This is a genomic window from Enterobacter hormaechei ATCC 49162, assembly GCF_001875655.1.
GTDB lineage: Bacteria > Pseudomonadota > Gammaproteobacteria > Enterobacterales > Enterobacteriaceae > Enterobacter > Enterobacter hormaechei.
Map to the genome: position 1 here is coordinate 855183 of NZ_MKEQ01000001.1, position 112414 is coordinate 967596.

General features: G+C 55.7%; 115 protein-coding genes, 1 other RNA gene and 1 other annotated feature (1 of these 117 running past the window's edge). Of the genes, 47 read left to right on the top strand and 69 right to left on the bottom strand.

All coding sequences use genetic code 11. The features are described 5' to 3' along the window. The 4 genes in view from BH712_RS04250 to BH712_RS04265 are tightly spaced (at most 1 nt apart) and all read left to right on the top strand, a layout consistent with a single transcriptional unit that may run on beyond the window. Positions 1-93: the 3' portion of an ABC transporter substrate-binding protein gene (locus BH712_RS04250; protein ID WP_045284239.1), read on the top strand. Its footprint begins 738 nt before the window's first position; only the last 93 of its 831 coding nucleotides appear in the window; its start codon lies off the left edge, out of view; it ends in the stop codon at positions 91-93. Position 94: 1 nt separating this feature from the next. Continuing rightward, on the top strand, positions 95-910 hold the full coding sequence (locus BH712_RS04255; RefSeq protein ID WP_006809026.1) for an amino acid ABC transporter ATP-binding protein: 816 nt from the start codon (positions 95-97) through the stop codon (positions 908-910). Beyond that, positions 910-1656, top strand: coding sequence for an amino acid ABC transporter permease (locus BH712_RS04260; RefSeq protein ID WP_006809027.1), 747 nt, complete (start codon positions 910-912; stop codon positions 1654-1656). The genes BH712_RS04255 and BH712_RS04260 overlap by 1 nt, the downstream gene beginning before the upstream one ends. Beyond that, positions 1640-2326, top strand: coding sequence for an amino acid ABC transporter permease (locus BH712_RS04265; protein WP_006809028.1), 687 nt, complete (start codon positions 1640-1642; stop codon positions 2324-2326). Before BH712_RS04260 ends, BH712_RS04265 begins: the two co-directional genes overlap by 17 nt. On the opposite strand, the gene fumD is transcribed toward BH712_RS04265, so the two are convergent. The 4 genes from fumD to BH712_RS04285 form a co-directional block, all read right to left on the bottom strand. Next, complete coding sequence (fumD, locus tag BH712_RS04270; protein WP_003857676.1) at positions 2307-2516, bottom strand: fumarate hydratase FumD; 210 nt, start codon at positions 2514-2516, stop codon at positions 2307-2309. The two genes, BH712_RS04265 and fumD, sit on opposite strands and share 20 nt — an antisense overlap. Positions 2517-2624: 108 nt before the next feature. Next, on the bottom strand, positions 2625-3437 hold the full coding sequence (locus BH712_RS04275; RefSeq protein ID WP_003857677.1) for a MetQ/NlpA family ABC transporter substrate-binding protein: 813 nt from the start codon (positions 3435-3437) through the stop codon (positions 2625-2627). A 28-nt stretch (positions 3438-3465) separates the two neighbouring features. Then, complete coding sequence (locus BH712_RS04280; protein WP_006809030.1) at positions 3466-4134, bottom strand: methionine ABC transporter permease; 669 nt, start codon at positions 4132-4134, stop codon at positions 3466-3468. After that, the gene (locus tag BH712_RS04285) at positions 4127-5149 is read right to left on the bottom strand and encodes a methionine ABC transporter ATP-binding protein (protein WP_006809031.1); all 1023 of its coding nucleotides are present in this window, start codon (positions 5147-5149) and stop codon (positions 4127-4129) included. Before BH712_RS04285 ends, BH712_RS04280 begins: the two co-directional genes overlap by 8 nt. A gap of 195 nt (positions 5150-5344) precedes the next feature. On the opposite strand from BH712_RS04285, the gene ynhH reads away from it, so the two are divergent. From ynhH to lpp, 3 genes are all read left to right on the top strand, one after another. After that, positions 5345-5641, top strand: a complete 297-nt coding sequence (ynhH, locus tag BH712_RS25365) for a protein YnhH (protein WP_420890490.1) — start codon at positions 5345-5347, stop codon at positions 5639-5641. 7 nt (positions 5642-5648) lie between these two features. Next, the gene (pykF, locus tag BH712_RS04290; RefSeq protein ID WP_006809033.1) at positions 5649-7070 is read left to right on the top strand and encodes a pyruvate kinase PykF; all 1422 of its coding nucleotides are present in this window, start codon (positions 5649-5651) and stop codon (positions 7068-7070) included. A 312-nt stretch (positions 7071-7382) separates the two neighbouring features. Beyond that, positions 7383-7619 carry a murein lipoprotein Lpp gene (gene lpp / locus BH712_RS04295; RefSeq protein ID WP_001082307.1) on the top strand — a complete coding sequence of 79 codons (237 nt, stop codon included), beginning with the start codon at positions 7383-7385 and terminating at the stop codon, positions 7617-7619. Between the two features lie 60 nt (positions 7620-7679). Here the strand turns inward: lpp and ldtE are convergent, their stop codons facing one another. The 9 genes from ldtE to BH712_RS04345 all read right to left on the bottom strand — a co-directional run bounded on the left by ldtE (position 7680) and on the right by BH712_RS04345 (position 16767). Then, complete coding sequence (gene ldtE, locus BH712_RS04300) at positions 7680-8693, bottom strand: L,D-transpeptidase LdtE (RefSeq protein WP_006809034.1); 1014 nt, start codon at positions 8691-8693, stop codon at positions 7680-7682. Between the two features lie 97 nt (positions 8694-8790). After that, positions 8791-9207, bottom strand: a complete 417-nt coding sequence (gene sufE, locus BH712_RS04305) for a cysteine desulfuration protein SufE (RefSeq protein WP_006809035.1) — start codon at positions 9205-9207, stop codon at positions 8791-8793. Positions 9208-9221: 14 nt separating this feature from the next. Continuing rightward, positions 9222-10442, bottom strand: a complete 1221-nt coding sequence (gene sufS, locus BH712_RS04310) for a cysteine desulfurase SufS (RefSeq protein WP_006809036.1) — start codon at positions 10440-10442, stop codon at positions 9222-9224. Continuing rightward, positions 10439-11710 (bottom strand): Fe-S cluster assembly protein SufD, encoded by a 1272-nt coding sequence (sufD, locus tag BH712_RS04315; protein ID WP_006809037.1) that lies wholly within the window; start codon positions 11708-11710, stop codon positions 10439-10441. Before sufD ends, sufS begins: the two co-directional genes overlap by 4 nt. Then, complete coding sequence (sufC, locus tag BH712_RS04320) at positions 11685-12431, bottom strand: Fe-S cluster assembly ATPase SufC (protein ID WP_006809038.1); 747 nt, start codon at positions 12429-12431, stop codon at positions 11685-11687. Before sufC ends, sufD begins: the two co-directional genes overlap by 26 nt. 9 nt (positions 12432-12440) lie before the next feature. Then, entirely contained in the window at positions 12441-13931 is a 1491-nt protein-coding gene (gene sufB, locus BH712_RS04325) for a Fe-S cluster assembly protein SufB (RefSeq protein ID WP_006809039.1), read from the bottom strand. Positions 13932-13939: 8 nt separating this feature from the next. Beyond that, on the bottom strand, positions 13940-14308 hold the full coding sequence (gene sufA, locus BH712_RS04330) for a Fe-S cluster assembly scaffold SufA (RefSeq protein ID WP_003857741.1): 369 nt from the start codon (positions 14306-14308) through the stop codon (positions 13940-13942). A 321-nt stretch (positions 14309-14629) separates the two neighbouring features. Then, on the bottom strand, positions 14630-15358 hold the full coding sequence (locus BH712_RS04340) for a MerR family transcriptional regulator (protein WP_032673512.1): 729 nt from the start codon (positions 15356-15358) through the stop codon (positions 14630-14632). A 188-nt stretch (positions 15359-15546) separates the two neighbouring features. Continuing rightward, on the bottom strand, positions 15547-16767 hold the full coding sequence (locus BH712_RS04345; protein ID WP_006809041.1) for a diguanylate phosphodiesterase: 1221 nt from the start codon (positions 16765-16767) through the stop codon (positions 15547-15549). 338 nt (positions 16768-17105) lie between these two features. Between BH712_RS04345 and ycgZ the strand changes: the two genes are divergently transcribed. From ycgZ to BH712_RS04360, 3 genes are read left to right on the top strand one after another with little or no spacing between them, the layout of a single operon-like run. Then, a complete protein-coding gene (ycgZ, locus tag BH712_RS04350) occupies positions 17106-17345 on the top strand; it encodes a regulatory protein YcgZ (RefSeq protein WP_032673513.1) in 240 nt (79 codons plus the stop codon). A 4-nt stretch (positions 17346-17349) separates the two neighbouring features. After that, positions 17350-17670 (top strand): hypothetical protein, encoded by a 321-nt coding sequence (locus BH712_RS04355; RefSeq protein WP_006809043.1) that lies wholly within the window; start codon positions 17350-17352, stop codon positions 17668-17670. Between the two features lie 29 nt (positions 17671-17699). Further along, on the top strand, positions 17700-17978 hold the full coding sequence (locus BH712_RS04360; protein WP_003857748.1) for a biofilm/acid-resistance regulator YmgB/AriR: 279 nt from the start codon (positions 17700-17702) through the stop codon (positions 17976-17978). A gap of 97 nt (positions 17979-18075) precedes the next feature. Here BH712_RS04360 and BH712_RS04365 read toward each other — a convergent pair whose 3' ends face one another. The 6 genes from BH712_RS04365 to BH712_RS04390 are packed head-to-tail and all read right to left on the bottom strand — an operon-like array spanning position 18076 to position 24085. Continuing rightward, on the bottom strand, positions 18076-18735 hold the full coding sequence (locus BH712_RS04365; protein WP_006809044.1) for a helix-turn-helix transcriptional regulator: 660 nt from the start codon (positions 18733-18735) through the stop codon (positions 18076-18078). A gap of 41 nt (positions 18736-18776) precedes the next feature. Further along, positions 18777-19289 carry a fimbrial protein gene (locus tag BH712_RS04370; RefSeq protein ID WP_006809045.1) on the bottom strand — a complete coding sequence of 171 codons (513 nt, stop codon included), beginning with the start codon at positions 19287-19289 and terminating at the stop codon, positions 18777-18779. Positions 19290-19300: 11 nt separating this feature from the next. Next, the gene (locus BH712_RS04375) at positions 19301-20248 is read right to left on the bottom strand and encodes a fimbrial protein (protein WP_006809046.1); all 948 of its coding nucleotides are present in this window, start codon (positions 20246-20248) and stop codon (positions 19301-19303) included. 1 nt (position 20249) lies between these two features. Next, positions 20250-22793, bottom strand: a complete 2544-nt coding sequence (locus BH712_RS04380) for a fimbria/pilus outer membrane usher protein (protein WP_006809047.1) — start codon at positions 22791-22793, stop codon at positions 20250-20252. A gap of 27 nt (positions 22794-22820) precedes the next feature. Next, a complete protein-coding gene (locus tag BH712_RS04385; protein WP_006809048.1) occupies positions 22821-23498 on the bottom strand; it encodes a fimbrial biogenesis chaperone in 678 nt (225 codons plus the stop codon). A gap of 56 nt (positions 23499-23554) precedes the next feature. Continuing rightward, the gene (locus BH712_RS04390; protein WP_006809049.1) at positions 23555-24085 is read right to left on the bottom strand and encodes a fimbrial protein; all 531 of its coding nucleotides are present in this window, start codon (positions 24083-24085) and stop codon (positions 23555-23557) included. Between the two features lie 354 nt (positions 24086-24439). Between BH712_RS04390 and BH712_RS04395 the strand changes: the two genes are divergently transcribed. After that, a complete protein-coding gene (locus BH712_RS04395) occupies positions 24440-25099 on the top strand; it encodes a winged helix-turn-helix transcriptional regulator (RefSeq protein ID WP_006809050.1) in 660 nt (219 codons plus the stop codon). Positions 25100-25176: 77 nt separating this feature from the next. After that, on the top strand, positions 25177-25806 hold the full coding sequence (locus BH712_RS04400) for a helix-turn-helix domain-containing protein (RefSeq protein ID WP_006809051.1): 630 nt from the start codon (positions 25177-25179) through the stop codon (positions 25804-25806). A 46-nt stretch (positions 25807-25852) separates the two neighbouring features. Here the strand turns inward: BH712_RS04400 and BH712_RS04405 are convergent, their stop codons facing one another. The 3 genes from BH712_RS04405 to ydiJ all read right to left on the bottom strand — a co-directional run bounded on the left by BH712_RS04405 (position 25853) and on the right by ydiJ (position 29596). After that, on the bottom strand, positions 25853-26047 hold the full coding sequence (locus tag BH712_RS04405; protein ID WP_003857766.1) for a YdiH family protein: 195 nt from the start codon (positions 26045-26047) through the stop codon (positions 25853-25855). Between the two features lie 85 nt (positions 26048-26132). Further along, the gene (gene menI, locus BH712_RS04410; protein WP_006809053.1) at positions 26133-26543 is read right to left on the bottom strand and encodes a 1,4-dihydroxy-2-naphthoyl-CoA hydrolase; all 411 of its coding nucleotides are present in this window, start codon (positions 26541-26543) and stop codon (positions 26133-26135) included. Beyond that, a complete protein-coding gene (gene ydiJ, locus BH712_RS04415) occupies positions 26540-29596 on the bottom strand; it encodes a D-2-hydroxyglutarate dehydrogenase YdiJ (protein ID WP_006809054.1) in 3057 nt (1018 codons plus the stop codon). Before ydiJ ends, menI begins: the two co-directional genes overlap by 4 nt. Before the next feature lie 199 nt (positions 29597-29795). Between ydiJ and ydiK the strand changes: the two genes are divergently transcribed. Beyond that, the gene (gene ydiK, locus BH712_RS04420; protein ID WP_006809055.1) at positions 29796-30911 is read left to right on the top strand and encodes an AI-2E family transporter YdiK; all 1116 of its coding nucleotides are present in this window, start codon (positions 29796-29798) and stop codon (positions 30909-30911) included. A 209-nt stretch (positions 30912-31120) separates the two neighbouring features. After that, positions 31121-31228: antisense sRNA RprA (gene rprA / locus BH712_RS04425), an RNA gene on the top strand. A gap of 5 nt (positions 31229-31233) precedes the next feature. Here the strand turns inward: rprA and BH712_RS04430 are convergent. From BH712_RS04430 to ppsA, 3 genes are all read right to left on the bottom strand, one after another. Continuing rightward, on the bottom strand, positions 31234-33609 hold the full coding sequence (locus BH712_RS04430; RefSeq protein ID WP_006809056.1) for a glycoside hydrolase family 3 N-terminal domain-containing protein: 2376 nt from the start codon (positions 33607-33609) through the stop codon (positions 31234-31236). A gap of 3 nt (positions 33610-33612) precedes the next feature. Beyond that, positions 33613-35013, bottom strand: a complete 1401-nt coding sequence (locus tag BH712_RS04435) for an MFS transporter (RefSeq protein WP_006809057.1) — start codon at positions 35011-35013, stop codon at positions 33613-33615. Between the two features lie 235 nt (positions 35014-35248). Beyond that, positions 35249-37627, bottom strand: coding sequence for a phosphoenolpyruvate synthase (ppsA, locus tag BH712_RS04440; protein ID WP_006809058.1), 2379 nt, complete (start codon positions 37625-37627; stop codon positions 35249-35251). Positions 37628-37962: 335 nt separating this feature from the next. Between ppsA and ppsR the strand changes: the two genes are divergently transcribed. The 8 genes from ppsR (at position 37963) to BH712_RS04480 (ending at position 46080) form a co-directional block, all read left to right on the top strand. Further along, positions 37963-38796, top strand: coding sequence for a posphoenolpyruvate synthetase regulatory kinase/phosphorylase PpsR (ppsR, locus tag BH712_RS04445; protein ID WP_032673514.1), 834 nt, complete (start codon positions 37963-37965; stop codon positions 38794-38796). A gap of 150 nt (positions 38797-38946) precedes the next feature. Beyond that, positions 38947-39993, top strand: coding sequence for a 3-deoxy-7-phosphoheptulonate synthase AroH (gene aroH / locus BH712_RS04450; RefSeq protein WP_006809060.1), 1047 nt, complete (start codon positions 38947-38949; stop codon positions 39991-39993). Positions 39994-40190: 197 nt separating this feature from the next. After that, entirely contained in the window at positions 40191-40379 is a 189-nt protein-coding gene (hemP, locus tag BH712_RS04455) for a hemin uptake protein HemP (protein ID WP_032673515.1), read from the top strand. 75 nt (positions 40380-40454) lie between these two features. Then, entirely contained in the window at positions 40455-42437 is a 1983-nt protein-coding gene (locus tag BH712_RS04460) for a TonB-dependent hemoglobin/transferrin/lactoferrin family receptor (protein ID WP_006809062.1), read from the top strand. A gap of 35 nt (positions 42438-42472) precedes the next feature. Continuing rightward, on the top strand, positions 42473-43501 hold the full coding sequence (gene chuS, locus BH712_RS04465; RefSeq protein ID WP_032673727.1) for a hematinate-forming heme oxygenase ChuS: 1029 nt from the start codon (positions 42473-42475) through the stop codon (positions 43499-43501). Next, positions 43498-44316: a heme/hemin ABC transporter substrate-binding protein gene (locus tag BH712_RS04470; RefSeq protein WP_006809065.1), complete on the top strand. Its 819-nt coding sequence runs from the start codon at positions 43498-43500 to the stop codon at positions 44314-44316. The genes chuS and BH712_RS04470 overlap by 4 nt, the downstream gene beginning before the upstream one ends. Next, positions 44316-45308, top strand: coding sequence for a FecCD family ABC transporter permease (locus tag BH712_RS04475; RefSeq protein ID WP_006809066.1), 993 nt, complete (start codon positions 44316-44318; stop codon positions 45306-45308). The genes BH712_RS04470 and BH712_RS04475 overlap by 1 nt, the downstream gene beginning before the upstream one ends. After that, the gene (locus BH712_RS04480; protein ID WP_006809067.1) at positions 45301-46080 is read left to right on the top strand and encodes a heme ABC transporter ATP-binding protein; all 780 of its coding nucleotides are present in this window, start codon (positions 45301-45303) and stop codon (positions 46078-46080) included. Before BH712_RS04475 ends, BH712_RS04480 begins: the two co-directional genes overlap by 8 nt. On the opposite strand, the gene selO is transcribed toward BH712_RS04480, so the two are convergent. The 14 genes from selO to thrS form a co-directional block, all read right to left on the bottom strand. Beyond that, the gene (gene selO, locus BH712_RS04485; RefSeq protein WP_006809068.1) at positions 46077-47519 is read right to left on the bottom strand and encodes a protein adenylyltransferase SelO; all 1443 of its coding nucleotides are present in this window, start codon (positions 47517-47519) and stop codon (positions 46077-46079) included. The genes BH712_RS04480 and selO overlap by 4 nt on opposite strands. A gap of 61 nt (positions 47520-47580) precedes the next feature. Next, complete coding sequence (locus BH712_RS04490) at positions 47581-48294, bottom strand: EAL domain-containing protein (protein ID WP_006809069.1); 714 nt, start codon at positions 48292-48294, stop codon at positions 47581-47583. A gap of 292 nt (positions 48295-48586) precedes the next feature. Beyond that, entirely contained in the window at positions 48587-49051 is a 465-nt protein-coding gene (locus BH712_RS04495) for an NlpC/P60 family protein (protein ID WP_006809071.1), read from the bottom strand. 72 nt (positions 49052-49123) lie between these two features. Then, on the bottom strand, positions 49124-49879 hold the full coding sequence (btuD, locus tag BH712_RS04500; RefSeq protein WP_006809072.1) for a vitamin B12 ABC transporter ATP-binding protein BtuD: 756 nt from the start codon (positions 49877-49879) through the stop codon (positions 49124-49126). Next, complete coding sequence (locus tag BH712_RS04505; protein WP_006809073.1) at positions 49879-50430, bottom strand: glutathione peroxidase; 552 nt, start codon at positions 50428-50430, stop codon at positions 49879-49881. The genes btuD and BH712_RS04505 overlap by 1 nt, the downstream gene beginning before the upstream one ends. A gap of 91 nt (positions 50431-50521) precedes the next feature. Next, positions 50522-51502: a vitamin B12 ABC transporter permease BtuC gene (btuC, locus tag BH712_RS04510; RefSeq protein WP_006809074.1), complete on the bottom strand. Its 981-nt coding sequence runs from the start codon at positions 51500-51502 to the stop codon at positions 50522-50524. A 103-nt stretch (positions 51503-51605) separates the two neighbouring features. Continuing rightward, positions 51606-51905 (bottom strand): integration host factor subunit alpha, encoded by a 300-nt coding sequence (gene ihfA, locus BH712_RS04515; protein WP_003857805.1) that lies wholly within the window; start codon positions 51903-51905, stop codon positions 51606-51608. A gap of 4 nt (positions 51906-51909) precedes the next feature. Next, positions 51910-54297 carry a phenylalanine--tRNA ligase subunit beta gene (gene pheT / locus BH712_RS04520; RefSeq protein WP_006809075.1) on the bottom strand — a complete coding sequence of 796 codons (2388 nt, stop codon included), beginning with the start codon at positions 54295-54297 and terminating at the stop codon, positions 51910-51912. Positions 54298-54312: 15 nt separating this feature from the next. Next, positions 54313-55296 carry a phenylalanine--tRNA ligase subunit alpha gene (pheS, locus tag BH712_RS04525; protein ID WP_029740434.1) on the bottom strand — a complete coding sequence of 328 codons (984 nt, stop codon included), beginning with the start codon at positions 55294-55296 and terminating at the stop codon, positions 54313-54315. A gap of 62 nt (positions 55297-55358) precedes the next feature. Then, positions 55359-55483, bottom strand: a sequence feature (Phe leader region). Continuing rightward, positions 55434-55478, bottom strand: a complete 45-nt coding sequence (gene pheM / locus BH712_RS24875; RefSeq protein ID WP_001386830.1) for a pheST operon leader peptide PheM — start codon at positions 55476-55478, stop codon at positions 55434-55436. (Overlaps the previous feature by 45 nt.) Before the next feature lie 117 nt (positions 55484-55600). Next, entirely contained in the window at positions 55601-55957 is a 357-nt protein-coding gene (gene rplT / locus BH712_RS04535) for a 50S ribosomal protein L20 (RefSeq protein ID WP_000124850.1), read from the bottom strand. Positions 55958-56007: 50 nt separating this feature from the next. Continuing rightward, the gene (rpmI, locus tag BH712_RS04540) at positions 56008-56205 is read right to left on the bottom strand and encodes a 50S ribosomal protein L35 (protein WP_001124225.1); all 198 of its coding nucleotides are present in this window, start codon (positions 56203-56205) and stop codon (positions 56008-56010) included. A gap of 97 nt (positions 56206-56302) precedes the next feature. After that, positions 56303-56845 carry a translation initiation factor IF-3 gene (gene infC / locus BH712_RS04545; protein ID WP_023616141.1) on the bottom strand — a complete coding sequence of 181 codons (543 nt, stop codon included), beginning with the start codon at positions 56843-56845 and terminating at the stop codon, positions 56303-56305. A gap of 3 nt (positions 56846-56848) precedes the next feature. After that, positions 56849-58777 (bottom strand): threonine--tRNA ligase, encoded by a 1929-nt coding sequence (gene thrS / locus BH712_RS04550; RefSeq protein ID WP_006809077.1) that lies wholly within the window; start codon positions 58775-58777, stop codon positions 56849-56851. A gap of 322 nt (positions 58778-59099) precedes the next feature. Here thrS and yncL point away from each other — a divergent pair, with 322 nt between their 5' ends. Then, a complete protein-coding gene (yncL, locus tag BH712_RS04555) occupies positions 59100-59192 on the top strand; it encodes a stress response membrane protein YncL (RefSeq protein WP_071850029.1) in 93 nt (30 codons plus the stop codon). Positions 59193-59289: 97 nt separating this feature from the next. Next, complete coding sequence (gene yniD, locus BH712_RS24530; protein ID WP_102765855.1) at positions 59290-59397, top strand: small membrane protein YniD; 108 nt, start codon at positions 59290-59292, stop codon at positions 59395-59397. 148 nt (positions 59398-59545) lie between these two features. On the opposite strand, the gene BH712_RS04560 is transcribed toward yniD, so the two are convergent. Together BH712_RS04560 and BH712_RS04565 are read right to left on the bottom strand one after the other, a co-directional pair. Then, the gene (locus BH712_RS04560) at positions 59546-59779 is read right to left on the bottom strand and encodes a YdgH/BhsA/McbA family protein (protein ID WP_006809078.1); all 234 of its coding nucleotides are present in this window, start codon (positions 59777-59779) and stop codon (positions 59546-59548) included. A gap of 263 nt (positions 59780-60042) precedes the next feature. Next, positions 60043-60801 (bottom strand): DUF481 domain-containing protein, encoded by a 759-nt coding sequence (locus BH712_RS04565; RefSeq protein ID WP_032673728.1) that lies wholly within the window; start codon positions 60799-60801, stop codon positions 60043-60045. Positions 60802-61097: 296 nt separating this feature from the next. Between BH712_RS04565 and pfkB the strand changes: the two genes are divergently transcribed. From pfkB to BH712_RS04580, 3 genes are all read left to right on the top strand, one after another. Then, the gene (gene pfkB / locus BH712_RS04570; protein ID WP_032673516.1) at positions 61098-62030 is read left to right on the top strand and encodes a 6-phosphofructokinase II; all 933 of its coding nucleotides are present in this window, start codon (positions 61098-61100) and stop codon (positions 62028-62030) included. 91 nt (positions 62031-62121) lie between these two features. Then, positions 62122-62412, top strand: a complete 291-nt coding sequence (ghoS, locus tag BH712_RS04575) for a type V toxin-antitoxin system endoribonuclease antitoxin GhoS (RefSeq protein ID WP_006809081.1) — start codon at positions 62122-62124, stop codon at positions 62410-62412. Between the two features lie 105 nt (positions 62413-62517). Next, positions 62518-63378: a fructosamine kinase family protein gene (locus tag BH712_RS04580; RefSeq protein WP_006809082.1), complete on the top strand. Its 861-nt coding sequence runs from the start codon at positions 62518-62520 to the stop codon at positions 63376-63378. A 33-nt stretch (positions 63379-63411) separates the two neighbouring features. Here BH712_RS04580 and BH712_RS04585 read toward each other — a convergent pair whose 3' ends face one another. After that, the gene (locus BH712_RS04585) at positions 63412-63948 is read right to left on the bottom strand and encodes a YniB family protein (RefSeq protein ID WP_006809083.1); all 537 of its coding nucleotides are present in this window, start codon (positions 63946-63948) and stop codon (positions 63412-63414) included. Positions 63949-64090: 142 nt separating this feature from the next. Between BH712_RS04585 and hxpB the strand changes: the two genes are divergently transcribed. From hxpB to tcyP, 4 genes are all read left to right on the top strand, one after another. Further along, on the top strand, positions 64091-64762 hold the full coding sequence (hxpB, locus tag BH712_RS04590; protein WP_006809084.1) for a hexitol phosphatase HxpB: 672 nt from the start codon (positions 64091-64093) through the stop codon (positions 64760-64762). 128 nt (positions 64763-64890) lie between these two features. Continuing rightward, positions 64891-65652 (top strand): 2-dehydro-3-deoxy-D-gluconate 5-dehydrogenase KduD, encoded by a 762-nt coding sequence (kduD, locus tag BH712_RS04595; RefSeq protein ID WP_032673729.1) that lies wholly within the window; start codon positions 64891-64893, stop codon positions 65650-65652. Positions 65653-65753: 101 nt separating this feature from the next. Then, positions 65754-66344, top strand: coding sequence for a metal-dependent hydrolase (locus BH712_RS04600; protein WP_006809086.1), 591 nt, complete (start codon positions 65754-65756; stop codon positions 66342-66344). A 127-nt stretch (positions 66345-66471) separates the two neighbouring features. Then, a complete protein-coding gene (gene tcyP, locus BH712_RS04605; protein WP_006809087.1) occupies positions 66472-67863 on the top strand; it encodes a cystine/sulfocysteine:cation symporter in 1392 nt (463 codons plus the stop codon). Between the two features lie 48 nt (positions 67864-67911). Here tcyP and cedA read toward each other — a convergent pair whose 3' ends face one another. Further along, positions 67912-68166, bottom strand: a complete 255-nt coding sequence (gene cedA / locus BH712_RS04610) for a cell division activator CedA (protein WP_071850030.1) — start codon at positions 68164-68166, stop codon at positions 67912-67914. Between the two features lie 187 nt (positions 68167-68353). Here cedA and katE point away from each other — a divergent pair, with 187 nt between their 5' ends. Beyond that, positions 68354-70603: a catalase HPII gene (gene katE, locus BH712_RS04615; protein WP_032673518.1), complete on the top strand. Its 2250-nt coding sequence runs from the start codon at positions 68354-68356 to the stop codon at positions 70601-70603. A gap of 116 nt (positions 70604-70719) precedes the next feature. Here the strand turns inward: katE and chbG are convergent, their stop codons facing one another. The 7 genes from chbG to osmE form a co-directional block, all read right to left on the bottom strand. Next, positions 70720-71469 carry a chitin disaccharide deacetylase gene (chbG, locus tag BH712_RS04620; protein WP_006809090.1) on the bottom strand — a complete coding sequence of 250 codons (750 nt, stop codon included), beginning with the start codon at positions 71467-71469 and terminating at the stop codon, positions 70720-70722. A gap of 11 nt (positions 71470-71480) precedes the next feature. Then, positions 71481-72836, bottom strand: a complete 1356-nt coding sequence (locus tag BH712_RS04625) for a 6-phospho-beta-glucosidase (protein WP_006809091.1) — start codon at positions 72834-72836, stop codon at positions 71481-71483. A 109-nt stretch (positions 72837-72945) separates the two neighbouring features. After that, entirely contained in the window at positions 72946-73764 is an 819-nt protein-coding gene (gene chbR, locus BH712_RS04630; RefSeq protein ID WP_006809092.1) for a transcriptional regulator ChbR, read from the bottom strand. 29 nt (positions 73765-73793) lie between these two features. Beyond that, a complete protein-coding gene (gene chbA / locus BH712_RS04635; protein ID WP_006809093.1) occupies positions 73794-74141 on the bottom strand; it encodes a PTS N,N'-diacetylchitobiose transporter subunit IIA in 348 nt (115 codons plus the stop codon). 47 nt (positions 74142-74188) lie between these two features. Beyond that, positions 74189-75547: a PTS N,N'-diacetylchitobiose transporter subunit IIC gene (gene chbC, locus BH712_RS04640; protein ID WP_006809094.1), complete on the bottom strand. Its 1359-nt coding sequence runs from the start codon at positions 75545-75547 to the stop codon at positions 74189-74191. 80 nt (positions 75548-75627) lie between these two features. After that, on the bottom strand, positions 75628-75945 hold the full coding sequence (gene chbB / locus BH712_RS04645) for a PTS N,N'-diacetylchitobiose transporter subunit IIB (protein WP_006809095.1): 318 nt from the start codon (positions 75943-75945) through the stop codon (positions 75628-75630). Between the two features lie 281 nt (positions 75946-76226). Then, positions 76227-76571: an osmotically-inducible lipoprotein OsmE gene (osmE, locus tag BH712_RS04650; RefSeq protein WP_003857836.1), complete on the bottom strand. Its 345-nt coding sequence runs from the start codon at positions 76569-76571 to the stop codon at positions 76227-76229. A 231-nt stretch (positions 76572-76802) separates the two neighbouring features. Between osmE and nadE the strand changes: the two genes are divergently transcribed. Beyond that, positions 76803-77630: an ammonia-dependent NAD(+) synthetase gene (gene nadE, locus BH712_RS04655; protein WP_006809096.1), complete on the top strand. Its 828-nt coding sequence runs from the start codon at positions 76803-76805 to the stop codon at positions 77628-77630. 115 nt (positions 77631-77745) lie between these two features. Further along, entirely contained in the window at positions 77746-78624 is an 879-nt protein-coding gene (gene cho, locus BH712_RS04660; protein ID WP_197347164.1) for an excinuclease Cho, read from the top strand. On the opposite strand, the gene ves is transcribed toward cho, so the two are convergent. From ves to astC, 7 genes are all read right to left on the bottom strand, one after another. Beyond that, on the bottom strand, positions 78602-79159 hold the full coding sequence (gene ves / locus BH712_RS04665; protein WP_006809098.1) for an environmental stress-induced protein Ves: 558 nt from the start codon (positions 79157-79159) through the stop codon (positions 78602-78604). The two genes, cho and ves, sit on opposite strands and share 23 nt — an antisense overlap. A 167-nt stretch (positions 79160-79326) precedes the next feature. Continuing rightward, positions 79327-79821 (bottom strand): ATP-independent periplasmic protein-refolding chaperone Spy, encoded by a 495-nt coding sequence (gene spy / locus BH712_RS04670; protein ID WP_006809099.1) that lies wholly within the window; start codon positions 79819-79821, stop codon positions 79327-79329. A 336-nt stretch (positions 79822-80157) separates the two neighbouring features. Further along, positions 80158-81123 carry a succinylglutamate desuccinylase gene (gene astE, locus BH712_RS04675; RefSeq protein WP_006809100.1) on the bottom strand — a complete coding sequence of 322 codons (966 nt, stop codon included), beginning with the start codon at positions 81121-81123 and terminating at the stop codon, positions 80158-80160. 9 nt (positions 81124-81132) lie between these two features. Next, positions 81133-82458, bottom strand: coding sequence for an N-succinylarginine dihydrolase (gene astB, locus BH712_RS04680; RefSeq protein ID WP_006809101.1), 1326 nt, complete (start codon positions 82456-82458; stop codon positions 81133-81135). After that, positions 82445-83935, bottom strand: a complete 1491-nt coding sequence (gene astD, locus BH712_RS04685) for a succinylglutamate-semialdehyde dehydrogenase (protein ID WP_071850031.1) — start codon at positions 83933-83935, stop codon at positions 82445-82447. Before astD ends, astB begins: the two co-directional genes overlap by 14 nt. After that, positions 83932-84966, bottom strand: coding sequence for an arginine N-succinyltransferase (gene astA, locus BH712_RS04690; protein ID WP_006809103.1), 1035 nt, complete (start codon positions 84964-84966; stop codon positions 83932-83934). Before astA ends, astD begins: the two co-directional genes overlap by 4 nt. Then, on the bottom strand, positions 84963-86183 hold the full coding sequence (gene astC, locus BH712_RS04695; RefSeq protein ID WP_006809104.1) for a succinylornithine/acetylornithine transaminase: 1221 nt from the start codon (positions 86181-86183) through the stop codon (positions 84963-84965). Before astC ends, astA begins: the two co-directional genes overlap by 4 nt. 433 nt (positions 86184-86616) lie before the next feature. On the opposite strand from astC, the gene xthA reads away from it, so the two are divergent. The 6 genes from xthA (at position 86617) to BH712_RS04725 (ending at position 92792) form a co-directional block, all read left to right on the top strand. Continuing rightward, on the top strand, positions 86617-87423 hold the full coding sequence (xthA, locus tag BH712_RS04700; protein ID WP_006809106.1) for an exodeoxyribonuclease III: 807 nt from the start codon (positions 86617-86619) through the stop codon (positions 87421-87423). A 6-nt stretch (positions 87424-87429) separates the two neighbouring features. After that, on the top strand, positions 87430-88113 hold the full coding sequence (locus tag BH712_RS04705; RefSeq protein ID WP_006809107.1) for a TVP38/TMEM64 family protein: 684 nt from the start codon (positions 87430-87432) through the stop codon (positions 88111-88113). Between the two features lie 15 nt (positions 88114-88128). After that, complete coding sequence (locus tag BH712_RS04710; RefSeq protein WP_032673730.1) at positions 88129-89289, top strand: ABC transporter substrate-binding protein; 1161 nt, start codon at positions 88129-88131, stop codon at positions 89287-89289. Beyond that, a complete protein-coding gene (locus tag BH712_RS04715; RefSeq protein WP_006809109.1) occupies positions 89262-90791 on the top strand; it encodes an ABC transporter permease family protein in 1530 nt (509 codons plus the stop codon). The genes BH712_RS04710 and BH712_RS04715 overlap by 28 nt, the downstream gene beginning before the upstream one ends. Then, positions 90791-91411: an ATP-binding cassette domain-containing protein gene (locus tag BH712_RS04720; RefSeq protein ID WP_006809110.1), complete on the top strand. Its 621-nt coding sequence runs from the start codon at positions 90791-90793 to the stop codon at positions 91409-91411. Before BH712_RS04715 ends, BH712_RS04720 begins: the two co-directional genes overlap by 1 nt. Positions 91412-91484: 73 nt before the next feature. Next, complete coding sequence (locus tag BH712_RS04725; protein ID WP_006809111.1) at positions 91485-92792, top strand: sulfurtransferase; 1308 nt, start codon at positions 91485-91487, stop codon at positions 92790-92792. Here the strand turns inward: BH712_RS04725 and BH712_RS04730 are convergent. Both BH712_RS04730 and BH712_RS04735 read right to left on the bottom strand, forming a co-directional pair. Next, positions 92789-93406, bottom strand: a complete 618-nt coding sequence (locus tag BH712_RS04730) for a CDP-alcohol phosphatidyltransferase family protein (RefSeq protein ID WP_006809112.1) — start codon at positions 93404-93406, stop codon at positions 92789-92791. The genes BH712_RS04725 and BH712_RS04730 overlap by 4 nt on opposite strands. Then, positions 93396-93968, bottom strand: a complete 573-nt coding sequence (locus BH712_RS04735) for a carboxymuconolactone decarboxylase family protein (RefSeq protein ID WP_006809113.1) — start codon at positions 93966-93968, stop codon at positions 93396-93398. Before BH712_RS04735 ends, BH712_RS04730 begins: the two co-directional genes overlap by 11 nt. A 75-nt stretch (positions 93969-94043) precedes the next feature. On the opposite strand from BH712_RS04735, the gene BH712_RS04740 reads away from it, so the two are divergent. Beyond that, entirely contained in the window at positions 94044-94460 is a 417-nt protein-coding gene (locus BH712_RS04740; RefSeq protein WP_006809114.1) for a pyrimidine (deoxy)nucleoside triphosphate diphosphatase, read from the top strand. Here the strand turns inward: BH712_RS04740 and BH712_RS04745 are convergent. Then, a complete protein-coding gene (locus BH712_RS04745) occupies positions 94420-94692 on the bottom strand; it encodes a YnjH family protein (protein ID WP_006809115.1) in 273 nt (90 codons plus the stop codon). The two genes, BH712_RS04740 and BH712_RS04745, sit on opposite strands and share 41 nt — an antisense overlap. 225 nt (positions 94693-94917) lie before the next feature. Here BH712_RS04745 and gdhA point away from each other — a divergent pair, with 225 nt between their 5' ends. Further along, complete coding sequence (gene gdhA / locus BH712_RS04750) at positions 94918-96261, top strand: NADP-specific glutamate dehydrogenase (protein WP_006809116.1); 1344 nt, start codon at positions 94918-94920, stop codon at positions 96259-96261. 32 nt (positions 96262-96293) lie between these two features. Here gdhA and BH712_RS04755 read toward each other — a convergent pair whose 3' ends face one another. From BH712_RS04755 to BH712_RS04780, 6 genes are read right to left on the bottom strand one after another with little or no spacing between them, the layout of a single operon-like run. Then, positions 96294-96554: a DUF202 domain-containing protein gene (locus BH712_RS04755; RefSeq protein ID WP_006809117.1), complete on the bottom strand. Its 261-nt coding sequence runs from the start codon at positions 96552-96554 to the stop codon at positions 96294-96296. After that, complete coding sequence (locus BH712_RS04760; RefSeq protein WP_006809118.1) at positions 96551-96946, bottom strand: YidH family protein; 396 nt, start codon at positions 96944-96946, stop codon at positions 96551-96553. The genes BH712_RS04755 and BH712_RS04760 overlap by 4 nt, the downstream gene beginning before the upstream one ends. Next, a complete protein-coding gene (locus BH712_RS04765) occupies positions 96927-97811 on the bottom strand; it encodes a MurR/RpiR family transcriptional regulator (protein WP_032653253.1) in 885 nt (294 codons plus the stop codon). Before BH712_RS04765 ends, BH712_RS04760 begins: the two co-directional genes overlap by 20 nt. 56 nt (positions 97812-97867) lie before the next feature. Then, positions 97868-98725, bottom strand: a complete 858-nt coding sequence (locus BH712_RS04770) for an aldose epimerase family protein (RefSeq protein WP_006809120.1) — start codon at positions 98723-98725, stop codon at positions 97868-97870. A gap of 4 nt (positions 98726-98729) precedes the next feature. Further along, positions 98730-100478: a sulfatase gene (locus BH712_RS04775; RefSeq protein ID WP_006809121.1), complete on the bottom strand. Its 1749-nt coding sequence runs from the start codon at positions 100476-100478 to the stop codon at positions 98730-98732. A 13-nt stretch (positions 100479-100491) separates the two neighbouring features. Next, positions 100492-102027 carry a PTS transporter subunit EIIC gene (locus BH712_RS04780; RefSeq protein WP_006809122.1) on the bottom strand — a complete coding sequence of 512 codons (1536 nt, stop codon included), beginning with the start codon at positions 102025-102027 and terminating at the stop codon, positions 100492-100494. A gap of 152 nt (positions 102028-102179) precedes the next feature. Here BH712_RS04780 and BH712_RS04785 point away from each other — a divergent pair, with 152 nt between their 5' ends. After that, entirely contained in the window at positions 102180-103394 is a 1215-nt protein-coding gene (locus tag BH712_RS04785) for an anaerobic sulfatase maturase (protein ID WP_006809123.1), read from the top strand. A 113-nt stretch (positions 103395-103507) separates the two neighbouring features. Continuing rightward, positions 103508-104809, top strand: a complete 1302-nt coding sequence (gene pbp4b, locus BH712_RS04790; RefSeq protein ID WP_032673732.1) for a penicillin binding protein PBP4B — start codon at positions 103508-103510, stop codon at positions 104807-104809. A 51-nt stretch (positions 104810-104860) separates the two neighbouring features. On the opposite strand, the gene BH712_RS04795 is transcribed toward pbp4b, so the two are convergent. The 3 genes from BH712_RS04795 to BH712_RS04805 all read right to left on the bottom strand — a co-directional run bounded on the left by BH712_RS04795 (position 104861) and on the right by BH712_RS04805 (position 108484). After that, positions 104861-106768, bottom strand: a complete 1908-nt coding sequence (locus BH712_RS04795) for a DNA topoisomerase III (RefSeq protein WP_006809125.1) — start codon at positions 106766-106768, stop codon at positions 104861-104863. A 4-nt stretch (positions 106769-106772) separates the two neighbouring features. Then, positions 106773-107816 (bottom strand): selenide, water dikinase SelD, encoded by a 1044-nt coding sequence (gene selD, locus BH712_RS04800; protein WP_006809126.1) that lies wholly within the window; start codon positions 107814-107816, stop codon positions 106773-106775. Positions 107817-107932: 116 nt separating this feature from the next. Next, complete coding sequence (locus BH712_RS04805; RefSeq protein ID WP_006809127.1) at positions 107933-108484, bottom strand: NAD(P)H nitroreductase; 552 nt, start codon at positions 108482-108484, stop codon at positions 107933-107935. A gap of 167 nt (positions 108485-108651) precedes the next feature. Between BH712_RS04805 and sppA the strand changes: the two genes are divergently transcribed. The 3 genes from sppA to pncA all read left to right on the top strand — a co-directional run bounded on the left by sppA (position 108652) and on the right by pncA (position 112238). Then, positions 108652-110508 carry a signal peptide peptidase SppA gene (gene sppA, locus BH712_RS04810; protein WP_006809128.1) on the top strand — a complete coding sequence of 619 codons (1857 nt, stop codon included), beginning with the start codon at positions 108652-108654 and terminating at the stop codon, positions 110506-110508. 62 nt (positions 110509-110570) lie between these two features. After that, entirely contained in the window at positions 110571-111587 is a 1017-nt protein-coding gene (gene ansA, locus BH712_RS04815; protein WP_032673734.1) for an asparaginase, read from the top strand. 9 nt (positions 111588-111596) lie between these two features. Further along, complete coding sequence (gene pncA, locus BH712_RS04820; protein WP_006809130.1) at positions 111597-112238, top strand: bifunctional nicotinamidase/pyrazinamidase; 642 nt, start codon at positions 111597-111599, stop codon at positions 112236-112238. Positions 112239-112414: the final 176 nt, after the last annotated feature.

Below are 112414 nucleotides of genomic sequence, written 5' to 3' on the forward strand. Positions count from 1 at the left end.
AAAAACGGCCAGGCGGCAAACATCTATGACGTCTGGTTTGGTCCAGGCACCCCTGCTCCACAGCCTCGTAACTTTAAAATAGAAGCCCGGTAATATGCTCTCAGGTTTATTTTCACACTCCGCGGCCAATGCCGCGGATTTTTCACGTCTGGAACAGGCCAGCGTTGAGTTTCGCCATGTGGACAAACGCTACGGCGACCATCCGGTTTTAACCGACATTAACCTCACCATCATGCCGGGTGAAGTGGTTGCCATTCTCGGCCCTTCGGGTTCCGGAAAATCGACCCTGATTAGGCTTATCAACCAGCTTGAAAGCCTGAGCGGCGGGGAGATTCTGGTCGACCACAAGCCGACCGGACAGCTATCCGGCAGCAGGCTACGTCAGTTACGCAGCCGCGTCGGGTTTGTGTTCCAGCAGTTCAATCTCTATGCCCACCTTACCGCCAGCCAGAACATCACCCTGGCACTGGAGCACGTTCACGGCTGGAAACCCCTGCCCGCCCAGGCGCGCGCGCTGGCGCTGCTGGAGAAGGTCGGCATGCTGGAGAAGGCGCACCGCTACCCCGCTGAACTTTCCGGCGGACAGCAGCAGCGCGTGGCGATTGCCCGTGCTCTGGCCTCGTCGCCGCAAATCATTCTCTTTGACGAGCCGACGTCGGCACTCGACCCGGAGATGATTGGCGAAGTGCTGTTTGTGATGAAAACCCTCGCCCACAGCGGGATCACCATGATTGTCGTCACCCATGAGATGCAGTTCGCCCGGGAAATTGCCGATCGAATCGTCTTTATCGACGGCGGAAAAATTCTGGAAACCGCGCCCCCGTCGCAATTTTTCAACCAACCGTCGCATCCCCGTGCGAGGCGGTTCCTGCAAAAAGTGCTGGATCCGCTGCATCAGGAGCAACTGTAATGCCCGCTCTGGACTGGCAGGGGGTGCTGGCCGGACAGCCCCTGCACTGGATCCTCTCCGGATTTCTCACCACTCTGTGGGTGACGCTGGCGGGGATTATGCTGGCCAGCCTGCTCGCCTTGTTCTTTATGCTTTTGCGGCTTTCCGGGGGACATATCGGGACGTCGATCGTCAGCGGCTGGGTATCGCTGTTTCGCAATACGCCGCTGCTGGTACAGCTGCTGTTCTGGTATTTCGCCGCCTGGAACGGGTTGCCGCAGGGGCTGCGTGAGGCGGTGAACGCAGACCACAGCGGGTCCATTTTGCCCGGTGACGTCTGGTGGTTTACGCCCGAGTTTTTATGCTCCGCCTGGGGGTTAGGCGTATTTACCTCGGCGTTTTTAATTGAAGAAGCCGAATCGGGGCTGCGTTCCGTGCCTGCCGGGCAACGGGAGGCGGCGCTCGCCCAGGGATTATCTTCATGGCGTCTGTTTCGCTACATTCTTCTGCCACAGGGACTCGCTAACGCCTGGCAGCCCGTCGTCGGCCAGTACCTTAACCTGATGAAGCTCTCCTCACTCGCGAGCGGGATTGGCTTCGCCGAACTGACCTACCAGGTTCGCCAGATAGAAAGTTACAACGCCCATGCCCTGGAAGCCTTCACCGTCGGTACGGTGCTCTACTTGCTTACCGGGATGGTGTCGGGAAGCGTGCTGGTGCGCCTCGGCCCCCATTCAGGGAGGAAAAATCATGATCCCCGGATTTAACGTTATTGTCGAAAACCTGGATTATCTGCTTTGGGGACGGGCGGCTGCGGGAGAACCCGGCGGCGTACTGCTCTCACTGCTGATGGCCGCAGGCGCCGCCGCGCTTGCCCTGCCCGGCGGGATTGTGCTGGCTTGCGTCGCCTGGCGCTATCCCGGCGTGGTGCGCAGTGCGCTGTTTGCGTGGGCAGAGTTAATTCGCGGGATCCCCCTGATCTTCGTAATATTCTGGATGTGGTATCTGCTGCCGCTGATAACCGGCAGGGATCTCCCGGGCGCGACGACCGTCACGCTGGCGCTGGCCTGGTTTACCGCGGCTGCGGTGATGCATTCGGTGTTAGCCGGACTGAGAGCACTACCGTCGGGCCAGAATGAGGCCGCGCTTTCTCAAGGGTTCAGTACGCAGCAAACGCTGTGGCGCGTGCTGCTGCCGCAGGCGCTGAGAAATATTCTGCCGTCGCTGGTGGGGATTTTTATCAGCCTGCTGAAGGATACGTCGCTGGCGTTTATCGTGAACGTTCCTGAACTGACCACGGTGGCGGGCCAGGTCAACAACCGGGTGCAAATTTACCCGGCGGCCATTTTTATCTTCACGGGTGTGATCTATTACCTTCTCTGCTGCTCGCTTGAGCTGCTCACGAAGCGCTGGCGCGTTAGCCAGCCAGCGCTTTAACCACCGTTTCCATCGCTTTGGTGGTCAACTCGCTGCGCTTAACGCGCTGGTTCGCCAGCGCGGTACGCAGTACGCCCGCAATGACAATATGTTTCGGCTCCTGCCCTAAATCACGCATTTCGAGAACGACCTTGCCTACCACCCGACACATCTCCTGGTACAGCGCTTCGTCTTTGGTCACATTGCCCATTGCCATCACTCCGTTGCCCTAAACCGTCAGCTTAAATCATTCGTCGGCTGGATACAAAAAAGAAGCCCGGCGCGTGGTTCGCCGGGCTTCGTCTGAAAAATCAGAGAATTAGTTGTTTACCGGGATGACCGCGCCTTTGTATTTGGTGCGGATCCAGTCCTGGATCTCTTTGGAGTGCAGCACGTTCACCAGCGCGACGATATCCTTCTTCTTCTCGTCACCGCGATGAACAGTAATGATGTTGGCGTACGGGTTATTCTCACCGCTTTCAACTGCAATCGGGTCGTGCACCGGATCCAGACCGGCGTCAATCGCGTAGTTGGCGTTGATCACCACCGCAGCCCCTTCGTCGTTGTTGTACATCTGCGGCAGCAGAGACGCTTCCACGTTTGGCGTGAATTGCAGTTTTTTCGGGTTTTCCACGATATCGCTGATGCGCGCGGTCACTTTATCAATGCCTGGCTTCAGCTTGATCACGCCCTCTTTTTCGAAGATGGAGAGAATACGCCCTTCCTCGGAAACCGCATCACGCATGATGATTTTCCCGCCTTCGGGCAGATCCTTCAGCGATTTGTATTTTTTCGAATAGATACCGATCGGCTCAATGTGGATGGCGCCCGCGCTGACAAAATCATAATCCTTATCGCCCGCGTGATCTTTCAGCACGCTGTTCAGGTAAGGAATGTGCTGGAAGTAGTTGGCGTCAATGTCATGCCCCGCCAGCGCCGTGTTTGGCAGAATGTAGTCCTGGAATGGTTTAATCTCCAGATCGATACCCTGCTTCGCCAGGATCGGCTTAGCCTGCTCCAGAATTTCCGCATGCGGGGTGTTGGATGCGCCCACGGTCAGGGTGTCGGCCCAGGAGGCAAAGCTCAGGGCGCTCAGGGTTGCGGCGGCGATCAGCGTCAGTGTCTTTTTCATGATGATGGTTCCTGTGTGTTATTAGAGATTATCTTTTGTCTAACAGTGAAGTAATGACATCGCCGCAGAACTGGATAATGAAAACGATGATCAGAATGGTCACCGTTGCCACCAGCGTGACGTCACCATGGTTACGCTGGAAACCTTCCAGGTAAGCCAGATTTCCCAAACCGCCGGCACCTATCACCCCTGCCATTGCGCTGTAGCTCACCAGTGCAATTAGCGTCACCGTCATACCTGAAACCAGTGCGGGTGAAGATTCCGGCAATAAAACCCGAAATACTAACGTGCTCAGCCGTGCGCCCATCGAACGCGTGGCTTCAATGACCCCTTTATCCACCTCACGCAGGGCGATCTCGACCAGACGGGCGTAGAACGGCGCCGCGCCCACAATCAGGGCGGGCAGCGCAGCGTTAACGCCAAGAATGGTCCCCACAACGGTCTTGGTGAACGGGATCAGCAGGACGATGAGAATGATGAACGGAATCGAACGGAACACGTTCACCACAATCGACATCACGCTGTAGACCGTGCGGTTGTGGAATAACCCGCCGCGGGCGGTTAAAAACAGCGCCAGACCGAGGGCGATCCCCAGAACAAACGTCGCCACGCCCGAAAGCGCCGTCATGTAGAGCGTCTCCTGGGTTGCAGCCCAAAGCTGATCCCACTTCAGGTGCGGAAAGAGTTCTTCAGCCATGCTTGATTACCTCGCCTTCAATATCGCTTTGCTTCAGGTCGGCGAGGATATTGTTCAGTTGTTCTTCAGATGCCACCACGTGCACCCAGAGCTGCCCGAAAACACCGTGGGCGGTTTGCGTCATTTTGCCGTGCAGGATGTTAAACGGCAGGCCGTAGCGCAGCGTTAATTCCCCGACAATCGGCCTGTGCGTACTGTGTCCGGTAAAGGTCAGCCTGATGACCGTGCCTTCCAGATCGTTTGCCAGTTCGGTATTGAAGGTCTCTTCCTCCGCGTACTGGCTCACCTGGCGGACAAACTGCCGGGTGATCGGCTGCTGCGGATGGGTGAAAACGCTCAACACGTCCCCCTCTTCCACCACCTTACCGTTCTCCATCACCGCCACACGGTCACAGATTTTGCGCACCACATGCATCTCATGGGTGATCAGCACGATGGTCAGATTGAAACGACGGTTAATGTCCAGGAGCAGATCGAGGATCTGATCGGTAGTCTGCGGATCCAGCGCCGAGGTGGCTTCGTCACACAGCAGCACGTCCGGATGATTGGCCAGCGCGCGGGCAATCCCCACACGCTGTTTTTGCCCGCCGCTCAGCTGCGACGGGTAGGCATTTTCGCGCCCCTTAAGGCCGACCAGCTCCACCAGCTCGGCAACACGGGCCTGTATTTTCGCTTTTGGCACCCCGGAAATTTGCATCGAAAAGGCGATGTTTTCCTTCACCGTGCGCGACCACAGCAGATTAAAGTGCTGGAATACCATGCTGATTTTCAGACGCGCCTGGCGCAGCGCTTCTCCCTTTGCGGCGGAGATATCCTGGCCGTTAATGGTGACGCTGCCGGTGCTGGGCTTTTCCAGGCCGTTCAGCAGGCGGATCAGCGTACTTTTCCCGGCCCCGCTGTAACCGATGATCCCGTAAATCTGTCCCTGCTCTATCGTCAAATTGACGTTATCAACGGCTGTCAGCGCCTGCTTCCCGTTGTCAAAAACCTTCGAAATATTGCTGAGTACGATCATTCTTATTCGTTATCCGTTTCGCATATAGCGGTTTAGCAGTATGGATGTCCAAATGATAGTAAACAGCCGTTATCAGCTTTTAAATGACCAAAAAAGAATTTCATATAACGCTATGGAATAAACAGTGAACGGGCGGGCGTTGAGCCTGCCGTCATAAGATGACATTAGGCCTTAACGCCTTGATAACAAACTTATGTGAATCTGCACAGATTGTTTTTGAAACGCTGTTTCCATTTTCCTTTTTACTGTAAATCAGCGTATAATGCGCGCCAAATCCCTGGTGAATGGTTTCAGCGCTTGGAATACAAAAAACAACGTACAACTTCTCCTCTCCTTCGTTGGGCTGGCACTCAGGCACACTTTCTTCTGCACGCTCATTTGATGTCACCTATTCTTAGTGCGTGTCATATACGCTTTCGCAACACAGGTTTGACTCCGCGGCAGTGCGCCCCCGGAGCGAGATTTCCATATCCTTCCCAACTTAAAGACTAAGACTGTCATGAAAAAGACGAAAATTGTTTGTACTATCGGCCCGAAAACCGAATCCGAAGAGATGCTGACCAAAATGCTGGACGCTGGCATGAACGTGATGCGTCTGAACTTCTCCCACGGCGACTATGCTGAACACGGTCAGCGTATCCAGAACTTGCGCAACGTGATGAGCAAGACCGGTAAAAAAGCGGCTATCCTGCTCGACACCAAAGGTCCTGAAATCCGTACTATCAAACTGGAAGGCGGTAACGACGTTTCTCTGAAAGCGGGCCAGACCTTTACCTTCACCACCGACAAATCCGTTGTAGGTAACAACGAAATCGTTGCTGTGACCTACGAAGGCTTCACCAGCGATCTGTCTGTTGGCAACACCGTGCTGGTAGACGATGGCCTGATCGGCATGGAAGTCACCGCGATCGAAGGTAACAAGGTTATCTGTAAAGTGCTGAACAACGGCGACCTGGGCGAAAACAAAGGCGTTAACCTGCCGGGTGTGTCCATTGCGCTGCCAGCGCTGGCTGAAAAAGACAAGCAGGACCTGATCTTTGGCTGCGAACAAGGCGTGGACTTCGTTGCTGCGTCCTTTATCCGTAAACGTTCTGACGTGGTTGAAATCCGTGAGCACCTGAAAGCGCACGGCGGCGAGAACATTCAGATCATCTCCAAGATCGAAAACCAGGAAGGCCTGAACAACTTCGACGAAATCCTCGAAGCGTCTGACGGTATCATGGTGGCGCGTGGTGACCTGGGCGTTGAAATCCCGGTTGAAGAAGTGATCTTCGCGCAGAAGATGATGATCGAGAAGTGTGTTCGCGCGCGTAAAGTGGTTATCACCGCAACGCAGATGCTGGACTCCATGATCAAAAACCCACGCCCTACCCGCGCTGAAGCAGGCGACGTGGCGAACGCCATCCTCGACGGTACCGATGCCGTTATGCTGTCTGGTGAATCTGCAAAAGGGAAATACCCTCTGGAAGCGGTCAGCATCATGGCGACCATCTGTGAGCGTACCGACCGCGTGATGAAAAGCCGTCTGGATTACAACAACGACAGCCGTAAACTGCGCATCACCGAAGCCGTATGCCGTGGCGCGGTAGAAACCGCTGAAAAACTGGAAGCCCCACTGATTGTCGTGGCGACCCAGGGCGGTAAATCTGCGCGTGCCGTGCGTAAATATTTCCCGGATGCGACCATTCTGGCGCTGACCACCAATGAAACCACCGCGCGTCAGCTGGTGCTGAGCAAAGGCGTGATCCCACACCTGGTGAAAGAAATTGCGTCTACCGATGATTTCTATCGTCTGGGTAAAGAAGTGGCTCTGGAACTGGTTAATTGTGGCCTGGCCCAGAAAGGCGACGTGGTAGTTATGGTTTCTGGCGCGCTGGTTCCAAGCGGCACGACCAACACTGCATCTGTCCACGTGCTGTAATATTTCACGAACAAATTATTGTTTTGTTAAAAAGCGTCCTTCGGGGCGCTTTTTTTATTCCCGCCTTTAACCAGAACTATTCAAAAAGCAAATCGGGTTTTTCTATTTAATTGCGACTTATCTAAGATGAATCCGATGAAAAATGCCTTTTTTAACATAGCTTTTTCGTCAAAATTGCCGATTTCGTTGCTTCTTTGAGCGAACGATCAAAAATAGGCGTAATCCCATCAAAAAAATATTCTCAACCCAAAAAACTTTGTGTAATACTTGTAACGCTACATGGAGATTAACTCAATCTAGAGGGTATTAATAATGAATCGTACTAAACTGGTACTGGGCGCGGTAATCCTGGGTTCTACTCTGCTGGCAGGTTGCTCCAGCAACGCTAAAATCGATCAGCTGTCTTCTGACGTTCAGACTCTGAACGCTAAAGTTGACCAGCTGAGCAACGACGTGAACGCAATGCGTTCCGACGTTCAGGCTGCTAAAGACGACGCAGCTCGCGCTAACCAGCGTCTGGACAACCAGGCTACTAAATACCGTAAGTAATAGTACCTGTTAATAAAATGGCGCACATTGTGCGCCATTTTTTTTGCCTTCGTCAAACCCCTACTGAAGCACTTTCTCTTCCTCGCCTTCCGTCACCGCCGCTGAGACACGACTGTTCTGAACTGACTGGACAGAATTGCTGGCTGACAAACCCTTGCCTGCTGAAACGGCAACCGGGATCCCCGCTCTGCGCGTCAGGGCTTTATCGATCAGCGTTTTATCGCTACCTGATTCCGCTGCAAAGGCGGTAAACGCCGCCGAGTGCGTGAACGGCACCGTCTGCGGGTTTTCGCCCTCAGCCTGCGCCAGCGGCCTGTGCACCTCGATATACCGTTTGCCGTCCGGCTCCACGGAGAACTTCACCGGCTCATTGATGATCTGCACCCGTGTGCCGACGCGCACGTGTTCAAACAACGCTTTAATATCTGGCGCGTTCATTCGCATACAGCCGGAGCTGACCCGCAGCCCTACGCTGTCCGGGGCGCTGGTGCCGTGGATAAGATATTCCCCATTCCCGATGCCCAGACGCAGCGCATAGCGCCCCAGCGGGTTATTTGGCCCTGCGGGTACTACCGGCGGCAATTTAATGCCCTGTGCCAGTGAGCGCGCTCTGATGCCCGCTGTCGGGGTCCAGGTAGGATTAGGGATTTTCTGACTCACACGGGTCGTGCTGACCGGCGTTTCCAGTCCAAGCTGACCAATACCCAGCGGATAAACCTGCACAATATTTTCACCAGGCGGATAAAAATAAAGACGCAGCTCCGCCAGATTCACCACAATACCTTCGCGCTCGGTGTCCGGCAGTAGCATCTGGGAAGGAATGGTAATGACGGTACCTGGCGCAGGGTTCACCGGGGCAATGGTATTATTGGTTTCAAGGATGAGCTGTGCTGCGGTATTAAACCGACGGGCGATAGACTGAAGTTTATTGTCACCTTCCTGAATGGTGTACGTCTGGTTTTGCCCAATCAGGCGGCTGCCTGCGGGCGGTAAAGGATAATCAACCGCCCTGGCTGAATTAACAGCACTGAGCGAACCAAGGAGTAATAGAGTTATTAGAGACGCGCGCTTCATGCTGAGATTCCTTATTCACTGACCAAACGTCAGAAAGCTGAAAAACCAGCGAGGTGGAAACCACCCCGCGAAACAGAATGAATGCTGTTCTGTCAGTTTAGCTAAGGATTGCGGCTTTGGCGCGGATGGCGCGGATCATCGCTTCCAGCCCCTGGGATCGGGACGGGGTGAGGTGCTGGGTTAAGGCCATTTTTTCAAACCACGGGCGGACGTCAAAGGCGACAATATCCTGCGCCGACATCCGGTGATAAAGAATAAATACGACGGCAATAAGACCCTTCACAATGGCGGCATCACTGTCGCCCTGTAATTCGATGACACCCTCTTCCGTCTGCTGCATCTGGATCCAGACCTGGCTCTGACAGCCCTGGATAATGTTATCCGGGTTATGCGCCTCTTCGCTAAGCGGCGGCAGGCGCTGGCCCAGTTCGATGATATACAGGTATTTCTCTTCCCAGTTTGCGCAACGCCCAAAGTTGCGCAGCAATTTATCTCTGTCCGGCAAATCTGCCATCTCTCGCCTCTCCGTTAGCCAAGCAGCTGGTGAATACGTTTTAATCCCGCCACCAGTCTGTCGACCTCTTCCGTTGTGTTGTACATCACCAGCGATGCGCGGCACATAGCCGGTACCTGATAATACGCCATCAGCGGCATCGCGCAGTGATGCCCGGTACGCACGGCGACACCGTAATTATCAAGGAAACTGCCCACATCATAGGCGTGATGCTTGCCGAGGTTAAAGGCTATCACACCCAGACGGTCAGCCGGGCCATATAAGGTCAGATCCGGGACGCTGGCAAGCTCCTGCAAGGCATACTGCATCAGCTGCTGTTCGTACTCCTGAATCGCCGCCAGCCCCGTTTCAGAGACGTAGCTAATGGCTGCGCCCAGCCCGATGATCCCGCCCGTGTTTGGCGTACCCGCCTCGAAGCGCCAGGGCGCACGAGCGTAAGTTGTTCCTTCCGTCAGGCTGACGGTGGCGATCATTGACCCGCCCCCTTCCCACGGCGGCATGGCCTGGAGAATGTCCTCTTTCACATAGAGCACGCCGATGCCCGTCGGGCCATAAAGCTTGTGCCCGGAGAAGACGTAGAAATCGCAGTCCAGGGCCTGAACGTCGACCGCATGGTGCATCACCGCCTGGGCGCCATCAATCAGCACTTTCGCACCGGCCTGATGGGCTTTGTCGACGATCAGCGCCACCGGGTTTTCCGTCCCCAGCACGTTTGAAACGTGGGTGACCGCCACCAGCCGCGTCCTGTTGTCCAGCAGGGCATCCAGCTTCTCAAGCTGGAGCGTGCCGTCGTCGTTCAGGGGGATCACCCGCAGTTGCGCTCCTACACGCTCACAGAGCATCTGCCAGGGCACGATGTTGGCGTGGTGCTCCATCTGGGTGATGATGATGTTATCCCCCGCGTGCACCTGCGCATTGCCCCAGCTGTTGGCGACCAGGTTGATCCCTTCGGTGGTGCCACGCACGAATACCAGCTCTTCCGGCGAACGCGCGTTGAGAAACGCCGCAACCTGCGTACGCACGTTTTCCATGCGCTGGGTCGCCTCGGCGCTCAGGGTGTGGATCCCGCGATGTACCGCCGCATAGCCGCGGCGGTAAAACTCGGCTTCCGCATCCACCACCTGATTCGGTTTTTGCGCGCTGGCCGCACTGTCGAGATAGGCCAGCGGCAGACCGTTCACTTCACGGGTCAGTACCGGAAAATCTGCCCGGACTTTCTCTACGGGAAATGTCATGCTTCGCCTCCAGGCAGCCGCTGGCCGATACGGGCCAGCACCTGCTGTTTAAGTCCGCCATCGGACAGCGCTTCCGTCAGCTCCGCTGCAAAGGCGTAAATAATCATCTTTTGTGCGGCCTGCTGGTCTATCCCGCGCGAGCGCAGGTAGAACATCTGCTCATCGTCAATACGCCCGACCGTCGCGCCGTGGCTGCATTTCACGTCGTCCGCGTAGATCTCCAGCTGTGGTTTGGTGTCCACCTCTGCCAGACGCCCCAGCAAAAGGTTGTTGTTGGTCATCTGCCCGTCAGTTTTGATGGCGTGCTGCGCCACGTTGATCAGGCCGTTGAACACCGCTCGTCCTTTGTCGCTGACGATGGTTTTGTGCAGCTGACGGCTGTTGCAGTAGCCTTTGTTATGCTCAAGCCAGGTGCGCGTGTCGCACACTTCTGCCTTCACCGGCATCGCGAGGCTGTTTATACGCAGCGTGGTGTTCTCACCGTTCAGCTGGGTACTGGTGTTGTGGCGTAGCACCGCGCCGCCGAGCAGGAAGCTGTGGCTGTACGCCGCGGCATCCTGGCCCAGCAGAATATCGTTGTGGGCGAAGTGGTGGCTAAGCGGATTCTCAAACGCCAGCTTAATATGATGAAGCTGGGCATTGGCCGCCACGTTCATCGTCAGTCGCGAACCGGTAAAATGGCGGATGTCGTTAAGGCTGACGTAATGTTCGATCACCGTCGCCTCTGCCCCCTCTGCCAGCTCAAGATGGTGGCGATAGTGGGCGGTGTTGATCTCATCCCCCTCAACGCCCTGGGTGATATGCATCAGCAGCAGCGGTTTCGCCGGGCGCTGGTTACGCTTAACGCGAATATGGGTGACAGACTGCGACAGGCTCTCTGTCAGGTGCAGGAAAACTTCAGGCTGAACGGGCGCAGTCAAGGACTGGCGTTCATCGTTAATGGCGATATCAAAACCGCTCTCCTGCACGCTGTCGCTCAACTCCGCACGGAACTGGCCATCGACAAACACCAGACGCACGGCATCCACGCTCAGCGCCAGCGCATCGCGCTGGCCGGGGCTGACCTGCGCCAGACGCGTGACGAACTCGCCGTTCAGCAGGCCATCCAGCGGCGTGTATTTCCAGTTCTCATGTTTACGCGTCGGTAAACCGAGACGCAGCATCTGCTGGAGATGGTGCTGGGCCTGTTCAGAACGCGATTGCCCCTGCGTTTCAAACAGCCGGTGCCACTGCTGGAGTGCATTACTGCTGTTCGGTAAGCCAGCCATAACCCTGCTCCTCCAGTTGTTTAACCAGCGTAAAGTCACCGGATTTCACAATGCGTCCCTGGTAAAGCACGTGGACATAGTCCGGTTTGATGTAGTCCAGGATTCGCTGGTAGTGCGTCACGATGATAAATGAACGGTTGCCGTCACGCAGGGAGTTCACCCCGTCGGCAACGATCTTCAGGGCATCGATATCCAGCCCTGAATCGGTCTCATCGAGAATGCACAGCGCTGGCTCCAGAACCGCCATTTGCAGAATATCGTTACGTTTCTTCTCACCGCCCGAGAAACCCACGTTTACCGAGCGGGTCAGCAGATCTTCCGGCATCTTCAGCAGTTTGATCTTCTCTTCCATCAGATCCTGGAAGTCAAAGCGATCCAGCGCCTCAAGGCCGCGATACTTGCGCACCGCGTTCAGCGCGGTTTGCAGGAAGAACTGGTTGCTGACGCCCGGAATTTCCACCGGATACTGGAAGGCCATAAAAATGCCTTCACCGGCACGTTCTTCCGGCGACATCTCCAGCAGATCTTTGCCATTAAACTCAACGGAGCCGCTGGTGACTTCGTAATCTTCGCGTCCTGCCAGCGTCGCTGAAAGCGTACTTTTCCCGGAGCCGTTTGGCCCCATGATGGCGTGAACTTCACCCGGTTTAACGTCAAAATTGAGACCACGCAGGATCGCTTTCTCTTCAACGCTGACCTGTAAATCTTTAATGCTTAACATGTGCTTTCCTTAACCGACGCTGTGTTCAAGACTAATGGCGAGGAGTTTCTGGGCTTCAACGGCAAATTCCAGCGGCAGTTCAGAGAACACGTCCTTACAGAAGCCGTTAACGATCATTGAAATCGCATCTTCTTCACTGATCCCGCGTTGCAGGCAGTAGAAAAGCTGATCTTCACCGATACGCGACGTGGTGGCCTCATGCTCAAGCTGGGCGCTGTTATTGCGGCATTCGACGTACGGGAAGGTATGCGCCCCGCAGTCCGCGCCAATCAGCATGGAGTCACACTGGGTGAAGTTACGCGCGTTGGTGGCCGTCGGCATGATTTTCACCAGCCCGCGATAGCTGTTCTGGCTGTGACCGGCAGAGATCCCTTTGGAGATGATGGTCGATTTAGTGTTTTTACCGATGTGGATCATCTTGGTGCCGGTATCGGCCTGCTGATGTCCGCTGGTCAGCGCCACGGAGTAAAACTCACCGATGGAGTTGTCACCGCGCAGAATACAGCTCGGGTATTTCCAGGTAATGGCGGAGCCGGTTTCTGACTGCGTCCAGGACATTTTGCTGTTTTCGCCTTCGCACAGCGCGCGTTTGGTGACGAAGTTCAGAATACCGCCGGTATTGCCGTCGCCCGGGAACCAGTTCTGCACCGTGGAGTATTTCACTTCCGCGTCTTTATGGATGATCACCTCTACTACCGCCGCGTGCAGCTGGTAGCTGTCGCGTACCGGCGCTGAACAGCCTTCGATATAGCTGACGTAGCTGCCTTCATCCGCCACCAGGATGGTCCGTTCAAACTGACCGGTTTTCTCTGCGTTAATGCGGAAATAGGTCGATAGCTCCATCGGGCAGCGTACGCCTTTCGGCACGTAGATAAAGGTGCCATCTGACGCCACCGCCGCATTCAGTGCCGCGAAGAAGTTATCGTTACTGGGGACTACGGTGCCGATGTACTTTTTCACCAGCTCAGGGTGATCGTGAATGGCTTCGCCAAAGGAGCAGAAAATAATCCCCTGCTCCGCCAGCTTTTCACGGTAGGTGGTTGCCACTGAAACGGAGTCAAAAATGGCGTCTACCGCCACCTCTTTGCCTTCACGCACGGGTACGCCGAGCTGATTGAACGCCTCTTCCACCTCTTTACTCAGGAAGCTGTTCTCGGCACCGGTTTGCTGTACCGCGCCGGGCTGCGAGGCGCAGGTATCATCACAGCTGCCGCAGGAGGGCGCGGAGTAGTAGCTGTAATCCTGATAGTTCAGCTTATCGTAATGCGCTTTCAGCCAGTGGGGTTCTTCCATCTCCAGCCACGCGTGGAATGCGCTCAGGCGAAACGCCAGCATCCACTCCGGCTCGTTACGTTTGGCCGAAATGGCGCGAATGACATCTTCGTTGATGCCTTTCGCCAGCTCATCGGTTTGCAGCTGCGTGAAGAACCCCTCTTTATAGTTGAGGTGTCCGCCGCCCCAGGTGTTTACATCACTTGTTGCTTCAGTATTACGAGACATAGTACCGCCTATACCCCAAAGCTTTCGCCGCAGCCACATTCGTTCTGGGCTTTCGGGTTATGAAATTTGAATAACTGGTTTAAACCTTCCCGAACATAGTCGACTTCGGTTCCATCGATAAACGGCATAGCCTGTAGCGCGACGTATAACTTTGCTCCGTCGGTTTCAAAGACCAGATCGTCCTTTTCAGGTTCGGTTACGGTGTCCAGCACGTAGCCAAATCCCGCGCAGCCAGTCTGCTTAACGCCTAAGCGTACGCCGAGGATGTCGGGATTTTTCGCCACCAGCTCATGAATGTGCGCCGCCGCCGCGGGCGTCAGCGTTAAGCCACGCCAGGCAAAATCGGCCGGATTGAAGGTTTCTGAATGCAGTTCCATAGGTCCACCTCATCTGATAAGCCACCAGGGCATAACACCATGTTAGTGATAACGATTATCACTTCAACCCCCTGCGAGCAGGGGCTTTGGGCTAAACCGCCCTTTTTGGCTACTTTCATTAAGCATAGACCCTGTGACGGGATGCGGATGGGAGGGTTAAATTTGTTCAATGCATTGATAAATAATGCATTTAATAAGAAATGACTGAGTGGGTCGCGCAATAAGAAAAATTGTATTGAAAATACCTATTTTTAAGATAGCTATCTTCCGATAAGAAAGTGGACGCGAAAAAACAAAAAGGCCCTGACGGACCCCTTAACATCAGTGGTGGAACGAAACGGCGAAGCCCTGCTCACGCCAGTGATCGAGCTGTTCCTGCTGGCGAGGTGTAGGTGCTTTACCGGTCCAGACGAAGATTTTTTGCCCGGGGAAGAGTTCCGGACGTGGAGAATCAATCGGCTCAGCCAGCACGTCGATATGCCAGCCCTTGTAGGCAAGGCGGGCCGCTTCCAGCCACAAATGCGTCCGATCGTCGCACTCCCAGCCGACCAGCAGCGCATCTTTACCTGCTTTTTTTCGCGATTCAACCAGGCTTGTCACGGCAAACTCAATCAGGACACCGTCGAGCAGGCTCGCCATATGGCGCACCGTATTCTGATCCTGGTTCATTCGCTGTCGCACAGGGGTGATGATGTTATCTATCAGAACATCCATCGCATGGTCACGGCGGAACTCGCCGATTTTGGCGCGCAGTTTTGCCGGGTTGGCATAGCGCAGAACGGTTAACATCTCTTCCTGAAACGATGCCCAGTTCCCCTGAGTCATCACTTCTGTGTTTTCAAGAAGCGCTTTTACTTTACCGACCGACACACCTGTTTTCATCAGGCGCTTGATCTCTTCTATACGCAGGATATCTTCATCGTCAAACTGACGATGACCCCCTTCGCTTCGCTGCGGCTTCAACAATCCATAACGGCGCTGCCAGGCACGCAGCGTAACGGGGTTGATACCGCATCGTTCGGCCACTTCGCCGATACTGTAATAGGCCATTAACTCCCTCACGCACAATACTTCCATACCTAACCAAACCAACCTTATCAGATTGTACAAATCATTTGTATAACTAACTCCTCGTTCTGAGACAAGTGAATGGCCCGAAGAACCACTCACTCGTTAATGTATTGTTGTATAAATTTAGCGATACGTACAGGTCACTCTTTAGAGTTACGTACAAGTTTTTAAAAATCGAACTTTTTCTCGGGCCAGGCAATCGCCGGAATGCCCCCAAGACGTGGGCTGGCGAACAGGTGTCCCTGGAACTGAGAAATCCCGGCAGACTCCAGCCACATCCACTCTTCAGCCAGCTCCACACCGACCGCACAGAAGAGAATTTCCAGAGATGCACAGCATTTGATGATCGCCTGCACGATAGCCTGCCGCGGGCCGCTCTTGTGTACGTTGGCAATCAAATCGCGGTTAATCTTGATTCTGTCCGGCTGGAATTGGGCCAGCAGTTGCAGACCGGCGAATCCCGCACCAAAGTGATCGATGGCCACGCTGATACCGGCGCTTTTTAGCTGTCTGACCGCGCTGGTGAACTCTTCAAAGCGCGAGATCGCCTCGCTCTCGGTAAACTCGACCACGATCTGCTCCGGCACAAACCCGTTCGCCTCAATTGCCGTGAGTAAAAAATCGACGGCGCCAGGCACATTGACCAGCGTCATCGGCAGCAGATTAATGGACAGCGTTTGAGTCTGAAGGCCCAGCGCGCTGGCCATCGACAGAGCCACCTGCTTACTCTTCAGATCCGATTCGTACAGCGCCTCACGCGGCAGGTTTGCAAAATACTTTTCAGGGGACTCACCCGAAGGCGTGCGGATCAGCGCTTCCCAGGAAACGACCTGCTGCATAAACGGGTCGACGATGGGCTGAAATGCGAAGCTACAGTCCGCCCCCTTTGCCACTACCGTCGGCTGGGAGGATAACGGCGTGTTTTCGGTGACAAATTCCCAGGCGTCAGCCGGGGGCAGCTCAAAGTAGTTGGCTTTTTCCGTGGCTTCGACGAAGGTGCGGAAAAATTGCAGGGCGCGATCGTTATAGGTCAGCTGATAGCGAGTTGTGCCTTTATCGAGAACCTGTTGCAGCACTTCGTCGGTGTCGTACTGACGAAGGTCAAACAGCTCCATACCGACGTTGCCAAAACGCCTTGAAGGACCATGATCGCTCAGCAATTCGACCACGTTGTGATGCCGTGGATCGCGGCAGATGAGCTGATAGATCTCCTTAACGTTTTCAGCGGGCCCTTCAAGTAACTGAAAAAAGTGTGTGCCGTTAAACAGCAAAATCCCCGTCACATCGGACTGGCGATTTCTACAATTTGCAGCAGCGACCATATCTTCCAGCGCTTTCACTGGAACGTCATCGCAGATATGACTGCGGTAAATGATGGTTGTGAGCATGCTAATCCTGAAGATTGAGGGGGTGACCACGCAAACACGTGGGGAGACTTCTGTTATAGCACATTAATTGCCCAACAAATAATTTACATCTCAACAATTTAGACGGCTTTCTGGCGCCGTTTTGCGGCGTGTACAACTCTGGGACGTCGTGTCGGATTGTACAATATATCCTGTGAATTCCGCAGTAAATTGTATACATATAACCACCTGAAAAATAAATATTTTTAAAATATATTATAAAATATTTAAAAAATTGTACATTTTGAATGTACAGATTTGAAAATTATGTATACCTTAATTGTAACGTTACTGATTACGAAATTTTACAGGAGCGAAACATGCAGCAGAACGGTCACCTCGCAGACTCATCAACCGCGATTGCGCAGTACTTCGAAAAAGCCGCGCTTCCTACCCAACAGGAAACATTGGGTCAGGTTGTTGTTGAAATCCTTAGCGATGGGCGGAATCTGAATCGCAAATCGCTCTGCACAAAACTGTTAAGTCGCCTTGAAAAGGCCAATGGCCCGGAAGAGGAACATCATTATCACATGCTGCTTGGCCTGCTCTTCGAACGTTAATGTTATGAGCAGCAGTGATGCAGACAGACTGATCGACCAGCTTATTGGAGAAGCCACTCTTTCACTTTTGAAGGAGCGCGGTCCCGTGACGACCGAGGGATTGATTCAGCGTCTGCGTAACATGCAAGCCTGTGAAACGGATCCCCAGCGGCGGGAGACATTAGCGAAGGTGATAGCTGAAATCAGCGCTGACACGATCGCTTTCAAAGGTCGCAGAACCGCACAGGGACGAATACAGAGAAAGGGATTTCTCAAAAATAACCGAGACAATGTAGTGCCGTTATTTGGAAATGGAAAACCGTCCGATCCCAAAAAGATACATTGACTACAACTTTACAGCTACGGTGAGAACAAATGAGACAAAATATTCAGCTTCAACCCGAATATCACTCCGCCTTTTTAGATAGCGCGTTGTCGGAGTATTTCCGTCACGCAGGCGATCGTTTTGCTGAAGAGTCTGCCATTTTTTCGACTGCGGTTCGTTGCGTACTTGCTTCCGAAGGTCATCTGACCAACAAAGCGATTATTCTCTGGCTGATCCAGACGCTGGAATCCACCGATGATGTCGTTAAGGCGGACGTGATCCGCAAGACGCTGGAAATTGTCGTCGGCTATACCATGGACGATCTTTAACGCCTCTCTCTTCGCATCTCTGCGGATAGCGTGTCATCGTCAATGGTGTTCAACAGACTGACGATGACACGCCCTCTCTCCCATAACACCCTGTCAGTCATGCACACTGAATGTGTTCTGCATAATTATTTTCCAGGTAATCGCGTAGCAGGTTCGGTCGGCTCTTTTTCGCCATCAGCCTTCTCAGCAGTACGATCAGCTCGTAATCGCTTCGCAGATTAAATTTCTGCATCATCATATATTTATGGGTAAAGACCGTTTTTTCGCTCATCTTCAACGCGTTCGCGGTCTGCACTACCGACAGCCCACGGTAAAAATTGACCATAATACGCATTTGTTGCCGGGATAACCCTTTATGCTGGCAGTCGAAACAGGTCTTTTTATTCCACGTGTAACCCGGTAATTGCGTCGCGTACCACGCGATAAACAATAAGCCGCTTATACGATCAAGCGATGCACGGCGCGGAATAAAAACGATGTCCTGATAGCAGGAGGACAGTGCCGAAAAGCGCTGCTCATCGTCGACGAGTCCTATCACAATCCCTTTTTGCCGGGCCAGTAACTCGGGAAAACAGGTCAGCGTTTCACCCTGACATAATGAAAGAACAATAATATCGGCCTGACTGACGTTCTCATTGGTCAGGCCCAGGTGAAATGTGATGGAGCGATGAAAGTTATGCTTAAAAAAATCCTCGAAAAAGTGCTGCAACCCAGCCTGAAAAAACAGATCCGTTTCCTGAATCAGAATATTTAACATAGTTCACACCAACGTCTTTAATAAAGGCTTATCAACGGCACTCAGTTGTACTGCATTGTCATTACCACAACAGCACTGATGCTTCCCGGCGTGGCGCCACCCGCTATCGATTTTACCGAGGCCTGCATCGCCATTGTCGCCGTTCTGTCCGCGGCAATGGTCTGGGTCATGCTGGAGCCTGTTCCTTTAAGCGCACCGGTTTGGGCATCACGCATGGCTATCGCCACGTGCGTGGCCGAACCGCTATTCATAAAATAGTCCGCGCCCGCCACGGGATCGGGGCTGCCGGTGAAAGAGACAGTCACACTCTGCGTTCCGGTTGGGCATTGGGTAAACAGCAGACTAAAAGGCACCGGATCCGATGTTGAGCCAGGCGTCGCCATATTGGTTGCCTGAATATTGCCCAGGTTGACATCGAGGCTGTTACTCCCGCCATTAAATATGCACGGCGACGCCACGATATTTCCCGTCACGCCTATGCTGACGCTGTCAGCGGAAAAACCCTTCCCGCTGAATAAGGCAAGTAACAGCAGTATCCTGCATCTTATTTTCATCTTCTTACCTGCTACTGATAGGTCAAATTAAGGGTGGCGGAGGCATTCGCTGAACCTGACTCTACGCGAGACAACGTCTGGTAATAACGGGCCGTTAATGGCAATGTCTCTTGCCCCCCGGCGGACTGTCGCAAGAAAAGTCGGCTGTTCATCACCAGCGGCGCACCGTTATAGATAAGCTGCACCCCTACCCCTTTTGCGGTGCCGGCATTACCCTGCCCGGTTAAGGCCATCACGCTGGTATTGGCGCTGTCCGGATTCTGTATTCCACTGAGCGAGACCGAAATATTGGTTCCGGCAGCGCAGGTTAAGCCCAGGTTTTGCGTATTCTGTGCCCCCGTCGGCGTGGTGCCCACCACGGTGCCGAACGCCGAGACGGGAATATCTCCGATCGGAAACGTAAGCTGTGACGTATTCACCGTGCACGCCAGAGCATTGATGGTGCCGGAGGTGAGCTGCGTGGTCAGACCGTCACGGTAGAGACCGTCGCTTCCCTGAAGCGTCACGACGCCTATCACCCCCGGGGTTAACGCCCCCGATGACACCGGGCCAGTCACCACCAGCTCAATGCGTCCGCCGTACCAGTCCACATAGGAGGTCTGAGCGTTGTATGAGAACGTATTACTCGGGTTTTCAAAATAGTTGTTGGAAGAAAAGCGTATCCCTATCCCGCTGACGTTCGTGTTGTAGACATGGTTGCCGTAGCTGCTCAACGTGGCGCTGTTGTAGCGCATGCTGAATCCCAGCATCAGCGGATTAGTGCATCCGGTAAGATAGGAGCCTGTGGCTGACGCCGCGCCGGAAAATACCACCGTACCGACAGGCGCATCGCGCTGCACGTTGATGGTCCCCACGGACAGGGTGGAAAGCTGTGGGGTGATGGTGGTGCAGGTTCCGGCACGCGCCATATTTCCCGCCGCAAGCAAACAGAGCAGCAACATCGCGTTTAGATATTTCATGTTAGCGTTCCTGACGGCAGGTAGCGCGCATATCAGCGATCCCACCGAACGTTGAGTGTTTCGGCAGCGTGAAATCAGCGCGGCATTGCTGGCTGGATTGACTCCCCCATGTCGCGACTAACGTTCCCTGCTCGCGCATACCGGTTAAATAGACCTGACCGCGATCGCCGACAATAAAACTGCCGCTGTCATCACCCACAAGGGTGACCACCGCCCCAAACGGAACGGCGCGGTCGTTGTCAGTTAAGGTCATCAGCACCCGGCGTCCTGACTTCGGAAGATAATCGGCTCTCACCACCGCCCCCCGCGTCGGCGTTACCGTGCGGGTGTTGATCTCCAGCTCGACATCGTCCGGCATATTTTCCGGGTCGAGGGTGAGATCGTTTTTGCGGTAGACAGAAAGGTTGCTCACGACCGTATAACCGCGAAAATCTGTCCGAACACCGGGCTGATTGCGGATATCCACGCCGTGGGCGCCCGGCGCTTTGATTAAGACGTTGGTCTCCCCCAGCGGCTGAGAGAGCGTGATGCCATCAGCATGGGCGAGAATGCCGCCTTGCAGGCCATAATTCAGGCGTTCACTGTTTTTGTCATAGCCATATCCCGCCGTGAATTCGCCATAGGTGCCTCTGTAGTCCGCGTTAACGTTGCCGGTATAGCCCACACCCTCTGTGCCGTAACCCTGCTGCACGTTCCAGTTCAGGGCACGGTTCTCAAGCGCCACCCCGTTGAGGCCGACGTTATGCGTCGTCCCGTTATTTCTGCTGGCGTTCATGCCATAGTTAGCCCATGTCTGCGGCAAAAATTTATCCAGCGGAATGCTGACGTTGAGCGCCAGCAGTTGGTCGTGGTCTGCGTTTTTTTGGCTGTCGCGCATCTCTGACCCCGAGCGGACATTTTTGCTGTAGGTCCATGTCAGGCCATAGCTGATGTTGTGCCAGTAGTTGCTATAGCCGACGCTCCACGAAGCCATCGACTTACCGTCATTCCAGTAATCTTCCCGCGCCGCACTGAGGGTGAGCGCGCCCAGGTTGCCCCCCAGCGTCTGGCTCATCGTCAGCTCGGCACGGTTACGCCGCCTGTCCTGAAGCGCGCTGCTGTCGCCGTACGAATCGAGTACGTCCTGCATCCCGTAATAGCCGCGGGTCGAGTAGCGATACCCGGCAATCGAAAAGTTTGTCCCGGTATTGATAAAATTTTTGCTGTATCTGGCCCGCCACGACTGACCGCTTGTTTTCGCGGCATGCTCCGGCGTTGACCAGCCCTGAGTGACGTCAGCGGATATCGCCCCGAGATCGCCCATGTTTTTGCCCATCCCCAGGGCCGCCGACTGGTATTTATCTGCCCCCTGGACGCCGCCATAGAGCGTGATGCCGTGGCGGAAGCCGTAAATTCCGGTCAATTGCCCGAAGGGAGTTTTCTCCACGCTGCGGTTATAGGCGCGATACTGCCCGGCGGTAAGGGCGTATTTCAGACGCCCCTCCCGTTGCAGGACCGGCAACGAAGCGTACGGCAGGGTAAAATGTTGTTCGCTGCCATCGGCTTCGACGATCGTCACATCCAGATCGCCCGCACCGCCGGTGGGGTACATATCCGCGATCTCAAACGCGCCCGGCGCCACATAGCTTTGGTAGATTTGATAGCTATTCTGACGTACCACGACCTGCGCATTAGTACGCGCAATACCGCGGACCACCGGCGCATACCCTTTCAGGGAATCCGGCAGCATATCGTCGTCGGAGGCCAGCTGGACGCCGCGAAACGGCATGCTGTCAAAGACATCGGCAGGCGCGGAACTGTCCCCGAGGGTGAGCTGGGCTTGCAGGGGAATAATGGCGCGCTGCATCCAGGTGTAGACGTTATCCCACTTATCCTGGCCGGACGCATCGCGGGACCAGGTGGTGTAGTTGCGTAGCCGCCAGGGGCCGACGTTGATCCCCGGCCGCAGGTTTGCATACTGGCTGTCGCTGCGGGAGCCAGCCCCGCTTCTCGCCCGGCTGTTCGCGCCGCTAAGGCTGTAGTTGAGCATGGCCGCAGTGATGCCTTCATCCCACATGTCCGGTGGAACGTAACCTCTGGCAGGCAGGTCAATGGCCGCCTGTGGAATGCTGATCGCCAGACGCTGGGCGCCAAACTGGAAGTCTGCGCTGGCCTGTGGAATCGCCTTGAGATCTGCGCATTCACCTTGCTCAGCGGCGAGCTGTGGGAAAAGCGCCGTTTTCACGCCCCACGCGTTTAACTGCCCGATACTCAGGCACGGCCGCAACGTTTCCCCGCCGTTAGCATCTTTCACTGCCATGAAACGAATATCACGTGTTTCCAGTAGCCGATCGTCAAGAATAATATCAACGTGGTATGTCCCGGGTGCCTGCGAGCCGGATTCAAAGGCAGATAAATCCGCTTTTCCCATTCCGGGGTTATCCAGCTCTACCAGTTCTGTATTAAAGGTCTCAGTGGCATACAGTGCGGGAGAGACACCAGCAAGCGCGAAGGCAATAAAAATTGCCAGGGGCGCAGGCTGCATTGTATTAAATGCCGTTGTCATGACGAGCACCTGGTTAATGCAAGGAGATCACAAACTGGCCCGGTGTAATTCGCCGGGACTACCATAATCGTTAATAACTTTAAACGTCAGCGCATTGCCACTGGCCCCGTTCGGTAGCGGAAAGCTAGCGGAGCCTGAAGGCATCACGTAGGTGACGTCGTTAAGTTTTTTATCCCCCAACGTGATTTCATTGAAATTAATCACGTACGGCGTTGGGTTATTTACCTGAAGGGTATTCCCGGCACGACGCCAGGTTAATTTGTTGGCCTGGTCCTCGGGAGTAGACGCACGAAGACCCTCTGGCCGATAAATAAGTTTGATGCGCGTTTTAACGGCAATTTGCAGCGAGTTCATCTGCTTCGAGGCTGACGGTATGGCTTTAATGTTCAGCCAGAATAAACTCTCCTGCCCCTGAGGCAGCGAGCCTGTCATGACTATACGCTCAAGGTTTTTTTGCCCGCCATCCAGACGATACAGCGGAGGCGTAATAATAAAAGGCACTTTACCCGATTGCTCATCCTTAACGTCAATCCACGACTGGATTAAATAAGGAACGTTATCAGGATTGGTAATACTTATTGACGCCTCTTTTTTAGCCCCATCAAAAATAATACGGGTGCCGCCAATAATCACGCCTGCACTGGCGGATGTTAACGTCAGCGGTAACAGCGCCATAGCCAGGCCTGTTGTCATGATAAAACGCATTTTAATACCTCATAAAACAAGGGGCCGGGCGGCCCCCTGCTGATTACTGCAATGACTTAGTTGTATACCACGGAGAAGTTTGCGACCGAGTTAGCCGGGCCAGCGGTCACGGATGCCGCGGTGGAGATATACTGCGCGTAGAAGTTCAGCGTATTATCAGCCGTACTGCTGAGTGCATAGGTATAGCTGTTGCTGCCGTGCAGCGGCAGATCGGCTTTATCTGCCGTCATCAGGTTAATCGCCACCCCCGTGGCCGCCCCTGCCACGGAGGCATCAATTGCCAGCAGGCTGGCGTTGGTTAAATCCGGCGTGCCGTCAAAACGGACTTTTGCATTCGTGACCGTCACCGGACAGTTTTTCAAAATAATATTGAATTGCGTCGCCGCCGTTCTCGCCCCGGTCGTCGGGAATTCCGTTTTATAATAATCGCCTAATACCACCACCTGGTTCTGGGATGCCACATCAACATCGCAGGCAGAATCCAGAATGTTTCCGTTAAAATTAACGGTACCGGCCGCTGCGAATGCATTTGTCATGGTGAGTACTGAACTTGCCGCTAACATTGCCATCATCAATTTCTTATTCATGATTTTATATCCTGTGTTACTTTATTTATTACCAACATTCAATTTCAGAAATAAAAGCCCTTCCGACGAGTTAAAATTTATACAACTCTTTTTCCGCATACAATCAATTTTGAGGTCTAGCTGTAGACCCTCTTTTAACAAATACAAAACATATTCATTCGGAAACACCTTAAGAATATTGGCTATGGTCTACTTTTAGACCTGAGTTAAAAAATTTTAAAATTCAATTAATTAACACTCCGAAATAGGTAAGTCTATAATTAGACTCGCCGCGAATATTCCCTGACTTACTGTTTTTTAAGATAATTCTCTATGCCGATCAAAAAATGATCGCATCAGTGAGTGAGGTCTCAAATGAATACCCGATTCGTGCCTGAGTCAGAAATTGATAAGTCAACAGCGCTTGGCGCTAAGCCTTTCAAGCACATTGAAAAGTTAATCGATAATGTTGTGCCGCATGCAGAGAGACACATTATTGCTAAGGGGGAAGTTATCCATTATTACGCCGGGGATATCCGTCAGTGCTTTTTACTGTTACACGGCAGCGTGGCGTTGCACCGTCGCGGTGATGGTATCGTCTTAAATTCTGAATCCGCGCCATTTATACTCGGCGTGAGCAGCCAGTTTTCTTCTGAACACCTTTACGTCAGAGCGCTGGAAACCTCAGAGGTGGCCAGCGTTTCGCTGGCGTGTTTTAATCGTGTTGTCGCACAACAGAATTTATGGGAACACTTCTCAAACCTGCTGATCTATACCGCATCGCGCGTCTACGAACATTGCGCCCAGATATCGCAAATGTCGGCTTATGACATTATCCGCTTTCAGCTGGTCGAGCTGATGCAGGAGCCGGAAGCCATCAGACAAAACATAACCGCCGCAGCCTATATCAAAAGCCGTACCTATCTTTCACGCAGCGGCATTATGCGGATCCTCGCGGAGTTGCGGACAGGGAAATACATCACCATGGAGCGCGGCGTGCTATTAGAGATCCATCATTTACCCCGTAAGTACTGAGGCTGTATTTATCTCTGGAGAAGGAGGAAAAGAAGAGCGACACTATAGGAAGTACTATCTCTTTCCAGGTTAACGCTATGTCTTCTGATAAACCATCGCATCGCGGCTCTCCCTATGCTCAGGAACTGATTTCTCATTTACAGCCGCACTGCGCCACGCATAAAACCGATCCCGGCGAGCAACTTGATCTCCAGGTTAACGGGCAGAGCATGTGTTATTTAATTCTTGAGGGCACGGTCGCTATATACAGAAGAAGCGACGATATGATGCTTTCGACGGCGCGCAGTCCCGCCCTGTTTGGCCTCGCTAACCTGACGGACATCTATTTTACCGATTATCTCAGAACGGTGACGCCTTGCCTGATCGGTGTGCTCACGACCGATCGGGTGGCTGAAATTATCAAAGAGAACGCGCTGTGGGGGCTGCTTTCTAATCATCTGATGTTTGTTTACAACCGCCTCTATCACAATGTCATGCCGAAAGGCGCGCCAACCGCATACGAAATGATTCGCCACCAGCTCGTGCTGCTGATGCAGGAAGATGACAGCTACCGACGTAGCGTGACGGCGGAAAGGTATATCAGGGATAAAACCCAGCTTTCCCGCAGCGGCGTAATGCGCATACTGGCTGACCTGAAAACGGGCGGGTTCATCGAAATGGAAGAAGGCCGGCTCATTAAAATTAACAAACTGCCTGCCAGATACTGAATGTCAGACACTAAAAAGGCCGCGTTTGCGGCCTTTTCTTCACTGCTTAATGGACGTGAACGCCCAACCGCCAGGCAAAGTAGATCTCTTCTTTCAGTTCGTTAGAAGAGAGCGCCAGCAAATCCGTAAATTCCAGCTCAAGCTGTTTCAGCTTTTTCAGGTACTGCGCGGGAGACAGATTGCTTTTATCGCGACGTAAATATTCAATTGCCAGCTGTGTTGGGGTTATTTCAGTATCCATGATGTCCTCGCTTATGTTCAAAACGTGACCAGTATATCACAATCGGGCGGCTATTTTTTGACCAAAAGCAAGGCATCCGGAAACTTTACACAACGGCCGTCGTCAGCCTGGATGAACAACACAGGCTATCCTGTTCGTCCAGAATCTCTATCTGCCACACCTGATGACGGCTTCCGGCATGCAGTGCGCGGCAGATGCCGCGCACGCGTCCGCTGCGAACGGAGCGGATGTGGTTGGCATTAACCTCCAGCCCCACCACCTTCTGCTCTCCTTCCGTACAGAGGTAGCCTGCCACCGACCCCAGCGTTTCAGCCAGCACGACGGACGCGCCGCCGTGCAACAGACCAAACGGTTGATGAGTGCGGCGGTCTACTGGCATCGTTGCTTCCAGTTCGTCGTCGCCAATGCGCGTGAACTGGATGTCCAGCAAACCGACCATGTTCTCCGCGCCCATGGCATTTAATGCCTCCAGCGTGACCGCACGTTTCCAGATCATCCCATAATCTCCAGTAAAGCCTGCAATGGATGGCGAACGCCGTTACCTTCCACCCGTTTCACCTGGCTGCGGCAGGAGTAGCCCGTCGCCAGACAGCGGTTGCGTGGCAGGCGCTGCATCGCCTGATGCCATGACAGTTCATAGATGCCAAGCGAGTTGGCGTGGTTTTTGGCTTCATGGCCGTAGGTTCCGGCCATGCCGCAGCAGCCCACGTTGACGCTTTCCAGCTTCGCGCCAAACCGGGCGAAGATAGAAGCCCACTGGGCAGGCGCCGTCGGCAGCGCCGTCACTTCGGTACAGTGCCCAAACAGATACCAGGATTCTCCGCTGACCTCCTGAGGGGCCGTTTGCGTCAGCACCGCAGGCAGCCATTCGTGCACCAGTAAGACCTGAAAATCACCGCGCTTATCGCCGAGCGTCTGCTTGTATTCATCGCGGTAGCAGAGCACCAGCGCCGGATCGACGCCCACCATCGGCATGCCGAGCTGCGCCACGCGATTCAGGAAATCTGACGTTTTCTGCGCGGTTTTCGCAAAGCGGGTCAGGAAGCCTTTAATGTGCTGCGCCTTGCCGTTCGGGGAGAACGGCAGCACCACCGGCTGGTAGCCGATTTTCTCGGCCAGCCGGACAAAATCAGCCACCACCTGCGCATCGTAATAGCTGGTAAACGGATCCTGCACCACCAGCACCACCTTCGCTTTCTGCTCAGGGCTTAATGCTTCCAGTTGTTCCAGGGTCATGTTCGCCGAGCGGTGCCCCACCAGCCGACGCTGGAGCGATGGCGTCGACAGCAGCGGCAAATCCACCATGCCGATATGTTTTTCAGACAGTTTGCGCACCAGCGGCTGATTGATAAAGAAGTTAAAGGTTTTTGGCGCACGGGCCATCAGCGGCGCGTAACTCTCCACCGTCGCCACCAGATGATCGCGCATCGGGCGCAGATAACGCGTGTGGTACAGCTGGAGGAAGCGGGAACGGAATTCCGGTACGTCAATTTTAATCGGGCACTGGGTTGAACACGCCTTGCACGCCAGGCAGCCGGACATAGCCTCTTTCACTTCATGAGAGAAATCGTATTCACCTTTGTTCGCATGCCAGCTGTTGCGAGTGCGTTCGATAAGCCTGCGCAGGCTGGCGCGTTTTTCCGGCAGTTCCTGTTCCAGCTTGAGCGGGTCAATACCGCGATCGGCCAGCAGGCGCAGCCATTCACGCACCAGCGTCGCACGCCCTTTCGGGGAGTGGATGCGGTTGCTGGTGATTTTCATCGACGGACACATCGGGCTTTTCACGTCGAAGTTGAAGCACAGCCCGTTGCCGTTACACTCCATCGCGCCGCGCCAGGACGCGCGTACCGCAATCGGAATTTGTCGGTCATAGGTGCCGCGCTTAACGGCGTCCACCTGCAACATCGGCGCATCAACGCCCTCCGGCGGGCAGATTTTTCCCGGGTTAAGGCGGTTATCGGGGTCAAATGCGGCTTTCACCTTACGCAGCTCGGCGTAGAGTTGTTCACCAAAGAATGCCGGGCTGTACTCGGCGCGGAACCCTTTGCCGTGCTCGCCCCATAGCAAGCCGCCGTATTTGGCCGTCAGGGCCACGACCTCGTCGGAGATCTCCTTCATCAGGATCTCCTGCTGCGGATCGCACATGTCCAGCGCCGGGCGCACGTGCAGCACACCCGCGTCGACGTGCCCGAACATGCCATAGCTCAGACCATGGCTGTCCAGCAGCGCGCGAAACTCCACTATATAATCCGCCAGATGTTCCGGCGGCACGCAGGTATCCTCCGCAAACGGAATCGGCTTCGCCGCCCCTTTCGCGTTGCCGAGCAGCCCCACCGCCTTTTTACGCATCGCGTAGATTCGCTCGATGCCAGAGAGATCGTTACACAGCTGCCAGCCAATGACGCCGCCTTCCCCCTGCGCAATCAGCTCGTCCAGACGCTGGCAGAGCGTGCTCACCTGGCTCTCAATAAGCTCTGCGTCATCCCCGGCGAACTCGACGATGTTCAGGCCGAGCATCTCTTTATCCGGCACGTCGGTAATCAGTTCGCTCACCGAATGCCAGACAATATCTTCCCGGGCCAGGTTCAGGACTTTTGAATCGACGGTTTCCACCGACAGCGCCCGCGCCTCCACCATAAACGGTGCATTACGCAGGGCGGAGTCAAAGGAGTTGTATTTGACGTTCACCAGACGGCGCACCTTTGGCAACCGGGTGATATCCAGTCGCGCTTCGGTGATGAAGGCCAGCGTCCCTTCTGACCCGGTCAGCACGCGGGTAAGATCGAACTGGCTCAGATCGTCATTAAAGACATGACGCAGATCGTAGCCCGTCAGGAAGCGGTTAAGCTTCGGGAATTTGTCGAGGATCAGTTCGCGATTTTCGCGGCAGCGCTCCAGCACGGTACGATAAATCCGTCCGCTGGTGGTGCTCTCTTTTGCCAGCGTTTCAGCCAGTTCGACCGGCATCGGTTGGGTATCGAGAATATCGCCCCCCAGCAGCACCGCCCGCACACCCATGACGTGATCGGAGGTTTTGCCGTAGACCAATGAGCCCTGCCCCGAGGCATCGGTGTTGATCATCCCGCCAAGGGTCGCGCGGTTACTGGTGGAAAGCTCCGGCGCAAAAAAATAGCCGTAAGGTTTTAAAAACTGATTCAGCTGATCTTTGATGACCCCCGCTTCCACACGTACCCACCCCTCTTCCGGGTTGATCTCAATGATGCGGTTCATATAGCGGGACATATCAATGATGATGCCCTGGTTCAGCGCCTGCCCATTGGTGCCTGTCCCGCCGCCGCGCGGGGTAAAGACCAGAGAGCTGAAACGGTCCTGCGACGCCAGGCGGGCGATGAGCGCTACATCGGCGGTAGAGCGCGGGAAAACGACGGCATCGGGAAGAAGCTGGTAAATACTGTTATCGGTCGCCATCGTCAGCCTGTCGGCATAATCGGTGGCGGTATCACCTGTAAAACCCTGTTGCTCCAGTGCCTGCAAAAAATTAAGCACCAGCTGAACGACGCCCGGTGCCTGAGAAATCTGTGGGATCATTGCTGTCGACCCTAATGAGAATAGTGTGAAATCGTTTGCGTTGTGTCTGGAAAGTTTTATCACATTTTTTTCTTATGTGCTTCGTAGAATTACGGGCAAAATCCGCCTGTCAAAAATCGCTGAAATCACTAATGATTAGAGAGAAGCGGTTTATATTCCCATCAGCCTTGCTGGTGTTCATTTAAGGAAAGTTTTGTTTATGGTCAACCTTCGTCAGCCCAGGGATGTCGCGCAGATACTGCTATCGGTGCTGTTCTTAGCCATTATGATTATTGCGTGTCTGTGGATTGTTCGCCCTTTCGTGCTCGGATTTGCCTGGGCCGCGACCGTCGTCGTCGCGACCTGGCCTTTACTCTTACGTTTGCAGAAGCTGCTGTTTGGTCGCCGCGGCCTGGCCGTGCTGGTGATGACGCTGCTGTTATTCCTGCTGTTCATCATTCCCATTGCACTGCTGGTTAACAGCCTGGTTGACAGCAGCGGCCCGGTTATTCGTGCGGTCACCAGCGGTGACATGACGCTGCCGGATCTCGCGTGGCTGAACAGCATTCCGGTTGTGGGCGCCAAACTGTACAGCGGCTGGCATAGCCTGCTGGAGATGGGCGGTAGCGCCCTGATGGCCAAAGTGCGACCGTACATCGGGACAACCACCACCTGGTTTGTGGGGCAGGCTGCGCACATCGGTCGCTTCATGATGCACTGTGCGTTGATGCTGGTCTTCAGCGCCCTGCTTTACTGGCGCGGCGAGCAGGTTGCGCTGGGGATACGTCATTTCGCCACCCGCCTGGCAGGTAAACGCGGCGACGCCGCCGTGCTGCTGGCAGCCCAGGCCGTCCGCGCGGTGGCGCTCGGCGTGGTGGTCACAGCGCTGGTGCAGGCGGTGCTTGGCGGAATCGGGCTGGCGATTTCCGGCGTACCGTATGCCACCATTTTCACCGTCATCATGCTAATGACCTGTCTGGCACAGCTCGGTCCGCTGCTGGTGCTGGTTCCCTGCATCATCTGGCTTTACTGGACGGGGGATACGACCTGGGGCACGGTGCTGCTGGTCTGGAGTTGCGTGGTGGGCACCATGGATAACGTGATTCGCCCGCTGCTCATTCGCATGGGCGCTGACCTGCCGCTGATATTAATCCTGTCCGGGGTGATCGGGGGGTTAATTGCCTTCGGCATGATTGGTCTGTTCATCGGTCCAGTGCTGCTTGCGGTAACCTGGCGACTCTTCTCCGCCTGGGTGCATGAAGTGCCGCCGCCGGGAACCGATCCGGACGTCATCTTAAGCGAACTTGAAGAGCTGGAAGATAAGAACGCGCAGTAAGAACGTATGCCGGGTGGCGCTAACGCTTACCCGGCCTACACTCTGTGCAGGAATACTTAAACGTTGCTAAACTATTTATTCTCTGCGCACTGGTCAGACCCGCCTTTTCCTGCCTAAAACCGTCATTCTGTTCAAGAAATCTTTACCTCCCTTTAACTATTGAGACGAATCCGATCGACTCAAAATCCTGGCATGCCTACTATTAAGACACGGTTATAAATCAACACCTTGATTTATAAGCATGGAAATCCCCTGAGTGAAACAACGAATTGCTGTGTGTAGTCTTTGCCCATCTCCCACGATGGGCTTTTTTTTATCCTTTTTACGCCCGGGTCATGTCACAGCGACTGAGCATTCGCCACTCCCCCGCCAGCACCCGCGTCTCTCCGGTTACCTGTACCGTTACTGCCTCGCGAATATCCGCCGAGGACGCGCCAACCTGTAGCTCAAATTCCCCTGGCTCGACGATTCGCTTCCCGTCCCGGCGCGTGAAATTGAACATCTCTACCGGCAGGGTAAAGGTCAGCGTGGCGGTTTCTCCTGGTGAAAGCGTAACGCGCTGGAACGCTTTCAGCTCCTGAAGCGGACGCACCTGCGTGGCGACCTTATCGCGCACATACACCTGCACCACTTCACTGCCGCTGCGCTCCCCGGTGTTGGTGATATCGACGTTTAACACCACCTCTCCGCCGACCGGGACGCGACTTTCAGCCAGGCGGGCCGCGCCCCAGCTAAACTGCGTCCAGCCGAGACCGTAACCGAACGGGTAAAGTGCGCCAAAATGGAACGCAAACGGCGTGCCGCCGCTTTTCAGCTTGTGGTTGTAGTAGTACGGCATCGCCCCGGCGCTTTTCGGTACGCTCACGACCAGCCTGCCCTGCGGCTCCGCACGACCGGTTAAGACATCGGCAATCGCCCAGCCTCCTTCCTGCCCCGGCGCCCAGGCCAGCATCAGCGCGGCCACCTTATCTTCCAGCCCCTGAAGGTTATAAGGTCGCCCGCCCGTCATGACGACAATCACCGGCTTACCGGTTGCCACCAGCGCCTCCAGCAGCTGTTGCTGCACGCCCGGCAGATCCAGCGAATCGGTATCCGATCCTTCCCCCACGGTGCCGCTCTGGAATAGTCCGGCGAGGTCACCGACGCAGGCCACCACCACGTCACTCTCTTGCGCCGCGCTTACGGCGTCGGGGATCAGATCCGTGCGTTGTGAAACCGGCGACTGCTGCATCGGTTTACCGCCGCTGTCGCCAGGAAAGACTGGCGCGCCCGCCATCCGTTTTTCGATAATGTGACACCCTTTGGCGTAACGTATCTGCGATGCACCAAGATACTGTTCCAGCGCCGCGCGCGGAGTAGTCACCTGCGAGGTCTCTTCAACCATATCGCTGATGATCAGGTGCACCGGGAAGCTGTAGCCGCTCAGCAGCGCCAGCGGATCGTCTGCCGTTGGCCCCACTACCGCTACACGAGGTTTCCCGTTGAGGGGCAAAATGCCGTTGTTTTCCAGCAGCGTTATCGATTTTGTTGCCACCTCGCGCGCTACCTGCCGCGTCGCCTCATTCTGCAAATCAATACTGTCTTCGTCGGCGTACGGTTTTTCAAACAGCCCGAGGCGGAATTTTTCACTCAGCACACGCGCCACAATCTCATCCACTTTCGCCATCGAAATAAGCCCACGCTCTACCGCTTCCGCCAGATGACGCGCGCAGTCATCTTTTGGCAATTCCACGTCCAGCCCGGCGTTAAACGCCAGCGCCGCTGATTCCGCGGGATCGTGAGAAACCCCGTGGTGCTGGTGCAGCAGGCTGACGCCGCCGTAATCCGCCACGATAATACCGTCGAAGCCCCACTGTTCACGCAGTACGGTGGTGAGCAGGAAGTGGTCGCTGTGCCCTGGCTGATTATCAATGTCGTGATAGGCGGGCATCACCGAACCGGCGTTCGCCAGCTTGACCGCCATTTCAAAGGGCAGCAGGAAGGTATCGTTTAGCTCGCTGAAACCGAGATGGACCGGCGCATGGTTGCGCGCCCCTTCGCTGAAGGAGTGGCCGACGTAGTGTTTCAGGGTCGCCAGCAGATCGCGCTTATCACCCTGCAAGCCTTTGACGTAGGCGGTGGCCATCACCCCCACCAGCCACGGATCTTCACCGAAGGTCTCTTCCGTACGCCCCCAGCGCACGTCGCGGGAAACGTCCAGCACCGGGGCCAGCCCCTGTTGACACCCGACGGATCGAGCCTCTTTGCCGATCTGCTCCGCTGCGCGCTGTACCAGCGCCGGATCCCAGGTGGAACCGTAGTTCAGCGACGACGGGAACAGCGTTGCATCTTTGCACAGCAGCCCCACCAGACACTCCTCATGAAACAGCGCCGGAATGCCGAGCCGGGTCTCCTCCATCATCATGCGTTGCAGACGGTTGGCGGCTCGCACGCCGGTTTTTGCATCCACAATGTGCGTGCCGAGCGGTCGGGTGATCTGGCCGACACCCAGCTTCAGCCGTTCGCTGAGGGACGCCTGTTCGCTCACACCGGCGAATTCATCGCTCAAATCGCTGCGCTCGCGATGGTTGCCATTTTCGTCGAGGATCAGCCAGTACGCGTGCATCTGGGCGAATTTCTCTTCAGGGCTCATACGCGCCAGTAAATCGGCGACACGCTCATGTACGGGACGTCCCGCGTCCTTATAGATAGCCGTCATGTTTTACTCCTGTATTGCGGATTGGGTTGCCGGGCTGAGCTGCCCCGCATCGTTTCGAATATCGCGTTTGCTGGCCAGCTCCCGGGCGATAGTGTCCACAAGCCGGCTGTTAAGTTTGTAGATGGCAAGGAGTGCCACCATGCAGAGGAACAGCACACAGGGGATCAGGGTAAACAGGGCGTTGATGGTTGCGAGGACGTGAGGCGCCTGGTTTGCCTGTCCAGGCGCGTAATCCACCATGCCAAGCACCCAGCCGACCACCGCCCCACCCAGCGCCAGCCCAAACTTGATGGCAAACAGGGCGGTAGAAAAGACCAGCCCGTCCAGACGGCGGCCGCTCCGGTGTTCTTCGTAGTCCACCACATCGGAGAACATGGTCCATTGCAGGGGCGTGGTCAGGTTCTGAATAAAACTAAACACAATATTCAGACCGAATATCAGCCACACCTGCGAAGGGGGAATGAAGAAAATCAGCGCGCCAAAAATAACGAAGGAAATAATAGTCCACTGATACGCGCGAACGCGGTCAAATTTCCCCAGCAGGCGTTCAGATAATAATGCGCCGCTTAAGGATGCCACCATGCCGGAAACAATAAAGGCAAAGACCAGTTCCGGACGTAACAGAACATAGTTAACGTAATACATGGTCGCTGAGCCACGCGTTACGACGGCGGTTAACAGTAAAATATTAAACAAAAAAACAATTCGCCACTGACTGTTGCCAGCCAGCAGTTTTAAATCCGTCAGCATTGAGCCGGAGGTGTCATTGCGCGGAGAGTAACGCTCGCGGGTCATAAAGAAGCAGCAGAAGAATAAAACGATTCCCAGCAGCCCCATCAGGCTCATGGCATAGAAATAGCCTTTCTGCACATTACCCTGGCCTAATAAAGAGACCAGCGGCAGCGCGATGACCGTGACAATCAACCCGCCGATAAACGACAGGCCAAAGCGCCAGGATTGCAGCGAGTGGCGCTCGCGTGGGTCGAGCGTCAGCGCGCCGGGCATGGCGCAGTAAGGGACGTTAATCGCGGAGTAGATCAGGCTCAGGATGGCATAGGTCACGCAGGCATAAACAATTTTTGCCGTCGCCCCGGCATCCGGTACGTAGAAGGTGATGAGGCAGCTCACGCCAAACGGAATGGCAAACCAGAGCAGCCAGGGACGAAAACGACCGTGGCGCGTCTGAGTACGATCCACCAGCGCGCCAATGCACGGGTCGACAAACGCATCGACCACGCGCACCACTAAAAACATGGTGCCCATAATGGCCGCCGGTAAACCGAATACGTCCGTATAGAAATAAGCGAGAAATAACGTTGCCGTTTGCCAGACCAGCGCGCTGGCCATATCACCCAGGCCATAACCTATTTTATCTTTTGTACGTAATACAGAGGAGATTGTCATTGTTATTTGCCTTTTTTATCAGGTTAAAACGTATTTCAACCAGTCGCGCATCAGCCCGAAGGCGGTACGCGGTAAGGCTCAAGTATTAGCAACGCTTTGCCCGCTAACAATTGTCTAAATTAACAGATAAATTATGATATTTGGTTTTTTGCTTTATTTGTGATGGTGAGCATATTCGCAGGAAAATAAAAAAGGCGAGGACAGATATCCTCGCCTTTTTCAGGTTATGCAGGTTTTACTTGTTCAGCTCTGCCAGGCTCAGCCAGGTTTGCACCACGGTGTCCGGGTTCAGGGAGAGGCTATCAATGCCCTCGTCCATCAGCCAGGCCGCAAAGTCTTCATGGTCAGAAGGACCCTGACCGCAAATCCCGACATATTTACCCTGTTTCTTCGCCGCGCGGATGGCCATGGAGAGCAGCGCTTTCACCGCCTCGTTACGCTCATCGAACAGCTCAGAGACAACGCCGGAGTCGCGATCCAGACCGAGCGCCAGCTGCGTCATGTCGTTCGAACCAATGGAAAAACCGTCGAAATGTTCCAGGAACTGCTCGGCCAGCAGGGCATTGGACGGAATTTCACACATCATGATGATCTTCAGCCCGTTCTCGCCGCGCTTCAGACCCTGACGCGCCAGCTCATCCACCACCGCTTTCGCCTGATCCACGGTACGGACGAACGGGATCATGATTTCCACGTTGGTCAGCCCCATGTCGTTGCGCACGCGTTTTACCGCCTCGCACTCCAGCGCGAAGCAGTCGCGGAAGCTTTCCGACACGTAACGTCCGGCGCCACGGAAGCCCAGCATCGGGTTCTCTTCTTCCGGCTCGTAACGTTCGCCGCCCACCAGGTTGGCGTATTCGTTGGACTTAAAGTCCGACAGACGCACGATCACGCGTTTCGGGTAGAAGGCCGCGCCAAGCGTGGCGATCCCTTCCGTCAGGCGTCCGACATAGAACTCTTTCGGCGAGTCGTAACCCTTCATCATCTCGCGGATTTCGTTTTGCAGTTTTGCGTCCTGGTCGTCGAACTCCAGCAGCGCACGCGGGTGCACCCCGATCATACGGTTAATAATAAATTCCAGACGCGCCAGACCCACGCCTTCGTTCGGCAGGCAGGCGAAGTCAAACGCGCGGTCCGGGTTACCGACGTTCATCATGATCTTCAGCGGCAGGTCCGGCATGGTATCCACGCTGGAGCTTTTCACACTGAAGTCGAGGATATCGGCATACACATAACCGGTATCGCCTTCGGCACAGGAGACCGTCACGTTCTGGTCGTCCTTCATGCGTTCGGTCGCGTCGCCACAGCCGACGACCGCCGGGATCCCCAGCTCACGGGCGATAATAGCCGCGTGACAGGTACGGCCACCGCGGTTGGTGACGATGGCAGCCGCTTTCTTCATGATCGGTTCCCAGTCCGGGTCGGTCATGTCGGTGACCAGCACGTCGCCGGGCTGAATGCGGTTCATCTCGCTGATGTCGTGGATCACTTTCACCGGACCGGCACCGATGCGGTGACCAATTGCGCGGCCTTCCGCGACAATTTTGCCCTGCGCGTGCAGGGTGTAGCGCTCCATGACCTGACCGCGTGAACGGACGGTTTCCGGACGCGCCTGCACGATAAACAGCTTGCCGGTGTGTCCGTCTTTCGCCCACTCGATGTCCATCGGACGACCATAGTGTTTTTCGATCTGCACCGCCTGCTTCGCCAGCTCTTCCACTTCGGCGTCAGTCAGGGAGAAGCGGTCACGCTGCTCCTGCGGCACATCTTCAATGGTGACCTGCTTACCATGCTCCTGGGTCGGGGCATAGATCATGCGGATTTTTTTCGAGCCCATGGTGCGGCGCACCACCGCCGGGCGATTTGCCGCCAGCGTAGGCTTGTGTACGTAGAATTCGTCAGGGTTCACCGCCCCCTGCACCACCATCTCGCCCAGCCCCCACGCGGAGGTGATAAACACCACCTGGTCGAAACCGGATTCAGTGTCGATAGAGAACATCACGCCGGAGGAACCCACGTCGGAGCGCACCATACGCTGCACGCCCGCGGAGAGCGCCACGCCGCGGTGATCATAGCCCTGATGGACGCGATAGGAGATGGCGCGGTCGTTGAACAGGGAAGCAAACACATGCTTCACCGCCACCAGTACCGCCTCATAACCCTGGACGTTGAGGAAGGTTTCCTGCTGTCCGGCGAAAGAGGCATCCGGCATATCTTCCGCGGTAGCGGAGGAGCGCACGGCAAAAGAGGCCTGCGCGTCGTCAGCGGAGAGCTGGTTGTAGGCGTCGTGAATGGCTTTTTCCAGTTCCGGCTGGAAAGGTGTGTCGATGATCCACTGGCGGATTTGCGCGCCGGCTTTGGCAAGCTCGGTGACATCATCAATATCCGTTTTATCCAGCAGGTCGTAAATGCGCTGGTTTACACCGCTCTGGTCTAAAAACAGGTTAAACGCATCGGCGGTGGTGGCAAACCCGTTAGGTACGGAGACACCCATACCGGACAGATTTGTAATCATTTCACCCAGGGAGGCATTTTTGCCCCCAACTCTGTCTACATCATTCATGCCGAGTTGGTTATACCAAAGCACCAGCGGTGACGAGCCATTGTTGGACATCGAAACAATCCTTTTGTGATATTTGATCGGAGTAAGAAACACCTGACTACGTATTTATACTGGCATATTTATTTCCGCTAAAAAAACGGTGAATCGTGTAAGCAATTTAAATTTTCAACTTTTCGGACAGTTTCCCCGCACTCGCTAACCCGATGATTCCTATAGATTCCGGCAAAAACCATAGAAATAAAGCCGCTATTCGAAAAATGAAATCCACTTTTCAGGAAAATCAAAAACACCATTTCATTTTAAATTCAGATAAGTTCTTTGCTGTGAAATTAACTTTTTTAATTTATGCTTTCAGGCAATTACGTACGCTATTCAGGGTGGATAAAATGGATAATGCTGTCGATCGCCACGTTTTTTATATTTCTGATGGGACGGCGATTACCGCCGAGGTGCTGGGACACGCGGTGATGTCGCAGTTTCCCGTGTCGATAAACAGCATCACGCTGCCGTTCGTGGAAAATGAGAGCCGGGCCAAAGCGGTCAAGGACCAGATCGACGCCATTTACCAGCAGACCGGCGTTCGTCCTCTGGTGTTCTATTCCATTGTGATCCCCGAGATCCGCAACATCATTCTGCAAAGCGAGGGCTTCTGTCAGGACATCGTGCAGGCGCTGGTCGCGCCGCTGCAAGGCGAGCTGAAGCTGGACCCGACGCCCATCGCCCACCGTACCCACGGGCTGAACCCGGGCAACCTGACCAAATACGATGCGCGTATTGCCGCCATTGACTACACCCTGGCGCACGACGACGGGATCTCGCTGCGCAATCTGGACCAGGCGCAGGTGATTTTGCTCGGCGTGTCGCGCTGCGGTAAAACCCCCACCAGCCTTTACCTGGCGATGCAGTTTGGCATTCGCGCCGCCAACTACCCCTTTATTGCCGATGATATGGATAACCTGGTGCTGCCCGCCGCGCTCAAGCCGCTCCAGCATAAGCTGTTTGGGCTGACCATCAACCCGGAGCGACTGGCAGCAATCCGCGAAGAACGTCGCGAGAACAGCCGCTACGCCTCCATGCGCCAGTGCCGTATGGAAGTCTCTGAAGTCGAAGCGCTGTATCGAAAAAACCAGATCCCCTGGCTGAACAGTACCAACTATTCAGTAGAAGAAATTGCCACCAAGATCCTCGATATCATGGGGCTGAATCGCCGCATGTACTAATATGCTAGTACATTAATCCAGTTTCAGTTATTATCATGCCATCCTCGGGGCGACGTGCCCCGAACTTGAAATCAGCAGGGATTGGTTTAAGGTGATGCCCATCACTTCCCGGTAGTCTGCCGATGAAGCAAAAAATTTCTGAGACATTCCATGAACAAAACCGACGAACTGCGCACCGCGCGCATTGATAGCCTGGTCACACCGGCTGAACTGGCCCGGCTGCACCCCGTTTCCGCCGAGGTGGCGGACCATGTGACGGCCTCCCGGCGCCGCATCGAAAAAATTCTCAATGGTGAAGACAAACGGCTTCTGGTGGTGATTGGCCCCTGCTCCATTCACGATCTGGACGCGGCGATGGATTATGCGAAACGCCTTCAGACGCTGCGTGAAAAATATCAGGATCGCCTTGAGATCGTGATGCGGACCTACTTTGAAAAGCCGCGTACCGTGGTGGGCTGGAAAGGATTGATCTCCGATCCCGACCTGAACGGCAGCTACCGGGTGAATCACGGTATTGCCCTGGCGCGTAAGCTGCTGTTACAGGTTAACGAGCTGGGTGTGCCTACCGCCACCGAATTTCTGGATATGGTGACCGGACAATTTATTGCCGACCTCATTAGCTGGGGCGCGATAGGGGCGCGTACCACCGAAAGCCAGATCCACCGAGAAATGGCGTCGGCGCTCTCCTGCCCGGTGGGTTTCAAAAACGGAACGGACGGCAATACCCGAATTGCCGTCGATGCCATCCGTGCGTCACGCGCCAGCCATATGTTCCTTTCCCCGGATAAAAACGGCCAGATGACCATCTACCAGACCAGCGGCAACCCGTTCGGACATATCATTATGCGTGGCGGTAAAAAACCGAATTACCATGCAGACGATATTGCCGCTGCCTGCGAAACGCTGGCGGAATTTGACCTGCCGGAGCATCTGGTGGTGGATTTCAGCCACGGCAACTGCCAGAAACAGCACCGCCGCCAGCTGGACGTCTGCGAAGAAGTTTGCCAGCAGATCCGCAGCGGCTCGACCGCCATTTCAGGAATTATGGCGGAGAGCTTTATTAAAGAAGGTACCCAGAAGATCGTCGCCGGACAGCAGATGGTTTACGGGCAGTCAATCACCGATCCGTGCCTGAGCTGGGAAGACAGCGAGCTGCTGCTGGAGAAGCTGGCTGCGGCGGTTGATTCTCGCTTCTGATGTTATTGTCGGGTGGCGCTGCGCTTACCCGACCTACGATCCGTGCCGTTGTAGGCCCGGTAAGGCGTAGCCGCCACCGGGCGTTTCATTGCACAAATTTGATCCCGTCACACAATTTTCACAAAAACGCTTGCCGTGAATTTGCAGTTTATTGATAATGATTATCATTGTTACATTGATTGTTATTTATAAACATTATGTCACCGACCGATAACAGCACGGCAACGCCAACTAAAACACACACAGCGCCGTCCCCTGCTCCCACCGATCGCCGCATCGACAGCAAAAGCCTGTTGGGTGACGAGGGACGGGTGATTATCGTGCATGACGGGCAGCACTACCTGCTGCGCCAGACCAATGCCGGAAAACTGATCCTGACTAAATAAACCACAAAAACATTCGCCAGCCACCCAGGTGATCCCCAGGCAGCCAGCGCTTTTCACTTCTTATGGAGAGTTGCTATGCCACACCTGCAATCCGCGTCTCTACGTCCGTCTCTTCTGGCGCTGGCGATTGTCAGCACCCTGCCGGGCGTTACGTTTGCCGCCGCAGACGAGATCACCGTCACCGCCACCGGCAATGCCCGCAGCGCCTTTGAAGCCCCCATGATGGTGAGCGTGATTGACGCCACCGCGCCAGAAAACCAGACCACCAGCTCAGCCGCCGATATGCTGCGCAAGGTGCCCGGTCTGATGCTGGACGGCACCGGGCGCACCAACGGCCAGGACGTTAACCTTCGGGGCTATGACCGCCGTGGCGTACTGGTGCTGGTGGATGGCGTACGCCAGGGTACCGATACCGGACACCTGAACAGCACGTTCCTCGATCCGGCGCTGATCAAACGTATCGAAGTGGTGCGCGGCCCTTCCGCCTTGCTGTACGGCAGCGGTGCGCTGGGCGGCGTGATTTCGTATGACACCGTCGACGCCAGCGATCTGCTGGATGCGGGTAAAAACAGCGGCTATCGCGTCTTTGCTACCGGCGCAACGGGCGATCACAGCATCGGGATGGGCGCCAGCGCCTATGGCCGCACCGATACCCTGGACGGTCTGGTCTCCTGGTCCAGCCGCGATCGCGGCGATATTCGCCAGAGCGACGGCGCGAGGGCACCAAACGACGAATCCATCAACAATATGCTGGCGAAAGGCAGCTGGAAAATCGATCCGGCGCAGACGCTGAGCGGCTCCCTGCGCTACTATAACAACGACGCGCAGGAGCCGAAAAACCCGCAGACCACGGATGCCAGCAGCAGTAACCCGATAACCGATCGTTCCACCATCCAGCGCGATGCCCAGCTTGGCTACCGCATTGCGCCAGCCGGAAACGACTGGCTGAACGCCGATGCGAAAATTTACTGGTCCGAAGCGCGGATCAACGCCCAGAACATCAACGCCAGCGGCGAGTTCCGTAAACAGACCACCAAAGGCGGCAAAGTGGAAAACCGTACCCGCCTGTTCAGCGACGCCTTCGCCTCGCACCTGCTGACCTACGGCGGGGAATACTATCGTCAGGAGCAACACCCTGGCGGCGCGACCACCGGCTTCCCGGACGCGAAAATCGACTTCAGCTCTGGCTGGTTGCAGGATGAGATCACCCTGCGCGACCTGCCGGTAACGCTTCTCGGCGGGACGCGTTACGACAACTATCGCGGCAGCAGCGACGGCTATGATGACGTGGATGCGGATAAATGGTCATCACGCGCCGGGTTAACCGTGAGTCCGACCGACTGGCTGATGCTGTTCGGCTCTTACGCTCAGGCCTTCCGCGCGCCAACGATGGGCGAGATGTATAACGACGCGAAGCACTTCTCTATCGGCAGCTTCTACACCAACTACTGGGTGCCGAACCCGAACCTGCGCCCGGAAACTAACGAAACCCAGGAGTTCGGTTTTGGGCTGCGTTTTGACGATCTGCTGCTCGCCAACGACGCGCTGGAGTTCAAAGCCAGCTATTTCGACACCAACGCGAAAGATTACATCTCCACCACCGTGGATTTTGCGGCGGCGACTACCATGTCCTATAACGTACCGAACGCCAAAATCTGGGGCTGGGACATGATGGCAACCTACGCAACCAGCCTGTTCAACCTCGACGTCGCCTACAACCGCACGCGAGGAAAAGATACCGACACGGGCGAATATATCTCCAGCATTAACCCGGACACCGTCACCAGCAAGCTGGATATCCCGGTGGCGCAAAGCGGCTTCTCCGTGGGCTGGATCGGCACCTTCGTCGAACGTTCAACGCACATCAGCAGCAGCTACAGCGAGCAGCCGGGCTACGCAGTGAATGATCTCTACGTTAGCTATAAAGGCCAGCAGCAGCTCAAAGGCATCACCACCACCCTCATGCTGGGGAACGCCTTCGACAAAGCCTACTGGTCACCGCAGGGCATCCCGCAGGATGGCCGCAACGGCAAGATCTTCGTCAGTTATCAATGGTAATGCCCTTCGGGGCAACGATTCAGAAGGATAAGATTATGGGTCACTACACACGCTGGCTTGAGCTTAGAGAGCAACATCCGGGTAAGTACGCCCGGGATATCGCCGGATTAATGCACATCAGTGAAGCAGAGCTGGCATTTGCGCGCGTTGGCCACGACGCCTGGCGGCTGCGCGGTGAAATCCGCGAGATTCTGGCAGCGCTGGAGTCCGTGGGGGAAACTAAATGCATCTGCCGTAACGACTACGCCGTTCACGAACAGGTCGGGGCGTTTACTCACCAGCACCTCGGCGGCCATGCCGGGCTGGTGCTGAATCCGCGCGCGCTGGATTTGCGTTTATTCCTCAACCAGTGGGCGAGCGCGTTTCACATGAGTGAAACGACCTCCCGCGGCGAACGTCAGAGCATTCAGTTCTTCGATCATCAGGGCGACGCGGTACTGAAGGTCTACACCACGGATCGCACCGATGTCGCCGCCTGGGGCGACGTGCTGACCCGTTTTATCATAGCCGATAACCCCGCTCTGGCGCTGAAGGCAGTCGATGCCCCTGCGCATTCCGACGGTGCTGATGCAGGCTCGGTGGAGAAAGAGTGGCGCGCCATGACCGACGTACATCAGTTCTTCAGCTTATTAAAACGCCATAACCTGAGCCGCCAGCAGGCGTTTCGTCTGGTGAGTGACGATCTGGCCTGTAAGGTGGATAACAGCGCGCTGGCACAGCTGCTGGAGACGGCACGACAGGATGGAAACGAAATCATGATCTTCGTCGGCAACCGCGGCTGCGTGCAGATCTTCACCGGTGTGGTGGAAAAACTGACGCCCATGAAGGGCTGGCTGAACATCTTCAACGCCACCTTTACCCTGCATCTGCTGGAGGAGACTATCGCGGAGACGTGGGTAACGCGTAAGCCAACAGCGGACGGACACGTTACCAGCCTGGAATTGTTTGCGGCGGATGGCACCCAAATCGCCCAGCTCTACGGCCAGCGTACCGAAGGCGAACCGGAGCAGAGCCAGTGGCGTCGGCAGATTGATGCCCTGACGCCAGAAGGGCTGGCCGCATGAAAAACTGGTTTGCCCTGCTCTGCGCCCTGCCGCTGGTCGCCGTCGCCGCGCCGGAGAGAATCGTCGCCCTCGGCGGCGACGTGACGGAGATCGTCTACGCCCTCGGCGCGGAGTCTTCTCTGGTTGCGCGCGACAGCACCAGCCGGTGGCCGCAGGCGACAGACGCGCTGCCTGACGTCGGGTATCTCCGCCAGCTCAACGCGGAAGGCATTTTGTCCGTGCGCCCGACGCTGGTGCTGGCAAGCGACCAGGCGCAGCCTTCTCTGGCGCTGAAACAGATTGAGCAGAGCCACGTCCGGGTGGTTACCGTTCCCGGCACGCCTGACCTGCGCGCGATTGACGAAAAAGTGCGGGTGATAGCCCAGGCGACGCATCATGAGGCGCAAGGGGAAACCCTGCGCAGCTCGCTGCGTCAGGCGCTGGCGGCACTGCCCTCATCACCGCTCAACAAGCGGGTGCTGTTTATCCTCAGCCACGGCGGAATGACCGCAATGGCGGCCGGGCAACAGACCGGCGCGGATGCGGCAATACGCGCCGCCGGGTTGCAGAACGCCATGCAGGGCTTTACCCGCTATCAGCCGCTTTCGCAGGAGGGCGTGATGGCCAGCCAGCCGGATCTGGTGGTGATTTCGCAGGACGGCCTTAACGCGCTGGGCGGCGAAGAAAATCTGTGGAAACTGCCCGGCCTGGCGCAAACGCCTGCGGGACGACGCAAACAGGTGCTGGCTATTGATGACATGGCCCTGCTGGGCTTCAGCGTCCGCACGCCGAAAGCCATACAACAGCTGCGTGCCAGAGCGGAGCAACTGCCCTGATGTCCCGGCGCATCACGCTATCGTTATGGCTTCTGGCGGGGTTGCTTACCGTCATGACGTTCATGGCTACCGGTTTTGGGGCGTTACGCCTGCCGGTGAACGTGCTGTGGAGCGGCAGCGATGAGACGCTACGCCAGATCTGGCTCACCATCCGTTTGCCCCGCGTGCTGCTGGCGCTGGTGATTGGCGGGTCGCTGGCGCTCGCCGGTTGCGTCATGCAGGGGCTGTTCCGTAATCCGCTGGCCGACCCGGGCCTGCTCGGGATCAGCAGCGGTGCGGCGCTGGCCGTCGCCCTGTGGGTGGTGCTTCCGCTCTCGCTGCCCGCGCTGGTAATGCTTTACGCCCCTATGCTGGCGGCGTTTCTTGGGGCGCTGGCAGCCACAGGCGTGATCTTCCTGCTCAGCAAACAGCGTGACACCTCTCTGTCACGTCTGTTGCTGGTGGGTATCGCCATCAATGCCCTGTGCGGTGCGGCAGTGGGTGTGCTTTCGTGGGTCAGCAATGACGCCCAGCTTCGTCAGCTTTCACTCTGGGGAATGGGAAGTCTCGGTCAGGCGCAGTGGTCAACGCTGTTAGCCGTGACCTCGCTGATGGTGCCTGCCGTTCTGGCGATCTGGCGTTGTACCAGCGCGTTAAATTTACTGCAACTGGGTGAAGAGGAAGCGCATTACCTTGGCGTGGACGTTGCCCTTGTACAGCGAATATTACTGTTATGCAGTGCCCTGCTGGTCGCTGCGGCTGTCGCCGTCAGCGGCGTGATTGGCTTTGTCGGCCTCGTGGTGCCGCACCTGGTGCGCATGTGGCTGGGCGCCGATCACCGGGCAACCCTCCCCGGCACGATACTCGCGGGCGCTTTACTGCTGCTGGTGGCGGATACGGTAGCGCGCACCCTTGTCGCCCCGGCAGAAATGCCGGTCGGCCTGCTCACCAGTATCCTTGGTGCCCCCTGGTTCTTATGGCTCATCTTTCGTCGTGGAGAACAGCATGGCTGAACGTTATACGGCTGAAAATCTTACTTTTACCCGGTCTGGCCGCACGCTGACAGATAACGTCTCGCTGTCACTGTCGCAGGGAGAGCTGGTCACGCTGATCGGCCCCAACGGCGCGGGGAAATCCACGCTGCTGCGTCTGCTGACCGGCTACCTGAAACCGGACAGCGGCGGCTGTTCGCTGGCGGGGAAAGCGTTGAGTGAATGGCATCCGGAGACGCTGTCCCGCTATCGGGCGGTGATGCGTCAGCATTCTCAGCCTGGATTTGACTGGCTGGTGGAGGAGATCGTTGGAATGGGGCGTGCGCCCTGGACGCGTCAACCTGAACCGTCGATTGTGCGTGAGGTGATGCACCTGACCGGTTGTCTGCCACTGGCTGGCAGGTCCTGGCATGCCCTCTCGGGCGGCGAGCAGCAGCGCGTCCAGCTCGCCCGCGCGCTGGCGCAGCTATGGCGTGACGGCACGCCGCGCGGCTGGCTGTTTCTCGACGAACCCACTTCTGCGCTGGATCTCTATCACCAGCAGCATCTGCTGCGCCTGTTGAAATCGCTGACCCGTCAGGGCCATCTTCACGTCTGCGTGGTGCTACACGATCTCAATCTCGCCGCGTTATGGTCGGACCGGATCCTGCTGTTACACAACGGAGCAATAGTTTCTCAGGGCATGCCGGAGACGGTTTTGCAGGCCGACGCGCTGGCGCACTGGTACGGTGCGCAGGTGCACGTCGGCAGACATCCGGCGCACGCTGCGCCGCAGGTTTTTCTTGCCCCTTAGCTTGAGCAGCTTACTTCCAGCCGCTTGCCCCAGTCCGGCGGACGGCTGACATAGTCATCCTCCCGGTCGGCAAACGGCGTGCGCAGGGCGATGTGCAGCCGATGCAGCTCGGTATAGTCCCCCTGCTCTGCCTGCTCAATGGCCCGCTGCGCCAGCCAGTTGCGCAACACCATCGCCGGGTTAACCGCCTTCATTTGCGTCTGGCGGGTATCATCATCAATCTGTTCCTGCTGCAAACGCGCCCGGTAAGCGGCAAACCAGTCATCAAACGCCTGTCGGTCAATGAATTCGTCACGCAGCGGTGACGAGGCGCTCTGCTGCGCGGTCTGGCTCAGCATACGGAAAGTTCGGGTATAGTCGCTGCCTTCACGCGCCATGATGGCAAACAGCCCATTCAGCAGTTCGTTATCGCCTTTTTCCTGCGTCATCAGCCCCAGCTTGTTGCGCATTAACACACCGTATTCCCGCAGCAATACTTCCTGATAGCTGTCCAGCGCATCGTTCAGGGCATCGACGTCGATAAACGGCGACAGGCTTTGCGCAAGCCGCTGAAGGTTCCACAGCCCCACCGCGGGCTGGTTGTCGAAACGGTAACGTCCCTGATAGTCCGAATGGTTACAGATGTAACCCGGCTGATAGTCATCAAGGAAGCCGTACGGACCATAGTCAAACGTCAGCCCCAGCAGGGACATGTTGTCGGTATTCATCACGCCGTGCGCAAAGCCGACGGCCTGCCAGCGGGCAATCATTGAGGCGGTGCGCGCGACAATATCGCGGAACCAGAGAACATAGCGGTCCGGTTCGTTTTGCAGGTGTGGCCAGTGACGGCGAAGGGCGTAATCGGCAAGCTGGCGGACCTTATCCGGCTCGCGGCGATAGTAGAAGTGTTCAAAATGGCCGAAACGCAGATGGCTTTCCGCCACGCGGATCAGCATTGCCCCTCGCTCCATCGTCTCGCGGGCCACCGGCGTGTCGCTGGTGACTATCGAGAGCGCGCGTGAGGTGGGGATCCCCAGCGCATGCATCGCCTCGGAAGCCAGGCTTTCACGGAGGGTTGAACGCAGCACCGCGCGGCCATCCCCCATGCGTGAGTACGGGGTCAGTCCTGCTCCTTTCAGGTGCCAGTCGAGCGTTTCGCCATTCGGCAGAACCTGTTCACCCAGCAGAATGCCGCGACCATCGCCGAGCTGTCCCGCCCAGACGCCAAACTGATGTCCGCTGTAGACCTGAGCCAGAGGCTTCATGCCCGGAAGCAGCGTTTCACCGCCCCAGACGCCAGCGCCTTTTTCTGGCTGAAAAAGGGTCGCAGGGATGCCAAGCGAATCCGCTAACGCTTCGTTATGCCAGATAAGACGCGCGTTCTGTAAAGGCGTTGGCTTAAGCGCGGTGTAAAAGCCGGGTAATTCATCGTGCCAGTGGGCAGTAAAAGACAGGGTCATAAGTCCTCCTGCTTTAAGTGTAGAGGGTTTCCCTGGACGTAAACACGGGCGAAGAAAGGGGTTATTGCTGAACGAGGGTCGTAACCCGCTCTGCCGGAACGGCAGGCCACAGGCTTCCCTGCATTGCACCAAAGTTGAAGGGCAGTACGCGTTGTAAGATGCCATGATCGTCAATGCCCGAAACCATGACCGACTGACAATGCGGCGCGATCTGCCAGAGAATGGCGCGCATAAAAGGCTCAAAGGAGAGTGCCGAAACGCGCTGCTGGATAAAGTTTTTATCCAGGATCACTCGTTTGAACAGACCGTCATAAACCGGTTTGAGGGACGCAGCCCCTGCACCAAAGTTAGCCAGCACTAAGGGGAATTGGATCGCCATTCTTGCCAGGTCGGGATCGTCTTTCCCGTTATTTAAACCTGGATAGTTCTCATTAACAGTAAACTCAAGAAACGGATAACGCTCAAGGATTGAAACAGCGTTCTCATTAGTTAATAAAAACTCAATAATTGCAGGTGTAATATTGATCCATGCAATTAACTGATGCTGAATAAAAAATAGCTTACAGGTATCGAGTAATTGCAGTTTTTCCTTAAACAGCACTAATTCATCTTCCCAAGAAAGATGTGGGATAACCAGTTCAGTCGGGATCCGTACGTCCGCACCCACGCCAGTAAAGTTAACCAAAATCTCTAAACCTTTAAGCAAACCTGCACTATCACGCGCCGGAAGCAGTAAAAGTTCAGACTGGTAAGCATTATCTAGCGTAATAATCATCGCGCTTGTCCTGCATTAAAGATGAGAGAGAACATCCTGAAGCAATTGCAGGCACAATTCCACTGTCTTGATTTTAATAAGATTAATTTCATTCTTTCCGTATTAATTTTCAGATTTTTCCCTGAATCTAAAATAATCTTATCCTGGTTATTGAATAATAGCCAGTTTTAGATAAAACAGGCACATGCCGACATAAATAATTGGGCGAAAATTTTACTTTAATCAACCGATGAGAAAAGCCTGACGTCTATTTTCGCCGCCAGGCCCTTCGCACTGCATCTTTATGCAGCGGTTAAATACGTCTGGCCTGCCAGAAGTTTTTCCGCCAGTAAACATTATCGAGAGAGGAGCGCATCACGCCACGGCTGGTCGAGGCATGAATGAACTGATTATCGGTGTCATAAATACCTACATGAAGGCCGCTTTCGCCAGAACCTGTTTTAAAGAAAACCAGATCGCCCGGCAGGAGATCGTCTTTATCGATTTCAGTGCCGATTTCCGCCTGCATTCGCGTTTCACGCGGAAGCTGGAGGTCAAATTTATCGCGGAAGGTCATCAGCACGAACCCTGAGCAATCCACCCCGCCCCGGCTCATGCCGCCGTAGCGATAGGGGGTGCCGCGCCAGTTACTGAGCTGATCGTTCAGGCTGGCAATGACCGTAATGGAATCAGAAAGCCGTGGGTTGGGCGGAGGTGCACGATGGCTGCTGCATCCTGCAAGAAAGAGCGCCGCAACAAGGAGAAACCAGAATCGCATTTCAGACGAATCCTCTGCTTTTTTTGTTCTTTCGGTAATTTAGCGTGCATCTATGCGGCTGTGCAAGAAAGGTTATTCCTGCGCCGTGGAAATAAGCATCTTGTGGCCTTCAATATCCAGCCTCCGGAACGACATGTGGTAAGCACTCGCAAGATTGGGGGCCGTCAGCACGCTGTCACGCGTGCCGCTGGCAATCAGCTTGCCACGCGCCAGCAACCACACCCTATGCGCGTGACGCAACGTATGGTTTAAATCATGGCTGCTCATCACAACGGTTATGCCCTTGCGACAGAGCGCGCTGAGCAGGGTATCCAGCGCGGCCTGCTGGGCAACGTCCAGCCCGCTCATCGGCTCGTCCAGCAGCAGCAACCGCCCGTGAGGATTTCCGGACGGATGGATCTGAAGGATGACGGCGGCCAGGCGTACGCGCTGCCACTCGCCGCCGGAAAGCTGGCTCGCCTGTCGGGTAAGCTTATCGTCTAACCCGAGCGCCGCAGCAACCTCAGTAAGCAATCCCGTCTGATTTTTATCAGGCAGATGCAGCGTCAGGTAGTGCCAGACGGGCATCGCAAAGGGCGGGACCTGCTGCTGAACCAGGTAGCTTCGACGGGAGGCGAGCGTAGCGGGTAGCCAGTCGACGAGCGATTGCCCGAGAAAGGTAATCTCCCCTTCCCCGGTGGTCAGCCCCGCCATGCGCGCCAGCAGTGTGCTCTTTCCGGCTCCGTTTGGCCCAACCAGGTGAAGGATTTCACCGGCGTTGACCGCGGCGGTGACAGGCTCAAGACGTCCCTTCCCGGCAACGTCTGTGAGCTGCATCAGCAGCGTCATTATTTCGCCAGCGCCAGCTTGATAGATTCCATCACGATAGGATCTTCAGGCGTCATGTCCGGCGAAAAACGCTGCACGACCTGACCGTCACGGCCAATCAGGAATTTTTCGAAGTTCCACAGAATATCGTCCGGATAGAGCGGCGCGCGGCCTTTACTCGCCATTCGCTCATAGAAACCACTCTCTTCAGGCGCAACGGCGGTCGGCGCCGCGGCCACCAGTTTGGCGTACAGCGGATGACGGTCTTCCCCGTTCACGTCAATTTTGCTGAACATCGGGAACGTCACGCCATAGGTTGTGCTGCAAAAGGTCTTAATCTCCTCTTCGCTGCCCGGCTCCTGGCCCAGGAACTGGTTGCACGGGAAGCCGAGGACGGTAAAGCCGTCTTTTTCCCAGGCTTTATGAATGTTTTCCAGCTGTTCATACTGCGGCGTCAGGCCACATTTCGACGCCGCGTTCACGATGAGCAGCACCTTGCCCTTGTAGCCTTCCAGCGTGGTTTTCTCGCCGTCAATGGTCGTCACTTCGGTATTCAGAATATCAGACTGCATAGCATTCCCTCAGGTTGACTTACAGGTATACCCGTCATACTTCGAGTTGCAGATGCGTTGGCTGCAACTCGAATTATTTAGGGTATAGTAATTAACGTCCAGCTTTTAATAGTAGCCAGATAAAGACCGGCGCGCCCAGCGTTGCGGTCACCACACCTATGGGTAACTCAGCGGCCGTCAGGGCGAGTCGGGCGATGATATCGGCAATCAGCAGCGTTGCCGCCCCGGCAACCGCCGAGGCCGGGAGCAGGGTTCGGTGATCCGTAATGCCGCACAGGCGCAGCATATGCGGGATCACCAGCCCAATAAAGCCAATCGCCCCCGCCAGCGCCACGCTTACACCCACCATCCAGCCAATAGCGATAACCAGCACGTTACGCCAGAATCCAATCGGCATTCCGAGCTGGCGAGCAGACGTTTCGCCCAGCGCGAGAATATTGAGCGGCTGCGCCTGGAACGCCGTCCACAGAATGATCGGGATCAGGAGCATCATCAGCCACCCCTGACGCCAGTCAACGCCCCCAAATCCCCCCATCATCCAGTACATTAACTGGCGCAAATCAAATGAGGTGGAGAAGTAGACGGCCCAGGTCATGAGTGCACTACAGATGATCCCCAACGCTACCCCGGCAAGCAGCAGCCGACTGGTGGATAAGTGGCGACGCGCAAAGCGCAGGAGGATAAGGGTGATCAACAGCGCGCCAAGAATGGCGCTGAGGCTAATCCCCCAGGCGGAGAGTTCGCCTCCCCCCAGCATCACGGCGGCGATAAGCCCGACGCCTGCGCCATTCGACACCCCGAGAAGCCCGGGTTCCGCCAGTGGGTTTTCAAACAATGCCTGCATGATGGTGCCGCACAGCGCCAGCGCAGCGCCGACTAAAAGAACAGCCAGCGTCCGCGGCAGGCGGATCTGCCAGACAAACAGCTGTCCTTCAGGCGTAAACCAACTTTCCGGCCCGAGCCACCGCTCGCCCGCACACAGGCTGACCGTGGTGGCGACAATCAACAGCACCCCGAGCAGACACAGGCGGCGGAGATCGGAGCGGTGCTGGCGGCGGGCAAAATCAAGCATAGACGATAGGTTATCCGGTTGAGATATCATTGATTTTACGGCGGGTTTAGCAACTAGCGCAAAGAAAAAAGGCCGCGTGAGCGGCCTTTTTAGTTAGTTCATATTACTCTGCTTTGGGCGTTGCGTTTTCGACACGGCTTTTTAACTTCTGTCCGGGTCTGAAGGTCACCACGCGGCGGGCTGTAATGGGAATATCTTCCCCCGTCTTCGGGTTACGGCCCGGACGTTGGTTTTTGTCTCGCAAATCAAAATTGCCAAAGCCGGAGAGTTTTACCTGCTCACCATTTTCCAGAGCACGACGGATCTCTTCGAAAAACAGCTCTACCAGCTCTTTGGCATCCCGTTTGCTAAGCCCAAGCTTATCAAACAGATATTCTGACATTTCAGCTTTTGTAAGCGCCATAGGTTCAATCCCTCAATGATGCCTGGAATCGCTCTTTTAATGCCTCTACACATTTGGCGACGGTAGCGGCAATCTCCTCTTCTTCGAGTGTACGGCTGGTATCCTGAAGGATAAGGCTAATAGCGAGGCTCTTGAAACCTTCTGCTACGCCCTTGCCGCGGTACACGTCAAATAAGTTTACGCCAACTACCTGATTTACGCCAACTTTCTTACATTCGGCCAAAATATCTGCTGCGGGCACATTTTCAGCGACCACAACCGCGATATCACGGCGGTTTGCCGGGAAGCGTGAGACGTCCTGCGCCTGAGGAATGACGCGGTCTGCAACCGGGTTCCACTCCAGCTCGAATACGATGGTACGGCCATTCAGATCCAGCTTACGTTCCAGCTCCGGGTGAACAACCCCAATGAAACCAACGCGTTTGCCGTCTAAATAAATCGCCGCACTCTGGCCCGGATGCAGGGCTGGAATCGCTTCTGCGCGGAATTCAATTTCGGATAATTTACCGGTCAGATCGAGAATCGCTTCCAGATCGCCCTTCATATCGTAGAAATCAACCGTCCCTTTTGCCAGGTCCCAGTGCTCTTCATAGCGGTTACCGCTGATGGCGCCAGCCAGCATGAGATCCTGACGGATGCCTAAATTCGCCTGAGTATCCGGTACAAAGCGCAAACCGCTTTCGAAAATACGTACGCGGTTTTGCTGACGGTTCTGGTTATAAACGATAGTGCCCAGCAGTCCCGTCCACAGGGACAGACGCATTGCTGACATCTCGCTGGAAATCGGGCTTGGCAGGATCAGTGCTTCCTGACCCGGGTGGATCAGCTGTTGCAGCTTAGGATCAACGAAGCTGTAGGTGATCACTTCCTGGTAGCCTTTATCGTTCAGCATGGTTTTCACACGCTTCAGCGACAGATCGGCTTCGCGATGGCTACCCATCACCAGACCCGCCTGTACCGGCTCGTCAGGGATGTTGTTGTAGCCGTAAACGCGGGCCACTTCTTCCACCAGATCTTCTTCGATCTCCATATCGAAACGCCAGGATGGCGCAACGGCTTTCCACTCGTCCTGGCCTTCAGTCACTTCGCAGCCCAGACGCGTCAGAATGTCAGTCACCTGCGCATCGGCAACGTGGTGACCTATCAGACGATCCAGCTTGCTGCGGCGCAGGGTAATGGTTGCACGCTTCGGCAGCGTCGCTTCGCTGGTCACATCGATAACCGGACCCGCTTCGCCGCCGCAGATGTCGATCAGCAGACGCGTCGCACGCTCCATCGCTTTGTATTGCAACGCAGGATCCACACCACGCTCGTAGCGGTGAGAGGCGTCAGTGTGCAGACCGTGACGGCGTGCGCGACCGGTGATGGAGAGCGGGCTGAAGAATGCGCATTCCAGCAGAACGTTTTGCGTCTCGTCGTTGACGCCAGAGTGTTCGCCGCCGAAGATACCGCCCATCGCCAGCGCTTTGTTGTGATCGGCAATCACCAGGGTGTCGGCGCTCAGTTTCGCTTCGCTGCCGTCCAGCAGCACCAGGGTTTCGCCCTCTTTCGCCATGCGCACCACAATACCGCCTTCGATACGATTTTTATCGAAAGCGTGCATTGGCTGGCCCAGCTCCAGCAGAACGTAGTTGGTGACGTCAACCACGGCGTCGATAGAACGGATACCGCAACGACGCAGCTTCTCTTTCATCCACAGCGGGGTTGGCGCTTTAACGTTGATGCCTTTCACCACACGACCGAGGTAGCGTGGGCAGGCCTCAGGCGCGTCGACCTGAATCGGCAGCACGTCACTGATGGTCGCCTCAACCGGAGCAATCTCCGGCACGTTCAGTTCGGTCTGGTTCAGCACGGCAACGTCGCGGGCCACACCGATGATGCCTAAGCAGTCAGCACGGTTTGGCGTGACGCTGATTTCGATAGTGTTGTCATCCAGCTTCAGGTATTCACGAATATCGGTACCGATAGGTGCATCCTGCGGCAGTTCAATAATGCCGGAGTGATCGTCGGAAATACCCAGCTCGGAGAAGGAGCACAGCATGCCTTCAGACGGCTCGCCGCGCAGTTTGGCCGCTTTGATTTTGAAATCGCCCGGCAGTACCGCACCGACGGTCGCCACGGCCACTTTCAGGCCCTGACGGCAGTTTGGCGCACCGCAGACGATATCCAGCAGACGGTCACCGCCCACGTTGACTTTTGTTACGCGCAGTTTGTCAGCGTTAGGGTGCTGACCGCACTCCACCACTTCACCCACCACAACGCCGGTGAAGGCGCCAGAAACAGGATCCACGCCATCAACTTCCAGGCCCGCCATGGTGATCTGGTTGGAAAGCGCTTCGCTGTCCAGCGTGGTGTTAACCCATTCGCGTAACCACAGTTCACTGAATTTCATTGTTCTGTCCTGCCCTTATTTAAACTGTTTGAGGAAACGCAGATCGTTTTCGAAGAACGCACGTAAATCGGTTACGCCGTAGCGCAGCATGGTCAGACGCTCCATGCCCATACCGAACGCAAAACCAGAGTACACTTCCGGATCGATACCCACGTTGCGCAGTACGTTTGGATGCACCATGCCGCAGCCCAGCACTTCCAGCCATTTGCCGTTTTTACCCATCACGTCAACTTCCGCAGACGGCTCGGTGAACGGGAAGTAGGACGGACGGAAACGAACCTGCAAATCTTCCTCAAAGAAGTTATTCAGGAAATCGTGCAGCGTGCCTTTCAGGTTGGTGAAGCTGATGTTTTTATCAACAATCAAACCTTCCATCTGGTGGAACATTGGGGTGTGGGTCTGATCGTAATCGTTACGGTATACGCGACCCGGCGCGATGATGCGGATCGGCGGAGCCTGATCCTTCATGGTACGGATCTGAACGCCGGAAGTCTGAGTACGCAGCAGACGGGTGGCGTCGAACCAGAAAGTGTCGTGGTCAGCACGTGCCGGATGATGGCCAGGAATGTTCAGGGCATCGAAGTTGTGGTAGTCATCTTCAATTTCCGGGCCAGTCGCCACGGTAAAGCCGAGCTCACCGAAGAAACTTTCAATACGATCGATAGTACGGGTAACCGGATGCAGACCGCCGTTTTCAATACGACGACCCGGCAGAGAAACGTCAATCGTTTCTGCCGCCAGACGCGCATTCAGTACTGCGCTTTCCAGCTCGGCTTTACGCGCATTCAGCGCCTGCTGTACCTGCTCTTTGGCTTCGTTAATCACTGCACCGGCTGCCGGGCGCTCCTCTGCTGGCAGTTCACGCAGGGTTGTCATCTGAAGGGTCAGGTGCCCTTTCTTGCCCAGATATTCGACGCGGACATTGTCTAACGCGGCAACATCTGAGGCCTGGTTAATGGCGGCCGTTGCACTGGCAACCAGCTCTGCGAGATGTGACATGGTTTTCCTCATTATGTCGGTGCAGACACCGAATTGTTGGACGTATTCTCTCAAATTCAGGCACAAAAAAAGCCTCCATCGGGAGGCTTATCTGGCGCTGTTTTTCGTTTCATCTTTCACGCGCTAGCCTCCTGAAGTCAGGTGCTAAAGTAAAAGAAGAAGCGGAAAATAGCAGCATTCATGCTTGCGTTACCTTGTAGGGTAAAAACCGTTAAGACCTTATTGAAAAGCCTGGACGGATAAATGTCAATCTTCTGATGGTGTTAAATGAAAAGAGGAGGCAAAGCCCCCTCTCTCAACTGGCTTATGCCAGTGCTGCTTTCGCTTTTTCGACCAGAGCGGTGAACGCTACTTTGTCGAATACTGCGATGTCAGCCAGGATCTTACGGTCGATTTCAACAGAGGCTTTTTTCAGGCCGTTGATGAATTTGCTGTAAGAAATACCGTTCTGACGTGCTGCTGCGTTGATACGCGCAATCCACAGTTGACGGAACTGACGCTTACGCTGACGACGGTCACGGTAAGCGTACTGACCTGCTTTGATAACAGCCTGGAAGGCAACGCGGTATACGCGTGAACGCGCACCGTAGTAGCCTTTAGCTTGTTTCAAAATTTTCTTGTGACGTGCACGTGCAATTACACCACGTTTTACGCGAGCCATGTGTGCTCTCCTGTATCTATTCTAAGTTAAAAAAGTTAAACGTTAACGACTTATGCGTACGGCAGGCACGCGATGACCAGGCCCAGATCGCCTTTAGAAACCATGGCTTTTGGACGCAGGTGACGTTTACGCTTGGTAGCTTTCTTAGTCAGAATGTGACGCAGGTTAGCGTGCTTGTGCTTAAAACCACCTTTACCGGTTTTTTTGAAGCGCTTAGCAGCACCGCGTACGGTCTTAATTTTTGGCATTTTAATAACTTCCACTTCGCATTGTTAAATAAACGAAACATAGGCGAACAAAACCTATGGGGCCCGAAGGCTCCACAGATTTTGCTGCTTGAAGGCCTTACTGTTTCTTCTTAGGAGCGAGCACCATGATCATCTGGCGGCCTTCGATCTTCGTAGGGAAGGATTCGACTACTGCCAGTTCACTCAGATCGTCACGGACGCGGTTAAGCACTTCCATACCAATCTGTTGGTGGGCCATCTCACGACCGCGGAAACGCAGCGTGATCTTGGCCTTATCGCCATCTTCCAGAAAGCGAATCAGGCTGCGGAGTTTTACCTGATAATCGCCATCGTCGGTACCAGGACGGAATTTGATTTCCTTAACCTGGATAACTTTTTGCTTCTTCTTCTGTTCCTTAGAAGACTTACTCTTTTCATAAAGGAACTTGCCGTAGTCCATGATACGACAAACTGGCGGTTCGGCGTTAGGGCTGATTTCAACTAAATCTACTCCAGCTTCTTCAGCCTTTTCGATCGCTTCTCTCAGACTCACAATCCCCAGCTGCTCGCCTTCCAGACCTGTTAAGCGAACTTCCTGGGCGCGAATCTCGCCATTGATACGATTCGGACGTGCCGTTTGAACTCGTTTTCCGCCTTTAATACCTTATTCCTCCAGTTGTTGAAGACTGCGGCTGCGAATCTCTTGTTGCAGCTTCTCAATCACTTCACTTACGTCCAGGCTTCCCAGGTCTTTACCACGGCGGGTGCGAACGGCAACTTTGCCTGCTTCCACCTCTTTATCACCACAGACCAACATATACGGGACACGACGTAAAGTGTGCTCGCGGATTTTAAAGCCAATCTTCTCATTTCTCAAGTCTGCTTTTACGCGAATGCCCGCATTTTGTAGTTTCTGCGTCAATTCTTTAACGTAATCCGCCTGAGAATCGGTAATGTTCATCACGACTACCTGCACTGGCGCAAGCCAGGTTGGGAAGAAGCCCGCGAACTCTTCGGTCAGGATGCCAATGAAGCGCTCCAGGGAACCGAGAATCGCACGGTGAATCATAACCGGCACCTGACGCTCGTTGTCTTCGCCAACATAAGAGGCGCTTAAACGCTGCGGCAGGGAGAAGTCCAGCTGTACCGTTCCGCACTGCCATGCGCGATCGAGGCAGTCATACAGGGTAAATTCAATTTTCGGACCGTAGAATGCGCCCTCGCCCAGCTGATATTCGAACGGAATCCCGTTCTCTTCCAGCGCCACGGCGAGATCCGCTTCTGCGCGATCCCATGTCTCATCGCTGCCGATACGTTTTTCCGGACGCGTTGAGAGTTTGACCACGATCTTCTCGAAGCCAAAGGTGCTGTACATATCGTAGACCATACGAATGCAGGCGTTAACTTCATCACGAACCTGATCTTCAGTACAGAAGATATGCGCATCATCCTGGGTAAAGCCACGAACACGCATCAGACCGTGCAGCGCACCTGATGGTTCGTTACGGTGGCAGCTACCAAACTCCGCCATACGCAGCGGCAGATCGCGGTAGGATTTCAGACCCTGGTTGAAGATCTGAACATGACCCGGGCAGTTCATTGGCTTGATGCAGTATTCACGGTTCTCAGACGAGGTGGTGAACATCGCATCTTTGTAGTTGTCCCAGTGGCCGGTTTTTTCCCACAGCACACGGTCCATCATGAACGGGCCTTTCACTTCCTGATACTGGTACTCTTTCAGCTTGGAGCGCACAAAAGTTTCCAGTTCACGGAAGATTGTCCAGCCGTCGTTATGCCAGAACACCATCCCCGGCGCTTCTTCCTGCATATGATACAGGTCAAGCTGCTTACCGATTTTACGGTGGTCACGCTTAGCCGCCTCTTCCAGGCGTTGCAGGTACGCGTTCAGTGCTTTCTTATCGGCCCACGCGGTACCATAGATACGCTGCAACATTTTGTTGTTGCTGTCGCCACGCCAGTAAGCGCCTGCGATTTTCATCAGTTTGAAGTGATGACAGAAGCGCATATTCGGCACGTGCGGTCCACGGCACATGTCGACGTATTCTTCGTGATGGTACAAGCCTGGCTTGTCATCATGAGCGATGTTTTCATCCAGAATCGAGACTTTGTAGCTCTCGCCGCGCTTCACGAAGGTCTCACGCGCTTCGTGCCAGCTGACTTTCTTCTTGATGACATCATAGTTAGTTTCGGCGAGCTCATGCATACGTTTTTCGAGCGCGTCGATATCTTCCTGGGTCAGGGTGTGGTCAAGGTCAACGTCGTAGTAGAAACCGTTGTCGATAACCGGGCCGATCGCCATTTTGGTGTTTGGCCACAGCTGCTTGATAGCATGACCCAACAGGTGCGCGCAGGAGTGACGAATGATCTCCAGACCTTCTTCGTCTTTCGCGGTGATGATCGCAAGCGTTGCATCGCTTTCAATCAGATCGGACGCGTCTACCAGCTCACCGTTTACGCGGCCTGCAATGGTTGCTTTTGCAAGTCCAGGACCGATATCCAGGGCAACATCCATTGGGCTAACAGCGTGGTCGAAATGGCGTTGGCTGCCATCAGGAAGAGTAATTACAGGCATTTTATATCCTTATTTGCAGTGATGCCCCACACATAAGAGCATATACAAAGAAAATAATCGTGATTAAACAGTAGATTACGAAACCATCTGACCAACAATCGTCAAATTGGTTCGTCATCATGCACCTGCCGATTTCAGAATAGTGCGGGTTTACGGCAAGCGATGTAATGGTAACACTATTACCAGGGCGAATGCACCTTCTGCGACCGTTTTGAACCTCTCATCCTTGCGGATGGGAACATGAATTGTCGCGACCAGACGCTCGCATTCCAACAGTGCTGAGCTATTCTTGAACAGGTCCTAAACATCTAAGGGGTATCACATGAATGTATCCAGCAGAACCGTTGTGATATTAAATCTACTTTCCGCTGCCGGTCTGATATTGATTCTGGCCGACAGATTCCATTGGTTTTAAGCCGAACCGGTGTTCTGGCATAACCTGACGTTCCGGTTGAGCGCTTTCTGGCGCAAGCTTTGGTAGACTAAGGGTATCTACTGACAAGGATTAGGTTATGCCAACAAAAAATTTTGCCGTTAAGCACTGGAAAATGGTCGTGGTGTTAATTGCTATTTGCGGCGCGATGTTGCTGCTGCGCTGGGCCGCTATGATATGGGGCTAATATTGTCAGCGAAAGCGTGACGTTAATTTGCTGAATAAATTTTAATTATCTTTACGTTAATTCAGAGGCAAAAACCGGTACATCATAATCCGGTTTTCGACAGGTTATAACAGCATTTATATTCCATCACAACGTGGCCGTTGAATTATCAGGACCACTCACCCGCCACCAGCTTGTGCACATCAAAGGCATCATTCATTGACTGGCCGGTAGACTGCGAGCCTGGGGCAATGTTGGAACCCGCTTCAACATCAGAGGCTTTAGCGATCCCGATTTGGCCGTTAACGTCACTGGCAGGTGGCGCCATATTATCAGCAGCAAATACGCCAAATGAAAGTGCGGAAAGCACCATCGCTGCTGTAGCAGTTTTGATTTTTTTCATAATTTTATTCTCATACTTAATTAATGCAGAAATGCCTGAGGCTTGTTTTTGCCTGTGCCGTAAGTGTAGATCTGGATCACACTTTTGCCTAGTCAAATTATTTATCAATTCGTGTCAAATAAACTGAATAAGCGCTGCGCGGCTAATTATGGAGAAATTATGAAGATGAAACCAAATCCATTATTTTAAAACGCCGTTTAAAATAAATAAGCACAGTTTCAGAAAATAAAAAACGGGCCGGGAATAGTCCCGGCCCAACGAAACTACATTTTATAGCCTAATGAAATCGTGGTTCTGCGATCGGTATGTTCCGGCGCAGAATCAGGCGGTGACGAGTTCCAGGTGACGTTGTACGCCACCTTGAGTCCAAAGTGTTCGTTGATGGCCACGTTCAACGCGCTTTCATAGTTCAGGGTGGTATCTTCTGCACCAAACACCGACACACCCTGGGTGAATTTTGCATTGTCCGTCATCTGCCATGCGTAAGTGCCCGAGGCATAACCCAGCGGCTGGGTTTCATCTTCGCCATTGGTGTACTCGTCGTAACGGACACCCGGACCGAATTCAAAACGCAGGCTGTGCACGGGTCCGTTCAGGAACTGACGACCATAACCCGCCGTCACGACATCACGCTGGCGATAACCGTTGTAGCGGTCAGTCAGCCAACTCGCCTGCCCGAACAGGTAATCATAATCGGTCATGTTATAACGGCTACGTCCGCCTGCTGCATATTTCTCCGATGAGCGTTCATCGTTAGCAGACGTGTTGCTGGCATTTCCCCATAGCGACCAGGCCGTGGTGTTGCCGTACCAGGTCAGGGTGCTGTCTGCGGTCAGGGAGGAGCTTTTCGTGTTACCGGATTGCGCCAGGTACCCCGCATTCAGGTTACCTTCAAAGGGTTTTTTGGCAGTGGAGGGATCGTCCATGACAGTAAAAACGGTATCATCGGCGGTTGCATTCATTGACGCAAATACGCCACCCGCCAGCATCAGTGCTGCGGGTACTGTCTTCAAAAGCTTCATTTTATTTAAGGAGTCCGTACAACATAAAAAGAGACCGTCACGGTCTCGGAAACTTTCTTGCGGATCAATGACAAGGCGACCATAGAAAGGTAACAAATTATAAAAAGCCGCAAATAACATAGCAATATTTTCTTCTTTCATTTTTTGAATAAGAACGATCTCAAAACGCGTTTTATTTTATATGCCCGAAGAAGGTTATTTGTCAGCATTCATTTTTAAAATCATACTGTTATTTACGTTGCCTTCCTGCCAAACGGTGCCAGGCTTAAAAGAACCCATGCTAAAAGGAGGTTATGATGGCTTCAATTTATACGCTGACGCTCTCCCCTTCCCTCGACTCCGCGACGATGACGCCGCAAATCTACCCGGAAGGTAAGCTACGCTGTAGCGCCCCGGTGTTTGAGCCGGGCGGCGGCGGCATTAACGTGGCGCGCGCCGTTACCCATCTCGGCGGAAAAGCCACCGCCATTTTCCCTGCTGGCGGTGCTACGGGAGAGCATCTGGTTGCGTTGCTGGCAGATGAACAAGTTGCCGTGGACACCGTAGACGCCAAAGACTGGACCCGGCAAAACCTGCATGTCCATGTTGAATCCAGCGGCGAACAGTATCGTTTTGTTATGCCGGGGGCGAAGCTGAGCGATGATGAGTTTCGTCAACTGGAAGAGAAAGTGCTGACCATTGAAAGCGGTTCATTGCTGGTGATCAGCGGTAGCCTGCCGCCGGGCGTCAAAACAGAAAAGCTGACGGGGCTGGTTCAGGCGGTGCTCCAGCGCGGCATTCGCTGCATTGTCGATAGCTCAGGCGACGCTCTGAAAGCGGCGTTAGAACCCGGCCAACTTGAACTCGTCAAACCTAACCAGAAAGAGCTTAGTGCGCTGGTTAATCGCGAACTTAACCAGCCTGATGACGTGCGTACTGCCGCAGAAGAGCTGGTACGTACCGGCAAAGCGCATCGCGTTGTGGTCTCTCTCGGTCCTCAGGGTGCGCTGGCCGTCGACAAGACGGGCTATGTACAGGTCGTTCCTCCGCCAATGAAAAGCCAGAGCACCGTGGGTGCAGGTGACAGTATGGTTGGCGCGATGGTGCTGAAGCTGGCGCAGGGCGCTTCGCTTCTGGAGATGGCACGCTATGGCGTCGCGGCAGGGAGTGCAGCCACCATCAATCAGGGAACGCGTCTGTGTTCGCTTGCGGATACGCAGAAAATTGTCGATTACCTGGCGAAAAGCTGAACGTACTTCCCCTTCCTGTGGAGGGGGAAGTCGCCAAATATGGCTCATCGACTATGCTAAGAAAACTTTCAGGATAACAACGAGGTGAAATATGAGCAGTGGTGATATCACCCGCTACGTCGTAACGGTCAATATTCATGAAGCATCGCTGACCGAACTGAATGAACTCAACAACGCGTTCACGCGGGCAAATTTTCAACTTACGCTGACGGACGATGAAGGCAATATTCATGATCTCGGCTCGCTGGCGTTTGGCCTGATAAGCCCGCTAAGTCAGGAAGAGGTGAAGGCGCTGGCCAGTAGCCTGGTGGAAAGCGTGACTGACAAAGCGACAGAAATTGACGTGGATAGCTGGGAAAACTGGCATAAAAAAGAACAATAAGTGCCCTGTACAAAATTAAACCGCTCAGTTGTGCGTTAGTTCCTGTTTTTTTATGGGCGTTCTGCGCTAACTTTATGATCTGGCAGACAACATGGGAGAGACATCATGTGGCAGGCTATCAGTCATCTTTTAAGTGAGCAACTGGGTGAAGGTGAAATTGAACTGCGTAACGAACTGCCAGGCGGAGAGATCCATGCCGCATGGCATTTACGTTACGCCGGGCGCGATCTTTTCGTTAAGTGTGATGAACGTGAATTACTCCCCATTTTTACTGCCGAAGCCGATCAGCTTGAGCTGTTATCGCGCAGTAAAACCGTCACCGTGCCGCAGGTTTTAGCCGTCGGCAGCGATCGTGACTATAGCTTTCTGGTGATGAACTATCTTCCGGCGCGTCCTCTGGATGCCCATAACGCCTTTATTCTCGGGCAACAGATTGCCCGTTTGCACCAGTGGAGCGATCAACCTCAGTTCGGGCTCGATTTCGATAACGATCTCTCCACCACGCCGCAGCCAAACGCGTGGCAGCGCCGGTGGTCGACATTTTTCGCTGAGCAGCGCATCGGCTGGCAGCTGGAGCTGGCCGCTGAAAAGGGATTAGCGTTCGGCAACATCGACGCGATTGTTGAACACGTTCAGCAGCGTCTGGCTTCACATCAGCCTCAGGCGTCCCTTCTGCACGGTGATTTATGGTCGAATAACTGTGCGCTCGGGCCTGATGGCCCCTATATATTTGACCCGGCCTGCTACTGGGGCGACAGAGAGTGTGACCTCGCGATGCTGCCGTTGCACCCTGAACAGCCGCCGCAAATTTATGATGGCTATCAGTCTGTCTCGCCGCTTCCCCTGGATTTCCTCGAACGTCAGCCGGTTTATCAGCTGTACACCTTGCTAAACCGGGCTATTTTGTTTGGCGGAAACCATCTGGTCAATGCCCAGCGGGCGCTGGATCGTATTCTGGCGGCATAGCGGGAGGGGGCAACATCACGCCCCCTTTAGCATTTACAGGAAGCCAAGCAGCGTAAAGAAGAAATACCCGGCCACAATGATAACGATCGGCAGGACGTAGAGCGGGAAAAACTGCACAAAAATGGTATGACGCGGAACGACAATGCGCGATTCAATCTGCTCGCGGCTCATCCCGTCCGGGCCTTTCGCCTTCTCAAGTATCAGTTGATCTTCCACCCCTTCGCGTAAAAAGCGGGTCTGGCGGCTCATGCGCGCGCCGGAGGCCTGCAACGCCATCGCGATGAATATTAACGCATAGATTATCCAGAATCCGATATTAAGCTGGTTGTGAAAATCCGGCGTGGGCGAGTTGAACCAGAAGACGTTCAGGAACGGGGTGTTGAACCGCATCATCTCAATCATGACGTGGGCAAAATCAAGCATGACGGCATTAATGCCCGGCTGTTTTTCGCTGTGATCGTACATAAATTTGAGTACGGAGATCAGCGTTGAAATCAGGGCGGGAATGAAAATAACCCAACCAGCAATACGTTTTAAGACCGCGATGCGTCCAGCCTGTTGATACGTCATTCGTTCCTCTTCATAAAGACGCGTTATTTGTGCCTAAGTCTACCTGCTGTCGGTCATTTTCGCCCGATCTTTGAATGCAATATGCTAAATTGCTTGTGCTTAGCACCGTTCGTCTTACCCCCCAAGATAAGGAGATGTTGTAATGTCGACACCGCGCCAGATACTTGCCGCTATTTTTGACATGGATGGATTGCTGATTGATTCCGAACCCCTGTGGGATCGGGCTGAACTGGACGTGATGGCCAGCCTTGGCGTCGATATCAGTCGTCGTAACGAGCTTCCCGATACCCTGGGGCTGCGCATCGATATGGTGGTTGATCTTTGGTATGCCCACCAGCCATGGGTTGGCCCGGACCGCGACGAAGTCACGGCGCGTATTATCAACCGCGCTATCTCCCTCGTAGAAGAGTATAAGCCTCTGTTACCGGGCGTACATGACGCTATCGCCCTGTGCAAGGCGCAAGGGCTAAAAGTGGGGCTGGCCTCCGCCTCACCGCTGCATATGCTGGAAAAAGTGCTGACGATGTTCGGGCTGCGCGACAGTTTCGACGCGCTGGCCTCGGCCGAAAAGCTTCCTTACAGCAAGCCGCATCCGCAGGTGTATATGGATTGCGCCGCAAAACTGGGACTGGATCCGCTTACCTGCGTGGCGCTGGAAGATTCAGTTAACGGCATGGTGGCGTCTAAAGCTGCACGTATGCGCTCTATCGTTGTACCGGCTGAAGAAGGCCGACACGATCCCCGTTTTGCCCTCGCGGATGTCAGGCTGACGTCTCTTGAAGAATTGACTGCCCGCCATTTGCGCGGGGAGTAATGCTCCTTCAGGCAGCTTCGGCTGCCTGCTTCACAAAATCAAAACATCGTTTTACTTTATTTGCTTTTCTCATTCCAGGCTCCTATCCTTACGTGCAGAATGACAATAATCTGACTTCTGAGGCGCGTATGATACTGGATGCTTTTACTCTGGCAGGAAAAGTGGCGATCGTAACCGGGTGCGATACCGGTCTGGGGCAAGGCATGGCTATTGCCCTCGCCCAGGCAGGCTGCGATATCGTGGGAGTTAACCGCAAGGTTCCTGACGAAACGGCTGCGCGCGTGACGGCGCTGGGACGACGCTTTTTCGCGATCCGCGCCGATCTTGGCAAGCAGGCGAGCATTCAGAGCGTGGTGGATACCGCAGTCGCTGAGATGGGACGCATCGATATTCTGGTTAACAATGCTGGCACCATCCGCCGTGCCGATGCACTGGAATTTAGCGAGAAGGACTGGGACGAGGTCATCGATCTCAATCTGAAATCGGTCTTTTTCCTCTCCCAGGCAGTGGCCAGACAGTTTATTGCGCAGGGTCAGGGCGGCAAGATCATTAACATTGCCTCCATGCTCTCCTTCCAGGGCGGCATCCGGGTGCCCTCTTACACGGCCTCCAAAAGCGGCGTGCTGGGCCTCACCCGCCTGCTGGCGAACGAATGGGCGGCGCGGGGGATTAACGTGAACGCTATTGCGCCGGGCTATATGGCGACAAATAACACCCGGCAACTTCGTGATGATGAGCAGCGCAGCCAGGCGATCCTTGACCGTATTCCGGCGGGCCGCTGGGGACTGCCGGAAGATTTGCAGGGTCCGGTGGTGTTTCTGGCCTCGTCAGCGTCCGATTACGTTAACGGCCATACCCTCGCCGTAGACGGTGGCTGGCTGGCGCGCTAGCCGCGCGCTTGTGACAAAGAGTTACACCGTCACCTCTTTCGCACACTGTATAAAAACCCTATACTGTATGAATCGACAGCTTACCGGGTTTTATTTTTATCATGACGGCGGAAGGCCACCTGCTTTTTTCACTTGCTTGTGCAGTGTTTGCCAAAAACGCTGAACTGACCCCTGTGCTGGCACAGGGGGACTGGTGGCATATTGTCCCTTCTGCCGTGCTGACCTGCCTGCTGCCAGACATTGATCATCCCAAATCATTCCTTGGTCAGCGGCTGAAGTGGATTTCAAAACCCATCGCCAGAGCCTTTGGTCATCGCGGATTTACCCACAGCCTGCTGGCCGTGTTTGGCCTGTTAACGCTCTTCTATTTGAAGGTCCCTGAGAGCTGGATCGTCCCGGCGGATGCCATTCAGGGCATGGTGCTCGGCTACTTAAGCCATATCCTCGCTGATATGCTGACCCCAGCGGGCGTTCCGCTGCTCTGGCCCTGCCGCTGGCGTTTCCGCCTTCCGATCCTCGTACCGCAAAAAGGCAACCAGCTGGAGCGCGTTCTGTGCATGGCGCTGTTTGCGTATGCCATCTGGATGCCGCAGACATTGCCCGAAAATGGTGCAGTGCGCTGGTCATCGCAGATGATCAACTCGCTGCAATTTCAGTTCAATCGTTTTATTAATCACCAGATTGAACATTAAACCGACAATATAATCACTTTTGTCATAAACCATTCCATATGGATATAAGCGCGACATCACACTTCTGATAACCTTGCGCCAACAGGTTCGGTAAAAACCGACCATATAATAAATCAGGAGAACGGGGATGAATTTTCCACTCATCGCGAACATTGTCGTGTTCGTCGTATTGCTATTGCTTCTCGCCCAGGCTCGCCACAAACAGTGGAGCCTGGCAAAAAAGGTACTGGTCGGTCTGGTCATGGGCGTGGTGTTTGGCCTGGCCTTACACGCCATTTACGGCTCTGATAGCCCGGTACTGAAGGATTCCATTCAGTGGTTCAACATTGTCGGTAACGGCTATGTACAGCTGCTGCAAATGATCGTTATGCCGCTGGTGTTCGCCTCTATTCTGAGCGCCGTAGCCCGTCTGCATAATGCTTCTCAACTGGGTAAAATTAGTTTCCTGACCATTGGTACCCTGCTCTTTACCACGCTGATTGCCGCGCTGGTGGGTGTGCTGGTGACCAATCTGTTTGGCCTGACCGCTGAAGGTCTGGTGCAGGGTAGCGCTGAAACCGCGCGTCTGACGGCAATTGAGACCAACTACGTGGGTAAAGTGGCCGATCTGACCGTGCCGCAGATGGTGCTCTCCTTCATTCCGAAGAATCCGTTCGCTGACCTGACCGGTGCAAGCCCAACCTCCATTATTAGCGTGGTGATTTTCGCGGCGTTCCTGGGCGTGGCTGCACTGAAGCTGCTGAAGGACGATGCGCCGAAAGGCGAGCGCGTACTCATTGCCATCGATACCCTGCAAAGCTGGGTGATGAAGCTGGTGCGTCTGGTCATGCAACTGACGCCGTACGGTGTTCTGGCGCTGATGACCAAAGTCGTTGCAGGATCGAACCTGCAAGACATTATCAAGCTTGGCAGCTTCGTGATTGCTTCGTACCTGGGGCTGGGCATTATGTTTGTTGTGCACGGTATCCTGCTGGGCGTGAACGGCGTTAGCCCGCTGAAATATTTCCGCAAAGTCTGGCCAGTGCTGACCTTCGCCTTCACCAGCCGTTCCAGCGCGGCCTCTATCCCGCTGAACGTGGAAGCGCAGACCCGTCGTCTGGGCGTACCGGAGTCTATCGCCAGCTTCTCGGCCTCCTTTGGCGCGACCATCGGGCAGAACGGCTGTGCGGGTCTCTACCCGGCTATGCTGGCCGTAATGGTTGCCCCAACCGTGGGTATCAACCCGCTGGATCCGGTCTGGATTGCGACGCTGGTGGGTATCGTGACCATTAGCTCCGCCGGTGTGGCGGGCGTGGGCGGCGGCGCGACCTTCGCTGCGCTGATCGTTCTGCCTGCGCTGGGACTGCCGGTGACGCTGGTTGCCCTGCTGATCTCTGTTGAACCGCTGATCGATATGGGCCGTACCGCGCTGAACGTGAGCGGCTCAATGACCGCTGGCACCCTGACCAGCCAGTGGCTGAAGCAGACCGACAAAACGATTCTCGAGAGTGAAGAAGATGCCGAACTGGCACATCGTTAATCACTACTGAAAGAAAAAAACCGCCTGCGGGCGGTTTTTTTATGGCTGTTATTCTTCAACCTCTTCATCCTGACGGGTCTGCACTGCCCATCGCTGCGCCGATTCTGGCACCGAAAACGCAGGGGAGCGACGGAAGTGCTCGCCAATCAGCACGAAGGCAACGTATTTACCCCGTAACATCCAGACATCGCGAAAACCATCCACTTTCAGGGCATGGTCAGGCGGCGCGGGTTCAACGCGGGGCACATAGCTAATAACCTGGCGGTTTTGTTGACGAAGAGGTTTCATAAGCGACGGGTTCACTAAAACAAATTCTTAAAGCAGGAAATTTCTATCATAGCCGATTCTCCCCCCACCCGTCGCGCCTGACGTGTGGCAGATGGCTCCTTTCGCTAATCACTTATCTGAAAACGCTTAGTTCGCCTGCTAATTCATCACATTGTTCTATCCTTAATAGGGTTTTCAGGAACGAACTAAGGAGAAGCGTGCAATGTCGAACAACGATAAACCACATCAAGCCCCCATTCATGGCACCGAAGAATCTCAACCGGGAATGGACTCACTCGCCCCTGCGGATGGTTCTCATAAACCCTCCCCTGGCCCTTCGGCGCCGGGCGAGCAACCGACTGCGCCGGGAAGCATGAAGTCACCCGATGCGGATAACGAGAAGTTAAAATCTCTCGACCCGCATCGCAAAGGGGGTGAAGGCTATGCGCTGACCACCAATCAGGGCGTGCGTATCGCCGACGATCAGAACTCCCTGCGCGCCGGAACGCGCGGCCCGACGCTGCTGGAAGATTTCATCCTGCGGGAAAAAATCACCCACTTCGACCATGAGCGTATCCCTGAACGTATCGTTCACGCGCGCGGCTCCGCGGCGCACGGCTATTTCCAGCCGTACAAGAGCCTGAAAGAGATCACGAAAGCGGATTTCCTTTCCGACCCGAACAAAATCACACCGGTGTTTGTACGCTTCTCTACCGTACAGGGCGGCGCTGGCTCGGCTGACACGGTGCGTGATATCCGCGGCTTCGCCACTAAATTCTATACCGAAGAGGGTATTTTCGACCTGGTGGGGAATAACACTCCGGTGTTCTTCATTCAGGATGCGCATAAGTTTCCTGACTTTGTCCATGCGGTAAAACCAGAGCCTCACTGGGCCATACCGCAGGGACAAAGTGCGCATGACACCTTCTGGGACTACGTCTCGCTGCAACCGGAAACCCTGCACAACGTGATGTGGGCGATGTCTGACCGGGGGATCCCACGCAGCTATCGCACCATGGAAGGGTTTGGGATCCACACCTTCCGTCTGATCAATGCCGAAGGCAAGGCAACGTTCGTGCGTTTCCACTGGAAACCGGTCGCGGGGAAAGCGTCCCTGGTGTGGGATGAAGCGCAGAAGCTCACCGGGCGCGATCCGGACTTCCACCGTCGCGAACTGTGGGAATCCATTGAAGCCGGTGATTTCCCGGAATACGAGCTGGGGTTGCAGCTGATCCCGGAAGAGGACGAGTTCAAATTCGACTTCGACCTGCTCGATCCAACCAAGCTTATTCCGGAAGAGCTGGTGCCGGTTCAACTGGTAGGCAAAATGGTGCTTAATCGCAACCCGGATAACTTCTTCGCGGAGAATGAGCAGGCTGCGTTCCACCCGGGCCATATTGTGCCGGGGCTGGATTTCACCAACGATCCGCTGCTCCAGGGCCGTCTGTTCTCTTACACCGATACGCAGATCAGCCGTCTCGGTGGTCCCAACTTCCACGAGATCCCAATCAACCGTCCGACCTGCCCGTACCATAACTTCCAGCGTGACGGAATGCATCGCCAGGATATCGATACCAACCCGGCAAACTACGAACCGAACTCCATTAACGATAACTGGCCGCGTGAAACTCCACCGGGGCCAAAACGTGGCGGATTCGAGTCGTATCAAGAGCGCGTGGACGGAACAAAAATTCGTGAGCGCAGCCCGTCGTTTGGTGAGTATTACGCTCATCCTCGCCTGTTCTGGAACAGCCAGACCCCGATTGAACAGCAGCACATTATCGGCGGTTTCAGCTTTGAACTGAGCAAAGTGGTGCGAACCTATATTCGTGAGCGCGTGGTCGACCATCTGGCGCACATTGATATTCAGCTCGCACAGGGCGTGGCGAATAATCTCGGCATCACGCTGACTGACGAGCAATGCCATGCCGCACCGCCAAAAGACGTGAACGGGCTGAAGAAGGATCCTTCCCTGAGCCTGTATGCGGTACCTGGCGGGTCAATTAAAGGCCGCGTGGTGGCTATCCTGCTGAACGATAAACCCCGCGCCAGCGACGTGCTGGGGATCATGAAGGCGCTCAAAACCCAGGGCGTGCATGCCAAACTGCTTTACTCACGTATGGGCGAAGTGACGGCCGACGATGGCTCCGTCCTGCCGATTGCCGCGACCTTCGCCGGGGCACCGTCGTTGACAGTTGATGCGGTGATTATGCCGTGCGGCGACGTGGAGAGTCTGATCGGCAATGGCGATGCCGCCTATTATCTGCTGGAAGCCTATAAGCACCTGAAGCCAATCGCCCTGGCAGGCGATGCGCGGAAGTTTAAATCTCTACTGAAGGTACCGGATCAAGGGGAAGAAGGTATTGTCGAAGGTGATAACGTTGACGATGCGTTTATGACCCGGTTGTTTGACCTGCTCGCCGCCCACCGCGTGTGGTCGCGCAGCAGTAAGATCGACCAGATACCGGCGTAAACAACCATACCCGGTTGTGCGGCCTGAAGCCCTCTCCCACAGGAGAGGGAGAAACCAAAAAAAAACGGTAACCAAAAGGTTACCGTTTTGCTTTTACCTCGCCACCGGGCTTTGTCTCAAAGATCCCTGAACGTCCCCAGACGATACCCACGCTCGGCAATCGCGTATTTCAGCGACGCCGACGTCAGCACGTCCAGTTCCGCCAGACGCGGCCAGCAGTAGGCGCTCTTACGTACAATGTTATCGACAAACGCCGGGTGCGCCATCACTTCAAGCGAGCGCTCCCCTTTTGCGGCGGACTCATCCAGCACCTTCAGGAACAGCGCTTCGTCGATCTCATCGCCGTAAAAGGCACTGCTGAAGCCCTCCGTAGACGTCACCGCCACGTCCGGCAACCCGTGCACGTCCCGATCCACGCGCATCGCCACGCCTTTACGTTGCGCAAACTCTGCCACAATCGGGAAAATCGCCGGGATCATATGCACATGATGATGGCTGTCAATATGGGTTGGCTCGCGGCCAAACAGATCCACAAAGCGGTTAAACTGGCAATCCAGCTCACGGGCAATCTCATCGAGCGGCAGAGCGTCCTGCTCCGCGATTTCCCAAATCCATTTCCCCAGTTGCCCTTCGCGCGTCAGGCCCGGCATCGGTGAAAGGGGCAACCCAAGCGTCAGCACAAAGTGCATACCCACGCCCAGTTCGGGCACCTCACGGCTTAGCTGTGCCGCATGTTCCACCGCCTCGCCGTTGATGAGCGCTGTAGTAGAGGTGACCACGCCCCGGCGACAGGCTTCAATAATGCCGTAGTTCTGCCCTTTTGACAGGCCAAAATCATCGGCATTGACGATCAGCAGGTTTTCCATCGCGGCTCCTCTTAACGGTGCGTGTGCTTCAGTTTCTCAACCGTTGCAGCAAAGTTTGGCAGCCATTTTTCATGCGCCAGGATCATCTCACTCGCGAGTTTTTCAGCATCACGGTCAGAATGCACCAGCGGACTGAGGTTAAGCGCCAGCAGCACGTCATTCAGTTCTCCGCTCAGGGCCGCATTGCTTGCCGCCACTTCAAAGCCTTTGATGGTGTGAATCAGGCCCATCACTTTATCGTCGAAGTGGGTAATGCGGGGATGCGGTTTTGCGCCGTCGCGCCCAAGGATGCAGGTCATCTCAACGGCCCAGTCTGCCGGGATATTGTCGATGTGCCCATGATGCGGAACGTTCACATAGTGCTCGGCCTGCTTGTCATTGTAAATGGCGTTGATCACTTCACACGCGGCATCCGAATAGTATGCCCCGCCACGCTGCTCCAGCTCTTTCGGTTTGACGTTCAGGTTCGGATCTTTATACAACTCAAAAAGCTGCTTCTCCACTTTCTGCACAACCTGAGCGCGCGCGCCGCCTTTGTAGTATTCGCCCATTTCAATCGCCAGCATCTCTTTCTGCTTGAAGTAGTAGAGCAGATACGAGCACGGCAGCAGATTCAGGGAGCGGATCAGCCCTTCGCTGAACGGCAGATCGAAAATGTTTTTCACCGAGGCCGCAGTCAGTCGACCAGAGGCGACGCCGTCGAGCAGTTCTGCAAAGCGCGATTGCCCGTTCACCATCACATCTTTGATAAAGACCATGTGATTCAGGCCGAACAGGTCAATGGACAGCTCATCGTTATCGGTCAGTTCCAGCACATCGCGGATGAACATCTTCATGCCAATCGGAATATTGCAGACGCCGATGAAGCGTTTGAAACCGGTGTGACGATAAACGGCCTCGGTGACCATCCCGGCCGGGTTGGTAAAGTTAATCACCCACGCGTTCGGGCAGATCTCCTCCACGTCTTTAATGATGTCAAAAATAACCGGAATGGTACGCAGACCTTTAAACAGGCCCCCTGCCCCGTTGGTTTCCTGGCCCAGATAACCGTGGCTCAGCGGAATACGCTCATCCAGCTCACGCGCTTTCAGCTGGCCGACGCGCAGCTGGGTGGTCACGAAGTCTGCATCTTTCAGCGCCAGGCGGCGATCCAGCGTTTTATGGACGGTTAAAGGCACGCCCGCTTTTTCAACCATGCGTTTGCACAGTTCAAAAATAATATTCAGCTTCTCCTGCCCTTCTTCAACATCCACCAGCCATAACTCGCTGACCGGTAATTCATGATAACGTTTCAGGAAACCTTCAAGTAATTCCGGGGTATAGCTGCTGCCGCCACCAATGGTTACGACTTTTAATTTCTGTTGCATAATATCTCCCTTAGCGTATCAGGTTAATCGCCTGCAAGGTATAGCGTACTCTTCCCGCTACTTGGGCAAGCCATTACGTCACTGTTCGTGGCGGATAAACCGCCGAAAGTTAATTAATTACCGTTAAATTTTTGCGGTAACTGTTCGGTGTGAATGAAGTCAACTTTTTAAAGGTTTTAATAAACAGACTGGGGCTGCTGTATCCCGATTCGTAAGCGATATCGGTGACAGAGTAGTTCGTAATTTCCAGCTGTTTTTTGGCAAAGTTAATGCGGATTTCATTAATAATTTGCACAGGCGTTTTACGATAATAACGCTGCGTGGCGCGCGTTAAATATTCCTGCGATTTACCCGACAGCGCCACCATATTTTCCAGCGCGTTCTCGCTGAACTGTCCCTTGTCGTGCATCAGCTCCACGGTACTGCGCAGCCACTGAGGAATATCATCCACCACCTGCTGTTCTTCACGGTGATGGCGGAGGCGATTCATGACGTAGAAGGTCACGGTTTCAATAAATTCATCAAATTCATTGTCGCGGAAATTCAGCGAAGCGATAACCGTTTCAATCCAGGTCATAAACTCATTTTTGACGCGATACACCTGTGATGCCACAAAGCAGAACGGAACCAGTGTCAGATAGTGTTTTTCAAAGAAACGCCTGCTCACCCCTACGTTCAGAATGCGTGTCGCACCAAACTCATAAAAGCTCTGGTGATACGATCCCATCGGCAAAAAGACGAAATCGCCGCGTTCAAGCAGGACGCGCTTACCGTTGATCTCCTGATAGTAGCGGCCGGTCAGAACAATCGTGAACTCGTAGTAGTCATGCTGGTGCAGACCACTGGCGCTCTCCGTTTTGTTGTAAATCACCACGTGAAAATTCTTGCCATTAAACAGCTGCTGCTCATGTGCGGTTTTAATTTCCATCGTGCTGACCTCCTGCTACTTCGGCTGACTTATTGCATCTTCTCGTGAAGCTCGATGAGCTCCGCTACCAGCTCGCGCGCCAGCATGGAGGTCATCAGGTGATCCTGGGCATGGACCAGCACCAGGCTCACTTTCATCTTCCCTTCGCCCTGGTCGCTTTCGATGAGCTTCGTCTGCACCAGATGCGCTTCGTTTAATGCGGTACGGGACTGCTCCATCATGGTTTTTGCGGCTACGAAATCGCCCTGCTTAGCCTGCTTAAGCGCCGCATACGCCAGGCTGCGTGCCTGCCCGGAATTGATGATGAGACCCATCACCACCTCTTCCAGATCGTTCTCTGCGGTTTCTTCGGCAACGATATTCTCTAAATCTAACATCTTTAAGCTCCTTTACGCTGGCGCGGGTTGCCCCGCGCCGTGCAATTTTAGAATTTCAGTGCGAGGGCGATATCCTCTTCGCTCTCTTCTTCATCGATAACCGTTGCGGCCTTGTTCGCAATCGCCACGAATGGCATGTAGAGCAGGGTGGCAATCCCGAGGTTGAATATCGCCAGCAGGAAGGCGGCCACGCTACCGTTGGTGTTGAAGAACGCGCCCAGACCGGCTGGCATTGTCCACGGTGCAATGTTGGTCACCGGCGGGATAATGCCCAGGTAGTACGCCGTCAGCGTAATCGCGGCCAGCAGCGGCTGAACCAGGATGAAGGGAATGAACATCACCGGGTTCATGATAATAGGCAGACCAAACAGAATCGGCTCGTTAATCTGGAAGATGCCTGACGGCAGAGCCAGCTTCGCAACCTGACGATGGTCGGCGCGGCGAGAGACAATAAAGACCGCGATGATCAGACCCAGCGTCGCCCCGGTACCCCCCAGGAAGATATAGGAGTCAAGCATCGGCTTCGCCCACACATGGAAGGTTTTACCGGCCGCCAGCGCCGCATCGACGGAGCCGTACTGCTGGTAAAGCGCGACGTTTTCCAGTGCCCACGGGGTCATAATACCGCTGTCCAGCGCCGCCAGTGCCAGTGAACCATGCACGCCGAAGAACCACAGCAGGGAGGTAAAGATGACATATGCCCAACCGACCACGCTACCCATCGACGCCAGCGGCGTTGAGATAGAGTCCATAATGATCTGATGGAAGTTAGTACCCCAATGAGAGAGCGCCCAGGCAATAATCCCCATGATGGAGAGAATAATGAAGCCCGGAATCAACGCGGAAAATGAACGAGAAACGGAGGCCGGAACGCTATCCGGCAAGCGGATAACCCAGTTACGGCGGATAACGAAGGTGAACATTTCGGCCACCACCAGCCCGATAATAATACCGGAAATGATGTTTGCCCCACCCAGCCAGTTGGCGCCAACGGCGTAAGCGTCGCCCACGCTGTACGGAGTGACGGTCATGAACGCGGCAATGGAGAGCAAGCCTGCCGCCAGCGGATCCACTTTACGCTCTTCCGCCAGCGCCATCCCGATAAAGAAAGGCGCCATTAGCGACATAATACCCAACGTACCGTTGTAGACGTTGCCGCCAATGGCTTTTAAACCATTAAGGGTTTCAATAGTGGAAGCATCTAACCTAATTCCTAATGAATAAAAAAAGGAACCTTCTCCAAAGCTCAGAAAAACGTTGTTAATTAAAACGAACATTGCCCCGGCTAATGTCAATGGCATTAATTTAATAAAGCCGTTCTTAATGGCATTAACGTGAGGCTGCTTTCCTATTTTAACAGCAAAAGGAAGGAGTACCTTTTCAAGTGAAGCGATGACTTTACTCATAGGAAAATACCCTTAAATGCCGCAACGACCGTTACGGCGTATTGTGTGTGAAATAACTCTTTGACGGGAAAAATAAAAAATTAATTAGCAGCTTTTTTAATCGCCGCAACAGCAGCTTTTAATACACCTAAACCATCAATCTTGCCGTACAAAACGGAATCGATCACTTCAACCGGTTTATCAGGGAGTAAACGTTGAATTTCGGGCAACATATAAGCGATTTGCGGACCCAGCAAAATAACATCTGCCGCCTGGCCCTTTTCGCCCGCCAGCGTTTCCGGAAACGCCTCAATCACCACAGGGACTTCATATTTTTCGGCCTGCGCGCGCATTTTGGAAACCAGCAGCGAAGTGGACATACCCGCAGAGCAGAACAGATAGATATGTTTCTTTTCCATGATAACTTCCCTCTTGTTTGTCTACCCGCCGTCGCGCTAACACTCGACTCGCTATCCTGGCTGACGGGCAGTGTGCTGAACATTGTTTGTCGTTGAAGTGAGTATACGCAATGGTACAGGGAGGGGATAATTCTGGATAGACTGAAATTGTCTCTCATTGACCTGGCTTGTTGACTACCTTCACATTTCAGGCAAATAATTCGCGCCAAGAAATAAGATTTACGTATGCATAAAAAAACCGGCCTTCAGGCCGGTTTGTTAACACTCTCAGGCAAGCACGCTTACTGCGCCTTAGGTGCCTGTGGGTCGGTGTCGTATTCGGCACAGGTCTGGTAACCTGAATTGATCACGTGACCCGTATCATCCAGGGCGACAAAGTAGGTTTCTGCCTTACCATCACGTTGACCCAGAATATAGGTCTGGCAGGTACCACGTGCGTGGATCATAGTGACTTCAGAAGAAGGTTTACCGGCAATGGCAGCAACCTGGGAACGCGTCATGCCTTTTTTGACGTCTTTAACCACTGGCTGTGTGAACTGATCTTTGGTGCGATCGTAAGCTGTACACCCTGCCAGCATAGTCAGTACCGCCGCTGCGCTTAAAATTCCTGCTACGTTCTTGTTCATATTCCGTCCTCTTGTTTATCAGCGTGTTAACTAAGCATGGGATAAAAATTACTATTGTTCAACTTTGCGAGTTACGCCAGACGAATTTCGGAAAATTCTAATAAAACAACGATAAGCTGCTAAATCGCTGTAAAACAGTACACTCAAAACTGTGATCCTTGTCGTTTTCCCGACAAAGGGTTAGTTTTAACAGATCACACTTTCTGTTTGGTTCTGCATAGGGAGGGCGTAATGGCTCTGCAACAAGAAATTATTCAGGCGCTGGGCGCGAAACCTGCGATTGATGCCAGTGAAGAGATCCGTCGTAGCGTTGATTTTTTGAAAGCTTACCTGTCTGCACACCCTTTCCTGAAGACGCTGGTGCTGGGTATCAGCGGCGGTCAGGATTCTACTCTGGCCGGTAAACTGAGCCAGATGGCTGTCTCCGAGCTGCGTGACGAGACCGGTGACACCGCACTGCAATTTATTGCCGTACGTCTGCCGTATGGCGTGCAGGCCGACGAGCAGGACTGTCAGGATGCTATTGCCTTTATTCAGCCGGACCGTGTTCTTACCGTGAACATCAAAGGCTCGGTACTGGCAAGCGAGCAGGCCCTCCGTGAAGCCGGAATTGAACTGAGCGATTTTGTTCGTGGCAATGAGAAAGCCCGTGAGCGCATGAAAGCGCAGTACAGTATCGCAGGGATGACCAAAGGGGTTGTCGTGGGAACCGACCACGCCGCGGAAGCCATCACCGGCTTCTTCACCAAATACGGCGATGGCGGTACGGACATCAACCCCCTCTTCCGCCTGAACAAGCGTCAGGGCAAGCAGCTGCTGGCGGCGCTGGGCTGCCCGGAGCACCTGTATAAGAAGGCGCCAACGGCAGATCTGGAGGACGATCGTCCTTCCCTGCCGGATGAAGCAGCGCTGGGGGTCACGTATGACAACATCGATGATTATCTGGAAGGCAAAACGCTCGACGAAGGGACCGCAAAAATTATCGAAGGCTGGTATCTGAAAACCGAGCATAAGCGCCGTCCGCCCATTACGGTGTTTGACGATTTCTGGAAAAAGTAAAAGCAAAACGGTAACGCAGTTTTGCAGGCCGGGTAAGGCGTAGCCGCCACCCGGCTCTTTTTTAACCACCGAACACCTGCTACACTGTATGCCTGAACAGTATATGGAGCAGTATGTGAGCAGGCGTCAATCCGCCCCGCGTCTTGAGTTTGAAGCGGCGGCTATCTACGAATATCCCGAGCATCTTCGCCCCTGGCTTGAGGCACTGCCTAAACAGCCTGGCGTCTATTTCTTCCACGGTGACAGCGACACCATGCCGCTCTATATCGGCAAAAGCGTGAATATCCGCAGCCGGGTGATGTCGCACCTGCGTACGCCGGACGAAGCCTCAATGCTCAGGCAGTCCCGGCGGATCACCTGGGTCGAGACGGCAGGAGAACTGGGCGCGCTTCTGCTCGAAGCCAGGCTCATCAAGGAACAGCAGCCGCTGTTTAACAAACGTCTGCGCCGCAACCGCCAGCTGTGCTCCTTGCAGGTTAACGCGGGAAAACCGCAGGTCGTGTATGCCCGGGAAGTAGATTTTTCGCATGAACCGAATCTTTACGGGCTGTTTGCCAACAAACGTGCCGCACTGCAAACCCTGCAATCCCTGGCTGATGAATTACAGCTTTGTTACGGCCTGTTAGGGCTGGAATCCACCACCCGCGGTCGCGCCTGTTTCCGCTCCGCGCTGAAACGCTGCGCCGGGGCGTGCTGCGGAAAGGAGAGCGTTGAGGAACATCATGCCCGGTTTATGGCTGGCCTGGCCTCAATTAGCGTTAACTGCTGGCCGTGGGAAGGCGCGGTGGCGCTGAAAGAAACCCGCGATGCGATGACGCACTATCACATCATTCGCAACTGGCTCTGGCTTGGCGCCGTCGAAAGCCTGGATGACGCAACCGCTCTGCTACGCACCCCCGCCGGGTTCGATCAGGATGGTTATAAAATTCTCTGTAAGCCACTGTTAACCGGAAAATATGAGATCATTGTACTCAATGACCCGGCAGCCAGGTAATTTCGCTGAACAGCAGACTGCCTTTCGATTCCAGTAAACGGAGGGTATGGCTGCCCTCTTCCCAGCTGGCGCCCTGATCGGCGGTCAGTAATTTGTCTCCCAGTTGCCAGGCGCCGCTTAATACGAACGCCACTCCACCGCGTGACGCGAAGGTGGTAAACGTCCGGGTAGCAACGCGCACCTTTGCCTGGCAGCGATCCCGTCGGGTCATGATGTTGAAGTCCATCGACATCTGCCCCTCTGTGAGCACGGCCTTCACCGCCAGATCGCCCGCAAAACGGTAAGGCTGATGATGCTTCAGGGTATGGCAAAACGCCCTGCCCGCATCCAGGGTCACCTCGCCGCCCTCCAGCAGCGTAATCACCCGGTCAACGCCCGGGAACGCGGAAAATTCGCCGTTACTGGCAATGGAGGCAATACTGGCCCGCCAAAAAAAATCCCGCGTCGCAGGAGGGACACAGCAAATCTCACGCGTCTCACCTGCGCCGTTACGCCAGAGACTGACCGGCATTTTACGGATATCAAAGAATTCCATGACCACTCCTGAAGGACGCACCGTGCGCCAGGGCATTTTCACAGACGTATTATCGGCAGCAGTCAGGCCAGACCTTAGGCATGGGACAAAAGAAAAACCGCCGGTCCTGTCCACAGCGTTTTCGCTTTTGTAGACAGGAGCCCGGCGGTCTTAAGAGAGTGAACCGATTATTCGGTTGGTGCAGGCATTTTACCTTCCGGCGCTGCACGTTCTGTCAGACGCTTCTCAAAATTGGCATTAAATTGCTTTTTCTGTTCCGCCGTCAGAATGTTGTAAATCTTGTTCTGAGTTTCCATGTGGGCCAGCATGCGCGCTTTGTGCTGCTCGGCCATTTTGTCGATCTGCGCTTCCGCTTTTGCTTTATCGAAGCTGTCGCTGGCAATGATGTCATGCATTGCGCGGCGCTCTTCCAGCGGAGGACGTTTCATCTGGTCACGCTGGCTTTTCATGATGTCGCGGATCTGCTGTTTCTGCGCATCGGTGAGGTTCAGATCTTTAAACATCATCATCTCATGGTGCATACCCGGCTTGCCTTTATGATGCATCATCATTTTGCCTTCAGTCGGCGCGGCGGTAGTGGTCGCGGTATCTGCGGCGAACGCCATGCTGGTAGCGCCCAGAGCCAGGGTAGAGGCAACAAACAGTGCAGTTAATTTACGCATAATGTCTTTCCTTACTTTCAGTTATTCTTCGGCGCTATGCCGGTTGACGAGATTAACTTTACGGGGTTTATCGTCAATTAGTCAGAGCAACAGTAAAACAATGAAAGTGTAAAAAACAACTTTTCGCCAATTGTGGAGAAATTAAGGAAAAAGCGTGGAGAGATGAAACAAAAATATTCAACAGGATGATTTTAAAGAAATTATGGAGGAGTATAGCGAAGTGCCGTTTAATAATAAAGCAATTCTCCAGGAATATTCCGCAAACATTACCAGAGCGCTTTAAACGTGAAGAAATTTATTCTTGATTTCCCCTCCGGTCTACGCGAGGGGAGCCGATCACGACATTTTTTCCAGCATCAAACCGGCCCGCAAACCAAACGCGACCGACGGATTAGGGAATAAAACATATTCCGTGGATTTCTCTACCGCATAGCGCGTCTCACCATCTTCCGCCAGCAGAACGCCCTGACGAAACGGCGTAAAGTTCAGCGTATGGGGCGCCATATGAAGCTGGAAAGCCTCACTGCGGCGCGTGATCTGCTGTACGACCCGATAGCGCACGACGGGCTCCCGGGTGGGTTCCGGCGCAACCCCAGCAAGCAACGCCCGAAGCGCCTGATGCGTAGGGGCAAAACGCGTCAGGTCGTTCTGCCCGAACGGTAGCGCTTTTCCCAGCTCCAGGGTGCAGGAGAGCGCGCCAAAATGCTCGCAGGTGAAGTGGGTAAACGTGCCGCCTGGCGTCTGGTGGAAAACCAGCGCCTCCAGCCCCGCGTCGCCAAGCCAGGTCAGAAACGCGTCATCCCACGGCTGGTGACGCTGCGGTAAAACGCCAAAACGCACGTGGTACGAGGCGCGAATGGCCGTATGCAAATCGAGGTGCCAGCGCGTTTCCCCCGCCCCGGCAAAAAACGCCGTGACCACCTTCTCCAGCCATTGCGCGCGTGTCGTTTCATCACTCTGTGGAAAGTCCGCCCAGCGACCACCAAACATGCGGTTGATGTCGCTCACCAGATACCGTTTGTTTTGCGCCAGCGCAGGCGGATTTCCCAGTACCACCAGCAGACGGCAGTGCAGCGTGATCTCTGCGCGATACAGCGCGCGCAGCAGAAGATCGACAATCTCCACGGGCGCGGTTTCGTTTCCGTGAATGCCGGAAGAAAGCAGCAGCGACAGGTTATATTCCCCCGTCGGCGTCAGTTCAAGCACGCCCGGCCCCCGCCATCGCCAGTGGAACGAGGGGCCTTCCCCCTCGTGCCGTGCCGGAGTCTCTTCACCCAGCGTCAGCGCCAGTAAGTTTTCCATATCGTCTCCTTAGCGCTGGAACGGATAAACCGATCCCAGTTGCAGGATGGTCGATAATGCATCCAGCGCCTCGCGGCCTTCGCGCAGCAACTGCGGATCAACCAGATCGGCCTGAACCAGACGGTCGCGATAATAGCGATCCACCCAGTCGTTAAGGGTATTGAACAGCGTGTCGTTCATCATCACCGCCGGATTCACGGCCTGCATTTCCTCCGGCGTTAACACCACGCGCAGGCGTAAACAGGCAGGCCCCCCACCGTTGGCCATACTTTCCCGCAGATCAAACACGCGCAGTTCATCAATCGGGTTATCCGCCTGCACCAGTTCACTGAGATAGCGCCAGACGCCCTGATGCTCCCTGGACTCCTGCGGCAGTACCAGCATCATGCTGCCGTCCTCCCGGCTCAGCAGCTGGCTGTTGAACAGATAGGTTTCGACCGCATCCTGCACGCTCACCGCCTGCGTGGGGACCTGAACTGGCATAAAGCCCGGCACCCGCTCACGCAGCGTGGCCAGCAACTTTTCCTGATGGGCAAACGCCTGCTCGTGGCAGAACAGCACCTGACGGTTGGAAACGGCAATCACGTCGTTATGAAACACGCCCTGGTCGATCACCTGCGGATTTTGCTGGGCAAAAATGACCTGAGAAGGATTAACCTGGTTAAGCCGTGCAACCGCCTGGCTTGCGGCTAAGGTTTGTCTTGCCGGATAACGAACCGGCGCGGCATGACCACCCTCTTCCCGCCCGTAAACAAACAGCTGTAAACCCGGCTCACCATAGTCGCCGCCCAGACGATTGTGGTTTGCCGCCCCTTCGTCGCCAAACATCGCAACCTGCGGCAGCGCCGAATGCACCTCGAAATGCGCGTCATGATTAAAAATGGCGCGCAGCACGTGCCCGGTGGTCTCCGCTTCGCTGGCGCGGTGGAATTTGTTGTTCAGGTTAGCGACAGTCAGATGCACTTTGCCATCCAGCGTATCTGCCGACGGCGCGACGGTGGCGGCATTCGCGACCCACATCGAGGAGGCAGAACTGGCCGCGGAAAGCAGGTGTGGCGTCTGCGTGCCTGCTTTTTCCACCACCTGTTCATCCGTGCCACTGAAACCCAGCTGGCGCAGCACGGCCACGTTCGGGCGCTCCTGCGGCGGGATCACCGCCTGCGGGAAACCGGCATCGGACAGCGCCTTCATTTTTAATAGCCCCTGCTTCGCCGCCAGCTTCGGGTTCGAGACCTGGAAACGGTGCTTCGTCGAGGCTTCATTGCCGAACGACAGCCCGGCATAGTGGTGCGTCAGCCCCACCAGCCCGTCAAAGTTAACTTCACGCGCTTTCATGGGCGTCACCCTCTGTAAAGTCCAGCCCCGGATTCAGCGTCTCCGGCAGCGTCAGCGCCGGGGTTTCCAGGCTTGCCATCGGCCACGCGCAATAATCGGCGGCATACCAGGCGCTGGCGCGATGGTTGCCCGACGCCCCGACGCCACCAAACGGCGCGGTGCTCGCTGCGCCGGTCAGCGGTTTGTTCCAGTTCACGATCCCGGCGCGCGCTTCCAGCAGCAGCAGCTGTTCGAATTTCTCGCGATGCGGCGATATCAGGCCGCTCGACAGGCCGTAGCGGGTGTTGTTGGCCATCGCGATCGCCGACTCAAAATCGTCATAGCGCCAGACGCACAGCAGCGGGCCAAAGACCTCTTCATCCGGCACGTTGCTCGTCGCACTCATCTCAATAATCCCCGGCGTCAGAAGCGACGTGCCCGGCATTACCTGTTTCGGCTCCAGCAGGGTTTTCGCCCCGCGCGCCACATGCTCCTGCCAGGCTGTCAGCACGTTCAGCGCCGCCTGCCCGGAGATCAGCCCGCCGATAAACGGCTGCGGCTCGGCATCCCATTTCGCGGGAACCAGACGCGCACTCACCTCCACCAGACGCTTCAGGAACGCATCCCCCTGCGCGCCGCGCTTAACCAGCAGGCGGCGGGCGCAAGTGCAGCGCTGTCCGGCGGTAATGAACGCCGACTGAATGGTCAGATGGACCGCAGCATCGATATCATCCGGATCTTCCACAATCAGCGGGTTGTTGCCGCCCATTTCGAGTGCCAGAATTTTTTCCGGCTGCCCCGCCAGCTGGCGATGCAGCTGATAGCCCGTGCCAGCACTGCCGGTGAACAGCAGGCCGTCAATGTCGCTCAGCGCACTCAGCGCCTGACCGGTTTCACGCCCGCCCTGCACCAGATTCAGCACCCCCGGCGGCAGCCCCGCCTGCTCCCAGAGTTTGACCACTGCTTCGCCGGTTAAGGGGGTTAACTCACTCGGCTTGAAGATGACAGTATTCCCCGCCAGCAGCGCAGGCACTATGTGCCCGTTCGGCAGATGTCCGGGGAAGTTATACGGGCCAAACACCGCCAGCACCCCGTGCGGACGGTGGCGCAGCGTGGCGGCGCCGTCGGGCATCTCGGTATGCTGCTCACCGGTGCGGGTATGGTATGCCTTCACCGATATCGCGATTTTGTTGATCATCGCCGTGATTTCGGTTGTCGCCTCCCAGCGCGGCTTGCTGGTTTCGCAGGCAATAATGCGGGTTAGCTCGGCTTTATTGGCCTCCAGCAGCGCAGCAAATTTCTCAACCAGCGCCTGGCGCTCGGAGAATGGCCGTTTCGCCCATGCCGGAAACGCGCGACGTGCAGCCTGGCAGGCCCGCTCCACCTGCCCGGCGCTGGCGTCGTTCCCCGACCAGAGCACTTCCTGGCCGACCGGATTGGTTTTTGTCCGCGCGTCACCTTCGCCCGTTACCCAGTCGCCGTTAATCCATAAAGTCATGCTGTTTTCTCCTCAGGGCAGAGTCGCACCTGGCGAACCGTGTCGCCAGCGTTACATTTCAGGGCATCCAGTTGCGCAGCCGTCAGCACCAGACGCTCGCAGGTTGGGTTGGTTCGCACCAGCATGACGCGGAAGTTGGTGTAATTCTCGTTCGAGACCAGGCAGGCTGGCCACTCGCCCGGCGCGGGCTGGCCTTCGGAAACCTCAACCAGGCGGCTTTTACGGATGGCGCGCACGCGATCAATGTCGCATTCCAGCGTCGGGCCGCCGTCGAAGATGTCGACGTAGTTACGGTAGCGAAATCCCTCTTTCTCCAGCACCGCCCGGGCCGGGGCGGTTTGCGGGTGAACTTCGCCGATCACCGCCTGCGCTTCCGGGGTTAAGAAATGGGTATAAATAGGATGCTTCGGCATCAGCTCGGCGATAAACGCCTTCTGACCGGTACCGCACAGGTAATCCGCCCGGCTGAATTCCATGGAGAAGAAGCGTTCGCCCAGACTCTCCCAGAACGGCGAGTAGCCCGTCTCATCAATCACGCCGCGCATCTCCGCGACCACTTTTTCGTTGAAGCGGTCGCGAAAGGCGGCCATAAACATAAAGCGCGATTTGGAGAGCAGATAACCATTGCCCTCTTTGCGCCAGTCCGGATCGAGGAACAGGGTGCAGAGTTCGCTGGCGCCGGTATGGTCATTACAGAGGAAGAGCGTCGGCAGCGCGTTGTAAACGTTCAGCTCTTTCGAGGCGTGGACCATCGTGCCGACCCGGTAGTTGTACCACGGATCGTTAAGCCCGACGGCCACTTCAATGGCGCAAATCCCCGCCACGGTTCCCGTGTCGGTATCTTCCAGCACGAACACATAGCCCTGTTCGCTCTTTGGCAACGTCCCCTGCCAGGTTTGCAGGGCGCGCTCAATGCGCGCCGACAGCGTTTTTTCATCGGCAGGCAGCGAGGTCAGACCGCCCCCTGTCTTACCGGCAAGCTGCATAAGCCCGGCGAGATCGCCGTGCGCAACGGGACGGATGACCATCATGATGACACCCCGGCCTTCACCTGTTCGCAGGCCAGCGCAAAATGATCTAACCCGGTTCTGACCTCTTCCTCGCTGACGATCAGCGCAGGGGCAAACCGCACCACGTTAGCACCCGCAATCAGCACCATCACGCCCTGTTTCGCCGCTTCCTGTGAAATCAGCTTCGCTTTGCCAACAAACTCAGGGGCAAGTTCACAGCCAATCAACAGCCCCAGACCGCGGATCTCTTTGAACAGGCCGGTTTTGCTGTTAATGGCCGTGAGGCGTTCAACGAACCACTGGTGACGCTGCTTCACGCCGTTCAGCACCTCAGGGGTGTTAATGATATCCAGCACCTGTCCGGCGACAGCGGTTGCCAGCGGGTTGCCGCCGTAAGTGGTGCCATGGGTGCCCACGGTCATCACGCTGGCGAATTTTTCGGTGGTCAGCATCGCTCCCACCGGGAAACCGCCGCCGAGCGCTTTGGCTGTTGAAAGCACATCCGGGGTCACACCATAGTGCATGTAGGCATACAGCTCACCCGTACGGCCTACGCCGGTCTGGACTTCGTCAAAAATCAGGACCGCATTATGCCGATCGCACAGCTCACGCAGCCCTTGCAGGAACGCGTTGTCGGCGGGCATGACGCCACCTTCACCCTGCATCGGCTCCACGATCACCGCACAGGTGGTGTCGTCAATCAGCTCGCTGGCAGAGTGTAAATCGTTATACACCGCGTGACGGATATCCGGCGGCAGCGGCGCAAAATCCTGTGAATAGGAGGGCTGTCCCCCCGCACTGACGGTAAACAGCGTGCGGCCATGGAAGGCATTTTTAAAGGCGACGATGCCGCTCTTATGCGCGCCAAATTTATCATGTGCATATTTGCGCGCCAGCTTCAGCGCCGCTTCGTTGGCTTCCGCGCCGGAGTTACAGAAAAAGACTTTTTCTGCGAAAGTGGCGTCAATCAGCTTCTTCGCCAGACGCAGCGCCGGTTCGTTGGTATACCCGTTGCCGGTATGCCAGAATTTTGCTGCCTGGTCATTCAGCGCCTGCCGCAGCGCCGGGTTCGCATGTCCCAGCGCATTCACCGCAATCCCACCCGCAAAGTCGATGTACTCTTTGCCCTGCTGATCCCACAGGCGAGAGCCTTCCCCACGTACCGGAATAAAAGCCGCCGGAGCGTAGACCGGCATCATCCATTCATCGAAATTTTCACGCGTAACTGACAGAGACATAGCGACCTCATCCGGTAAATAAAAGGTTGTTTAAATGTTAAATAATTGGGTGTTTGCACTGTGAATGTAGATTGCAGCGTTCGTGCCAGCCAGCGATAAAAATGCATAAACGGGTTGGGGCAACAGAATATCAATGAGTTACAATATGGAGTTATTCACTGTTAATGCATAAATAGTGAATATTTTTACGACAAGCGGCGCTTTGCCGCATGAAAACAAGAAAGAGTATGCAGAGGCCAAATATAATTCTGGAATTGTGATCGCTCGCGAAATTTATCGGTCCTTTACGCCCTGCTGGAGGGCAACGCGCGTCGAAATGGTGCAAATTTTGCACCGTTGGCATTATCTGTCGCAGTAATTGGGCGAAGCGGATAACAGACGACGTAAATTCTGCTACCATCCTTGCACTATTCACCTTGCATTGGCAGCGACTATGAAATTTGTCTCTTTTAATATCAACGGCCTGCGTGCCCGCCCTCACCAGCTTGAAGCGATTGTTGAGCAACATCAGCCCGATGTGATCGGCTTGCAGGAGACAAAAGTTCACGACGATATGTTCCCGCTCGAAGAGGTAGCGAAGCTGGGCTATAACGTCTTTTACCACGGACAGAAAGGCCACTACGGCGTTGCGCTGCTGACCAAAGATACCCCGGTGTCGGTGCGTCGTGGCTTCCCGGGTGACGATGAAGAGGCGCAGCGCCGCATTATCATGGCAGAAATTCCTTCCGCACTCGGCAATGTGACCGTCATTAACGGCTATTTCCCGCAGGGTGAAAGCCGCGATCATGAAACCAAATTCCCGGCCAAAGCGAAGTTTTATCAGGATCTGCAAAACTACCTGACAACCGAACTCAAAAAGGATAATCCGGTGCTGATCATGGGTGACATGAACATCAGCCCGACAGATCTGGATATCGGTATCGGCGAAGAGAACCGCAAGCGCTGGCTGCGCACCGGCAAATGCTCTTTCCTGCCGGAGGAGCGCGAGTGGATGGAGCGCCTGCTGGGTTGGGGGCTGGTGGATACCTTCCGCACGGCGAACCCCGAGACGCAGGATCGCTTCTCATGGTTTGACTACCGCTCTAAAGGCTTCGATGACAACCGGGGCCTGCGTATCGACCTGCTGCTGGCAAGTGCCCCGCTGGCCGAACGCTGCATCGAAACCGGGATTGACTATGACATCCGCAGCATGGAAAAGCCGTCCGACCATGCGCCGGTATGGGCAACGTTCAAGCTGTAATCGTCAGTGAATATTAAAAAAATCAGTTTCCTGTGCGCCCTTCTGGGCGCATTTGTTTTGATCGTTGTTTTGCTTCCTCCAGGCACGCTCTCCCTCGACACGTTAAAAATCCACCAGCGGATGTTGCTTGCCCGGGTCGAACAGGCTCCCCTTCAGAGTGCGCTGCTCTATTTTGTGGTTTACGTTCTGGTCTCCGCGCTGTCGATACCCGGGGCCGCGCTTCTGACGCTGCTCGGCGGAGCGCTTTTCAGCCTGTGGGAGGCGACACTGCTGGTGTCATTTGCCTCGACGCTCGGCGCCACGCTTGCCATGCTCGTCAGCCGTTACCTGCTGCGCGACTGGGTGCAACGGCGCTTTGCTGCACAGATGAATACGATCGATGCGGGAATGGATCGCGACGGCGCGCGCTACCTTTTTGCCCTGCGCCTGATGCCGTTGTTCCCGTTCTTTCTGGTCAATCTGCTGATGGGGCTAACCCGTCTCAGGGTGCGTCACTACTGGTGGGTCAGCCAGCTTGCGATGCTACCCGCTACCGTCATCTATCTGAACGCCGGACGCGAACTGGGGAAACTCACCTCGCTGCGCGATATTCTGTCGCCGGGAGTGCTGTTCGCCTTTACACTATTAGGGTTATTACCACTGGCCACTCGCTGGCTGTTTTCCCGTAACATCCCTTCGATTAAAAAGTGAGGCATTATGCGCCGGGTGCGTTTTTGCGCGTTTCTGACGAGTCTGCTGCTGGCAACGTCTGCCTTCGCCGCAGAGAGCTGGCAATCCCTTCAGCAACAGGCCAACGGGCAGACCGTCTGGTTTAACGCCTGGGGCGGCGATGAGGCCGTTAACCGCTACCTCGACTGGGTAAGCGGCGAAATGAAAACGCACTACGCCATCAACCTGAAGATCGTACACCTGGCCGATGCCGCCGACGCGGTGAAGCGGATCCAGACGGAGCAGGCCGCAGGACGTAGCAGTAACGGCTCGGTGGATCTGCTCTGGGTGAACGGGGAAAACTTTCGCACGCTGAAAGAGGCCAACCTGCTGCTCACCGGCTGGGCGCAGACCCTACCCAACTGGCATTACGTCGATACCCGTAAACCGGTAACGGAAGATTTTGCCATTCCGACCGATGGGGCGGAATCCCCTTGGGGTGGCGCGCAGTTAACCTTTATCGCCCGGAAAACGAGCATGCCGACACCACCGGCAGATCCCCATGCGCTGCTGGTTTACGCTCAACAGCACCCTGGCAAAGTAAGCTATCCGCGACCACCGGATTTTACCGGCACCGCGTTTCTTGAGCAGCTGCTGCTGGCGCTGACCGCCCATCCGGAGGCGTTAAAAAAAGCGCCGGACAGTACCTTTGCACAGGTCACCGCGCCGCTGTGGGACTATCTTGATACCCTGCATCCCCTGCTGTGGCGCGAAGGGAACGATTTTCCTCCGTCGCCTGCGCGCATGGATACGCTGCTGGCCAGCGGCAGCCTGAACCTGTCGCTCACCTTTAACCCCGCCCATGCGATGCAAAAGGTGGCGAACGGTGAACTGCCTGCCGACAGCTACAGTTTCGGCTTTCTCAAAGGCATGATCGGCAACGTCCATTTTGTCGCTATCCCGGCAAATACCCGCGCGAGCGCAGGCGCGAAGGTGGTGGCGAATTTCCTGCTGTCACCGCAGGCGCAGATCCGCAAAGCCGATCCTGCCGTCTGGGGTGACCCGAGCGTGCTGGATGGTGCAAAACTGCCCGCGAAAGCGGCAAAACAGCTGCGCGCCTTTACCCCCTCAGGCACACCAGATGTGCTGCCCGAACCGCACGCCGCCTGGGTTAACGCTCTGGAGCAGGAATGGCTTCGCCGCTACGGTACCCGCTAAGCGGCCTGGTCTGGGCGGCAATGGTGGTCATCTATCTGCCACTGCTACCCGCCAGCGGCATGCTGCTGGCCCCGGCGTTTTCTCTCGTCAACTGGGCGTCGCTGTTTGCCGACCCACAGCTGCCGCAGGCGCTGGCCGCCACGCTGGTGTCAACGCTCATCGCGACGCTTGGCTCACTGTTTATCGCCCTGAGCCTGCTTGCGCTTCTCTGGCCGGGTGAAGGCTGGCAGCGCCTGAGCACCCGTCTGCCGTGGCTGTTAGCGGTGCCGCATGTCGCCTTCGCCACCAGCGCGCTGCTGCTTTTTGCGGAAGGGGGACAGTTTTACCGGATCTGTACAGTCTGCTCGCCGCAGCTTGACCGCTACGGTATCGGGCTTGGTCTGACGCTTGCGGTCAAAGAGAGCGCGTTTGTTTTGTGGGCAATCTACGCCGCGCTGCCTGAAAAGCGCCTCGCACAGCAGAAAATCGTCCTGCATACCTTCGGCTACGGACGTATGCAGGCGCTCTGCTGGCTCATCCTCCCGGCAATCGCCCCCGCGCTGGGCGCCGTGATGCTGGCGGTGCTCGCCTGGTCGCTTTCTGTGGTGGATGTGGCGATCGTGCTCGGGCCGGGCAACCCGCCTACGCTGGCGGTGCTGGCCTGGCAGTGGCTCACCCAGGGCGACGCGCAGCAGCAAATAAAAGTAACATTGCTGTGTCTGGTGTTGCTCCTGCTGCTGGTCGCGCTTGCCGCGGTGGGATACGGCCTCTGGACGGCATGGCGGCGTGCCCGGCCAGACATCTCCGGGGTTCGTCGCGCTTCGAATACCGCGTTGCCCGCACGGACGCTGGGCGGGTTACTGCCGCTGTGCGGCGTGCTCTGTGCGCTGGTTCTGCTGATGCTGGCACGCCGGAACGACATCGGCCCCGTCAGCGACAGCCTTTCACTGGGACTGCTGTCCAGCCTGACAGCGCTGGCCATCCTCATGCTCTGGCTTGAGTGGGGTCCCCAGCGCGGCGCGGTGTGGATCTGGCTGCCGCTTGCCCTTCCGGCGCTCCCCCTCGTCTCTGGGCAGTATGCCGTGGCGCTGTGGCTGGGCATCGATGGCCAGTACGCTGCTGTGCTCTGGAGCCATATGCTCTGGGTTCTCCCGTGGATGCTCCTGGTGCTGCAACCGGCCTGGCGCAGGCTCGATCCCCGGCTTATCCTCACCGCCAGAACGCTGGGCTGGCGACAGGCGAAAATTTTCTGGCTGGTGAAATGCCCGCTGATGATTCGTCCGGCCCTGCTGGCCTTTGCCACCGGTTTTTCCGTGAGCATGGCCCAGTACATGCCCACCCTCTGGCTGGGGGCGGGACGTTTCACCACCCTGACGACGGAGGCGGTCGCCCTCAGCAGCGGCGGCAGCATTCCGATCCTCGCCAGCCGGGCGCTGGGTCTGTTGCTGTTGACCAGCAGCGTATTCGGCCTCGCCGCGCTGCTCTCCCGGCTCGTGGGCCGTCACAGACAAGGATTACGGTAATGCTGAACGTGAAAAATCTCACCATTGCGCCGCTCTTACGTGAGGTCAACTTCCGCGTCCCGGCGGGGGAGATTGTCACGCTGATGGGTCCTTCCGGGAGTGGGAAATCGACCCTGTTTGCCTGGATGGTGGGGGCGTTATCCGCTGATTTTAAGGCGCACGGCGAGCTATGGCTGAACGATCGCCGCTGCGATATGCTCCCCGTGGAAACGCGCGGGATCGGCATTCTGTTTCAGGATGCCCTGCTGTTTGACGCCTTCAGCGTGGGGCAAAACCTGATGCTGGCGCTGCCATCGCACCTTACCGGGCGCGCGCGGCGCGACGCGGCAGAACAGGCACTCGAAACTGCCGGGCTGGCAAACCACTACGCCAGCGATCCGGCGACCCTTTCCGGCGGCGAGCGCGCCCGGGTGAGCCTGTTGCGCGCCCTCCTCGCCCAACCGCAGGCATTACTCCTCGACGAACCGTTCAGCCGCCTTGATAAAGCGCTGCGTACCTCATTTCGGGCCTGGGTTTTCGAGACTATTCGTGAGCGTAATATTCCGGTGGTACTGGTCACGCATGATGAGGAAGATATTCCGCCCGGCGGTGAGGTGATTGAGATTTCTCGCTGGCAATAATGTGCTAACGCAATGTTTTTGGCTTCAGGAGAGACGACAATGCCATCCTCTTTTAATGACGTCAGGTTTTTCGATGAAACGTGTTTCTCAACTGACCGCGCTGGCCCTCATCTGCGGCCTCGCCTCACTCTCCTCCATGGCGGCTGATATGCCCCACTCCCTCACGCTGGCCCAGCTCCAGGCGCAAAACGGCGCGGTAATTGATACGCGCATCAGTGCGTTTTATAACGGCTGGCCGCAGACCCTGAGCGGAACCTCCGGGCATGAACCCGCCGCGCTTAATCTCTCTGCCCGCTGGCTTGGGGCAATGAGCGATGAACAGCTCAGCGGCTGGGCAGAACAGCATCGGCTGACACCCGACATGCCGGTTGCGCTCTATGGCAACGATGCTGACAACCAGACCGTCAAAACGCGGCTGGAGAAAGCGGGCTTTACCCACGTTTCCACCCTGAGCGATGCCCTGCAACAATCCGACCGTCTGCAACGTCTGGCGCATTTCGAACAGCTGGTTTATCCGCAGTGGATCCGCCAGTTGCAGCAGGGCAAACCGGTTACCGCCGCACCAGCCGGAGAGTGGAAGGTGATCGAGGCGGGCTGGGGTGCGCCGAAGCTTTATCTCCTGAGCCACATTCCCGGCGCGGGCTACATCGACACCAACGACGTGGAAAGTGAACCACTGTGGAATAAGGTCTCTGACGAAAAGCTGAAAGCGATGCTGGCGAAGCACGGGATCCGCCACGATACCACCGTCATTCTGTACGGTCGCGACGTGTATGCCGCCGCGCGCGTGGCGCAGATCATGCTCTACGCGGGCGTGAAGGATGTGCGAATTCTGGATGGCGGCTGGAAGGCGTGGTCCGACGCAAACCTGCCCGTTGAACGCGGTACGCCTGCAAACGTGAAGCCAGCCCCTGATTTTGGCGCGCCGATCCCGGGACAACCACAGCTGATGGTGGATATGGAGCAGGCCCGGGGAATGCTGCACCGTCAGGACGCGTCACTGGTGAGCATTCGTTCCTGGCCGGAGTTTATCGGTGAAACCAGCGGCTACAGTTATATCAAGCCAAAAGGTGAAATTGCCGGGGCGCGCTGGGGCCACGCGGGCAGCGACGCGACTCATATGGAAGATTTCCACAATCCGGACGGCACCATGCGCAGCGCTGATGACATCGCTGCCATGTGGAAAACGTGGAATATCCTGCCGGAGCAGCACGTTGCCTTTTACTGTGGTACCGGCTGGCGGGCGTCTGAAGCCTTTATGTACGCCCGCGCCATGGGCTGGCAGAACGTTGCCGTCTACGACGGCGGCTGGAATGAATGGAGCAGTCACCCGCAGAACCCGGTCTCCACCGGCGAGCGCGGACCGGAGAGCACACCCTAGCGGGGGAGTGACTTCAGCGTGATATAACCGCTCCAGATGCGCGTTGTGGTGGTCAGCCAGCACAGCGCGCCAAACGCCCAGGCGAACAGCGGGAAATGCGCCGGAAACAGGCAGCACAGCACAAACAGCGCGATGGTCTCCGTTCCTTCCGTTAATCCTCCAATGTAATAAAGCGACTTGTGCGCATAGCCGGGGTTGTCGATATCATGCTTCCCCGCCAGCGCGGCAAAGGCCAGAAAGCTGCTGCCCGTCCCCATAAACGCGAACAGCAGCCAGGCGGCGGCTATCGCATTGTCAGCCGGTGCAGCAAGCGCAAAGCCAAACGGCACCAGGGCGTAAAACAGAAAGTCGAGGGCGATATCAAGGAACCCTCCCGCATCCGTCAGGCCACGGCGACGCGCCAGCGCACCGTCCAGCCCGTCCAGCAACCGGTTCAGCACAATGGCGACCAGCGCCGCCGGATACCAGCCCAGCGCCAGAAACGGTAACGCCAGCACACCAATCGCAAACCCGGCGAGCGTTAATCCATCGGGCGTGATAAAGGGTTTATCCAGCGCGGCGGCCAGCTGATTTAACCCGGGCTTCAGCCGGGGGTGCAGATGTTTATCCAGCATGCGGTTTACCTTTAAACGCGGCGCACAGCCCCTGCTCCGGAATATCCAGCGCGGCGTTAAAGCGGGCGGAAAGATTCTGAAAGGCAATCAGGGCCGTCATTTCGGTGATGGTCTCTTCCGTAAAGTGGCGCTTCAGCTGGCTTTTGATATTTTCATCCACCTGCGGCGGCGTGGCGGTGACCGCTTCGGCAAAGGCCAGCGCCGCCCGCTCCTCTTCGCTGAACAGGGTGGAATGTTGCCAGTCGCTAACGGCCTGCACTTTATCCAGCGCTCCACTCCGCTCCGCCAGACGCAGGCTGTTGGCATCGATACAAAATGCACAGTGACAGATCTGCGAGACCCGCGTCATCAGCAGCGAACGCAGAACCGGCGTCAAACGCGCCTTGCGCCGCTCCAGATAGCCGACAAAAAGCGCCACCAGCCAGAAAAGACGCGGCATACGCCCCCACCAGCGGGTGGGGTTAAGCACCGCGCCAAAGTGTTTTTTCTGCATGGCGGCGATGGGGCTAAGGCTGACGGGAAGGGTTTTCATGGGCGCCACCCAGGCGGATGTCTCTTTCACCTGATTCTCCTGATGACTGGACTCTTGGAAAGGGCACGATAATATGTCGGTTTTCGCTATTAATTATTGACGAACATGCTGAAAACACTCGATGTGGTTGCGGCCATCCTTGAAAAAGAGGGCAAGATTTTACTGGCGCAGCGTCCCGAACATGCCGATCAGCCAGGAATGTGGGAATTTGCGGGCGGTAAGGTTGAAGCCGGTGAGACCCAGCCGGAAGCGCTGATCCGCGAACTGCGTGAAGAACTCGGCATTGAGGCCGTGCCCGCGCAGTACGTGGCAAGCCACCAGCGGGAGGTGTCGCAGCGGCTGATTCATCTCCACGCCTGGCATGTGCCTGAGTTTAGCGGTGAGCTGAAGGCGCATTATCACTCGGCGCTGGTATGGTGCACGCCAGAAGAGGCGTTCACGTATGATTTAGCCCCGGCGGATATACCGCTGCTGGACGCGTTTATTCTTTTACGCGACGCCAGACCAGCGGGTTCGTACTGAGGGTGCGCTCATCACGCTGGCACTGCAACAGCACGCCATCCGCCCTGACCACCGCCCCTTCTGAATAGTTTTGATCCTGATAGATACAGCACTGATTACACGGCTGAGCGCGCTGGCCACCGGCGCTGAAGACCTCTGGCGGCACGTTCACCTCGACATCCGGGCGGATGCGGTCAGCCAGCGCCCCGGCGGATAACATCAGACATAACGCGGCCATTGCGTAACGGTTCATAGACTTTATTTCCTTTGCATCGTTTATATCTATAACGGTCGATCCGGACGGGATCTTTAATTTATCTCGTCATCGCTTTTGGTTATGACGTGCGCCCTGTCATTAATTTCCCTTTCGGCATAAATTTCTGCTTGCCTCTCAAAGCGGTACGGGTGGTATAGTCAAAAAAACGACACAAAACATCTACGCCACACGCATACATTATTATAAGAGGTTCTTATATCTATGGATCAGACACGCTCTCTGGAAAGCTTTCTTGCCCATGTTCAGCAGCGCGACCCGCACCAAAGCGAGTTTGCCCAGGCCGTTCGTGAAGTCATGACCACCCTGTGGCCCTTCCTTGAGGAAAATCCGCGTTACCGTCAGATGGCACTGCTTGAACGTCTGGTGGAGCCGGAGCGCGTCATCCAGTTCCGCGTGGCATGGGTGGACGATCGCAATCAGGTGCAGGTCAACCGCGCGTGGCGCGTGCAGTTTAACTCCGCCATCGGGCCGTTTAAGGGCGGGATGCGCTTCCATCCGTCAGTAAACCTGTCGATTCTGAAATTCCTCGGCTTCGAGCAGACCTTTAAAAATGCGCTCACTACCCTGCCAATGGGCGGCGGTAAAGGCGGGAGTGATTTCGATCCGAAAGGCAAAAGCGAAGGCGAAGTGATGCGCTTCTGCCAGGCGCTGGTCACTGAGCTTTATCGCCACCTTGGGCCGGACACCGACGTTCCTGCCGGGGATATCGGCGTGGGTGGGCGTGAAGTGGGCTTTATGGCCGGGATGATGAAAAAACTCTCCAACAACAGCGCCTGCGTCTTTACCGGCAAAGGCCTGTCGTTTGGCGGCAGCCTGATTCGCCCGGAAGCGACGGGTTACGGTCTGGTCTATTTCACCGAAGCGATGCTCAAGCGTCACGGGCTGAGCTTTGAGGGGATGCGCGTGGCGGTCTCCGGCTCCGGCAACGTGGCGCAGTACGCGATCGAAAAAGCGATGGCGTTTGGTGCGCGCGTGGTGACCGCCTCCGACTCCAGCGGTACCGTGGTGGATGAAGCTGGCTTCACGGCAGAAAAACTGGCGCGTCTGTGCGAAATCAAAGCCAGCCGTGACGGTCGGGTCGCGGATTATGCTCGTGAATTTGGCCTGACCTATCTGGAAGGTAAACAGCCGTGGGGCGTGCCGGTGGATATCGCCCTGCCGTGCGCGACGCAAAACGAACTGGACGTGGACGCTGCCCGGACGCTGATTAGCAATGGCGTGAAAGCGGTAGCGGAAGGGGCAAATATGCCCACCACCATTGAAGCGACCGATCTGTTCCTGGAAGCAGGCGTGCTGTTTGCACCAGGCAAAGCGGCCAATGCTGGCGGCGTGGCAACATCCGGTCTGGAAATGGCGCAAAATGCCGCGAGAATGGGCTGGAAGGCAGAGAAAGTGGATGCCCGTCTGCACCACATCATGCTCGATATTCATCACGCCTGCGTGGAGTACGGCGGCGAGGCGTCTCAGACCAACTACGTGCGCGGGGCGAATATCGCCGGGTTCGTGAAGGTGGCAGATGCGATGATCGGGCAGGGTGTGATTTAACCGCGATTCGCCCGGCGATATGTTTCGCCGGGCTATAAACGTACCACTATTCCGGCCAGCAGTAGCGCGCCACTTCCGGTAACCAGCAGTGAAACAACGCTGTGTCTGCGCATTATGCCGCATAACATCCCCAGCCCCACAGCCAGCAACACGACAGCACTCACCATATGCAGCGGTTCACCGAAGCGTAGCCAGTGACGCAGACAGAGCAGCGCCGGAACCAGCGTCGCCCATCCGGTACGACGCCACGCCAACAGCGTTCGCTCTGGCTGGAAACCTGAATCGCGGTTCACGGCACCCCCTGCCACAGCAATACCGCAAGCAGCAATCCTGACAACAGGATAAAGCCACCCAGCAGAAGCAACACGCGCGTATAGGGGAGATCGCTTCCCAGACGCATTGCATATTCATTGTGACGCCAGCGCCGCCAGGCGATGATCCCCAGCGCGGATGCGACGCTCAGCAGCAGCGCGGAAAGGAGCATGCGCAACCCTACGGAGGAAAGCTGTGGTGAAAATTGTTCTATTCCTACCGCCCCCGCCATCAGCGCCAGCGCGGTGCGGATCCACGCCAGGAAGGTGCGCTCATTCGCCAGCGTAAAACGGTAGTCTGGCGTTTTGCCCGCCAGCCACCATTTACCGCGCGGGCGTGGAGGAAAAGACGAATTATTCTCCTGAAGACTCACGTTTGATTCTTTCCTTAATCAACAGTTCTTTTATGGAAAGGCCGGTTGACGCACTGTCGCGCAGATTATGCCGGGTGATTTCGGTGCAAAGGAATTCGATAATAAAAAGTTGAGAAAGTCGTGTGGCGATAGAATCCCCCTGAAACGGCCCTGCGCTGCCGCAGGTTAGCAGCCAGTTATCGGCAAGCTCGGTCAGCGGCGACTGGAGGTTATGGGTGATCGCCAGGCAATGCGCCCCGGCTTTACGCGCCAGCCGGAAAGCGTTGACCACCTCTGGCGTTTCGCCCGAGTGTGAAAAGGCTACGACCAGATCTTCCGGCTTAAGATTGGCGAGCTTCAGGGTCATCGTAAAACGATCGGTGTAAGCCTCTGAGTCAATGCCCTGGCGGTTCATTTTGTCCCGGGCTTCCATGGCTGACAGACCGGATGCGCCGAAACCCACAAACAACACCCGGCTGGCCGTCAGAAAACGGTCAACGACCGGATGCACGACCTTCATATCGAGCAGACCAATGGTTTCTTTGACTGTCGTCTCCAGCGTTAGCGCAATTTTCTGCGCCACCTCATTTCGTGAATCATCCAGGAAAATGTCCGGCGAGACAGGCAACGGCTGCTCACTCTCCTCAAGCAGTTCACGCTTCAGCGCCGCCTTGAGATCGAGCAGGCCGCCATAGCCAATCCTTTTGCAAAAACGCACGATCGTTGCCTCACTGACCTGAATCGCCTCCGCCAGCCGACTTACTGGCATCTGTGCCACCTGAGCCGGTTGCTCCAGAATAAACCCGGCGATACGGCGATCGGTCTCACTTAAGCCACCCAAAATATTGCTGATATAGACCCGCACGTTTTCCCGATTCACGCTCATGGCGACGTTTCGCTCCTTTTGCGATAAAGACTGCCCGTATTCTGGCAATCCCCCGCTCATGCGTCCACCGTAAAGCGCAACCGGACCGTAAAAGTCTGGCTTTCTCCCGCGGTCAGATGCCGCATACCGCGTTTATTCCTCGTCTGTCCGTCGGCATCCGGGGCATCGGTGGTGCCCGCTAACGGCTCAATGCAGAGTAAATCGGCCCCCGGCACGCCCCACAGGGCCAGCCAGGGCTGTTCGCCCGTCTCCAGCGTTAAGGCGAGCGTACCGTCGGGGGCGCGAACGTGGATAACCCTGTGCTGACATTCGCCGAAATAGACAGCCCCCGCCGCGAAGCATGCCCTCGCTAGCGCAAAGCGTGTGGTATCCCGCTGTTGTCCGCCAGTATTTAGCGTGCGATCGCAGGTAAAGAACGGTCCGCTTACCGCAGCGCTAAATTCCACCCACCAGCCGGGGCGGGAGGCAATGGCCAGGGCGAAACCAGGATGCCAGCCAGCCGAGTAAGGCAACGTTCGGCTGTCGTCATTAAAGACCGTCTGTCGAAAAGTCAGTCCACCGCCGTCGAGAGAGAGTGTCTGCCGCACCCGCCAACGGCGCGGCCATAGTTTCAGCGTCTGCGCCGTGGAGCAGGCTTCCAGCGTCAGCGTATCCGACGTCTGCTCCACGCAATAGAACGTTTGCTCGCGCAGAAAACCATGTGCCGGGAGCGGCCAGAATTCGCCGTCCAGCCACAGCCCGTCGTGTATGAGTCTCCCGACCACCGGAAATAACGGTGTGGCCGTATGGTTCCAGACCGCCGCCTGCGGTTGCCATAGCCGCTCAGTACGCGTTTGTTTATGCCAAAGACTGACCAGCTCACCGCCAGTGGCCTGCACCGTTGCCGTGTAACGTTGGTTTTCAAGTGTCCACATGCCGTTATTCTGTCCGTAACAACAATCGGGTCTGGTAAACCAATGCCCGATGCCGATCGCCACTAAAAAACGCGTCGATCAGGGTAAAAATATCGGCCTCGCGGAGTGTTTTTCCCGCCGGGAAGTGCGCCAGTAAATCGTCGTGGGCAATTCCATCCGCCTTCCCGGCACGGAGGAGAAAACGCAGCGCTTCTTCCACGCCATGGTGTTCGCACCCGGCCAGGACATTCAGCCGTGACCAGCGCCCGGCGAAAGCCGCCTCGCGCGTTGCGCTAATGGTGTCCAGTTCGAAACGGGCATATAACTCTGAGGGTGCATCATGCGCCTGCATCATCGCGCGCATTGCCTGTGCGTAATGCAGCGTTTTTTCGCTGTCCGCAAGCGAAAGCATTTGTCCCGGATCGACGTGCAGATCAAACAGCTTATCGCCGAAGCGCCACGGGTTGAGATAACCGAAGGTCGCCGGGATCTGCATCACCTGCGCCCCTTGAGTAAAATCGAACCCCGGGTGGAGCGTAATATTTTGCAGTTCGCTGACGTTAAACATGCTGTCGATTCGGGTTGGCATTAAGGTGTATTCGTACAGACTGTCTTTACCCTCTTCCCGAGGACAGCGCATATAGACCCAATTACCGTCGGTAATATTGATGTGGCCGCCAAAATAGCCGAACAGGGCGTAGTCACGCACAGGCCTGTCATGCGCCACGGCTTTACCCAGCGGCTGGCCGGTCATCGTCGCCGGGCGCGGCAGATGAAAATAGTCGAGCAGCGTAGCGGGAATATCGATAGTCTGCGCCAGCGCCTGCCGCCTCACGCCGTATTCGCGGCTACGTGGATCGCGGATGAAAAATGGCGTATTCGCGATTTCGTTATAGACCGGCATAATATTTTTGCCCCACCACTGGTGCTCGCCGAGCAGGAAACCGTGATCGGTGCAGACGATAAAGAGCGTATCATCCCACAGGTTGAGCGCCTTCAGTTTATCCATCACCTGGCCAAGGTAGTCATCGCACATGGTGACCAACGCCTGGTAAAACTTCCGAACCTTTTCGTCATTCTGCCCGCCCGGTGCGCCGCAGTAATACGGTACCCAGCCGTCAAATTCATCGGCAGTGCAGCCGTACTGCGCGAGGTATTTTTCCGGTACAAAGAACGGCTCATGGGGATCGAAACATTCGATCTGCAAAAACCAGTTATCCTGGTGCTGATTGGTTTCAAGGAAGTCCATGCCCGCCTGAATGGTACGATGCGTATAGTGATCTTCCTGCCCCGGCATCGCTGCGCGGTTGATCAGATCCTGGGTCATTCGTCCGCTACGCCTGCGCAGAGTTTCTTCATCCTCCTGTCCCTGCCAGTGAATGGCCGGTTTTTCGACCTGACCTTTCCAGCGGTCCCCCTCCTGTCCGCGAATGAACTCAAAGGTGGTGTAGCGGGTATGGTATGTGGCTCCGCCGTCTCGCCAGTAGTGTTTGTGGTCGGTCACCAGATGCGTATGGATCCCCGCCTCACGCAAAGCCTGAAAGGTTGAGAAGTCGTAAGGCTCCATTGGCCCCCAGCTGCGATGCAAAAAGTTATAGCGACCAGTATGCAGCTCCCGTCGGGCGGGCATGCAGGGCATGCTACCCACGTAAAAGCGATCGAACTGCGCAGACTCCCGCGCAAGCCGGGTAAAATTGGGGGTAATCGCGTCGCCGCCATAGGGAGCAAGGTGGTTACGGGTTAGCGTGTCGAACATCAACATGACTGCTTTCATAAGACGTCTCTTTTTATGAACCGATAAATTCTTCGACTTCGTTCTTAATCAGGGTGACATGGGGCCCGTACACGATCTGCACCCCTTCCCCACGAATAAACGCACCGCGGCTGCCGAGCCGTTTAAAGTCATCAACTACAACCTCTTTAGCATTCTTCACCGTTACGCGCAGGCGCGTGGCGCAGCAGTCCACGTCGACGATATTCTCGCGCCCACCCAACGCATGCACGATACCGGCGGCACGTTCATTGCCCGCCATAGCAATATCCACGGCCTCCTCGTCCCGCTCACGGCCAGGCGTCTTCAACTGTCGCCACTGGATCAGGAAGCGGAAAGAGAAGTAGTACAGACAGAACATCACCGCGCCGAGCGGCAACATCAGCAACCAGTTAGTTTTGGCGTTGCCCTGAAGTACACCAAACAACATGAAATCGATAAGCCCACCGGAAAAAGTCTGCCCGACAGTGATTTGCAGGATGTGAGTTAACATAAATGCCACGCCAGTTAGCACGATATGAACCCCGTAAAGCAGCGGCGCGCAGAACATGAACGCGAACTCAAGAGGCTCGGTGATGCCGGTAACAAACGCGGTCAGTGCAGCGGAAAGCATCAGACTGGCGACCTTTTGGCGATTTTCCGGACGCGAGGTGTGGTAGATGGCCAGCGCCGCGCCCGGCAGACCAAACATGAAGTCGGCAAAGCGGCCCGCCATAAACCGCGACACGCCAATGTAGTATTCGGACACCGTAGGATCGGCAAGCTGAGCGAAGAAGATTTTCTGTGTTCCCTGGACCACCTGACCGTTAACCACCATCTCGCCGCCAACGCTGGTCAGCCAGAACGGCAGATAAAAAAGGTGATGCAGGCCGAGCGGAATCAAACATTTAAGGATCATGCCGTAGAACAACGTTCCCACGTAGCCCGTTTTTTCCACCACCCCACCCAGGTGACTGATACCAGCCTGTATATGCGGCCAGACAAAAAATAGCGCGACACCGAGAAAGATGGCGAAGAACGAGCTAAGGATGGGCACAAGACGCGAGCCGCTAAAAAAGGCCAGCAGATCCGGTAACGCCGTTTTACCGAAGCGTTTTTGCACCCAATATGCCAGCAGGCCACTCATAATGCCGCCCATCACGCCGGTTTGCAGGCTGACGATCCCCAGCACGTTCGCTTGTACTGCCGCAGCCAGATTATCTGACGCCAGCGTGCCTGACAGGAGCAGCGAGGCGTTAATGGCCTTGTTCATGACAATGTAGCAGAGCACCGCCGCCAGCCCGGCCGTCCCTTTGTCGCTGCGCGCCATGCCAACCGCGATACCCACCGCAAACAGTAGCGAAAGGTTATCGAACACCACGCTGCCGCACAGTTTCATCACGGTAAATACGGTCTGAAAAAACGGGTTATCCAGCATCGGATAGGTCGAAAGGGTCACCGGATTGGTAAAGACGCCGCCAAAGCCCAACAACAGCCCGGCGGCGGGCAGAACGGCAATAGGTAGCATGAACGACTTACCCAGATTTTGTGCGCCCGCAAACAATTTGCTCATAAAAGCCCCTGATATTGGTGTAATGAAGTTTATGTTTCATTTTATTCTTGTTTATATGAAATCTATATTTCGATCGTTTTTTTATAAAGTCAAAACCCGGTGAGAGAAAAGTGAACAGCATCACCTTTTTTCGGGAAGGCTAAGGAGCCTGTATGAACCGTCCCTTTCATCTGATGGCAAAGTCGGTGAGCTATCAGTGCAACATCGCCTGCGACTACTGTTTTTATCTGGAAAAAGAGCATGGGACGCTTCAGCCCCGTCAGCCATCGCGACACATGGATGACGCAACGCTGGAGGCTTTTGTCCGGCAGTACATTTCGGCGAACCCAGGGCCGGAGGTGGAATTCACCTGGCAAGGCGGTGAACCAACGCTGGCGGGCATTGCTTTTTATGAGCGGGCGCTGGGATTACAGCGTCAGTATGCCGCCGGAAAACGCATCACCAACAGCATTCAGACCAATGGGGTGCTCATTGATGAAGCGTGGGCATCGTTCCTCGCCACAAACCATTTTCTGGTGGGACTGTCGATTGATGGCCCCGCCTGGTTACACGATCGTTACCGCAAAACCCGCAGCCAGGGCTCAGTGTTTGACAAGGTTGTCCGCGCCATGTCGCTACTGCAACAACACAATGTCGACGTGAATGTGCTGACCGTCGTAAACAACGTCACGGCCGAACATCCGCAGGAGATCTATCGTTTTCTCACCCGAGAGTTGGGGGCAAAGTTTGTTCAATTTATCCCTGCCGTTGAGCAACGACCGCTGGCGGAAAAATACGGTGAACTACTTTATCCTCAGTCACTTGCCGGAGGCTCCGTCACCGAATGGTCAGTATCCGGCGAGCAATGGGGAAAATTTATTAACGGCGTGTTCGACCTGTGGGTACGCCACGATGTGGGGCAGGTTTATGTCCAGCTGTTTGACAGCGCCCTTGCCGCATGGCTGGGGGAAACGCCCTCTTTATGCGTGATGCGCTCTTCATGCGGTTCTGGGCTCGTCGTTGAACAAAACGGTGACGTCTACAGTTGCGATCACTATGTTTACCCTGAACACCGCCTGGGCAATCTGCGCAGAGACAGCCTGGTAAAAATGGCGAACGGCAAAAAGCAGCGGAAGTTTGGCTTAGCGAAAGCAGCGGTATCCGCAGAGTGTATGCGCTGCGACTGGCGCTTCGCCTGCCACGGAGGGTGCCCGAAGCACCGTATCCATAAAATCGGGCAGCGGTGGCACAACCATCTTTGCGCAGGCTACAAAGCCATATTCAGTCATATGGATCCGTACATGCGTTTTATGGCGAAGCAGATCCAGCACCGGCAACCCCCGGCAAACGTGATGATGGTGGCCGGGACGATCGCCAGCAGCGACTAATTCAAACCAACGTCCCTCTTGCGACGCAGGCATACTTTTTTCATGACCGTTCGGGTTTATGATTGCCGTCTGCTTTGCAGGCAAGAATGTGGGCTTACATTGAGGGAACGATGATGAAACCAGGTGTGATTTGTGCTTCTTTGATTGCGTTATCTTTATCGGCGTTTGCGGCCGATTATCCGGTATTAACCGCTGCACCGCCGGAAGACGTGGGCTTTAATGCGGAAAAGTTAAACAAGCTTGACCGTTGGATCCAGCAGCAAGTGGATGCCGGATACCCGGGTATGAATGTGTTAGTGGTAAAGGACAATCATATTGTTTTTCAGAAGGCCTGGGGTTACGCCAAAAAATATGAGGGGTCGCATTTAGCCAGCCATCCTGTCATGGCCACCACGGACACGCTGTACGATTTGGCTTCCAATACCAAAATGTATGCAACCAACTTTGCGCTACAGAAACTGGTTTACGAAGGCAAAATAAACGTGACCGATCTTGTCGCGAAATATATCCCGGGGTTTGCGGATAACCCTACCGACAAAATTAAGGGGAAAGATGCCCTGCGTATTATTGATATTTTGCATCATACCGCTGGCTTCCCGGCCGATCCGCAATATCCCAACAAGCGCGTTGCCGGCAGTCTCTATTCTCAGGATAAACAGACCACGCTGGAGATGATCAAGCGAACGCCGCTGGATTATCCGCCAGGTTCAAAACATGTCTACAGCGACGTCGATTACATGATCCTCGGATTTATCATTGAGTCCGTTACCGCAATGCCGCTTGATGTGTATGTTGAGAAAGAGATTTACCAGCCGCTCGGCCTGAAGCACACGGTGTTTAACCCTCTGTTAAAAGGCTTTAAGCAACCGCAAATTGCCGCCACCGAACTTAACGGTAACACCCGCGATGGTGTAATCAGTTTTCCTCATATTCGTACCAACACCCTCTGGGGAGAGGTACATGATGAAAAAGCCTGGTATTCCATGGGGGGCGTTTCAGGTCACGCGGGTCTGTTCTCAAATACGCGGGATATTGCCGTTCTGATGCAGACCATGCTTAACGGAGGACATTATGGCAACGTCACGTTATTTGATCAGAAAACGGTAGATGCGTTTACCCGTCGCTCGGCGGCAGATGCCACCTTTGGTCTGGGCTGGCGGGTTAACGGCAATTCATCTATGACGACGACCTTTGGCGTACTGGCTGGCCCGCAGACGTACGGGCATACGGGCTGGACAGGCACCCTCACCGCCATCGATCCCGTAAAACATATGGCGATCGTCATTCTGGGCAACCGACCGCACTCGCCCGTCGCTGACCCCAAACTCAATCCGAATGTTTTCGTCAGCGGAACGTTGCCTGCGGCGACATACGGATGGATTGTCGATCAGATCTATGGCGCGCTGAACGAGTAAACGCCACTTTTCTTGCCGGGTGGCGGCTACGCCTTACCCGGCCTGAGAAAATTATGCTGCGCTTTTCTTCTTTTTGAACGGCTTTTTCGCCCCGCCGCCCGGGGCGACCATGCCCCGGAATCGCTGCACCGGCGTACTGCGCGCCTGGTCAATCAGCTGATAAAGCGTCCCTACCAGCGGCTGCATAAAGTCCTGGTAACGGCACTGCTTTTCGCTGATCTGCGTCAGCACCGACTCCCAGTGCGCCGTCATGTCCGGCCTTGCCGCCAGTTCAGGCAGAGAGTGAATGAGCGCCCGGCCCGGCTCTGTTGAGTGGATGTAGCGCCCCTTTTTCTCCAGGAATCCACGCTTAAAGAGCAGCTCGATAATCCCCGCGCGGGTTGCTTCCGTACCCAGACCGTCGGTGGCGCGCAGGATCTTCTTCAGATCTTTATCCTGCACAAAGCGGGCGATACCGGTCATGGCCGACAGCAGCGTCGCGTCGGTGAAATGGCGCGGCGGCTGGGTCTGACGTTCAACCACTTCACCTTTTTCGCACAGCAGTTCATCGTCTTTGGCCACGACCGGCAACGGCGTGCCGTCGTTCTCTTCGTCACGCTCTTTGTTACCGAGCAGCGTGCGCCAGCCCGCTTCCGCGAGGAAACGCGCTTTAGCGACAAACTTGCCTTTGGCAATTTCCAGCTCGATGACGCACTTGCGGAACACCGCGTCCGGGCAGAACTGCATCAGATACTGTCGCGCGATCAGGTTATAGACCTTCGCTTCGTTGTCGGTCAGGTTGACGTTGCTGGTGCGCGCCGTCGGGATTATCGCGTGGTGGGCATCGACTTTTTTATCGTCCCAGCAGCGGTTATGGGTATCCGGGTTCACCGCTGGCTGTGGCAACAGATCCGGCGCATGGACGCCAATGGCATTCATCACCGAGTGGCGCCCGGCGAAGTGTTCTTCCGGCAGATAGCGGCTGTCCGAACGCGGGTAGGTGATCAGCTTGTGGGTTTCATAGAGCTTCTGGCAGATATCGAGCACGTTCTGCGCGCTCAAGCCAAACTTTTTTGCTGCCTCAATCTGGAGTGCGGAAAGAGAAAACGGCAGCGGCGCGGGTTCTGATTCCCGTTTATCGTTATAGCTGGTGACAATCGCGGGCTGACCGGTAATACGGTTGACCACGTGCTCCGCCAGCGGACGATGCAGCAGCCGTCCCTCTTCGTCCTGATATGACTCACAGGCATCGCTCGGCTGCCAGACGGCGGTAAAGCGTTCGTCTTTCGGCGTGACGATATGCGCTTTGACTTCGAAGAAGTCTTTGGCAACGAAATTTTCGATCTCTTCGTCGCGACGCACCACCAGCCCCAGCACAGGTGTCTGGACGCGGCCCACGGAGAGCACGCCCTGATAGCCCGCATTACGCCCGAGAATGGTGTAGGCGCGGGTCATGTTGATCCCGTACAGCCAGTCCGCGCGGGCACGCGCCAGCGCGGAGACACACAGGGGAATAAATTCGCTGTTGGCGCGCAGGCGCGAAATGGCCCGCTCCACCGCCTGCGGGTTGAGGTCGTTGATCAGGCAGCGCTGCACCTGCTGGCGCTTTTCCGGCGCCAGCTCCAGGTAGTCCAGCACTTCATCGACCAGCAGTTGCCCTTCCCTGTCCGGGTCACCCGCGTGGACCACTTCCGTCGCCTCATGCAGGAAGCGCTTAATAACGTTGAGCTGTTTGGTGACGGAAGGACGCGGTTGCAGACGCCACTTTTCCGGCACAATCGGCAGATCGTTAAGATTCCAGCGGGCATAGCGGCTGTCGTAGGCATCCGGCTGCGCCTGTTCAAGCAGGTGACCGATACACCAGGTGACCACCTGCCCGTTACCGCATTCGATAAAGCCGTCGCCTTTGCGATGCGGCTTGGGCAGCACATCGGCGATGGCGCGCGCCAGACTCGGCTTTTCGGCAATAAACAACCGCATCGAATTAACGGATCTCAATCATCGGGCGACCACCGCGGGCGGTCACCAGCTCACCAATGGCCGTCAGGGTGATGCCAAACTCGGCAGCCGTCGCCTGTACGTCAGCCTCTGCTTCCGGCGTCACCGCCAGCAGCAGGCCGCCGGAGGTTTGCGGATCGCACAGCAGGTTACGCCACGCTTCCGGCATTTCGCCCATCAGGTGACCATAGCTGGCGAAGTTGCGCTGCGTTCCGCCCGGCACCGCGCCCAGCGCAATGTACTCTTCCACGCCCGGCAGCTTCGGCACGTCCTGATACCAGACCTGCGCCTGTACGCCCGCGCCCTGACAGACTTCGGAGAGGTGGCCCAGCAGACCAAAACCGGTCACGTCGGTCATGGCCTTCACGCCGTCAATACTGGCGAAAGCCGCCCCGGCGAGGTTCATCTGACACATCACTTCCGTTGCCAGACCGATATGCTCAGGTTTCAGCAGGGATTTCTTCTCCGCGGTGGTGAGCACGCCAATGCCCAGCGGCTTGGTGAGGAACAGTTTGCAACCCGCCTGCGCCGTGCTGTTACGCTTCACGCGTTCAGTCGGCACCACGCCGGTGACGGCCAGGCCGAAGATCGGCTCCGGCGCATCAATAGAGTGCCCCCCGGCCAGCGCAATCCCCGCCTGCTGGCAGGCAAAGCGTCCGCCTTCGATCACGTCGCGGGCGATTTCCGGCGGGAGGGTGTTGACAGGCCAGCCCAGAATGGCGATCGCCATAATGGGTTTGCCGCCCATCGCAAAGATATCGCTGATGGCGTTGGTGGCCGCGATGCGCCCGAAGTCGAACGGGTTGTCGACAATCGGCATAAAGAAGTCAGTGGTGCTGATAATGCTGGTGCCGTTACCTAAGTCATAAACCGCTGCATCGTCACGCGTTTCGTTACCGACAAGCAGGTTCGGGTCGACAAACTTCGCCTGTTCACTGTGCAGAATGGTCTCCAGCACTTTCGGGGAAATTTTACAACCGCAACCGGCTCCGTGGCTGTATTGCGTTAAACGAATGGTTTGCTCGCTCATGGACGTCTCCTGTCATCTCAATCGCGCTATGGTAGCGCTCATTCCATAAAGAGGTAAGTATGACTGTCTGAATTCTGCGGCGGATGCTCAGAATCCAGACAGTTTAGCGCGTGGGATTAAAAACGGCTGACGAAAGGGGTCGTGTCCGGCACGCTAATGGTGCTGGAGGCTTTAAGCTGCGGGGTACCGAGATAGAGGAAGCCGACAATTTTATCGTGCTCACCACAGGAGAAGCCTTCCCGCACGGCGGCGCTCTCAGTCAGCGGCCCGGTACGCCAGATGCCGTTAAAGCCCTGCGCGACGGCGGCCATCTGCATTGCCATTACCGCGCAACCGGCAGACATCTCCTGCTCCCAGACTGGCACTTTATGGTCAGCCTTGCATTTTGCGACTACCGCGATAATCATCGGCGCCCGGAACGGCGCGCTGCGGGCTTTATCAATCCCCTTTTCATCCTGGCCTGCGGCAACAGCCCCCTGCTCCAGCAGCTGGCTGAAGCGGTCGCGCCCTTCGCCTTCAATAATAAAGAAGTGCCATGGCTGCAATGTGCCATGGTCCGGCGCACGCATTCCGGCACGCAGAATGTTTTCCAGCTGCTCACCGACGGGTGCCGGTTCGGCCAGACGGGAAGCGCTACGACGGTTAACAAGCAGTTCAAGTGCGTCCATTGGTTAACTCCTTTCATGAAATTTACTCACAAAATTAACACGACAGCAGAATTTGTTACAGCGTGGCAGGCGATTCCTGCTGACAAGTGGCGGTTGGGTCATTACGATAACCGCACATTACCGTCCCGTGGCGACGGAAACAGTCCTTTTCTGGTTAGGGAGAATACATGCGAACCCTTTGGCGAATCTTTGCCGGTTTCTTTAAATGGACGTGGCGACTGCTCAACTTCGTCCGCAACCTGGTGATGAATATCTTCTTCATCTTCCTGGTACTGGTATGCGCAGGTATCTGGATGCATATCAGCAACGCAAACCAGTCGCAGCATTCGACGCGCGGCGCACTGTTACTCGATATCACCGGGGTGATTGTTGATAAGCCGTCTACCAGCAACCGTCTGGGCGTGATTGGCCGCCAGCTGTTTGGCGCAACGTCAGACCGACTCCAGGAAAACTCCCTGTTTGATATCGTCGAGACCATCCGTCAGGCCAAAGACGATCGTAACATTACCGGTATCGTGCTGGATCTGAAAGACTTTGCCGGGGCCGATCAGCCGTCAATGCAGTACATCGGTAAAGCGCTGCGCGAATTCCGCGACAGCGGTAAGCCGGTGATTGCCGTTGGCGACAGCTACACCCAGGGGCAATATTATCTGGCGAGCTTTGCCAATAAAATCTGGCTTTCGCCGCAGGGCGCGGTCGATCTGCATGGCTTCGCCACTAACGGTCTGTACTACAAATCGCTGCTCGACAAGCTGAAGGTCACCACGCACGTCTTCCGCGTCGGGACCTATAAATCCGCCGTGGAGCCGTTTATCCGCGATGATATGTCCCCTGCCGCCCGTGAAGCGGACAGCCGCTGGATTGGCGAGCTGTGGCAGAACTACCTCGGCACCATTGCCGCTAACCGTCAGATTACCGCGGAGCAGGTATTCCCGGGCGCGCGCGGCGTGCTGGACGGCCTGCGCAAGGTGGACGGCGATACGGCGAAATACGCGCTTGATAACAAACTGGTCGATCAGCTGGGTTCCAGCGCTGAAATTGAAAAAGCGCTGACCAAACAGTTCGGCTGGAGTAAAGAGGACAAAAACTACAGCGCTATCAGCATGTATGACTACGCCGCGAAAAAGCCGGACGACAGCGGTGACAGCATCGCCGTGGTGTTTGCTAACGGCGCCATTATGGACGGCGAGGAGACCCCGGGGAACGTCGGCGGGGACACCACCGCATCGCAGATCCGCGATGCGCGCCTCGATCCGAAAGTGAAAGCGATTGTCCTGCGGGTGAACAGCCCTGGCGGCAGCGTTAGCGCCTCTGAAGTGATCCGTGCTGAACTGGCCGCCGCACGCGCCGCGGGCAAGCCGGTCGTGGTCTCGATGGGCGGCATGGCGGCTTCCGGGGGTTACTGGATCTCAACGCCAGCCAACTACATTGTGGCTAACCCAAGCACGCTCACCGGTTCGATTGGCATCTTCGGGGTGATCAACACCGTCGAGAACAGCCTGGATTATCTCGGCGTCCACACCGACGGCGTTTCCACCTCGCCGCTGGCGGATGTGTCTGTCACCAAATCCCTGCCGCCTGAGGTGTCAGAGATGATGCAGCTCAGCATTGAGAGTGGCTATAAACGTTTCATCACGCTGGTTGCGGACTCCCGTAAAAAGACGCCCGATCAGATTGACCAGATCGCTCAGGGCCACGTCTGGACCGGTCAGGATGCGAAGAGCAACGGTCTGGTGGACAGCCTGGGTGACTTCGATGACGCCGTGAAGAAAGCGGCCGAACTGGCGAAGCTCAAGCAGTGGCACGTGGACTATTATCAGGACGAACCGACGTTCTTCGATATGGTCATGGACAGCATGTCCGGCTCCGTCCGCGCCATGCTGCCGGACGCGCTTCAGGCTTATCTGCCGGCGCCGGTGGCGACTGCGGCAAAAGCCATGAAGGCGGAGAGCGATAAGCTCGCAGCGTTTAATGATCCACAAAGCCGTTACGCGTTTTGCCTGACCTGTGCGAACGTGCGTTAAAAACCGTCCCCTCTTCCCGTGAAGAGGGGATTTTTTCTTTTGAAGAACAAGAACTCATTACCATGCAGAAGAAATCAATTTATGTCGCCTATACCGGCGGTACCATCGGTATGCAGCGCTCAGAAAATGGCTATATCCCGGTTTCCGGTCACTTGCAGCGCCAGCTGGCGCTGATGCCTGAATTCCACCGTCCGGAAATGCCGGACTTCACCATCCACGAGTATGAGCCGCTGATGGACTCCTCCGACATGACGCCGGAAGACTGGCAGCATATTGCGGACGATATTAAAGCCCATTACGACCAGTACGACGGCTTCGTGATCCTGCACGGCACCGACACCATGGCGTTCACCGCCTCGGCGCTCTCCTTCATGCTGGAGAACCTGAGCAAGCCCGTGATTGTGACCGGCTCGCAGATCCCGCTGGCGGAACTGCGTTCAGACGGGCAGATCAACCTGCTTAACTCCCTGTACGTGGCTGCCAATTATCCGATCAACGAAGTGTCGCTGTTCTTCAACAACCGGCTGTATCGCGGGAACCGTACCACAAAAGCACACGCCGACGGCTTTGACGCGTTTGCCTCACCTAACCTGCAACCGCTGCTGGAAGCGGGGATCCATATCCGTCGTCTGGGCACGCCGCCCGCGCCAAATACCGCAGGCGAGCTGATTGTTCACCCGATCACCCCGCAGCCGATTGGCGTGGTGACGATTTATCCGGGCATTTCCGCCGACGTGGTGCGCAACTTCCTGCGCCAGCCGGTGAAAGCGCTGATCCTGCGCTCCTATGGGGTGGGTAATGCCCCGCAGAACGGTGAGTTCCTGAAAGAACTTCAGGAGGCGAGCGATCGCGGGATTGTGGTGGTCAACCTCACCCAGTGTATGTCCGGTAAGGTCAACATGGGCGGCTACGCCACCGGTAATGCCCTGGCGCACGCAGGCGTGATCAGTGGTTTCGATATGACCGTTGAGGCAACGCTGACTAAACTTCACTATTTACTGAGTCAGGATCTGGATATTGATTCCATTCGCCGCGCCATGATGCAAAACCTGCGCGGTGAACTGACGCCGGACGAATAAGGAGTTCCTATGAAGCAACGCGCCCTGTTACTGGTCGATTTGCAAAATGATTTCTGTGCGGGCGGTGCGCTGGCCGTCGCGGAAGGCGACAGCACCGTCGACGTGGCAAACACGTTAATTGAGTGGTGTAAGGCTCGTGGTGAAGCGGTGGTGGCGAGTCAGGACTGGCATCCGGCAAACCACGGCAGCTTTGCCAGCCAGCACAACGTCGAGCCTTACAGCCAGGGCGAACTGGACGGGCTGGCGCAAACCTTCTGGCCGGATCACTGCGTGCAGCAGACGGAAGGCGCTGAGCTGCATCCGCTCCTCAATCAGAAGGCCATCGACGCGGTGTTCCATAAAGGTGAAAATCCGGCTATCGACAGCTATAGCGCGTTTTTTGATAACGGGCACCGCCAGAAGACGGCGCTGGACGCGTGGTTACGCCACCATGAAATCACCGAGCTGATTGTGATGGGCCTGGCGACGGATTACTGCGTGAAGTTCACCGTGCTGGATGCGCTCCAGTTGGGCTATTCCGTGAATGTCATCACCGACGGCTGTCGTGGGGTGAATATTCAGCCGCAGGACAGCGCCCAGGCATTTATGGATATGGCCGCGGAAGGCGCAACGCTGTATACGCTGGCTGACTGGATGGAGACGCAGGCGTAAGCGTTTTTAGCCGGGTGGCGGCTTCGCCTTACCCGGCCTACTTTCTCTGGTTTTGTAGGCCGGGTAAGGCGAAGCCGCCACCCGGCAAAACCCCCTCCCCGATCTCCCATAAAGTGAACTCCCTCGCATCACAAGCGAAACGGCAATGCTATTCTCTTCAGGCTGTTTTTTCGCCA

What these genes read in the sequence shown, in the direction of transcription:
- BH712_RS04255 (WP_006809026.1), top strand. Translation starts at nt 95, where the DNA reads ATGCTCTCAGGTTTATTTTCACACTCCGCGGCCAATGCCGCGGATTTT.
- BH712_RS04260 (WP_006809027.1), top strand. Translation starts at nt 910, where the DNA reads ATGCCCGCTCTGGACTGGCAGGGGGTGCTGGCCGGACAGCCCCTGCAC.
- BH712_RS04265 (WP_006809028.1), top strand. Translation starts at nt 1,640, where the DNA reads ATGATCCCCGGATTTAACGTTATTGTCGAAAACCTGGATTATCTGCTT.
- fumD (WP_003857676.1), bottom strand. Translation starts at nt 2,516, where the DNA reads ATGGGCAATGTGACCAAAGACGAAGCGCTGTACCAGGAGATGTGTCGG.
- BH712_RS04275 (WP_003857677.1), bottom strand. Translation starts at nt 3,437, where the DNA reads ATGAAAAAGACACTGACGCTGATCGCCGCCGCAACCCTGAGCGCCCTG.
- BH712_RS04280 (WP_006809030.1), bottom strand. Translation starts at nt 4,134, where the DNA reads ATGGCTGAAGAACTCTTTCCGCACCTGAAGTGGGATCAGCTTTGGGCT.
- BH712_RS04285 (WP_006809031.1), bottom strand. Translation starts at nt 5,149, where the DNA reads ATGATCGTACTCAGCAATATTTCGAAGGTTTTTGACAACGGGAAGCAG.
- pykF (WP_006809033.1), top strand. Translation starts at nt 5,649, where the DNA reads ATGAAAAAGACGAAAATTGTTTGTACTATCGGCCCGAAAACCGAATCC.
- lpp (WP_001082307.1), top strand. Translation starts at nt 7,383, where the DNA reads ATGAATCGTACTAAACTGGTACTGGGCGCGGTAATCCTGGGTTCTACT.
- ldtE (WP_006809034.1), bottom strand. Translation starts at nt 8,693, where the DNA reads ATGAAGCGCGCGTCTCTAATAACTCTATTACTCCTTGGTTCGCTCAGT.
- sufE (WP_006809035.1), bottom strand. Translation starts at nt 9,207, where the DNA reads ATGGCAGATTTGCCGGACAGAGATAAATTGCTGCGCAACTTTGGGCGT.
- sufS (WP_006809036.1), bottom strand. Translation starts at nt 10,442, where the DNA reads ATGACATTTCCCGTAGAGAAAGTCCGGGCAGATTTTCCGGTACTGACC.
- sufD (WP_006809037.1), bottom strand. Translation starts at nt 11,710, where the DNA reads ATGGCTGGCTTACCGAACAGCAGTAATGCACTCCAGCAGTGGCACCGG.
- sufC (WP_006809038.1), bottom strand. Translation starts at nt 12,431, where the DNA reads ATGTTAAGCATTAAAGATTTACAGGTCAGCGTTGAAGAGAAAGCGATC.
- sufB (WP_006809039.1), bottom strand. Translation starts at nt 13,931, where the DNA reads ATGTCTCGTAATACTGAAGCAACAAGTGATGTAAACACCTGGGGCGGC.
- sufA (WP_003857741.1), bottom strand. Translation starts at nt 14,308, where the DNA reads ATGGAACTGCATTCAGAAACCTTCAATCCGGCCGATTTTGCCTGGCGT.
- BH712_RS04340 (WP_032673512.1), bottom strand. Translation starts at nt 15,358, where the DNA reads ATGGCCTATTACAGTATCGGCGAAGTGGCCGAACGATGCGGTATCAAC.
- BH712_RS04345 (WP_006809041.1), bottom strand. Translation starts at nt 16,767, where the DNA reads ATGCTCACAACCATCATTTACCGCAGTCATATCTGCGATGACGTTCCA.
- ycgZ (WP_032673513.1), top strand. Translation starts at nt 17,106, where the DNA reads ATGCAGCAGAACGGTCACCTCGCAGACTCATCAACCGCGATTGCGCAG.
- BH712_RS04355 (WP_006809043.1), top strand. Translation starts at nt 17,350, where the DNA reads ATGAGCAGCAGTGATGCAGACAGACTGATCGACCAGCTTATTGGAGAA.
- BH712_RS04360 (WP_003857748.1), top strand. Translation starts at nt 17,700, where the DNA reads ATGAGACAAAATATTCAGCTTCAACCCGAATATCACTCCGCCTTTTTA.
- BH712_RS04365 (WP_006809044.1), bottom strand. Translation starts at nt 18,735, where the DNA reads ATGTTAAATATTCTGATTCAGGAAACGGATCTGTTTTTTCAGGCTGGG.
- BH712_RS04370 (WP_006809045.1), bottom strand. Translation starts at nt 19,289, where the DNA reads ATGAAAATAAGATGCAGGATACTGCTGTTACTTGCCTTATTCAGCGGG.
- BH712_RS04375 (WP_006809046.1), bottom strand. Translation starts at nt 20,248, where the DNA reads ATGAAATATCTAAACGCGATGTTGCTGCTCTGTTTGCTTGCGGCGGGA.
- BH712_RS04380 (WP_006809047.1), bottom strand. Translation starts at nt 22,793, where the DNA reads ATGACAACGGCATTTAATACAATGCAGCCTGCGCCCCTGGCAATTTTT.
- BH712_RS04385 (WP_006809048.1), bottom strand. Translation starts at nt 23,498, where the DNA reads ATGCGTTTTATCATGACAACAGGCCTGGCTATGGCGCTGTTACCGCTG.
- BH712_RS04390 (WP_006809049.1), bottom strand. Translation starts at nt 24,085, where the DNA reads ATGAATAAGAAATTGATGATGGCAATGTTAGCGGCAAGTTCAGTACTC.
- BH712_RS04395 (WP_006809050.1), top strand. Translation starts at nt 24,440, where the DNA reads ATGAATACCCGATTCGTGCCTGAGTCAGAAATTGATAAGTCAACAGCG.
- BH712_RS04400 (WP_006809051.1), top strand. Translation starts at nt 25,177, where the DNA reads ATGTCTTCTGATAAACCATCGCATCGCGGCTCTCCCTATGCTCAGGAA.
- BH712_RS04405 (WP_003857766.1), bottom strand. Translation starts at nt 26,047, where the DNA reads ATGGATACTGAAATAACCCCAACACAGCTGGCAATTGAATATTTACGT.
- menI (WP_006809053.1), bottom strand. Translation starts at nt 26,543, where the DNA reads ATGATCTGGAAACGTGCGGTCACGCTGGAGGCATTAAATGCCATGGGC.
- ydiJ (WP_006809054.1), bottom strand. Translation starts at nt 29,596, where the DNA reads ATGATCCCACAGATTTCTCAGGCACCGGGCGTCGTTCAGCTGGTGCTT.
- ydiK (WP_006809055.1), top strand. Translation starts at nt 29,796, where the DNA reads ATGGTCAACCTTCGTCAGCCCAGGGATGTCGCGCAGATACTGCTATCG.
- BH712_RS04430 (WP_006809056.1), bottom strand. Translation starts at nt 33,609, where the DNA reads ATGACGGCTATCTATAAGGACGCGGGACGTCCCGTACATGAGCGTGTC.
- BH712_RS04435 (WP_006809057.1), bottom strand. Translation starts at nt 35,013, where the DNA reads ATGACAATCTCCTCTGTATTACGTACAAAAGATAAAATAGGTTATGGC.
- ppsA (WP_006809058.1), bottom strand. Translation starts at nt 37,627, where the DNA reads ATGTCCAACAATGGCTCGTCACCGCTGGTGCTTTGGTATAACCAACTC.
- ppsR (WP_032673514.1), top strand. Translation starts at nt 37,963, where the DNA reads ATGGATAATGCTGTCGATCGCCACGTTTTTTATATTTCTGATGGGACG.
- aroH (WP_006809060.1), top strand. Translation starts at nt 38,947, where the DNA reads ATGAACAAAACCGACGAACTGCGCACCGCGCGCATTGATAGCCTGGTC.
- hemP (WP_032673515.1), top strand. Translation starts at nt 40,191, where the DNA reads ATGTCACCGACCGATAACAGCACGGCAACGCCAACTAAAACACACACA.
- BH712_RS04460 (WP_006809062.1), top strand. Translation starts at nt 40,455, where the DNA reads ATGCCACACCTGCAATCCGCGTCTCTACGTCCGTCTCTTCTGGCGCTG.
- chuS (WP_032673727.1), top strand. Translation starts at nt 42,473, where the DNA reads ATGGGTCACTACACACGCTGGCTTGAGCTTAGAGAGCAACATCCGGGT.
- BH712_RS04470 (WP_006809065.1), top strand. Translation starts at nt 43,498, where the DNA reads ATGAAAAACTGGTTTGCCCTGCTCTGCGCCCTGCCGCTGGTCGCCGTC.
- BH712_RS04475 (WP_006809066.1), top strand. Translation starts at nt 44,316, where the DNA reads ATGTCCCGGCGCATCACGCTATCGTTATGGCTTCTGGCGGGGTTGCTT.
- BH712_RS04480 (WP_006809067.1), top strand. Translation starts at nt 45,301, where the DNA reads ATGGCTGAACGTTATACGGCTGAAAATCTTACTTTTACCCGGTCTGGC.
- selO (WP_006809068.1), bottom strand. Translation starts at nt 47,519, where the DNA reads ATGACCCTGTCTTTTACTGCCCACTGGCACGATGAATTACCCGGCTTT.
- BH712_RS04490 (WP_006809069.1), bottom strand. Translation starts at nt 48,294, where the DNA reads ATGATTATTACGCTAGATAATGCTTACCAGTCTGAACTTTTACTGCTT.
- BH712_RS04495 (WP_006809071.1), bottom strand. Translation starts at nt 49,051, where the DNA reads ATGCGATTCTGGTTTCTCCTTGTTGCGGCGCTCTTTCTTGCAGGATGC.
- btuD (WP_006809072.1), bottom strand. Translation starts at nt 49,879, where the DNA reads ATGACGCTGCTGATGCAGCTCACAGACGTTGCCGGGAAGGGACGTCTT.
- BH712_RS04505 (WP_006809073.1), bottom strand. Translation starts at nt 50,430, where the DNA reads ATGCAGTCTGATATTCTGAATACCGAAGTGACGACCATTGACGGCGAG.
- btuC (WP_006809074.1), bottom strand. Translation starts at nt 51,502, where the DNA reads ATGCTTGATTTTGCCCGCCGCCAGCACCGCTCCGATCTCCGCCGCCTG.
- ihfA (WP_003857805.1), bottom strand. Translation starts at nt 51,905, where the DNA reads ATGGCGCTTACAAAAGCTGAAATGTCAGAATATCTGTTTGATAAGCTT.
- pheT (WP_006809075.1), bottom strand. Translation starts at nt 54,297, where the DNA reads ATGAAATTCAGTGAACTGTGGTTACGCGAATGGGTTAACACCACGCTG.
- pheS (WP_029740434.1), bottom strand. Translation starts at nt 55,296, where the DNA reads ATGTCACATCTCGCAGAGCTGGTTGCCAGTGCAACGGCCGCCATTAAC.
- rplT (WP_000124850.1), bottom strand. Translation starts at nt 55,957, where the DNA reads ATGGCTCGCGTAAAACGTGGTGTAATTGCACGTGCACGTCACAAGAAA.
- rpmI (WP_001124225.1), bottom strand. Translation starts at nt 56,205, where the DNA reads ATGCCAAAAATTAAGACCGTACGCGGTGCTGCTAAGCGCTTCAAAAAA.
- thrS (WP_006809077.1), bottom strand. Translation starts at nt 58,777, where the DNA reads ATGCCTGTAATTACTCTTCCTGATGGCAGCCAACGCCATTTCGACCAC.
- yncL (WP_071850029.1), top strand. Translation starts at nt 59,100, where the DNA reads ATGAATGTATCCAGCAGAACCGTTGTGATATTAAATCTACTTTCCGCT.
- yniD (WP_102765855.1), top strand. Translation starts at nt 59,290, where the DNA reads ATGCCAACAAAAAATTTTGCCGTTAAGCACTGGAAAATGGTCGTGGTG.
- BH712_RS04560 (WP_006809078.1), bottom strand. Translation starts at nt 59,779, where the DNA reads ATGAAAAAAATCAAAACTGCTACAGCAGCGATGGTGCTTTCCGCACTT.
- BH712_RS04565 (WP_032673728.1), bottom strand. Translation starts at nt 60,801, where the DNA reads ATGAAGCTTTTGAAGACAGTACCCGCAGCACTGATGCTGGCGGGTGGC.
- pfkB (WP_032673516.1), top strand. Translation starts at nt 61,098, where the DNA reads ATGGCTTCAATTTATACGCTGACGCTCTCCCCTTCCCTCGACTCCGCG.
- ghoS (WP_006809081.1), top strand. Translation starts at nt 62,122, where the DNA reads ATGAGCAGTGGTGATATCACCCGCTACGTCGTAACGGTCAATATTCAT.
- BH712_RS04580 (WP_006809082.1), top strand. Translation starts at nt 62,518, where the DNA reads ATGTGGCAGGCTATCAGTCATCTTTTAAGTGAGCAACTGGGTGAAGGT.
- BH712_RS04585 (WP_006809083.1), bottom strand. Translation starts at nt 63,948, where the DNA reads ATGACGTATCAACAGGCTGGACGCATCGCGGTCTTAAAACGTATTGCT.
- hxpB (WP_006809084.1), top strand. Translation starts at nt 64,091, where the DNA reads ATGTCGACACCGCGCCAGATACTTGCCGCTATTTTTGACATGGATGGA.
- kduD (WP_032673729.1), top strand. Translation starts at nt 64,891, where the DNA reads ATGATACTGGATGCTTTTACTCTGGCAGGAAAAGTGGCGATCGTAACC.
- BH712_RS04600 (WP_006809086.1), top strand. Translation starts at nt 65,754, where the DNA reads ATGACGGCGGAAGGCCACCTGCTTTTTTCACTTGCTTGTGCAGTGTTT.
- tcyP (WP_006809087.1), top strand. Translation starts at nt 66,472, where the DNA reads ATGAATTTTCCACTCATCGCGAACATTGTCGTGTTCGTCGTATTGCTA.
- katE (WP_032673518.1), top strand. Translation starts at nt 68,354, where the DNA reads ATGTCGAACAACGATAAACCACATCAAGCCCCCATTCATGGCACCGAA.
- chbG (WP_006809090.1), bottom strand. Translation starts at nt 71,469, where the DNA reads ATGGAAAACCTGCTGATCGTCAATGCCGATGATTTTGGCCTGTCAAAA.
- BH712_RS04625 (WP_006809091.1), bottom strand. Translation starts at nt 72,836, where the DNA reads ATGCAACAGAAATTAAAAGTCGTAACCATTGGTGGCGGCAGCAGCTAT.
- chbR (WP_006809092.1), bottom strand. Translation starts at nt 73,764, where the DNA reads ATGGAAATTAAAACCGCACATGAGCAGCAGCTGTTTAATGGCAAGAAT.
- chbA (WP_006809093.1), bottom strand. Translation starts at nt 74,141, where the DNA reads ATGTTAGATTTAGAGAATATCGTTGCCGAAGAAACCGCAGAGAACGAT.
- chbC (WP_006809094.1), bottom strand. Translation starts at nt 75,547, where the DNA reads ATGAGTAAAGTCATCGCTTCACTTGAAAAGGTACTCCTTCCTTTTGCT.
- chbB (WP_006809095.1), bottom strand. Translation starts at nt 75,945, where the DNA reads ATGGAAAAGAAACATATCTATCTGTTCTGCTCTGCGGGTATGTCCACT.
- osmE (WP_003857836.1), bottom strand. Translation starts at nt 76,571, where the DNA reads ATGAACAAGAACGTAGCAGGAATTTTAAGCGCAGCGGCGGTACTGACT.
- nadE (WP_006809096.1), top strand. Translation starts at nt 76,803, where the DNA reads ATGGCTCTGCAACAAGAAATTATTCAGGCGCTGGGCGCGAAACCTGCG.
- ves (WP_006809098.1), bottom strand. Translation starts at nt 79,159, where the DNA reads ATGGAATTCTTTGATATCCGTAAAATGCCGGTCAGTCTCTGGCGTAAC.
- spy (WP_006809099.1), bottom strand. Translation starts at nt 79,821, where the DNA reads ATGCGTAAATTAACTGCACTGTTTGTTGCCTCTACCCTGGCTCTGGGC.
- astE (WP_006809100.1), bottom strand. Translation starts at nt 81,123, where the DNA reads ATGGAAAACTTACTGGCGCTGACGCTGGGTGAAGAGACTCCGGCACGG.
- astB (WP_006809101.1), bottom strand. Translation starts at nt 82,458, where the DNA reads ATGAAAGCGCGTGAAGTTAACTTTGACGGGCTGGTGGGGCTGACGCAC.
- astD (WP_071850031.1), bottom strand. Translation starts at nt 83,935, where the DNA reads ATGACTTTATGGATTAACGGCGACTGGGTAACGGGCGAAGGTGACGCG.
- astA (WP_006809103.1), bottom strand. Translation starts at nt 84,966, where the DNA reads ATGATGGTCATCCGTCCCGTTGCGCACGGCGATCTCGCCGGGCTTATG.
- astC (WP_006809104.1), bottom strand. Translation starts at nt 86,183, where the DNA reads ATGTCTCTGTCAGTTACGCGTGAAAATTTCGATGAATGGATGATGCCG.
- xthA (WP_006809106.1), top strand. Translation starts at nt 86,617, where the DNA reads ATGAAATTTGTCTCTTTTAATATCAACGGCCTGCGTGCCCGCCCTCAC.
- BH712_RS04715 (WP_006809109.1), top strand. Translation starts at nt 89,262, where the DNA reads ATGGCTTCGCCGCTACGGTACCCGCTAAGCGGCCTGGTCTGGGCGGCA.
- BH712_RS04720 (WP_006809110.1), top strand. Translation starts at nt 90,791, where the DNA reads ATGCTGAACGTGAAAAATCTCACCATTGCGCCGCTCTTACGTGAGGTC.
- BH712_RS04725 (WP_006809111.1), top strand. Translation starts at nt 91,485, where the DNA reads ATGAAACGTGTTTCTCAACTGACCGCGCTGGCCCTCATCTGCGGCCTC.
- BH712_RS04730 (WP_006809112.1), bottom strand. Translation starts at nt 93,406, where the DNA reads ATGCTGGATAAACATCTGCACCCCCGGCTGAAGCCCGGGTTAAATCAG.
- BH712_RS04740 (WP_006809114.1), top strand. Translation starts at nt 94,044, where the DNA reads ATGCTGAAAACACTCGATGTGGTTGCGGCCATCCTTGAAAAAGAGGGC.
- BH712_RS04745 (WP_006809115.1), bottom strand. Translation starts at nt 94,692, where the DNA reads ATGAACCGTTACGCAATGGCCGCGTTATGTCTGATGTTATCCGCCGGG.
- gdhA (WP_006809116.1), top strand. Translation starts at nt 94,918, where the DNA reads ATGGATCAGACACGCTCTCTGGAAAGCTTTCTTGCCCATGTTCAGCAG.
- BH712_RS04765 (WP_032653253.1), bottom strand. Translation starts at nt 97,811, where the DNA reads ATGAGCGTGAATCGGGAAAACGTGCGGGTCTATATCAGCAATATTTTG.
- BH712_RS04770 (WP_006809120.1), bottom strand. Translation starts at nt 98,725, where the DNA reads ATGTGGACACTTGAAAACCAACGTTACACGGCAACGGTGCAGGCCACT.
- BH712_RS04775 (WP_006809121.1), bottom strand. Translation starts at nt 100,478, where the DNA reads ATGAAAGCAGTCATGTTGATGTTCGACACGCTAACCCGTAACCACCTT.
- BH712_RS04780 (WP_006809122.1), bottom strand. Translation starts at nt 102,027, where the DNA reads ATGAGCAAATTGTTTGCGGGCGCACAAAATCTGGGTAAGTCGTTCATG.
- BH712_RS04785 (WP_006809123.1), top strand. Translation starts at nt 102,180, where the DNA reads ATGAACCGTCCCTTTCATCTGATGGCAAAGTCGGTGAGCTATCAGTGC.
- pbp4b (WP_032673732.1), top strand. Translation starts at nt 103,508, where the DNA reads ATGAAACCAGGTGTGATTTGTGCTTCTTTGATTGCGTTATCTTTATCG.
- BH712_RS04795 (WP_006809125.1), bottom strand. Translation starts at nt 106,768, where the DNA reads ATGCGGTTGTTTATTGCCGAAAAGCCGAGTCTGGCGCGCGCCATCGCC.
- selD (WP_006809126.1), bottom strand. Translation starts at nt 107,816, where the DNA reads ATGAGCGAGCAAACCATTCGTTTAACGCAATACAGCCACGGAGCCGGT.
- BH712_RS04805 (WP_006809127.1), bottom strand. Translation starts at nt 108,484, where the DNA reads ATGGACGCACTTGAACTGCTTGTTAACCGTCGTAGCGCTTCCCGTCTG.
- sppA (WP_006809128.1), top strand. Translation starts at nt 108,652, where the DNA reads ATGCGAACCCTTTGGCGAATCTTTGCCGGTTTCTTTAAATGGACGTGG.
- ansA (WP_032673734.1), top strand. Translation starts at nt 110,571, where the DNA reads ATGCAGAAGAAATCAATTTATGTCGCCTATACCGGCGGTACCATCGGT.
- pncA (WP_006809130.1), top strand. Translation starts at nt 111,597, where the DNA reads ATGAAGCAACGCGCCCTGTTACTGGTCGATTTGCAAAATGATTTCTGT.